Source organism: Caulobacter sp. FWC2, assembly GCF_002742625.1.
Taxonomy (GTDB): domain Bacteria; phylum Pseudomonadota; class Alphaproteobacteria; order Caulobacterales; family Caulobacteraceae; genus Caulobacter.
Map to the genome: position 1 here is coordinate 3,029,275 of NZ_PEBF01000001.1, position 112,621 is coordinate 3,141,895.

Here is a 112,621-nt window from a genome sequence, read left to right on the forward strand (position 1 = left end):
GATGCACGGCGGCGTCATAGGCGCGATAGACCGCTCCGGTCGGTGACGGGACGCCCGGATTGACCAGCACCGCGTGGAGCTCGGGCAAGGCCGGGGCCGGCGACAGGACCTCCCCTCGCCCTTCGGCCATCAGGGCCGTGGCCCGCAGGCAGGCCGCGCCGTCCGCGCCCAGGCTGGCGGCCAGAGGTTCCAGGTCGTCGTCGGACAGGCCCGGGGCCAGGGCGTCGCGCAACAGCTTCAGGGCCGCGCCCGCGTCGCTGGAGCCGCCGCCCAGCCCAGCCGCGATCGGCAGGTGCTTCTCGAGGATCAGCCGGTACGGCGGGATCGGCCCGCCCAGCTTGGCGTGAAAGGCCCGCGCGGCGCGGACCACCAGGTTGTCGCCGCCGGCCGGGATCGCGCCGCCGAACGGACCCGAGGTCTCGAAGTCGGGGGCGTCGCTGGGCTGGATCATCACCCGGTCGCCGACATCGGCGAAGACCATCAGGCTGGCGATCGGATGATAGCCCTCCGCGTCCGGCCCGCCCACGTGCAGGAAGAGATTGACCTTGGCCGGCGCGAAGGCGGAAAGCCGCATGATCTCTGGACCCAAGCTGAAACGGACGAAAGCCCGATAGCCTAGTTGTGGGCCACCGTCGACGCAGTCGCCGCCGCGCCGGTCGCGGCCAGGCCGTTCTTCAGCTTGGCTTCGGACTCGGCCTTCTGCTTTTCGTCGGGCTCCAGGCTAAGCACGCGCTGCCATTGGAACTGAGCCTCGGTCTTGCGACCGACCCGCCAATAGGCGTCGCCCAGGTGGCCGTTGACGTCCGGATCGCCGGGCTCCAGCTCAACGGCGCCTTCCAGCTTCTCGACGGCGTTCTTGTAGTCGCCGAGGCGGTAATAGGCCCAGCCCAGGCTGTCGAGCATGGCGCCCGACTGCGGCCGGGCGGCGACGGCCTTCTGGACCATGGCCAGGGCCTCGGCCAGGTGCTCGTTGCGGTCGATCCAGCTGTAGCCGAGGAAGTTCAGCAGTTCCGGCTCGTTCGGATTGATCTTCAGGGCCGCCTGCAGGTCGCGCTCGGCCTCGGGCCAGCGCTTGGCCTGCTCCAGGGAGACGGCGCGCAGATAGAGCACGCGCCAGTCAGGGGTGGCGCTCTCGCGCTCGACCACCTTGTCCAGCACCGCCACCGACTCGTTCCACTGGCTGCCCGCCCGCAACAGGTCGGCCAGGGCCAGTTGCGCGTCGCGCTCGTTGGGCGCGGCCGTGGCGGCGGCGCGAGCGACGTCCAGCGCCTTGGCCTTGTCGCCGAGTTCGTTCCAGGCCCAGGCGATCTTGCTCTGGGCCGAGGCGTACTGCGGCGAGCCCGAGGGCACGTGGCCATAGGCCTCGATCGCGCCCTGCGGATCCTCGCCCTGGTTCAGCAGGTCGCCGACCAGAACCCACGCCTCGTCACGGGCGGGATCCAGGCGCAGAGCCAGGCGCAGATAGGCCAGGGCGAACTGGGCCTGGTGCTCACCGGCGAAGGTGGCGGCGCAGGCCACCAGCCCCTCGGCCGCGCCCTGGCGCAGGGTCGGCATCGGCGGCGGCGCGCCCTTGGCGGCGGCGCGGGCGCGAGCCCGCAGCAGGCCCGTATCGTTGGGCGCGGCGCGTAGAGCCGTATCGTACAGGGCCACGGCGTCATCGTGGCGCTTGCGGCGCTCCAGGAACGCGCCGTAGTCGATCGTGAATATGCTGGCCGTGGCGGCGTTGCCGGTCAGGGCCTTGTAGTCGGTCTCGGCCTCGTCATAGCGCTTGGCCCGCTCGTAGAGGCGCGCCTGGCCCTGCTGGCCGAAATACTGCACCAGCCTGTCGGTGCGCAGGGTCGGCTGGACGATCGCGGCCTCGTTGTCGCCGGCCGCCGCAGCGGCCCAAGGCGTCAGCAGCGCGGCGGCCTGCTGGTGCGGAAAGCCGAGCGGCTCGGCCTTCAGCAGCGCCTGGGCGTCCTTGCCCTTGTTGGTGGCCAGCGCCTCGACCACGCGCGTGAGCACGCCCATGCGCTGGACGGCCTCGGTGGCGTCGGGACCCGTCGGGGCCGCGGCGGCGGCGCGGGTGATCTCGCCGGCCAGCAGCAGGGCCGAGAAGGAGCGTTCGCCGATCACGCCCGGGTCGTCGCCCAGCACCGCGGCCGTGCCGAAATAGGTGGCCGCTTCCTTGGACTTGCCGTCGCGCAGGGCCGCCTGGCCCGCCAGGAACTGGCCATACGAGGAGCGGGTGTCGAACAGGGGCGAGCCCGCCACGGGGCCTCGTAGCGTGACCGTGCTGGGTCCCTGGGCGCAGGCCGCCAGGGCGGAAACGGAAACACAGGCGAGGAGGACTTTGAAACGCGTCATCCCGCCACCCTCGGTGGTTTCGAGGTCGGTCGCAAGAAAAAGCCTCCCAGCCGACGGCCGGGAGGCTGTTCCATTTACATGTTGGGGTAGTTCGGTCCGCCGCCGCCTTCCGGCGTGGTCCAGACGATGTTCTGCGACGGATCCTTGATGTCGCAAGTTTTGCAGTGGACGCAGTTCTGGGCGTTGATCTGGAAGCGCGGATCGGACCCTTGCTCGTTATAGAGCACCTCGTAGACGCCGGCCGGACAGTAGAGGCGCGCCGGCTCGCCGTACTTGGGCAGGTTGACCGAGATCGGGATCGACGGGTCCTTCAGCTTCAGGTGCGCCGGCTGGTCTTCCTCGTGGTTGGTCGCCGACAGGAACACCGAGCTCAGCTTGTCGAAGCTGATCACGCCATCCGGCTTGGGATAGACGATCGGCTTGTAGTCCTTGGCCAAACCGGTCGAGGCCGCGTCGGTCTTCTCGTGCTTCATGGTGCCGAAGAACGAGAAGCCGCCCAGCAGGTGGGTGCACCACATGTCGAACATGCTGACCGCGCCGCCAAGGGCGGTGCCGAACTTGCCCAGCATCGGCTTGGCGTTGCGGACGACCTTCAGCTCCTTGGCGACCCACGACTTGTCGTAGGCGGTCTGGTAGCCGGTCAGTTCGTCGCTGGCGCGGCCGGCCTGGACCGCCTCATAGGCGGCCTCGGCGGCCATCATGCCGGTCTTGACGGCGTTGTGGCTGCCCTTGATGCGCGGCACGTTGACGAAGCCGGCCGAGCAGCCGATCAGCACGCCGCCCGGGAAGGTCAGCTTCGGCACCGACTGATAGCCGCCCTCGGTGATGGCCCGCGCGCCGTAGGCGATGCGCTTGCCGCCTTCCAGGTACGGACGCACACCCGGATGCTGCTTGAAGCGCTGGAACTCGTCGAACGGCGAGATCCACGGGTTCTTGTAGTTCAGGTGCACGACGTAGCCGATGGCCACGTAGTTGTCCCCGAAGTGGTACATGAAGCTGCCGCCGCCGGTCTGGTTGTCCAGCGGCCAGCCGGTGGTGTGCTCGGCCAGGCCGGGCTGGTGCTTCTCGGGCGGGACCTGCCACAGCTCCTTGATGCCGAGGCCGTACTTCTGCGGCGACTTGCCGGCCGACAGATCGAACTTCTCGATCAGCTGCTTGGCCAGCGAGCCGCGCACGCCCTCGGCGATGAAGACGTACTTGCCGTGCAGCTCCATGCCCGGCTGGAAGTCCGGCTTGTGGTGGCCGTCCTTGGCGATGCCGACGACGCCGACGACGACGCCCTTCACCGAGCCGTCTTCATTCCAGACCAGATCCGAGGCGGCGAAGCCCGGATAAATCTCGACGCCCAGCTCCTCGGCCTTGCCGGCTAGCCAGCGGGTCAGGTTGCCCAGCGAGGCGATGTAGCAGCCGTGGTTGTGCATGAACGGCGGCATGGCGAACATCGGCAGGGTAAGCTCGCCCTGCGGACCCAGCAGCTTGAAGCGGTCCTTGGTGACCGGAGTCTCCAGCGGCGCGCCTTCTTCTTTCCAGTTGGGGAAGAGTTCGGCCAGGCCCTTGGGATCGATCACCGCGCCCGACAGGATGTGGGCGCCGACTTCCGAGCCCTTTTCCAGCAAGGCCACGGAAATCTCAGTCCCGGCCTTGGCGGCCAGTTGCTTCAGGCGGATGGCCGCGGAAAGGCCCGCGGGACCACCGCCGACGATGACGACGTCGTATTCCATCGACTCGCGTTCGAGGTCTTCGCTCATGGGGTCTCCCGGTAAAGGGGGCTCGGCCGCCCGTCTTATGACTGTTTGAATCAGAGCTTATCCGAACGTGACGCAGTGGCGGTCAAGCGCCTAGCGCCTCTTTTTTGCTGCGACGCAGCGTGGAGCCCGGCGACATTCCGCGACCGAGCCCGCGCAAGGCAGGCTCGATCCCATACTTTTTGAGCGTGGCGGACGCCAAAACCGCTCACACTTTTGGCTGCCACGCTCTAATTACGTTCTCATGAGCCTCGCCGTCGATCAACGCGCCGTCGAAAGCCTGCTAGCCTTCTGGGCCGATGCGGGTGTCGACACGTCCTACGCGGACGCGCCGATCGACCGCCTGGCCGAAGGCGCGGCGATGCTGCGGGCTCGCAGCCAGCCGCCGCCTCCCCCGCCGCCCGTCGCTCGTCCGGGCCTGACCCTGGCGCGCGGCCCTGATGTCGGCACCGCCGTCGCCGCCGCCAAGGCCGCCGCGGCCGCCTGTGACGACCTGGAAAGCCTGGCCGCCGCCATAGCCGCGTTCGACGGCTGCCCGTTGAAGATGCAGGGGGCGAAGCAGGCCGTGTTCTCGCGCGGCGTCGGCGACGCACCGCTGATGATCATCGGCGAAGGCCCCGGCGCCGACGAGGACGCCCAAGGCCAGCCGTTCGTCGGTCGGGCCGGCAAGCTGCTGGACCGCATGCTGCAGGCCGCCGGCCTGGAAGGCCGCGTCTTCATCACCAACACCGTCTTCTGGCGCCCGCCCGGCAACCGCACGCCGACGCCCCAGGAGCAGGCGACGTGCGCTCCGTTCGTCGAACGCGCCATCGCCCTGGTGAAGCCGAAGATGCTGCTGTTGGCCGGCGGAGCCTCGGCCAAGGCCATGCTGAAGCGCGAGGAAGGCATCCTGTCCATGCGCGGCCGCTGGTTCGAATGGCTGTCCGAGGACAAGTCCATCGAGCTGCCGGCCATGCCGACCCTGCACCCGGCCTTCCTGCTGCGCACGCCCGCCCAGAAGAAGAAGGCCTGGCAGGATCTTCTGACTCTGACCGAGCGACTTGATCGTCCGGACCGCCCGCACTAGAACTGCGTTCGACCAATCGGAACGGGGGACGCGCGCCTGCGGGGGAGCGCGGAAACGGTTTTTGCGGATTTTGGCTCGTCCTTTGGCCGTGTTGTCGGCCCTGTTCCTGTGCGCGACGGCCCTCTTTTCCATGGGGGGCGCAGCGCTCGCGGGCGCTCTTGACCCCTTGTCTCCGGAAGACGTTCGCGCCTATCGCGCCGCCTTCGCCGCTACCGACCGGGGCGATTTCGACGCCGCCGCCGCGGCCTTCGCCAACGCCCATGATCGCAGCCTGGCCGGCCGCTTGGCCTTCGCCAAGGTCATGCACCCTACTCGCTTTTCGGCCAGCTACGACGACCTGACCCGCTGGCTGCGCACCTATGCCGACGAGGCGGGCGCCGACCGCGTCTACGCCCTGGCCCTCAAGCGCAAGCCGACCCGCAAGCGCGTCGCCGCCGCGCCCGTGCCCGAACTGTTCATCGGCGACGAAACGGCGCCGCCGCCCGCCGACAAGGGCCGCGCCGCTCGCGAAGCCTATTATTCCGGCGATGTCCAGAAGGCCCTGAGCCTGGCCGTGGCCGGCGGCGAGACCTGGATCGCGGGCCTGTCGGCCTATCGCCTGGGCGACTACCGCACCGCCCAGAGCTATTTCGAGCAGGTCGCCCACGACGAACACGAGGACGAGTGGCTGCGGGCCGCCGGCGCCTTCTGGGCGGCCCGCGTGGCCAGCCAGGCCGGCCACGGCCGCGACGCCCAGGCCTTGCTGAGCGAAGCCGCCCGCTCGCCGCACACCTTCTACGGCATGATCGCCGTCCGGCAGCTGGCCATGGCGGGCGTCACGATCGCCGAAGACAACTACGACCCGATCGCCAGCCTGCTGACCCGCGCCAGCTATGTCGGTCCCGACACCGCCTCGCTGGAACAGCTGGTGAAAAACGATCCGCGCGCCCGTCGCGCCACCGCCCTGGCCCAGGTCGGCCGCTGGCGCGAGGCGGGCATGGAGCTGCGCGCCGGCCTCTCTCTGGCCGACACCCAGGAACTTCGCGACGATTGGACCGCCCTGGCCCTGGCCTTGAACGCCAACGCCCCGCTGAACGCCGGCCGACCGGTGCGCCGGGTGGGCGGCGAGGACTATCCCCTGCCCCCGCTGGATCCGGTCGGCGGCTTCACCATCGACAAGGCCATGGTCTACGCCCTGGTGCGGCAGGAAAGCCGGTTCGACCCGATGGCCGTCTCGGCCGCCGGCGCCATGGGGCTGATGCAGGTGCGCCCGTCCTCGGCCGCCGACGTGGTGGGCGACGACAAGCTGCTGGCCGACAACAGCCCGCTGTTCGATCCCGCCTACAATCTGCGCGCCGGCCAGGACTATTTCACCTGGCTGATGGATCGCGGCGTCAAGAGCCCCGACCTGCTGCGCACTGTCGCCGCCTACAACGGCGGGCCGGCCACCCTGAACCGCACGGCGGCCCAGCTGGGCGCGGACTGCGACACCCTGCTGCTGATCGAGAGCCTGCCGTTCAAGGAGACCCGCAACTACGTCGAGAAGGTGATGGCCAGCTACTGGACCTATCGCCGGTTGATGGGGGCGGAGAACAAGACCCTGGACGCCGTGGCCAGCGGCGCGCGGACGGTGGACTTCCGCCTGGACCCGCAGGTCGCCGCCCCGACGTCGATCGACCAGTTGATGACGCAGTTGGCGCAGGTTCAGCCCTAGGCTTCCTCAGTAGTCCAGCCGCTTGGCTCGTAGCGCCTTGGCCAGGGCCTTTTCGTCACCGCCGCCCATAGGCCAGTCGAGCCGCCGCACGAGCACGCCATGCAGGCGCGGCGAGAGCTTGCTGAACAAGCCGCCCGGAGCCGCCAGAACCGCCGCGCCGCCCGCCCCGCCGGCCAAGTGCTTCTCGACCGGCTCACGCCAGCCTTCGCGCAGGACCGGCGTCGCGCGCAGGGTCAGGATCCAGTCCCCTCGCGCCACCGCCGCGCCGGCCGCCAGGCGATCGCCGGGGGTCGTCACCAGCCGTGCGCCGCTATCCTCGGCCAAGGCCTCGACGCCCGGCTCGCCGCCCGAGACCAGCACCACCTCCTTGACCAGCCCATCCACGGCGGCGGGCACCAGCATGGCCATTTGGGCGGCCAGGCCCTGAAGGTCTTCGGAGGCGACGAGGACAACGGAGATCATGGCCTTGCTTGGCCAGCGGCGGCGATGGGGTCAAGGCCTTCCTAATCAGAGCGCTACCCGAACAAATCCATCTGCACGCTCGGCTTCCTGGGCGGCGTGAACTGGGTCGCGTCCAGCGGCGCCCATGGCTGGTCCAGCCCGAACTTCTTGACCGCCAGGTGGAAGCGCTGACGCAGCACCTCGGCCACCGGGCCGTCGCCGACCATCCGCTCGCCCCAACTGGCGCTATAGGTCTCGCCCTTGCGGATCTGGCGAACCAGCGACATCACCTTCTTGGCCCGATCCGGATGGTCGGTCTCCAGCCACTCCTGGAACAGCTGAGCGATCTCGCGCGGCAGGCGCAGGGCGACATAGCCCGCGCCGCGCGCGCCGGCCTTGGCCGCCGCCTCCAGCACCGCCTCGCACTCATGGTCGTTCAAGCCCGGAATGGCCGGCGCGAACATCACGGTCACCGGCACGCCGGCGTCGGTCAGCCGCCGCACCGCCTCGATCCGCTTGCCCGGCGTGGCCGCACGCGGCTCCATGCTGCGGGCCAGATGGCGGTCCAGAGTCGTGATCGAGATCGCCACCCGGGCCAGCTTGCGCTCGGCCATCCGGCTCAGCACGTCCAGGTCGCGCAGGATCAGGGCCGACTTGGTGATGATCGTGAACGGGTGGCTGACGCGGTCCAGCACCTCGATGATCTGTCGCGTCACCCGAAGTTGCTTCTCGTCGGGCTGGTAGGGATCGGTGTCGCCGCCGATGTGGATCGTCGCCGGCTTGTACGACGCCTTGGCCAGTTCCTTCTCCAGCAGCTCGCCAGCATGTGGCTTGAAGAAGATCTTGCTCTCGAAATCCAGCCCGGGCGACAGGCCCAGATAGGCGTGGGCAGGCCGGGCGTAGCAGTAGATGCAGCCGTGGCTGCAGCCGCGATAAGGGTTGATCGAGCGGTCGAAGCCGATGTCCGGGCTCTGGTTGCGGGCGATGATCGTCCGCGACTTCATCGGCTGCAGCTCGGTCTTCAGCTGCTTGGGCTCTTCGTCCTCACCCCAGCCATCATCGAACGTCTCGCGCGTCCGAGCTTCGAACCGTCCGGTTTGATTTGACTTCGCGCCCCGTCCGCGCGGAGCGGGGACTCGTTTCGCTGCCTCGGCCATGGCGCGATCATGCGCCGCTAACCAGAACATAACAAGAACAGTTTTGCGCGACGCGAAAATGCGCCAGCTCGACCAAGCTTGACCATGCGCCCGATCAGGCTGGCTTTTCAGCCTCGGCCTTCATGTTGGCCAGGCCCGCTTCGAAATCCTTGCCGACCACCTTGTCCATGTCGAAGACCAGGCCCATGACCTTGGCCATGAACGGGCTCGCGCCCTCCATGGACCAAGTGACCAGGGTGGAGTCGCCAGCCGGCTCGAAGGTGAAGCGCCCCACATTGTCGGCCTTGAACGGCTTGACGAAATGCAGGTCGAACGCGACCTCGCGGCCCGGCGTGACTTGCGTGATCTCCATGTCGCCAGTGCCGACCTTGGCGCTGCCGACCCAGGCATAGGTCGCGCCGACTCCCTTGTCCGGGCCGCCATAGGCGCGGGTCATGTCGGGATCGATCTTCTCCCAGGGCGACCACAGCCGCCATTGGTGGAAGTCCTCGACCAGAGCCGACAGCGCCTCGGGCCGCGCCTTGATGGTCGCGGCGCGCTTGACCATGAACCTGTCCGGCCGCGTGGCGGCCAGACCCAGCAGCGCGATGACGGCGATCGCGATCACCCCCAGAACGATCTTCAGAACCAGCATATGCCCCTCTCCCTCTACCCCGCCTCGGCCGCGACGCGGTCGAGATATTGGCGGATATTGGCGGCCTCGGCCGCGGTGTTGGCCAGCGAAATCGCGCGATCGAAAGCTTCCCGCGCCTCGGCCTTGCGCCCGGCCTGCAGCAGGAAGGCGCCGCGCGCGCCGTGATAGTGAAAATAGGCGTTCAGCCGCGCGCCCAACGGTTCGATCATCGCCAGCGCCGCCACCGGGCCGCGCACCTTCGCCGTCGCCACCGCGCGGTTCAGCGTGATCACCGGCGAGGGCTGCATGATCTCCAACGTAGCGTAGAGCGCATCGATGCCGAGCCAGTCGGTATCACCGGCCGTGGCGGCGCGGGCATGCAGGGCGGCGATGGCGGCCTGGACCTGGTACGGCCCCGGATCGCGCTTCAGCATCGCCTTGTCGATCAGGGCGAGCCCCTCGCCGATCATCTTGCGATTCCAGAGGCTTCGATCCTGATCCTCCAGCAGGATCGCCGCGCCGTCGGCGGCGAAACGCGCGTCGGCGCGGGCGTGCTGCAGCAGGAGCAGCGCGGTCAGGCCCATCATCTCCGGCTCGGCCGGGAACAGGCGCAGCAGCAGGCGCGCCAGGCGGATGGCCTCGTCGCACAGTCCGCCCTTGGCCTCGACCGCCTGGCCGCTGGCCGAATAGCCTTCGTTGAAGACGAGGTAGAGCATCGCCGCCACGGTCGCGAAGCGCTCGGCGCGCTCGACCGGCCCCGGCGCTTCAAAGGTCGCCTCGCCGGCCCCGATGCGGGCCTTGGCGCGGGTGATCCTCTGCTCCATGGCCGCCTCGCTGACCACGAAGGCGCGGGCGATCTCGCGCACCGACAGACCCGAGACGATACGCAGGGCCAGGGCGATCTGCTGGGTGGCCGGCAGGTCCGGATGGCAGCAGATGAACAGCAACCGCAGCACGTCGTCGCGATAGTGCGAGCCGTCCAGCCGCTCGGCGGCCTGCGCCTCCGCGTCCTCAAGGTCGGAGAGCAGTTCCTCGGGCGGCAGGGCCACGTGGCGGCTGGTCTTGCGGACGGCGTCGATGGCGGCGTTGCGGCCGACCATGATCAGCCAGGCGGTCGGGTCGCGGGGCGGACCGTTCTTGGGCCAGGCCTTCAGGGCGCGCAGGCAGGCGTCCTGGAACGCCTCCTCGGCCGCATCCATGTCCCGGAAGTAGCGCAGCAGCGCCGCCACGGCCTGGGGCCGCGCGGCGCTGATCGCCCCTTCGATCCACCCGAGGTCGGTCACGTTTCGGCGGACTCCTGGCCGCCAGACTCCTGGCCGGCGAACGTCGGATTCGGGGCCGGGTTGAACAGCGCGATCGGACGGATCTCGTAGGAGCCGCCGGGATTGGCCTTGCCCAGGTCCTTGGCGATGTCGAGCGCGCCGTCCAGACTGTCGCAGTCCACCACGTAGAAGCCCAGGAGCTGCTCCTTGGTCTCGGCGAACGGTCCGTCCAGCACCAGAGGCGGCTCACGATCCTTGCGCAGGGTGGTGGCGGCCGTGGTCGGCATCAGGCGGGCGACGGGGCCCAGCCGGCCCTCGCGCGCCAGCTTCTCCTGGACGACGCCCAGTTTCTCCATGACGCCGTCCTCATGCGCCTTGGACCAGCCGCAGATCACGTCTTCCTGGTTGTAGCAGAGTATGGCGTAGAGCATGGGCGATCCTCGTCTCTGATCCCTAGGACGGTGGACTATGCCCGCATCCGACACGAGGTCGAAAATTCTCTAGAGGCGCCGCAGCCGGCGGCGAACGGGCTCGTCATAGAGCTTCAGCACCGCCCAGGCGAAGGCCAGGATCACCGGGATCGCCACGGCCGCGAAGGCCAGCGGATAGCCGTGCCCGCCCAAGGCTCGGAACAGCCTCAGCATCAGCTCCCAGCCCAGCCAGTGCAGCGCGTAGAGGGGGTAGGAGATCGCGCCGGAGACGCGGGCCAGCTTTCCCTGGAAGCCGCCCGGATCCCGCCGCCCGGCCAGCACGATCAGCGGAAAGACCAGGCTCATGCAGACATAGTCGTAGACCCAGTTCAGCGGCGTCCACGGGAAACACAGGATGGCGGCCAGGATAAGGGCCAGCAGCCAGGCGGGGGCCCTGAAGCCGGTGAACGGCTGGATCCGATAGCAGCCCCAACCCAGCAGGAACGAAAACACCGTCCGCAGAAAGCTGATGAAGAACGTCGCCCGGTCCCAGCCCGTCAGCACCCCGCCCATCCCCTGGGCGATATAGGCCATCACCGGGATCAGCAGCACAATCATCGCCACGTGCCCCAGGACGCCCAGCCGCCGGATCGGGAACCACAGCGCTCCGACCGCCAGCTCGAAGAACAGCGACCAGGCCGGCGGATTCAAAGGGAAAATCGGCGCGAAGCCCGGCTCCTCGGCCCACAAGCGAGGAACCATCAGGAGGCCCAGGATCAGCCACTCCGGCACGCGCTCGCGATGCTGGATGATCACCGTCGCGCCGGCCAGCATGGTCAGGGCGATCAGCGGCCACAGCCGCGTCAGCCGCTGACGCAGGAAACCCCACCAACCGATCTGGCGCCGGCCATAGGCGTGGGCCAGGACGAAGCCGGACAGGCAGAAGAAGAAGTCGACGGCCAGATAGCCGTGACCGACCAGCCAGGGCCGGCCGGTCCAGCCGCCGATGTGGTAGAGCATGACGCCCACGGCAGCGACGCCGCGCAGGCCGTCCAGCGCCTCGTACCGTCGTCCCGACTCGTAAGCCTGCAAAACGCCGCCCCCCATCCTTGCTTAGCTGAGGGGTTTCTCCAGCAGCAAGGCCTTGGTCAGGAAGGCGCGGTCCTCGCCGATCAGCTTCAGGCCGGCTTGCGTGAACAAGGCGACCAGATCGGTCTGCGCGTAGCTGCCGTAGTACGGCTCATGGAAATAGACCGGGAAGGCCTCCAGCAGGCGCGCCAGGTCCGGCGTGTCGGAGGGCTGCACGGAGTCGACGAAGACCAGCACGCCGCCGGGTTTGAGCACCCGCGCCAGGCTGGCCGCCACGACGGGCCGCACGCGCGGCGGCAGCTCGTGGAAGAGATAGACACAACTGACCGCGTCCAAAGAAGAATCCGCGATCGGAAGCGCTTCGGCATTGGCCTTGATCCCGCCCGCGCCCGTCCGTTTGCGCGCCTGCGCCAGATAGGCCTCCGACAGGTCCAGTCCCGCGATGGCCGCGCGCGGGAACGTCGCCTTCAGGTCCTTCAAGAACGCGCCGGAACCGCAGGCCGTATCGAGAATTTTGGCGTCGCGGTGATCGCGGCCTCGCCAGTGTTTGGCCAACAGCGACAGGCCGCGTCGCCGCATGGCTCCGGCCGTGCCGGAGAACAGCGCCTCGACCTGGGCGTCGTAGCGGCGTGCGCTTTCCGGCGTGAACCAGCCGCCGGACTGATAGTGGAAGTTCTGGCGATAATAGTTTGGATAGGCTTGGCTATTGCTCTCGCCCCGCACCTCGACGCCGTCGCCGCGCCGGCGGCGCTGGTCGACCTCGAAAGCGTCGGCGATGAAGTCGGCGGCCTCGCGCACGGCGGCGGAGGGGCGGACCGGACCGTCCTCGATGGCGGGGTAGAGGCCGGCGGCGACATCGCGGGCGTCCTTTTCGAACGCCTCCAGATAGGCGCGGCGCAAACTCCCCTTGGTCGGCGGCGCGGCCGTTGGCTCGAAGCTTCTCGCCTGCTCGCCCTGGGTCGGTCGGGTCATGGAGCGGGCCAGCGAGCCCGTCGCCGTCCACCAGGCTGCCTTGACCGCCGCCCTGGCGCGCTGACCTACCGCGTCGACCGCGAAGGCGGCTCTGCTGCGTCGCTCGTCCATCCTGGGTTCCCCATGGGCCTTTAGCGCGTGAAGACCCCGACCAGCTCAATATGGGGCGACCAGACGAACTGGTCCACCGGTAGCACCTTCTCCAGCCGGAAGCCGGCGTCGACCAGGGCGCGGGCGTCCTTGGCGAAGGTCCCGGGATTGCACGAGACGCTGACCACCTTGGCGACCTTGGACTTGGCGATCTCGACCGTCTGCTCGGCGGCGCCGGCGCGCGGCGGGTCGATGACCACGACATCGGTCTTGGCCAGCTCGGTGCTCAGCGTCGGGCGTTTGACTAGGTCACGCGCCTCGGCGGTGATCGGCTTCAGGCCTGGCGCGGCGCCGATCGCGGCTTTCAGGGCGGCGATGGAAGGCGCGCTCACCTCGGCGGCGTAGACCGCGCCAACCTCGGCCAGGCGGAACGTGAAGGTGCCGACGCCGCAATAGAGGTCGGCGATCTTTGATGCGCCCTGCGCCTGGGCGACGGCGAATTCGACCATGGCGCGCTCGGCGGCTGGCACGGCCTGCAGGAAGCTGCCCGGCGGCAGGGCGACCACGGCGGGGCCCAACTTCACCATCGGCTGGCGCGCGCCATAGACAGTCTCGCCCGCCAGCGTCACCCGGGCGAAGTCGCCCTCGCTGGCCGCCATGGCCGCGCGCATGCGGGCGTCGGCCGACAGCCCGCCACTCTTGCGCTCGACGCCGGTGACGTCGATGTCGAGGCCCGTCGCCGTCAGGGTGACGTGCAGGGTCGGGGCCGACTTCGGGTGCTCCAGGAACGGCTCGGCCAGCCGCGCCAAGGCCGGGAACGCCGCCACCAAGCGCGGATCGGTGACCGGGCATTCGTCGATCGGCACGAGATTCCAGGAGCGACGCTCCTTGAAACCCAGCAACGCGCCCTGCCCTTTGGGGCCCTTGCGGGCGTGCAGCGCCACGCGGCGGCGCGAGGCAGGCGGCGACGCGAAGGTCGGCAGGATCTCGGTCTCCAGGCCTTCCATCGACAGCTGGATGCGGATCTGCTCGGCCTTCCAGCCGAGATAGGGCTCCGCCGCCCAGTGCTGCAGGGCGCAGCCGCCGCAATGGCCGAAATACTTGCAGGGTGGCGTCACCCGGTCGGCGCTGGCGGCCAGGATCTCCACGATCTCGCCGCGCGCGCCCTCCATCCGCGCCCGCACGGTTTCACCCGGCAGGGTCAGGGGCACGAAGGCCGGCTTGCCGTCGTCGAAGCGGGCGAGTCCGTCGCCTTGCGCGCCGATGGCGCTGATCATCATGTCTTGCATGACGTGTCCATACCCCAAAATCGGGGCTTGAGCGCGCGCGACGAACGATTTTCGGTGCGGTTCAACGAAGCTGAATAGTCCCGTCAGCGACCATTCATGTTGGCGATGTCACACCTACATCAACGGATGGGCCTCGGCGGACCGGTGAAAACCCGGACGCCCACAAAAAGACAAGCTCTCTCATGACCATGACCGCCTCAACGAGCAGGACTCCGATGATCAAGACCGTTCTGGGCGTCACCGCCGCCCTCGTCTGTGGCGTGCTGACGCCGACCCTGGCCTCGGCCCAGTCTTACGGAACGACGCCTTACGGCTCGCAACCGTATGGCTCGAGCTATGGCGGCGCCTACAGCAACCAGGGCTACTACTACGACCAATGCCAGCGCTCGACGGCCAACCGCACCACCGGCGGGGCTCTCGCCGGCGGCGCCATCGGCATGGCGCTGGGCAGCGGAATCGCTGCCCGCGGTCACCGCACCGACGGTTCGGTCGTCGGCGGTCTTCTGGGCGCCGTGGTCGGCTCGATGGCCGGCAAGAGCTCGGCGGCCTGCACCCCGGGCAGCAACATCGCCCCGCCGCCGCCTCCCCCGCCGCCGCGCGCCTACAACGACGGTTATGACGACGATTACCGCCCGGTCCCGTACGAGCAGGTCCGTCGCGACGCTCAACGCGACAGCTACTACGACCGCTCATACGACCGCTCATATGATCGTCAAAACGGCTACCGGGTGAACGAACGCGTCAGCGGCCAGGCCGACGTCAATGGCTGCACCCTGGCCGAGAGCCCGATCTACCTGCCGGACGGCCGCGTCCAGAAGCGCTTCGTGCGCGTCTGCCCTGACGGCAACGGCAAGTACCAGGTCGTCGACTAGGTCCCCGACCTGGCTTGTGTGGAAGACCATCGGCCGCCCCCTAACCGGGGCGGCCGATTTCGTTTCAGGCCTTTGTCGCCCAGACGAGACGTTCGACCTGGCCGTCGCCGCCCGTGATCGGGCTTTCGGTCAGGCCATTGACTGTCCAACCCGAGGCTTCGAGGAATTCCACGACCTCGCGCTCGCAACGGGCGATGATCTCGGGATCCTTGACCAGCCCGCCCTTTCCGACGAAGTCGCGGCCGGCCTCGAACTGCGGCTTGATCAGCGCCACCAGGTCCGCGCCTGGCGCAGCGAGCGCCAGCGCCATCGGCAGGGCCTTGGTCAGGGCGATGAAGCTGACGTCGCTGACCACCAGGGTCGGCGCGATCGAGATCACCGTCTCGTCCAGCACCCGGGCGTCGACGCCCGACAGGTCGATGACGCGCGGATCGTCCCTCAGCTTGGCGTGCAGCTGGTCACGGCCCACATCGACCGCGAACACCCTCTCCGCCCCGCGCGACAGCAGGACTTCGGTGAACCCGCCCGTGGACGCGCCGACGTCGAGGGCCACGCGGCCCTCCACGACCACCGGCCACAGGTCCAGCGCGTGAAGCAACTTCAGCGCCCCACGCCCGACCCACGGATGGGCGGCTTCGGCGATGATCTGGGCATGCTGGTCGACCGTATCGGCCGGCTTGGTGATCACCTTGCCATTGACGGTGACCAGTCCGGCTTCCACGGCCGCGCGGGCCTTGACGCGGCTGTCGACGACGCCTCGCTCGACGAGCAACAGATCGATACGCTTGCGGGCCACGCGGCCTCCTCGAAAGTTCAGACCGCCGTCTAGCACGGGCTTGCGGCCCAGGTCTCTTCGGGTTCAACTGAACGCCGTTCACCGGCACGCAAAGATGCCGAGGGGGAGAGAAACCGATGCGATTCACTCGTCGTGGCCTGCTGGCCGCATCCGCCGCCGTGGCGGCCGCATCTTCAGTGAAGGCAAAGCCCAAATCGATGTCATCGCCCGCGCCCTGGACTCCCGACGCCACCGAGCTGGCCGGCCGCATCCGTCGCAAGGAGGTCAGCGCCGCCGAGGTGGTCGAGGACGCCATCCGCAAGGCCGAAGCCCTGCAGCCCCAGGTCGGCGCGATCGTCACCTCGGACTTCGACCGCGCCCTGGCCAAGGCCAAGGCCGGCCAGCTGTCGGGGCCTTTCGCGGGCGTGCCCTTCATGGTCAAGGACCTGGACCCCTATAAGGGCCTGCCCACCCGCAACGGTTCGCGTAGCGGCCTGCGCGCCCCGCCGGAGACCACGCAAACCAAGTATGTCGACGCCTTTGACGCGGCCGGCTTCGTGGTGATCGGCAAGTCGGCGACGCCGGAATACGGCTTCCTGCCGACCACCGAACCGATGGGCTTCCAGCCCACCCGCAATCCCTGGAACACGGACCGCTCGTCGGGCGGCTCCTCGGGCGGCGCGGCGGCGGCCGTGGCCTCGGGCATGATCCCGATCGCCCACGCCACCGACGGCGGCGGCTCCATCCGCATCCCAGCCTCCAACTGCGGCCTGTTCGGCCTGAAGCCCTCGCGCGGCCGGATGCTGGAAGGCCGCCCCGTCGCGCGCGGCCTCGACATCTCGGTCGCTCACTGCGTCTCGCACAGCGTCCGCGACTCGGCCGCCCTGTTCGCCGCCACTGAACGCACCGGCGCCGACGCGGTGTTCAAGCCGGTGGGCGTGGTCTCTGAACCACTGAAGCGGAAGCTGAAGATCGGCCTGCTCATGGCCACGGGCACGGGTGTGACGCCAGATCCGGAAGTGCAGACCGCCGTCAACAACGCCGCCAAGCTGCTGGAGAGCCTGGGTCACAAGGTCGAGCCGACCGCCTGGCCGATGGATGGCGCCCAGTTCGGCCAGGACTTCACCGTCCTGTGGGCCAGCGGCGCGGCCGAACTGGTCGCCGGCATCGGCAAGGCCATCGGCCACAAACCCGATTCCAGCGTGCTGGAGCCCTTCAGCCTGGGCATGGCCGAGCTGGTCGGCCAGCTTCCCGCCGGCGCCCTACCCGCCGCCATCGCGCGCCTGAATGACAATACCAAGGCCTATGACGCTTGGCTGACCAAGTACGACATCATCCTGTCGCCGGTGCTGGGCAAGCCGCCGGTCGAGCTGGGCTATGTCGCCGGCTGGGTGCCGTTCCAAGATCTGCAGGCCCGCCTGACCAGCTATGTCGGCTACACCCCGGTCCAGAACGTCGCCGGCGCGCCGTCGATGAGTGTGCCGCTGCACCGGACGCCGGACGGCCTGCCCGTGGGCGTTCAGCTGGCCGGCCGCGCGGGCGGCGAGGCGCTGCTGTTCCAGCTGGCCTATCAGCTGGAGGAAGCCCAACCCTGGGCGCACCGCAAGCCGCCGGTGAGCCTGTAAACGAAAAGGGCCCGCATCAACCGATGCGGGCCCGTTCTGTCTCGCGGCGGACGCCGAGATCAGCCCTCGACGAACACCTTCTTCAGTTCGTTCTTCATGATCTTGCCATTGGCGTTGCGCGGCAAGGTCTCGTGCCAGAAGACGACCTTCACCGGCACCTTGAAGGCCGCCAGACGATCAGCGACGAAGGCGCGCAGTTCGGCTTCGGTGGCTTCAGCGCCTGACTTCAGGGTGACGACGGCCGCCGGCTCTTCGCCTAGGGTCTTGTGCGGGATGCCGACGAGGGCCGCGTCCATCACCGCCGGGTGGTCATAGAGACAGTTCTCGACCTCGATGCAGTAGATGTTCTCGCCGCCGCGGATCAGCATGTCCTTGGCGCGGTCGATGATGAAGCAGAAGCCCTCGGCGTCGAGACGCGCCAGATCGCCGGTGCGCACCCAGCCGTCGACGAAGGTGTCGGCGCTGGCCTCGGGCTTGTTCCAGTAGCCGCGCACGACCTGCGGACCCCGGCACCACAGCTCGCCAACCTCGCCGATCGGCAGCTCGCGATAGGGCTTCTCGACGGTCATGATCTTCAGGTCCGTGACCGGCACGGCGGGACCGCAGCTGTCGGGGCGGTTCTCGTAGTCTTCCGCTGAGTTGGAGGTCGCCGTCGCGGAGGTCTCGGTCATGCCCCAGCCATTGCCCGGCGAGGACTTGGGCCACAGTTCCTTGATCTTGCGCACCAACTCCGGAGCCGAGGGCGCGCCGCCATAGGCGACGGCCTCCAGCGACGAGAGGTCGTAGTTGGGACGCGAGGGATGCTCGATGATCTGCCAGGCGATGGTCGGGACACCGCCCATCTGGGTCAGCTTCTCGTCCTGGATCAGCTGCATGGCCTTTTCCGGATCCCACTTGCGGATCATGGCCAGCTTGGCCCCGCCGAACAACGAGGGGTTCAACACCGCGAAGCAGCCCGTGGCGTGGAAGAACGGCACCGACAGCAGCGAGCCCTTCTGCGGCAGGCTGGGATCGGGCTGGGGCGGCGCTTCGCCACGGCGCAGGAAGGCGCGGGCGCCGGCGGCGGCGGCGGCGAAGATGTTGCTGTTGACGTTGCGATGCGTGCCGATCGCGCCCTTGGGCTTCCCCGTGGTGCCCGAGGTGTAGAAGATCGTCGCGTCGTCGTCGGGCGAGATCGCCACGGTCGGCAGCGGCTTCTCGTCCAGCTTGGCCCAGTCGTTGGCGCCGCCGATCACCCCTTCCAGATGGATCACATAGGGATGGGCGATCTCCTCAGGCGAGCGGCTGACATAGACCCGCTTCAGCTCCGGACAGTTGTGAAGGTGTTCGGCCAGGCGCTCGTAGCGCTCGACATCGACGATGGCGACCTTGGCGCCGGAATCGACCAGGCCATATTCCAGTTCCGGACCGGTCCACCAGGCGTTCAGAGGCGTGACGATCGCGCCCAGCGACGCCGCCGCGTAGAAAGCCACCGGCCATTCGGGCAGGTTGCGCATCACGATCGCGACCCGGTCGCCCTTCTCGACGCCGAACGCCTGAAGCTCGGCGGCCATGTGGGTCACGGCGCGGTAGAAAGCCTCGAAGCTGACCCGCTCGTCCTCGTGCACCAGGAAGATCTTTTCGCCGTGCGCGCGGCCCATCAGCAGCGTGTCGCGCAAGGTGGGGGGAGCGTTCTTCCACACCCGGGTCTTCACGCCCCGGATCTCGATCTCCTCCATCTCGCCGGGCGTCCCGGGCTGGGTGATCAAGGCGTAGGCCTGCTGCACGGACATCGCGGGCCACGGAACGGGCTTGGCGCCCTGCGGCGCATCCTGGGTGGCGGCCTGGCTCATTCTACTCTCCCGGTTTTGACGTCACGCCCTGTTTGATCGAGCGCGTTCGCCGACCAGAGAGCACAGCCGCAAGCCGGATGCAAACGTCCGTTTGACGCTAGGAGAACATTGATAACCTAGACACGCCATAGGAGCCTGGACACCGCGCATACGAAGGCCGATGACCTAGCGTCATTTTCCAAGTCCGGAGCGCCGCCTTGGCCGAATCCCTGCTCTTTCCCGATCGGCAATTCGCCGCCTTCCTGTTCGACATGGACGGCACGGTCTTGACGTCGGTCGTCGCCAGCGAGCGGGTCTGGGGCGCTTGGGCGCGAAGGCACGACCTGGATGTCGCGGCGGTGCTGAAATGCATCCACGGGCGGCGGGCGATCGAGACGGTGCGGAGCTTCGACATCCCGGACGAGGCGGCCGAGGTCCAGTGGCTGATGGAGGGCGAGATCGCCGACGTCGAGGGCATCGACGCCATCGAAGGCGCGGCCGCTTTCCTGAACGCCCTGCCCGCCGATCGTTGGGCCGTCGTCACTTCAGCCCCACGCGAACTGGCCAAGGTGCGGCTGGCGGCGGCGGGTCTGCCCCTCCCCGCCGTGCTGGTCACGGCCGAGGACGTCGAGCACGGCAAGCCAGCGCCCGATTGCTTCCTGCTGGCGGCCCAGCGCCTGGGCCACCCGATCGAGGATTGCCTAGTGTTTGAAGACGCTCCGGCGGGCATCGCAGCGGCCGAGGCGGCCGGAGCCAGCATCGTGGTGATCACCGCCACGCACAGCCATCCGCTGGAGACGCCGCATCCGGGCGTCTCCAGCTATGGTCTTCTCAAGTCGACGCCCGAGGGCGCGCTGAGCTTTTAGCCCACCGACTCCAGGCGGCTCAGCGCCGCCTCGAGCTTGGCCTTGGCGGCCTCGGCCTCGGCCAGGCGCTCGCGGTTTTCCTCGACGACCTCTTCCTTGGCGCGGGCCAGGAAGTCGGGGTTGCCGAGCTTCTTGTTGACCTTCTCGATCTCGCCGGCGTGGCCGGCGATTTCCTTGGTCAGGCGCGCCTTCTCGGCCGTCAGGTCGATGAAGTCGGCGATGGCCAGGGCCCCAGTCGCCTCGCCCATGACGATCGGCACCGAGCCGGCCGGGGCCGCCTCGGCTTCACGCACGCTGTCCAGGCGGGCCAGGGTCAGCAGCAGGTCACGGTGACGGGCCAGGCGAGCCTTGGTCTCCGCGCCGGCGCCAATGATGCTGAGCGCCGGCTTGGCCGACGGCGGCACGTTCATCTCGGCGCGGATCGAGCGGATCTCGCCGACCGTCTCGACCAGCCAGCCGATCTCGGCCTCGGCGTCGGCGTCGATCCACTCGGCGGGCAGTTCCGGCCACTCGGCCGAGATCAGCATGGTGTCGCGGGCCGGGCCGAACACGGCGGTCTTCTGCCACAGCTCCTCGGTGATGAACGGCATCACCGGGTGCAGCAGCTTGAGGATCACGTCCAGCGCCCAGGCGGCCGTGGCGCGGGTCTCGGCCTTGGCGGCGGCGTCGTCGCCGTTCAGGATCGGCTTGGCCAGCTCCAGGTACCAGTCGCAGAACACGTTCCAGACGAAGCGATACAGCGCGCCGGCGGCCTCGTCGAACGCCGGGCCTTCCAGGGCCTTGGTCACCTCGGCGACGGTCTTGACCGTCTCGCCTCGGATCCACTTGTTGATCGGCTGCTCCACGGTCGAAGGATCGAAGCCCTCGATGCGGACGCACTCGTTCATCTGGGCGAAGCGCGAGGCGTTCCACAGCTTGGTGCCGAAGTTGCGATAGCCCTCGATGCGCTGCTTGCTGAGCTTGATGTCGCGCGCCTGGCCCGACATCGCCGTCATGGTGAAGCGCACCGCGTCGCAGCCCAGTTCGTCGATCAGGATCAGCGGATCCATCACGTTGCCCTTTGACTTGCTCATCTTGGCGCCCTTCTCGTCACGGACGAGGGCGTTGATGAACACCTGCTTGAACGGTACTTCGCCCATGAAGTGGATGCCCATCATCATCATCCGGGCGACCCAGAAGAAGATGATGTCGAAACCGGTGACCAGGGTGCTGGTCGGGTAGAAGCGCGCCAGATCGACGGTCTTTTCCGGCCAGCCCAGGGTCGAGAACGGCCACAGGGCCGAGCTGAACCAGGTGTCGAGGACGTCTTCGTCCTGGGCCAGGACGACGCTTGTGTAGCGTTGCCGATCAGCCGGGACACTATCGCCAACCGAACTTGCAACAGCACCAATCTTGACGTCGCAGCCGTAGAAGCTCGACGCCTCCGCCAACGCCTCCGCTTCCGTCTCGGCAACAAAAATCCGAGCCGGGCCAGGTGAAGCATAACCTTCATCGTTCGCAGGCGGCCCGAACCACGCCGGGATACGGTGACCCCACCAGAGCTGGCGCGAGACGCACCACGGCTCGATGTTGCGCAGCCATTCGAAGTAGGTCTTTTCCCAATGCTTGGGCTCGAAGACCGTCTCGCCCTCTTCCACAGCCTTCAGGGCCGGCTGGGCCAGGGTCTTGGCGTCGACGTACCACTGGTCGGTCAGGAAGGGCTCGATGACCACGCCCGAACGGTCGCCGTGCGGGACCATGTGCTTGGTCTTCTCGATCTCCTTCAGCCAGCCCTCTTCCTCGGCGCGGGCGACGATGGCCTTGCGCGCCACGAAGCGGTCCATGCCGACGAACTCGGGCGGAACAGAGTCGTTCAGCTTGGCCTCGACGGTCAGGATGTTGATGACGGCCAGCCCTGCCCGCTTGCCGACTTGGAAGTCGTTGAAGTCGTGGGCCGGGGTGATCTTTACCGCGCCCGAGCCCTTGGTCGGGTCGGCGTAGTCGTCGGCGACGATCGGGATGCGGCGACCGACGATCGGCAGGGTCACGAACTTGCCGACCAGGCCCTTGTAGCGGTCGTCGTCGGGGTGAACCGCGACGCCGGTGTCGCCCAGCATCGTCTCCGGACGCGTGGTCGCCACGACGATGTAGTCGCGGGTCTCGAATTCAGTGGCCTTGCCCTCCTCGTCGAAGGCGATCGGGTGCTGGTAGGTGACGCCGTCGGCCAGCGGATAGGCGAAGTGCCAATAGGCGCCGTCGACCTCCTTCTGCTCGACCTCGAGGTCGGAGATGGCGGTCTGGAACTGCGGATCCCAGTTGACCAGGCGCTTGTCGCGATACAGCAGGTTCTGCTTGTAGAGCTGGACGAAAACCTTGCGGACCGCGGCTGACAGGCCTTCGTCCAGGGTGAAGCGCTCGCGCGACCAGTCGCAGCTGGCGCCCAGGCGGCGCAGCTGGTTGGTGATGGTCCCGCCGCTCTCGGCCTTCCATTCCCAGACCTTGGCCACGAAGGCCTCGCGGCCCATGTCGCGGCGGCCGATATTGCCGGCGGCGGCCAGCTGGCGCTCCACCACCATCTGGGTGGCGATGCCCGCATGGTCGGTGCCCGGCAGCCACAGGGCGGCCTTGCCGCGCATGCGGTGGAAGCGGGTCAGCACGTCCTGCAGCGTGTTGTTCAGCGCGTGGCCGATGTGCAAGGACCCCGTGACGTTCGGCGGCGGGATCACGATGACAAACGGCTCGGCGTTCGGATCCTCGCTCGGCTTGAAGGCCCCGGAGGCCTCCCAGGCGGCGTACAGGCGGGGTTCGACGGACTTGGGATCGAAGGTCTTTTCAAGCATGGCGGAGCGGATATGCCATCTGCGGCCCGCGCGGGAAACCGGCGGGCCTGGATTTGTGGGGAATTCACAACGAAAAAAGGCGGCCGCCGCGGCGACCGCCTCGATTTTTCGAGAATCGAGCGCGTTTAGCCGCGACCGCGGGCGATGCGCTGTACTTCTTCCTCGACCTTGGTCTCGACGATGCGCGGCAGGTTCTGGTCCAGCCACTCCTTGAGCAGCGGGCGCAGCAGCTCGCGCACGACGTCCTCCAGCGTGCGGCCGTCCTTGGGCATCAGCAGGGCCGAGCTCAGGCTGCCGAACGCGCTAGCGGCGGCCGAGGCGGCGTGGTCGCCGACCAGGTTGTCGGCCATTTCGTCGCGGTTGAACGCCGGCGTCGAGGGCGGCGGGGTGTAGACCGGCTCGGGCGCGGGGTCCGGCGGCGAATAGACGTCGATGTCGCCGACGCTTTCCAGCGGCGGCAGCTCGGGCTCCGGCTCCGCAATGATCGGATCGGTCAGCTCGAGGATATCGTCGTCGAAAGGCTCGGGCTCGGGCTCCGGCGGCGGAGGCGGCGCGGCCTCGGCCGCAGGCTCCGCCGGCGCGTCATCCTCCGAGATGATGCGTCGGATGGAGGCGAGGATCTCCTCCATCGTCGGTTCTTGAGAGCTCTGATCGGACATGTGCGGGGGCCGTCGTAAAGGGTACGAATCCTTGCGCGCCCTAGGACGCGCTTGGCGGCGATGGTGCAGACTTACGCGTGTTAAGCAAGCGCAAGTCCACGCCTGAGCGGAATCGACGCGGGGTTAAGGCTACTTGGAGGCCGCCGCGCTGGGAGAGGACGACTTCGTCGACGGCGCACCGACCTTGTCGATCGCCTGGATCACCGGCTCCCACGGCACCCAGCCCACGCTGTGCGTCACGCGGTTGTAGGAGGCCTTGGGATCATAAGGCGTCGCGCCCGTCGACAGCTTGTTGACGTCCAGCTGGCCCATGGCCTGCAGGACCACGGCGCTGGCCACGTATTCGTCGCGACGGGCGCTGACCAGGGCCAGCTCTGCGTTCGACAGTTCCAGCTGGGCGTTCAGCACGTCCAGCGTGGTGCGCAGGCCGACCTGCTGCTCCTGGCGCACGCCCTCGAAGGCGATGCGGGTGGCGCGGACCTGTTCCTCGTTCGACCCCAGCTGGGCGCGCGAGGCCAGCAGATTGCTCCAGGCGTTGGAGACCTGCTGGATCGCGGTGCGCCGGGCGCTTTCCGTGGCGCTGCGGGCGGCGTTCTCGCGCTCGGTGGCGGCGCGGACCTGCGAGGTCGTCAGGCCGCCGGCGAAGATCGGCACCGAGGCGGTGACCGCCCCCGAAATGGTGCGCGAATAGTCGTCGAACTGACTGCCGACACCCGAGGTGCGGCCGGCGTCGAAGCCGATCCCCGCGCGGGCCGAGATGGTCGGACGATAGCCGGCCTTGGCCACGGCCACGCGGGCGGCGGCGGACTCTTCGTTGTACTTGGCCGAGGTCACGCCCGGATTGGTCGTCTGGGCGGCTTCAAAGGCTTGGTCGACAGAGGCGGGCAGCAGGCCGGCCAGGGTCGGTTCCGGAGCCAGGTCGCCGGCGGTCTGGCCAACGACAGCGGCATAGCCGGCGCGGCTGACTTCCAGCTGGGCCTGAGCGCCCGAGAGACCGGCCTTGGCGGCAGCCAGGCGCGCCTGGGACTGGGCGACGTCGGTGCGGGTGATCTCGCCCACATCGAAGCGGGCGTTGGATTCGTCGAGCTGACGCTGCAGGACCGCGACGTTTTCCTTGGCGATGCGCAGGCGTTCCTGGTCGCGGCGGACATCGACATAGGCCTGAACGACGTTGACGAGCACGTTCTGCTCGACCGAGCGCAGGCTTTCGCGGGCCGACAGCACGTCGGCCTCGGCGGCGCTAAGCGTCGCGCTGGCCCGGCCGCCGGTGTAGAGCGGCTGGGTCACCGAGACCGTGGCGCTGCTGCCGGAGGACTTGACCGTGGAGCCCGAGCCGGCCGGGTTGACGTTCGCCCCGGTCACGTCCAGCGCGGCGCCGACCGTCGGGCGGAAGCCCGACTTGGCCTGAACGACACCCTCGTCGGTGATGCGGGCGCTGGCGCGCTGCTGCTGCAGCGTGGGATTGGTCTGATAGGCCAGGGCGATCGCGTCGGCCAGAGTATCAGCGTGAGCGGCGGAAAACGCGCCGGCCAGCAGGCTGGCGCAGCAAGCGGCGGCCAGGAGCCCGGCCCGTCGACGGTTCGACATCAAATTCTTTCCCCAATCCCCGCGAAGCGCGCGCTCGCCACAATATGACCGCGTGTAAGTCCAGCCGCCAGACGCCGCTAGTTAAGCTTTTTTCACGCAGACGTTGCGGCAGGCTAGCGCCCAAGGATGTTTAGAAGCTGAACCCGGTCTCGACCTCGAAACCGGCCAGCATCGGCGGCGAGGCGTCGAAGGCCTGGCGACGGCCCACGCCGTCCTCGGCCCGCAGGTAAATGGCCGCGCGGCCGACCGGGCCGGTGCGCTCGACGACGCCCAGACGGCCGCCGATGGCCAGGGCGTCCCGCCAGGCCTTGGGGGCCGCAGCGACCGCGCCTTCGCAGATGATCACGTCGTAGGAATCGGCCGGCACCGCCGTCAGGTCGTCGCCTTCAAGGCGGGTGACGGCCAGGCCCATGGTCTCGAGCACGGTCGCGGCATAGGGCGCGGCGATGGCCAGGGCCTTTTCGCCTCCGCGGGGCTTGAGCGTCTGCAGCAGCTTGCCCACTTCACGCGGGCGCAGCAGCCACCGGCCGGGCGCGTACTCGATGTCGGCGTCGGCATAGGCCAGATAGCCCTTCGAAGCCGGCACGAAGCTTTCGCGCGCCACCACCCGCAGGGCGTCCTGCAGCGGCAGGTCGGTGACGTCGGCGGTGCGAATTTGGCTCTCGACCATGTTCAGCCGCGCGGCGGCGAAGTCGGTGCTCATGGAATCCCTCGAAGGACTGGACTTTCGAGCAGGCTTATAGGTCCGCGCCCGGCCGAAACGCAATGCGATCGGAGGCCGCGTCCTCACAGCTATCCTCCTGTGAGCGCCTTAAAAGCGACATCACGCTCAGGAGACATGGCCCGAAAGTTCAAAAGACGGTCATCAGAGCGAATGACGGCGACTGTCACGTAACCTCGATTGATCCGTCTCGCCGTATGGTAAATATGCGGCCATCGAAGGCGCTGCCGTCGATTGGGGAGGAAGCCAGAACAGTAGGCTTCATAGGAAACCGCCATGCTGAGTGCGCCCGTTGTGATCGTGGCGACGATCTGCGCTCTGATCGTGATCTATTTCCTGCCCCGCCTAGCCTCGGTCGGCCGCAAGCTCTATGGCCGCTATCGCCGCCGTCAGCGCAACCAGCGGCTGGAACGCGAACGCCAGGCGCAATTGCAAAAACGCGCCCAACCGCATTGAGGCCGGAAAAGGGCGCGTTGCGGAACCAATAGCGGCGATCGGAACTGATCTGGGGCGGACCCGCGCCGCGTTCCAGTTCCCCCCGTCAAGGTTCGCGCCATGAAGATCGCCCAAGTCACCCCCCTGTACGAGGCTGTTCCGCCGCGCCTTTACGGCGGCACCGAGAGGGTCGTCGCCCACCTGACCGACGCCCTGGTCGATCTCGGCCACGAGGTCACGCTGTTCGCCAGCGCCGAGGCCCAGACCAAGGCGCGCCTGATCGCCGTCCGCGATCAGGCCATTCGGCTCGACCCCGCGCCCCTCAAGTCCGATCTCGCCTCCCACCTGACCCAGCTGGCCGAGGTGCGGGCCCTGGCCGATCAGTTCGACATCATCCACTTCCACACCGACATGGTGCAGTTCCCGTTCTTTGCCGACCGCGCCAAGAACACCCTCACCACCCTGCACGGCCGGCTGGACCTCAAGGACCTGCCCGCCGTCTACAAGCGCTGGCCGCAGTTCCCGCTGGTCTCCATCAGCGACGACCAACGCCGCCCCCTGCCCTTCGCGAACTGGGCCGGCACCGTCCACCACGGCATGAACGCCGACATCTACGCCTTCTCGGCCAAGAGCGAGGGTTACCTGGCCTTCCTGGGTCGTATCTCCCCGGAAAAGCGTCCCGACCGCGCCATCAACCTGGCCAAGCGCTTGGGCAAGCGCCTGAAGATCGCCGCCAAGGTCGATCCCGCCGACCGCGCCTACTACGACGAGGTCATCGCGCCGATGATCAAGGACGAGCCGCTGATCGAGTTCGTCGGGGAGATTGGCGACGGCGACAAGTCGGCCTTCCTGGGCGGTGCGGACGCTCTGCTCTTCCCGATCGACTGGCCCGAGCCCTTTGGTCTGGTGATGATCGAGGCCATGGCCTGCGGTACGCCCGTGGTGGCCTATGCCTGCGGCTCGGTGCCCGAGGTCATCGAAGACGGCCTGACCGGCTTCATGGTCAACAATGACGACGAGGCCGCCGACGCCATTCTTCGCGCCGAAAAGCTGGATCGAAAGCGTGTCCGTGCGCGTTTCGAAGAACGGTTTTCGTCCGAGGCGATGGCCCGCCGTTACGTCGCCCTCTACGAGCGGCTGTGCGGCGGCGCGGCTGTCTATCCGTCCTTGGTCGATATGGCGGCTAGCGCATGAATTGAAGGAGGGGCCATGGAGAGTCTTGCACCGGCCATGGAGGCGCCGGTCGACTACGGCGTGACGGCGGAGGTCCGCGCGCCGCAGAATCTCTATGCGCTCAAGGACAAGGACACCTTCATCGTCGCCGACGAGTTCGGCGACATCGCCGGCCAGGGCGATGGGCTGTTCCACAACGACACCCGTATCCTGTCGCTCTACCGGCTGACCCTGGGCGGCCGCATGCCGTCGCTGCTGTCGGCCGCGGTCGCGCACGACAACGTCTTCTTCACCTGCAACAGCACCAACCAGGCCCTGCCCTATCCCGGCGAACGGATGGGGCCGCCGGGCGTGCTGCACATCGAGCGCAAGCGCTTCCTGTGGGGCGAGCGCCTGTTCGAGCGCATTCGCTGCGTCAACTACAGCCGCGACACCGTGCTGCTGCCGATGACCATCGAGTTCGACGCCGACTTCCGCGACATGTTCGAGGTGCGCGGCAGCCATCGCGCCAAGCGGGGGACCAAGCGACCGCCGCTTGTCGACGGACGCAGGGTCGCCTTCAGCTATCTCGGCCTCGACGATGTCGAACGAACTTCGTTCATCGCGTTCTCGGACGCGCCGTTCCGCCTCTCGGCCCGCAAGGCCGAGTTCATGTTCTCGCTGCACGCCGAGGGCCAGACCGAGCTCTATATCGAGATCGGCGTGGTCGACGGCCATATTCCCAGCCGCGAGCGATTCCGCGACGCCGCCGCCCACGCCCGCTGGGACATGCGCGCCCGTCGCCGCCATGGCGCGCGGCTGAACAGCTCCGGTCGCCTGTTCAACGAGTGGCTGGGGAAGTCGCGAGCGGATCTGGCCCTGCTGACCACCCGGATGGAGACCGGCCCCTACCCCTATGCCGGCATCCCGTGGTTCTCGACCGCCTTCGGGCGCGACGCGATCATCACCGCCTGGCAGATCCTGTGGTTCGAGCCGTCCCTGGCCAAGGGCGTGCTGCGCTATCTGGCCGCCCACCAGGCGCAGGAGCGCTCGACCTTCCGTGACAGCGCCCCCGGCAAGATCATGCACGAGACCCGCAAGGGCGAGATGCCTGCGTTGGGCGAGGTGCCGTTCGGCCGATACTACGGCGGGGTCGACACCACCCCGCTGTTCGTGGCCCTTGCCGGCGCCTACCAGGAGCGGACCGGCGACGACGCCCTGATCGACGAATTGTGGCCCGCGCTCGAAAAGGCCATGCACTGGATCGAGAACGACGGCGACAGCGACGGAGACGGCCTGATCGACTACGCCCGCGGCCAGGACAGCGGCCTCTCCAACCAGGGCTGGAAGGACAGCGAGGATTCCGTCTTCCACACCGACGGTCGCTACCCCACCGGCCCGATCGCTCTGGTCGAGGTTCAGGGCTACGCCTTCGCCGCCTATCGCGGCATGGCCCGCCTGGCCGAACGCCGCAATGAAATCGGCCAGGCCGCGATCTGGAACCAGAAGGCCGACTCTCTCCGCGAGAAAGTCGAAAAGCTCTTCTGGATGGACGAGCGCGGCTTCTACGGCATCGCCGTCGACGGCCAGGGCCAGCTGTGCCGGACGCTGTCGTCCAATCCGGGCCATCTGCTGTTCTGCGGCCTGCCTTCGCCCGAGCGGGCCCGCAAGGTCACCGATCAACTGCTGTCGTCCAGCTTCAACTCCGGTTGGGGCGTGCGGACCCTGGCCACCGGCGAGGCCCGGTTCAATCCGATCAGCTACCATAACGGCTCGGTCTGGCCGCACGACACGGCCCTGTGCGTCATGGGCCTGTCCCGCTACGGCGAACGCGACGGCGTGGTGAACCTGACGGCGGACCTCTTCGAGACCGCCAGCCGCATGGGCATGCGCCTGCCTGAACTCTTCTGCGGCTTCCCGCGCTCGCCCGGGGAGCCGCCGGTGGCCTATCCGGTCGCCTGCCTGCCCCAGGCCTGGGCGGCGGGGTCGGTGTTCATGATGCTGCAGGCGTGCCTCGGGATCACCATCGACGCCAATCGCGGCGAGATCGTCCTGGTGGACCCGCGCCTGCCGATCGGCATCGACCGCCTGGCCGTCGAGCGCCTGCGCGTGGGCGCCCTGACCGTCGACCTGATCTTCGAGCGCCAGGGCGAACGCGTCGCCGTGCGCACGGAAGGTGACGTGCCGTTGATCATTCGATCCAAGCCGTCTTGGGACTAAACCCAAGGGCTAAAGCTCAAGCTTTGGAAAGTCTTCGAGGCTGCTCTCGACTTGCGACGGCGGAAGTTCGCCGTTCGCAAGTCTGAGAGAGTGGCTCCGCGGGTAGGACTCGAACCTACGACCAGCCGGTTAACAGCCGGCTGCTCTACCACTGAGCTACCGCGGAACAGGTCGCTCTCAAGAAGAGGCCGGTTGATAGCCGCCTCGTCGAGTCGGCGCAAGCGGCGAAATCACTGACGCTTCGATCATGAAGCGCGCGGCGAAAAGCCACCGACAGAACGCTATTCAGATTGGGAAGATCTTCGACCGAGCGAGGAAGAAGAGTGGCTCCGCGGGTAGGACTCGAACCTACGACCAGCCGGTTAACAGCCGGCTGCTCTACCACTGAGCTACCGCGGAACAGGTCGCTCTCAAGAAGAGGCCGCGTGATAGCCGCCTCCCCGCATCGATGCAAGCACCGAATTTCAAAAAAGCAGCCCGGCTTGCGGCCGGGCTGTTGAAAGTCAGTGATGGTGATGCGCCTTCCTAAGAAGACACCCTGAAACTCGGACTTTATGGTTAATCAGACCTTAATTTCCGGCGCGCCAGCCATTTGGTCGCAGGCGTCGCGCGCCGATCATGCGGGGCGCTTGGGAATCTCCAGACCGCGCTGCACGGCCGGACGGGCCAGGCCCGCCTCCAGCCAGCGCGGCACATGCTTCAGCGACGCCCAGTCGACCAGTTCGCCCGCTCCGTAAAAGCCCACTAGGTTGCGCACCCAGCCCAGGGTGGCGATGTCGGCGATGGTGTAGTCGTCGCCCATGATCCAGGCGCGGGTCGCCAAGCGATCTTCCAGCACGCCCAGCAGGCGCTTGCTCTCCGCGACGTAGCGATCGCGCGGCCGCTTGTCCTCGTAGTCCTTGCCCGCGAAGCGGTGGAAGAACCCCAGTTGGCCGAACATCGGGCCAATCGCCGCCATCTGGAACATCACCCACTGCAGGGTCTCGTAGCGCGCCGCCGGATCGGCTGGCAGGAACTTGCCGGTCTTCTCGGCGAGATAGACCAGGATCGCGCCGCTTTCGAACAGGCCCAGCGGCTTACCACCCGGGCCATCCGGATCGATGATCGCCGGGATCTTGCCGTTCGGGTTCAGCGACAGATATTCCGGCCCCCAGGTCTCGTTGGCGCCGATGTCGATCAGATGCGGCTCATAGGCCAGGCCGGTCTCCTCCAGCATGATCGAGACCTTCACCCCGTTGGGCGTCGGCAGCGAATAGAGCTGGATCCGGTCGGGATGCTGGGCGGGCCAGCGCTGGGTGATCTTGAAGGCGGACAGATCCGACATCGGAAACCTCGTTCACAGCGCTCGTAACGGCGCCGGTTGCATTTGGGCGCTGTCGTCCCGGTTTTCCAGAGCAAACCCAAAACGAGGAACCGGCGATTCGGACCATTTGATCCAACCGCGAACATCGCTATCCGGGAACAAGGAACGCTCGGGGGGGCGAAGACTTCACCATGACGACTGCCGATGATCACTGGCCGACCACCTTGGAGCGCGTGGCGGGCGCGCTGGACTTCGACCTCGCGCCCGGCGGCGGCGTCCGCGCCAAGCCGCGCGGCGACATCAGCCAGCTGCCGGCCCTGGTGAACCTGGCCGTTCACGCGGCCATCGAACTCGACAAGCGGGTTGCGGCCTCCGACACCAACGCCCCAGTCGACCGCAAGGCCATCCTCGCCCGCAAGGACCTCAGCCGCGCCCTGACCGACGGCGTCGCCTCGATGTTCGTCACCGGCTACGCCACCGCCTATCGCCTGGAGTTGGCCCGCATCCTGTGGGCGGGCGTCGCCGACGCCCCGCGCCGGCGACTGGAAGAGATGGCCCGGCCCCGAGCGTCCTAGAGCCTACCAGGCGCCGGTATTGGGCATCGAGGCCCACGGCTCGGCGGCGGGCAGGTTGCCGTCCTGCAGCAACTCGATCGAGATACCGTCCGGCGAGCGGACGAAGGCCATGTGACCGTCGCGCGGCGGGCGGTTGATCGTCACGCCCATGTCCATCAGGCGCTGGCAGGTCTCGTAGATGTCGTCGACGCGATAGGCCAGGTGGCCAAAGTTGCGGCCGCCCTCATACGCCTCGTCGTCCCAGTTGTAGGTCAGCTCGACGAACGGAGCCTTGCGCTCCTTGGCCAGCTCGACGTCCTCGGGCGCGGCCAGGAACACCAGCGTGAAGCGGCCCTTCTCGTTCTCCATCCGGTAGGCTTCCTGGAGGCCCAGGCCGTCGCAATAGAACCGCAGCGAGGCGTCCAGATCGCGGACGCGGACCATGGTGTGCAGATAGCGCAAGGCAAAGCTCCTTCAGAGAAACCGCTGTCGATATAGACCTCGGTCCGCGCCGGTGAAATCCACTAAACGGGTTCGCGCTCGCGGGTTTGGCGACGCCACAGGGCCGCATACTCGCCCCCGGCCTCCAGCAGCCCCTCGTGGCGGCCGCGCTCGACGATCTTGCCCCGGCGCAGCACCACGATCTCGTCGGCGTCGGCGATGGTCGACAGGCGGTGGGCCACGACCAGGGTGGTGCGCCCTGCCCTGGCCTTGCGCAGGGTCGCCTGGATCGCCGCCTCGGTGCGACCGTCCAGGGCGCTGGTGGCCTCGTCCAGGATCAGCACGCGCGGCTCGGCCAGCAGGGCCCGGGCGATGCCGACCCGCTGGCGCTCGCCGCCAGAGAGCTTCAGGCCGCGCTCGCCGACCTTGGTGTCCATGCCCTCGGGCAAGCCACGGATGAACTCGCCCAGCTCCGCCGCCTCGGCCGCCGCCCAGACCTCGGCCTTGCCGGCGCCCGGCCGCGCGAAGGCGATGTTGGCGGCCAGCGTATCGTTGAACAGGGCCACGTCCTGCGGGACCAGGGCCACCGCGCGGCGCAGCGAGGCCTGCTTGAGGTCGCGCAGGTCGTGGCCGTCCAGGGTGACGCGGCCTTCCTGCGGATCGATCATCCGCAGCGCCAGCCGCACCAGGGTGGTCTTGCCCGCGCCCGAGGGGCCGACAATAGCCACGGTGGTCCCCGGGGCGACAGTCAGCGACACGCCGGACAAGCCCTCGGACCGCGCGCCGTGGCGGAACGAGACGTTCTCGAAGGCCACCGCCCCGCCGCGCTGATCGGCGCAGGGCGGCAGGTCCTGAGCGTCGGGCGAGTCGGCGACGTCGGCGGTCTGGCGGCGCAACTCCAGCATCGCCTCCATGTCGATCAACGACTGGCGGATCTCGCGATAGGCGAAACCCAGGATATTCAGCGGCGCGTAGAGGTTGATCAGGATCAGCACCGCGGCGGTCACGTCGCCTGGCCCGATCTTCCCGGCGGCGGCCTGGGCCCCGGCCAGCACGGCCATGCCGCCCAGACCCAGGCTCATCACCGCCGACTGCACGACGTTCAGCAGGTTCAGCGAATTGGTCGACTTGATCTGGGCGTCGCCATAGACGTCCAGCGCCTTGCCATAGCCCGCCACGGCCCGCGTCTCGCCGCCGAACGACTTGACGGTCTCATAGTTGATCAGGGCGTCGACCGCCCGGCCGGCGGCTTCGGCGTCGGCCTCGTTCAGCATGCGGCGATGGCCGATCCGCCAGTCGGAGATGGCGAAGGTCGCATAGCCGTAGATCGCCACGGTCAGCAGGGCCACGGCCGCGAACCGCCAGTCGTAGGCCTTGGCCAGAACGATGGCGGCCATGACCAGCTCCACCCCGGTCGGGGCGACGTTGAACACCAAGCCGCGCAGAAGAAAATCCATCGACCGCGCGCCGCGATCGATCGTTCGCGACAGGGCGCCGGTCCGCTTGGACTGGTGGAAGTCGATCGACAGCGACAGGGCGTGGGCGAAGGTCTCGACCGCCGCGCGGTTCTGGGCGGCCTGGGCCACCGGCGTGAAGACCGCGTCGCGCGCCTGGGGCGCGGCAGCGGAGATGAAGCGCACCAGGGCCCAGCCGCACGCCAAGCCCGCGAAGGCCCAGGTGACGGACACGACAGCGCTCTGCCCCGCGGACAGCTGATTGACCGCCTTGCCCAGCATCAGCGGGGCCAGCACGCCCAGCGCCTTGCCGGTCAGGGTCAGCAGCAGGGCGACGGTCACGCGCCAGCGCAGACCCGGAGCCTCCGAACGCAGCACCAACTGCACGAGATCGCCCATGGCGCGCCAGAAGCGCACCGGCTGGTCGGCCTTGGCGACCGCGCCAGGGACGGCTGTACGGCCTGCGGAGGGCGGCCCGCCCAGACCCCTCATCGAGCACCACCGATCAGGTAGGTTGTCTGGATGCCGCCGCCCGGCGTCAGCCAGTCGACTCGCCAGCCCCCCGCGGTACGGTCAGCCCGCACAGGGCCGTAGACCAGAGGCGCGGCTGGCGCGATGGCCACGGCGATGGCGGTCTCCCCGCCCTCCCCGGCCACCTGGATATCGTGAACGCCCGGCGTCAGCGCGTCGGTCAGCGAAATGTCGAAACGGCCCTCATCGTCGGTGCGAGCGCCGCCGCGGGTGACACGGTCGACGCGGACGTTCAGCCCCGCGCCCGGGGCGGCGACGCCCGACACCATGGCGCCGCCCTCGCGGTCGACATCGACGGTCAGGATGCGCGGCGAACTGGATTCGGCGGCCAGGCGACGCGCGCCGGCCCCGGCTCTGAGCAGCGCGACCTCGCCGCCGTCGGCGACCATCACATAGCCCTCCGCCTGGACGGTGCGGCCGTCCTGGACGGACGACAGGCCGAACAGGCGCACGCCCGCTTCGTTGGGCACCGTGACGCTCCACTGGCCCAGGGCGTCGACCTTGCCCATCATCACCTCGCCCGTCGGCGAGCCGAGGCGCAGATCGGCGTCCGGCGCGCCGTGGCCCGAGATGACGACGCCGTTGGGGCCGCGCCGCACCGCCTCGATGGTCGGCGGGGCCAGATAGCCCGCTTCGGCGCTGTCAGGCTTGTCGGCCGTCGCCTTCGACGCCACCGGCGCGCCGGGCTCGCAGGCCGCCAGCAGCAGAGCAGCCAGGCTCACGCTGAGGACCGGCGACTTGAAAGCCTGGAGACGAATCCTGATCATGCGGCCTTAAATAGGAACGGGCGCGCGAAACCGCGCGCCTTTTTTGTGGAGTGGACGACGATGCCCAACGAGTCTAGCCGCCTGGGGTCCGTCTGCGTCTACTGCGGATCCTCCAACGACGCCGATCCGCGCTACATCACCGACGCCTTCACGATCGGCGAGAGCTTCGCCCGCGCGGGGCTGAAGCTGGTCTATGGCGGCGGCGGCGTGGGCCTGATGGGCGCTACCGCCCGGGGGGCGCACTCCGCCGGCGGGGCGGTGCTGGGCGTCATCCCGACCTTCCTGCGCGGTCGCGAGCAGCCGTTCGACGACGTCGAGACCGTGATCGTCGACAACATGCACGAGCGCAAAATGATGATGTACGAGCAGGCGGATTCGTTCGTCGTGCTGCCCGGCGGCATCGGCACGCTGGAAGAAATCGTCGAATTGCTATCTTGGCGCCGTTTAGATCTTCACCAGAAGCCGATTGTGTTCCATAACCCCGGCGGTTTCTGGGATCCGTTCTTCGCGCTGATCCAACACACGATCGAAGCGCGTCTGACCCCGCCCTCACTGGTCGACGCCTGGCGTTCGGTCGAGAAGGCCGAGCACGTCACGCCGGCCTTGCTGGCCTGGGGCGAAGAAACCTACCAGACCGGCGCTCCAGCGACGCTTCGCCCATTGACTTAGTTTTCAAAAGAAACGCACTATACGATTGAGCCACCGTTCGCCGAACGGCGCGTTCGTGCGTCGGAACTCCCATCCGGCGCGGGGATAGGAGACCAAGGATATGCGTACCGCTATTTTCGCGGGCCTGACGGCCTGCGCCCTGATGTTCGCGGGTTCGGCCAACGCCGCCGACACCCAGAGCGCCTCGCTGAAGCTGAAGACCGCCGCCACCACCGAACAGTTCATCCACGAAGGTTCGGTCTGGCGTTGCAAGGAAGACGCCTGCTCCTCGCTTACCGTACCGTCGCTGCCGATCGCTCGCGCCTGCCGCCGCCTGGCCGGCCAAGTGGGCGAGCTGACCGCTTTCAGCTATCGCGGCAAGTCGCTGGACGAAGCTGGGCTGGCCGACTGCAACACGGCCGCCAAGAAGAGCTAAGGCTCTCAAAAAGCTACAATGCAAAAGGCCTCCGCCAGCGATTGGCGGAGGCCTTTTTTCTTGGGGGTGTGGGACCCTTTACGCGCTTACTTCCGTCCGGACTTCGTGGACGGCGACTTTGGCGGCTTCGAACTTGGCCGACCTCCCACCAGCATGCCGCCCATCAGGGCGAACGAAAACATGGCGTGGTTCATCTTCGATACATTCATGGCGGCGTCTCCCAGACATTAGCCGTTAGGACCAGGAGACGCGCGCGGCTTACAGGGGCTCTCACCCTCCTAGTCGTCAGCGCGTCGACGACAAAGATGGCCCCTACAGCAGCGTTCGCAAGCGATTTTTATCCGTATAAGGATCATATCAGCGTGCGGACAAAGCATTTTTTGATATCCCAAATTTAATCCCGATACAGATGGTTATTGACCATTTCCTTGCGCACAAAGCCTTTGCGGACAAGGGTTAGCGCTGCTGGTCGATTCTCCGGAATGCGACGCGGGGAACAGATCGGCGCATAAAAAAATCGCCCGCGTCGGCGTGACGCAGGCGATTTTCGTGAGTTTAGTCGATCGTCCGTGGGCGTCGCCGCCCGGGGCTTACGCTGCGGCGTCGAACGACAGGAATTCGTAGCGCTTCAAGTGGTGATCGACCGAGCCGAACAGGCCCTCGATCAGGCTGGCGCGCTTGAAATAGTGGCCGATGGCCAGTTCGTCGGTCATGCCCATGCCGCCGTGGATCTGGATAGCGTTCTGGCCCACGAACTTGCAGGCGCGGCCGATGCGGACCTTCATGGCCGACACGGCCTTGGCTCGCTCCTCGGCGCTCTCGTCGACCTTGATGGTGGCCATGTAGATCATCGACACCGATTGCTCGACCTCGATGAACATGTCGACCATCCGGTGCTGCAGCACCTGGAAGTTGGCGATCGACGTGCCGAACTGCTTGCGTTGCTTGGCGTAGTCCAGCGTGCCCTCGTGCAGCTTGCGCAGCACGCCCACGGCCTCGGCGCCGACGGCGGCGGTGGCCTCGTCGATCACCTGGTTGACCAGACCCAGGCCGTCCTCGGAGATCAGGGCGTCGGCCGGGACCGAGACGTTCTCGAAATAGACTTCCGAGGCGCGGTTGCCGTCGACCGTCGGATAGTCGCGCGTCACGACCCCCGGCAGGCTCTTGTCGATCAGGAACACCCCGACGCCGCCGGCGTCGCGCTGGGCGCCGCCGGTGCGAGCCGTGACGATCAGGTGCGAGGCGAACGGCGCGCCGACCACCACGGCCTTGTGACCGTTCAGGACCCAGCCTGAGCCGTCCTTCTTGGCCGTCGTCTTCAGGTCCTGCCAGGTGTAGCGGCCCTGCGGCTCGGCATAGGCGAAGGCGATGGTGGTGGTCCCGCCGACGATGCCCTCGATCACCGAGGCGGCGCCCGCGTAGCCCGAGTGCTTCATGAAGCCGCCGCCGATCACCACCGAGCCGAGATAGGGCTCGATGACCAGCGCCTTACCGAACTCTTCCATGATGATCATGTTGTCGATCGCGCCGCCGCCCAGGCCGCCCAGCTCTTCGCTGAACGAGGCCCCCAGGATGCCCAGCTCCTCGGCGAAGGCCTTCCAGTAGTCGGCGCGCCAGCCGCTCTCGGAGGCGACGATCTTGCGGCGGGTCTCGAAGTCGTACTTGTCCTGCAGGAAGCTCGCGACCGTGTCGCGGACCATCGACTGCTCTTCGGTGAAGTTGAAATCCATCCCTGGGTTTCCGTTCTTTTTGATTGTCATCCCGGCCGCAGCTTATCGGAGAGCCGGGACCGTCAAAGTCACTGAATTGGGTGGTCCCGGATGAGCCGCGCCGCGGCCCTCCGGGATGACAGCCTTGCGCTAGAGCCCCAGCACCATCTTGGCGATGATGTTGCGCTGGATCTCGTTGGAGCCGCCGTAGATCGACGTCTTGCGGACGTTGAAATAGGTCGGCGCGGCGCGGTGGGCGAAGTCGGGGCCGATCGGATGGGCGTTGTCGCCGTCCTTCGGGAAGCCGCGGAAGTAAGGCGCGCCGTAGTGGCCGGCCGCTTCCAGCACCAGCTCGGTGATCCGTTGCTGGATCTCGGTGCCCTTGATCTTCAGGACGCTCGACTCCGGCCCCGGGCCCTTGCCGGCCGCCTCACCCGCCAGGGTGCGCAGCTCGGTATATTCCAGGGCCGTCAGGTCGATCTCCAGCTCGGCGACCTTGCGCTTGAACATCGGATCCTTGATCAGCGCGTCGCCGTCGTCCGACAGCTCGACCGCGGCGATCTGGCGGATGCGCTCGATGCCGCGCTTGGAACGGGCGACGCCGGCGATGCCGCTACGCTCGTGGGCCAGCAGGAACTTGGCGCAGGTCCAGCCCTTGTTCTCGTCGAAGATGCGGTTCTCGACCGGCACCTTGACGTTCTCGAGCCAGACTTCGTTGACCTCGTGCTCACCGCCCAGGGTGATGATCGGACGGACCGTGACGCCCGGCGACTTCATGTCGATCAGCAGGAACGAGATGCCTTCCTGGATCTTGGCGGTCGGGTCGGTGCGGACCAGGCAGAAGATCCAGTCGCCGTGCTGGGCCAGGGTGGTCCAGGTCTTCTGGCCGTTGACCAGGTAGTATTCCTTGCCGTCGTCGCCGGTGAAGCGCTCGGCCTTGGTCTTCAGGCTAGCCAGGTCGGACCCGGCGCCCGGCTCGCTGTAGCCCTGCGACCACCAGATGTCGCCCGACAGGGTCGGCGGCAGGAAGCGTTCCTTCTGTTCGGGCGTGCCGAACGTGTAGATCACCGGGCCGACCATGTTGATGCCGAACGGCAGGATCGGCACGCAGTCGGCGCGGGCGGTCTCTTCCGACCAGATGTAGCGCTGCACCGAGGTCCAGCCCGGACCGCCGTACTTCTCCGGCCAGGCCGGGGCGACCCAGCCCTTCTTGGCGAGGGTGCGATGCCAGGAGAGGAAGTCCTCCTTGGCCATCTCCTCGCCTTCTTCCTGCTTGTCGCGCAGGCCCGCCGGGTAGTTCTCGGCGATAAAGGCGCGCACCTCGTCGCGGAAGGCGAGGTCCTCGGGCGAGAAGTCCAGATTCATGGCGGGCTCCCGTTCAATCGGCCCCTCTGCGGGAGGCCGTTATTGCGTTTCAGGCGCCACGATAGATGTCGAACGAACGTTTGGAAAGATGACGTTAGCGTCAACGGAAGCGAATGTTATCCTCGTTCACCTAAGTCGCCGGAATTGCGGCTAGCGGACCTCGCAGGCCAGCTTGACGAGGGCCAGGGCCGAGGCACCGCCGACCCCTTCCTCGTCCAGCGTATCGAGCGCCAGAAGCGGACGCTTGTCGAGGACTTCGAGCAGCCGGGCGTGGCCCTTGGCCGGGCTGACATGGGCGGCCAGACAGTGATCGATCGCGCCAGGCTCTACCGCGCGGACAATGGCGGCGGCGGCGCAGGCGGCATAGCCATCCAGCAGCACTGGCACCTTCTGCACGCGGGCGGCCAGGATCGCGCCGACCACGGCGGCGGTCTCGCGGCCGCCCAACTGTCGCAGGATCTCCAGCGGATCCTCGCCCATGCCCTCGTCCTTGGCGCGCGAGACGGCGGCGGCGACCGGTTCCGGATCGTCGGACCAGTCCGAGGCCTCGCCGCCGAACAGCGCCAGACAGACGGCGGCGGCCGTGCGGGCGGCCCCGGCGACGATGACGCCGGGGATCAACAGGTCGGGCTGCTTGGCCAGGGCCTCCATGCCGAAGGCCATGGTGGCGGCGGCCTCCTTCTCGCTCATCGAGGCCTGGCCGATGAAATCCGGCGACGGGCGGTCGATGGCCAGATCGAAGGCTTCCAGGCCCGCGCCCTGCACGCCCGCCAGGCGCGAGACGGTGGCCCCGCCCGAGGCGATGGCCTCCAGGCGGTCGCGGGCGTAGCCGCGCGCTCCGACACCCTGGCGCGCGCCGGCATAGAGCGCCACGACCGGGCGATTGACGGCCGGCGGGCTCTTGCCACTCCAGGCGGTCAGCCAGCCGGAGATCTCGGCCAGGCGCCCGCCCTGCTCCAGCGTCGGAGACGGGCCCGGCGCGGGCGGCGAGACGGCGAGCTGGCGGATGTCGGCGAAGGGAGAAGCGGTCATGGTCGCGGACTTAAACCCGTCCACGGCCAAAGCAACCCCCGAGGGGCACGCTTGCGCGCCGCCGCCAGAGCGGAGATGCTGAAAAGAATGAGCACCGACGCCCCGATAGGTACGCCAGCCCGGCCGCCCCGCCCGATCGTCACGCCCTGCGTCAAGGTCTGCGCGGTCGACGGGACCAGCGGCTATTGCCTAGGATGCCGCCGGACCCTGCCGGAAATCGCCGGCTGGGCGCGGCTCTCAGACGAGGAAAGGGCGGCCATCATGGCCGCCCTCCCCGATCGTCCGGATCCAATGATCGCCCTGATGGCGGCGACCGCGGCCCGCTCCTAGCAGCAGACCTCAGCGCGAAGCCTGGGTGGCGCCGAGGAACGGCGCGCAGACCTGATCACGTTCGGCGATCAGCTTCAGCTTGGCGTTGCCGTCGGCCGAGTCGGCCTTCTTGCGGGTGTTGTTCATCTTGGTGACGGCGTCGATGCGGACCGAAGCCTTGCGGTCGGCCGACTCCGTACGCAGGAAAGCGTCGACGGCCGAGGTGTCCAGCTTGCCCAGGTTTTCCGAGGCGGCCAGAGCGCTGCAGCGCGAGGCTTCGACGAACTGCTTGTCGGTGGCGCCGGCGTGAGCAACGCCCGCGATGGAGCCCGCGGCGACGAGCGCGATAAGGACGGCTTTCATGGCGATAATCCCTCTATTGCCATTTGTTCTGTGGCCTACAGAGATAACGCCGAGCGAAAGCTTTCCGAAGTTAATTCCAGGACATGAAAAGCATTACACAGACGTAATGAAGAATATTAAATCGATGTAATATGAACAATGCTCAGCAAAGGAATATACTTGTTACCTTATTAGTAACCATGGCGCGAAAATCGCTTTGCCGATTCACGCCTTGAAAACGCCTGCCCGCTAATGATTAGGCATCGGCCGCAGAAGCGGTCTCAAAGCCGATACGGCAGGGTGTCTTTATGTTGAGGTTCGCGGCGATCGCACTCGTGGGGGCCCTGTCAGCGGTGGGCGCGGCCAAGGCCGTCGTCTCCCTCGACGATCTGCGCCATCCGGAGCTGCGCGCGCCCTCGGCCGCGGCGGCCACGCTCGGCGGCGCCGAAGGCGGAGCGGCCCAACTGACCAAGGACCGCGACGGCCACTTCTGGGCTCAAGGCAATGTCGACGGCAAGGCCGTTCGTTTCCTGGTCGACACCGGCGCCACCGCCGTCTCGCTCAGCATGGCCGACGCCCAGCGTCTGGGCATCGACACCAGCAAGCTGAACTACGACTACAACGTCATCACCGCCGACGGCCGCACCCGCGCCGCCTCGGTCAAGCTGGCCACGGTCGCCATCGCCGGCGCCAAGGTCCGCGACGTCGACGCCCTTGTCATCGAGAAGGGCCTTGAGAACTCGCTGCTGGGCATGAGCTATCTGGGCCGGCTGTCGCGCTTCGAAGCGACGCCGACCTCGCTGATCCTGCACCCGTAGCTAGGCGGGGAGTTCCGCCCGCTCCTCGCGCGCCGCCAAGGCCGCGCGCACGGCGTCCAGCGCCCTATCCACCACATCCAGACCCGCGCCAGCCTTGACGCCCTCGACCGTCAGGATGCGCCGCCACGCCCGCGCGCCCGGCAGGCCGTGGAACAGGCCCAGCATGTGCCGGCTCATCGCCGCCAGATGTGTTCCGGCCGCCAGCTCACGCGCAAGATACGGCTTGTAGCGTTCGACCGCTTCGAAACTGTCGACATCGGCGACATCCATGCCGAACACCCGCCGGTCGACCTCGCCCAGCAGGCCGGCCTCGTGATAGGCCGCGCGGCCCAGCATCACCCCGTCGACGCCGTTGGCCAGATGCTCCAGCGCCGCGTCGAGGGTGGGCACGCCGCCATTGATGGCGATGGTCAGGTTCGGACGCTCGCGCTTGAGCCGATAGACCAGGTCGTAGTCCAGCGGCGGGATGTCCCTGTTCTCCTTAGGCGACAGACCCTTCAGCCAGGCCTTGCGGGCGTGGACGATAAAGCTCTCGATCCCCACCGTCGCGCTGCGATCAACCAGGGTGAACAGCGCCTCTTCCGGGTCCTGGTCGTCGACGCCGATCCGGCACTTGACCGTCGCCGGAACCTTCACCGCGTCCTTGATGGCGGCCATGCACTCGGCCACGAGGTCAGGCTCGCGCATCAGGCACGCCCCGAACCGGCCGCTCTGCACGCGGTCGGACGGGCAGCCGACGTTAAGATTGACCTCGTCATAGCCGTAGTCCTCGGCGATCCGCGCCGCCTGCGCCAGCTCGGCGGGATCCGACCCACCCAGCTGCACCGCCACCGGATGCTGCTCGGGATCATAGCCCAGCAGCTTCTCGCGATCGCCGTGCACGACGGCCCCGCTGGTCACCATCTCGGTATAGAGCAGAGCCCGGCTCGACAGGACCCGATGCAGCGACCGGCAGTGCCGATCCGTCCAGTCCATCATGGGCGCAATAGAAAATCTATGTGCTTGAAATTGCATAATTTTTATCGCATATTCAACAAGTTAGATCGTTCTGAAAACCGCCAGGGATACGCTAGCCTACGCAGTTTTTCTCTACGATACGACGCCTCACTGTTCACTTGGCGTACACGAAAATGGCCACCTTTGTGAATCTGCCCTCGGGATCCTGGCGAGCCATAATCCGTCGGAAGGGTCGGTATATAAGCGAGACGTTCAAATTTCGCGATGACGCGAGGCGATGGGCCACGGCTCAGGAGAGCGCCATCGACAAAGGCGCGGCGCCGAAAAAGACGCACATCGCCAACAAGACGACTTTCGCGCACCTCATCGACCTGCACCTGGCTGATCTCAGAGAGGTTGGAAAGCCGATCGGGCGCACAAAGCTGGAAACCCTTCTCCTTCTCCGCCGCGCGATTGGGCAGCGGAAGTTCGGCGAGTTCGATCGCAAGTTCATCATCGACTTCGGCCGCGAGCGTGCGCGTGGCGGCGCTGGCCCCGTTACCGTCAGTATGTACATCGGCGCCATCAAGCTCGTGCTTGTTCATGCATCCGCCGTCCACGAGATCGAGACCAAGCTCGAGCCGATCGAAATGGGTCGCCAGGCGCTCAAGCATCTGGGCCTTGTCGGCAAAAGCCAGGAGCGCGACCGCCGCCCCACCGAAGACGAACTGACGCGGCTCTTCGAAAGCTTCGACGAAAACCCCTGGCAGCAAAACCCGATGAGCCGGATCATCAAGTTCGCCATCGCTACCGCCATGCGCCAGGACGAGATCTGCCGGATCACCTGGAGCGACTACGACGCGCGGGCCAAGACGGTGCTCATCCGGGACCGCAAGGATCCGCGAGACAAATACGGCAACAACCAGAATATCCCGCTGATCGGTCTCAGCGGATATGATCCGATCGCTCTGATCGAGGAACAACGCGCTTTCCGCAGCAACTTTGACGACCGGATTTTCCCGTACAATGGCAAGTCGGTCAGCGCCGCGTTCACGCGCACCACCAGCAAGTTGGAGATCGAGGATCTCGTCTTCCATGACATGCGCCACGAGGGCACCAGCCGGTTCTTCGAAGCCGGCCTCGAGATCGAACAGGTCGCTCTGATTACCGGCCACAAGGACTGGAAGATGCTGCGGCGCTACACCCACATCAAGGCCTCGTCAGTGCACAAGGCGGCGGCGCGCCTGAAGCGCGACGAGGACCTGGACGACTAGCGTACGGACTTTGGGCGAGGCCGGTTTCGATCCCCCTCGTCCGCCGCCTCAAGAAGCATGCGCGCGAAATCGCGTAGCGCGTCGGGCGAGGCGGTCAGGTTTACGAGTTTGCGATGCTTGCGATCCTTGCCCGCCGCCTGGGTGGTCAGTTCGGCAATGAGCTCGACTTGGCCCAGGCGAACGGGCCGCGCCGTCAAAAACAAAGCGCGCTTTCCCTGCCGGTTATCTTCCGCCTCGATTGAGACGGCGCCTGCGCCAGGCCAAGGCTCGTCGTCCGGTAGCCCCAGCCCCCAAGTCTTGTGCTCGGAGCGCGCCTGGGTCTGTTGCACCTGCTCGATGGCCCAGGCGTCAAGATGTGGATCGCGGTCAACCATCCCCGGAGCGTATCGCATCTGGCCGAGCGTGACATAGGCGCGATTTCTTGGACTCTCATAGGCGACCGGTGTCGACGCGACTCCAGAGGCCGGCGCTTCGGCCCCCTAGCTGTGACGGGCCCCAGCGTTTCCGTCGGGATCATGCGTCGTGTGTCGCGCGCCTTGCTCGGCCCAGGCGACCAGATCAGCTTGTCGATACACCACTCGCCCGCCGATCTTGCGATAGGCCGGACCGGCACCGAAGGTTCGATATTTCTCAAGCGTGCGGGGTGACAGGCCAATCAGGTGCGCAGCTTCGCGCGTGTCGACGTAACGGGCAAATTCTGTATCCGGCATGATCCACCTCTGGGGTCAGGGATTTGGAAGCGGTCCAAGGCCTCGCCTTGAGCCGCGATCACGTGAAGAAGGTCGCGCTAGCAACTGATTTCAGGTTTGAATTTCCTCATGGACCTTGGACGGGGCGACATCCGTCTCTGGATCTGACGGACTTTGCACCTTGGGTTTGGGCGGCCGCGTCCAAACCAGTTGGGCGCTCAGCCCCTCGGCGTCGAGGAAAAGCGTCGCCCAAATCGGGGCGGCGAGACACGGGTCATCCAGGCTCACGCGGTAGTAGGTTCTAGGCGCGTCGCCTCTGGACCGATGCTCCCAGGCGTCACCCAAATGCGCTGATCCGGTCATGACCCGAAAAGCCGGCGCATTGGGATGGCTGCGATTGTCGTTGGGCTCCAGACGCACCTTGGCGTTGGCGTAAAGCGTTCGGATGTCACCTTCCCAACCGCCTGTCCTGCTAGGTCTGAACTCGCCGATGACCGCCATCTTCAGGCCCTCGCCTTGGCTTCGGACTTGCGGCTGGTCGCGACAGTGCGATCACTGTCGAGAAAGAGCTCAAGCATAGCCGGGATGAGATCGGTCACACTGGCGGCCTCGCCATATGTGGCCTTGTAGGCTTCCGCATAGGCGGCGAGCCGCCCATTCAGGTCCGGCAACACACTGATGGTCAGTCGCACCGGATTACGATCTGGAAGTTTCGCGAGCTTCATGGCCTCGCCTCCCTCAAGCGCGCCAGGGGCGCAGGATTAGGTCCTTGTGGACGATGACGCGCAGAGGCCACCCTGGCCGAACTCGGAGGGTTGGCTGAACGTCGAGTTGTTTGGACACGACCTGCTGGCCCGCCTGAGAGGCGCTCTGCTGGGTCGACTGGCGGATGGCGCGGACCAGGTCGGTTTCGTCGTCGCCAAAGCTGATTTCCGTACCCACGCCCAGGAGGGTCGATAGCCCCACCCCCTTGAGCAGCTGCCAGGTGTGAAAATCGACCTTGTCGGCTAGGCCCGCATATCCGGCCGCGTCGGTGGCCGGCAGGTTGTCCAGTTGGATCGAGTACCCATCCGGCAGGATCAGGCGCTGCCAGATCAGCAGAGCCCGGGTCTGGCCGAACGCCACGACGCTATCGTAGACGCCGATCAACCGCGCACCCTGTGGGATCAACAGATACGCGCCCGTGGCCGTGTCGTAGACCGGCTCGGTGACCTGGGCGATGACTTGGCCCGGAAGGTCGGAGTCAAGGCCGGTGACCAAGCTCGCGGCGATGATGCTGCCGGCCATGAGCTGATAGGGCGAGCGAGGACCTTCCAACTGGTGGGCGTTGTAGACCTGAGCTGGGCCGGCCTTCTCAATGAAGGCTTGCTTGGCCTGCTGCGCTCCGCCGGGGGATGAGGCCGCTGTGATGGGCGTCGTGACGTCGGCGCCGACCGGAGCGCTCGCCGTCTCTCCTGCCCCCCTCGCGGCGGCTTGCACCATAACGCCAGCCTCCCGCGCCTGATGGGCCTGGGCCGCAAGACGCTGACGTTCTGCTTCGGCCGCTTGGTCGGCGGGTGTCGAAGCCGAACTGACCGGCGCCGCGACCTCGAAGCGATCACGGCGCTGCTGGTCGACCACGGCGCGCCCCAGATCGCCCGGCAAGGGCGGGCCGAGCTTCGGCGCCGTATAATCCTTCGGCAAGGCGGCGACGGCGTCGCGCGACGAGCCCCGATCCTCAACGGCTGGATCCTCGGCGGATCGACTGAGGTGAACAGCCTTGTCGCTCAGCGCCATCCAGCCAAAGCCTGCGAGGGCCAGGGCGCTCACCGCGGCCGTTCCGATTACCAAGCCCCGGCGGAACTTCACCACCGATCGGGGCTTGGCCCGCAGGGTCAGGGTCTCCGGCGGCGCCTTTCGGCTCTCTGGCGCCGCGGTCACATCCTCGTCGTCCGGCGCACTCATGACTTGGCTCCCGGGATGGGCGCATCGGTGCGGCTGATGCGAACGACCTGCTGGGGAGCCTGGCCCAACCGCAGCTCGGCGGCGGCGAACAGCCGATCGACGATGTAGCGGTTGCCGCGAACCCGATAGTTGACGAGCTGGCTCTCGCCCAAAGGGCCGACGACGAAAAGCGGCGGCGCTTCGCCCTGGTCGAGCCTGGCGGGGAACTCGATATAGACCTTCTGGCCGTCGTCGAAGACCCGGACCGGCCGCCAGGGCGGGGCGTCGCCGGTGATGGCGTAGCGGAACCGAAGCTGCTCGACCGCGACATTGTCAGCAGCCGGCGCGGCGGCTTCAGCGGCAGCGTTCTGCCGCTTTAGCGCCAGAAGCCGGTCCTGCGGGTAGCTCCAGGACACCGCGGCCATCGCGGTGGCGTCGGTGCTGCTCAGTGCGAGGTGATAGGTTCGGCGATCGGTCGTAATCACCATGTTCGTGGCCAGACCCGAGGCGAAAGGCTTCACGAGCAGGTGGACCTGCCGCGTTTCCCCTGCCCCGCTGGTGGTGTCGCCGATGACCCAACGGACGGTGTCACCCGCCGAGACAGCGACGAGTTGCTCGCCTGGCTGCAGGGCCACATCGCTTACCCGTTCAGGCGCGGTATAGAGCCGGTAGAGCGCTCCGTCGGCCCAGGGATAGACCTGCACCGCGTTGATATAGCCCGCCGTCGTCGGCTCCTGGGTCGCGGCGCGATTGGCCGCGTCGATCCGGCCGCGCGGCGAAGCCGCGTCGGAGCGCACCGTGGGAGGGGGCAGCAACTGGCCCGGCAAGGGCAACGGTTTGGGGATCTCGACAATCTCCACCGCCCTGGCCGGTTCGGGCGCGACCTTGGCCGGAGCAAACGCCGCCGCGTCATAGGCGATGGCGGGCGGCGGGGCCTTGGGGTGGGCGCAGGCGGTGAGCGCAAAGGCGCACGCCGTCGATAACAAGGTCTTGGCGATCATGGCTGAGGCTCTCCTGAGAATGAAGGAAGCGGCGCCGGCGTGGGCGAGGACGTTGTCGGCGTCAGGCTCGGCGAGGCGGACGGAGTCGTCGCAGCGGCGGAGGCGCTGTCGGCCTCCTGGGCCCAGTCGACGCCATCGACATAGAGTCCGAGCGGGTTGCGCTCGAGCTGGGCCCGGGTTTTGGGCTTCTGACGCTTCAGCGTTAGGATCGCGGTCCAGCGCTCGGTTTTGGACAAGGTGCCGCGCTCGAATGTCTGCTCAGTCCATCGGACCTGAAACGATGTCTTCGTGGCCCGGACGACGCTGGTCGGCTGAACCAAGACGGTCTTCTGGCCAAAGTCCTGAAGCGGCTGCACGCCTCGGGCGTAGGTGTCCAGAAACACTTGGCCGGTCTTGGTGGCGTAGTCATAGGCCTGGTTCCAACGCTCGCGCACGACCACCCCGTCCGAGGACAAGGACCGGACATTGACGATGAACTGGCGAAGGTCGCGGGCGATCTCCGCATCGCTGGGCTGGTAGTCCTGCTCGGCTGGGCCGACGGCCCTGACCTCACCCAGTCGGTCGACCTCGACGACATAGGGAGTGATCTTGCTCTGCGTGGCCTGCAGGAGGTTTCCACCCGCCAGTCCACAGCTGAGGGCGAACATGCCGAAGAAGGCCAGGCGCCAGTTGTAGGCCTGGACGCGGGCCGAGCCGATACGCTCATCCCAAAGCTGGCCGGCCGCCTGGTACGGTGTCTGCGGCGGCGGCGTTAGCCCATAACGTTGCGGCGTGCGCGAAAAGCGCATGGCTCAATCCTCCTGGCTAAGATCAGGGTTGGCGGGGGCGCCTGCTCGATCGCCCTCCTTCAGAGTCTGGACGGCAGCGTGCTGCCCCATGCCAGCCGACCGATTGGCTTTGAGGTCCTGGGCCCATTTCGGTGGGGTCTCGCCGCCTTGCGCCGAGCCACTGGCGCCCGCACCCGCGGGCGAGGCTTGGTCAGGGGCGCCGGAGACCGGGCTCGTGCCGCCCGTGGCCCACCAAGCGGCGGCGCGGCCGCTCTGGGCGTCGCGCTTCAGCGTCTCACCGGCGCGTCCGGCCATGTCGCGCACGCTATTGACCGCCGCGCCTCCAACGGCGCGAGCCACGCCGCCGAGGCCAGAGGCGACGCCCGCCATGCCGGTGGCGCCGGAAGTCGCCTGGCGCAGTTGGTAGGCGGCGCTGGCGCCCGAGCCCATCGAGGCACCGGCGCGCACGGCCGCCAAGCCGCCCGCGCCCGCCATGCCGAGCGCCCGGGCGCCGAGCATGGCCGCGCCGCCGCCCAACATGGCCGCGCCGGCCGCGGTGCCGACGGCCGCGCCCGCACCCAGCTGCGGCGCGCCGGAGACCAGACCCGCGGCGATGCCCGGAATGAAAATCGCCAGACCGGCAAGGGTCAGGGCGCTCAGCAGCAGGGTCATGGCCGCCGACAGGTCCGGATCCGAACCAAGGCTGGACAGGAAGGTGTCGAAGAAGCTCATCCCGAGCCCAGCGATCACCGCCATGACCATCACTTTGACGCCGCTGGAGATGACGTTGCCCAGCACCCGCTCGGCCAGGAAGCTCGACTTATTCCAGAAAGCGAACGGAACGAGCGTGAAACCGCACAGGCAGGTGAGCTTGAACTCCAGCACCGTGACCAGCATCTGGATCGAAGCGATGAAGAAGGCCAGGACGACCAATACCCAGGTCAGCAGCAGGATCACGATTGGCAGGACGTTGGCGAAGAACTCGGGAAAGCCCGTCATCTGACCGGCCTTGTCGAGCAGCGGATGAGCCGCGGTGAAACCGACGGCCGCCAGTTTCCCGGGACGCATGAGGTCGTCGGTCGAGATGCCGCCACCGGTCGCGGTCACACCGAGATCCGCGAACGAGGTGAAGACGATCCCGGTCAGGGATTTGAAGTTGTTGAGGATGAAGGCGAAGGCTCCGACGTAGAGGACCTTCTTGATCAGCCGCCCCAGGACGTTGTCGTCGCCCTCCAACGTCCACCACAGGGCCGCGAGCGTGATATCCAGCGCGATGAGGATCGACGAAAGATGGCGCGTCTTGGGTCCAAGAAGACCAAAGCCGCCGTCGATCAGGGCCGAATAGGCCGCCATCATGCGGTCGATGATGTTGAGGTCGGGCGCGACGTCCACGGCGGCGGCCTTTCAGTTGGAGCTGGAAACGGCCGCTAATGCGGCGTGTAGGCCGAGGCCGAGCCGATGAACTGACGGGTGGCCAGTTGACCCGACTGCAGGACCTGGGCCTGACGGGCTCGCTCCAGGGCGTCGGCGCGGTACTGGGCCGCGATCAAGGTCTGGAGTTGCTGGTCCTGTTTGACCGCGAGCGCCTGGAGCTGGTTGGCGGCCTGCTGAGCCTGCAGTTGGCCACTCGCTCCCTGGCTCTGGCCAACCAATGTGCTGATCAGATCGCCGTCGGCCTGGACATTCTCCACGACCTGGGCCTGAACCTTCAGCGCCTGGCGGTAGCCGTCGAGCGCCAGTTTGGCCTGGGCCTGGGCGTCGAGCAGACGCTGCCCGGTGGTGGCGTCGGCGGCCAAGACCGATGGAAAGACCGAGGCCATGACGCCTTGCGTCGAGGTCAGGGTGAAGGCCATCCCCTGGGCCTGGTCCATCAGGCCATCGATCCGCTTGAGCGCCGTGGTGATCGAGCTGAGCGAGTTGTAGTCGAGCGACTTCAGCTGGCGGGCCATGTTCTGCAACATGGTCGCCTGGTTCTGCAGCGCCTGGATCTGGTTGTTGACCTGCTGGAGCGTCCGCGCGGCCGTCAGCACGTTTTGCACGTAGTTGGCCGGATCATAGACGGTCAGCTGGGCGCTAGCCGTCGGCGTCAGGCCTGCAAGCGGCGCGATGACGAGGCCGACGACGCAGACGGCCGTGGTGAAGGGACGCCGGTTCATGGCGTGATCTCCTCTGAGGGGGTTGGAGCGACGAAGTCAGTGATCAGGGCGCTGGCCCACGGCAGGCCCCTGGCGGCCAGGAAGCCGGCCGCGAAGCCCGCCTCGCCATGCTCAGCCAGGACCTGGTCGATCTGGGCCTGCACCGAAGGGTCGGACGCGCCGCACAGCGCCAGGGCCACGGGCCCGAGACCCAGCTCGAACAAGCGATTGCCGAGGCGTGATTGCAGGTAGTAGTGGCGCTTGGGCGTCGCGCGGGCGATCAGTTCGATCTGACGCTCATTGAGCCCCAGACCCTCGTAGACCTTGCGCGACAACGGCTCGATCGCCCGGTCGTTGGCCAGGAAGATCCGCTGCGGGCAACCATCGATGATCGCCGGCATGATCGGACTGTCGACGATGTCGGCCAGCGACTGGGTGGCGAAGATTACCGCGACGTTGCGCTTGCGCAGCTCCTTGAGCCATTCGCGGATGCGCGCGGCGAACAGGGGCGTGTCCAGGAATTTCCACGCCTCGTCGAGCACCATCAGGGTCGGACGGCCGTCGAACCGCGCCTCCAGGCGATGGAAGAGGTAGGTCAGGACCGGCGCCACGACCGTCGGCGTCTTGATCAGCGTGTCGGTCTCGAAGCACTGGACATCGCTGAGGTCCAAACCGTCCTCGGCCGCGTCCAGCAACCGGCCGAAAGGTCCGTCCAGCGTGTACGGCGCCAGGGCCATCTTCAGGTCGTTCGATTGCAACAGCATCGACAGACCGGTCAGGGTCCGCTCAGCGGGCGGGGCGCTGGCTAGGCTTCCCAAGGCCGACCACAGCGTCTCCTTGATCGCGGGCGTGACGAGCACGTTCTCGTTGGCGATCAGATCGCACAGCCACTCGATCGCCCAAGCCCGTTCGCCCGGTTCGTCGATCTGTCGGAGCGGCTGGAAGGCAAGGCCCGCGTCCGCGGCGAGGCCATGGTGACGTCCGCCCATGGCCAGCACCGCCGCACGCGACGAGAAGCGCTTGTCGAACACGTAGACCTGGGCGCCGGGGTAGCGCCGAAACTGGAATTCCAGCAGCGCCAGAAGCACCGACTTGCCCGCACCTGTCGGGCCGGCGTGCAGTTGGTGGCCGACATCCTCCAGATGCGTCGAATAGCGAAATGGGGTCGAGCCGCTGGTCACGGCGTAGAAGGTCGGCGGCCCCTTGAGATGGGCGTTGCCCGCCTGCCCGGCCCAAACCGACGACAGCGGCATCAGGTGGGCCAGGTTCAGCGTGTGCACCAGGGGCTGGCGGACATTGGCGTAGACCTGGCCTGGCAACGAGCCGAGCCAGGCCTCCACGGCGTTGACCTGCTCGCGCATGGCGGTGAAGCCAAGGCCGCTCAGGATCCGCTCGACCTGGCGCACCTTCTCCTCGGCCGCCTCTCGATCGGCGTCCATCACCGTGATGGTCGTGGTGAGGTAGCCAAAGGCGACCAGGTCGCCGCCCAGCTCCTGCAAGGCCAGATCAGCGTCGGCCAGCTGGTTGTCGGCGTCGCTGTCGGTCAGCGGCACGGGCTCGTTGCTGATCACCTCGCGCAGGATCTGCACGACGGACTTTCGCTTGTTGAACCACTGGCGGCGGATACGGCCCAAGGCCTTGGCCGCGTCGGGCTTGTCCAAGGCGATGAACCGCGTGGTCCAGCGATAGGCGAAGCCCTGGTGGTTCAGGGCGTCGAGCAGGCCGGGCCGCGTGGTGTTGGGGAAACCCAACACCGTCACCGTTCGCAGGTGCTGGTCGCCCAACCGTGGCTCGATCCCGCCGCTAAACGGCGTGTCGACCAACAGGCCGTCCAGATACATCGGTGTCTCGGGAACGGCGACGCGATGGCGTTTGGCCGAGATCGCCGCATGCAGGAAGGTCAGGGTCTCTGCGTCGTCCAGCGGACGGATCAACGGCATGAAGCCCGACAGCAGGTCCAGGATCCTGTCGGTCTGGGCGATGAAGGCCCGCAGCTCCTGGCGCCAATCGCGGCCCTGCCGGCCGGCCTCGCGCTCAATCAAAGCGCGCTCGGCCCGGCTGACCTGATCGGCCGGCGGAAGGTAAAAGAAGGTCAGGTGGCAACGGGTCTCGAAGAGCTCGGCTCTGCGCCCGTCGAAGCCGCCTCGCCGCTCCTCATCCACCAGCCAGGAAGCGGCGTCAGGAAAGTGGCTATTGGGATAGCCCAGCGCCGGCGTGCGATCAGCGTCGAAGAACAACGCCCAGCCGCTGCCCAGACGCTTGAGCGCGTTGTTGGCCCGCGCGCAGACACCGACCAGTTCGGCCTCGGTGGCGCTTTCAAGGTCGGGCCCCCGGAACCGGAAGGTGCGCTGGAAGCCGCCATCCTTGTTGAGCACGACACCGGGGGCGACCAGCGCCGCCCACGGCAGATGATCTGCAAGCCGATCGGCGCTGTCACGGTATTCGCGAAGGTTCAGCATCGCAGCCACCCCTTCTGACGCAGGTGGCGCATCAGGACCGGCGCGAAGTCCGGATCCCGTTTGGCGGCGAACACCGTCAGGCTGTGGCCGATCACCCACACCACCAGGCCCGGGATCCATTGCTGGAGACCAAGGCCCAAGGCCCCCGCCAGGGTGCCGTTGAGGATGGCGATCGACCGCGGCGCGCCGCCCAGCAGGATCGGAGCGGTCAGCGCCCGATGCAGGGGGATCTCGAAACCCGAGATCCCAGCGCCCGAAGAGGTGGCCGGCCCGGTCATGCGATCAGGGCTCCCCCGCCGAAGCTGAAGAACGACAGGAAGAAGCTCGAAGCGGCGAACGCGATGCTGAGCCCGAAGACGATCTGGATCAGCTTACGAAAGCCGCCGCTGGTCTCGCCGAAGGCCAGACCGAGGCCGGTGGTGATGATCACCAGCACGGCAACGATCTTGGCGACGGGCCCTTGGACGGACTCCAGGACCTGCTGGAGCGGCTCTTCCCAAGGCATGCCGGAGCCGGCGGCCTGGGCCTGGGCGCTGATGAGGAGGGTCAGGGTGGTGGTAAAAAGCAGCGGACGCGGATCACGCTGCGCGCAGCAAGCGGCGCGATGAAACATCATCAATCTCCGTCTCTTAGGGCTATGAGCTGAGGCGGGTCGAGGTCGACGACGAGGTAGTCGCCGCCGGAGTCGAGGCCCGTGACCCGGGCGAGGCGCTCGACACGTCGGCCGGTTCCCCGGCCACGTATGAAGACCAGGAGATCGACCGCTTCGGCGATCAGCCGGCGCGGAACGGCGACCACGCTCTCCTGGACGAGTTGCTCCAGCCGGTAGAGGGCTGAGCGGGCGGAGTTGGCGTGGATGGTGGAGAGTCCGCCGGGATGACCGGTGTTCCAGGCCTTGAGGAGGTCGAGCGCCTCGCCGCCGCGCACCTCGCCGACGACGATCCGGTCGGGACGCAGCCGCAGGGTCGAGCGCACCAGATCGCTCATGCTGACCACGCCCGGGCGGGTGCGCAGGGCCACGCAGTCGGGCGCGGCGCACTGCAGCTCGGGCACGTCCTGCAGGATGACGACCCGCTCGTCGTGCCTAGCGACCTCGGCCAGGAGGGCGTTGGCCAAGGTGGTCTTGCCCGCCGAGGTCGCCCCGACGATCAGGATGTTGTCGCGATCGGTGACCGCTTGGCGCAGCAGGTCGGCCTGAACCGGCGCCAGCACGCCGTCGGCGACATAGTCGTCCAGGGTGTGGATGCGGCTGGCTGGCTTGCGGATGGAAAAGCAGGGTCCAGCCGACACCGGCGGGAGCACCCCTTCGAACCGCTCGCCGGTCAGGGCGCCGCCGCGCGGCGGAAGGTCGCCGCTGATGATCGGGGCGCCGGCGTGGACCTCGGCCCGCACATGGCTGGCGACCAGGCGGATGATCCGCTCGACCTCGGTCGGGGCCAGCACCACGCCGGTGTCGACTCGGCCCTCGCCCAAGCGATCCAGCCGCAGGACCCCGTCGGGATTGACCATCACCTCGACGACGGCCGGGTCCGCCAAGGCCGCCTGAATGGCGGGCCCCATGGCCGTACGCAGCATGGTGCGGCGGCGCTCGAAGGTTTCGGGTTGGATGAGGCTCATCGCGCCCCCTCCCCGCCTTCGAGATCTTCTGCGCCGAGGGTCTGGCGGCCGCTGGCCAGCTGGCGGCCAACTTGATCGACGAACCGCTGGAAGCGTTCGCGTCCGATGGCCTGGGCGGCCTTGTCGGCCTCGGGCAGCGGCGCGGTGACGGTCAGCTGGTAGCGGACGAAGAGCGCCAGGCTCTCCAGCAGGATCTTCTGATCGCGTTCGATGCGGCCCAGCTGGCGGCTCATCCGGTCCAGCCGCAGCTTGAACAGGGCGTCCAGTTCGCTGGCGGCGCGGCGGTCGAGATAGGCGCGCAGGGCGTCCGCGACGATCGCCGACTTGGAGGTCCCGGGCTTTCCGCCCAGCCGATCGAGCTGCTCGGTCAGGGCGTCGTCAAGATAGAGGTGATGACGGGGCTTCATGGCGCCGCCCCTCAAAAGGCCGGGAGGAGATCGTCGTCGCCGCGATCGCCCCCCTCGTTCATGGCGTGGGCGCGGGCGATGGGCTGGCCGGCCCGGGCGCGCTCAAGCGCCTGGCGATCGGCGACCACGTCGCCCTCATCATCCGCCAGCCCCAGACCCAACTCGGTCTCATCGGCGGCGGGACGGACGACGACTTCGTCGAACAGGCCCGGATGGCGCTCCTGCTGCAGGCCGCCTTCCGCCCCCGCCTCCAGATCGTCGTCGGCCTCGGTGGCCAGCCCCGCATGGGGACCGCGCACCTGGCCGCCCCAGTCGTCGCCGCGCGTGGGCGGGCAGTCGGGATAAGGCCCATTGGTCAAGGTCGGCGGCGGCGCGACGCGGCCGGTGAAGTTGCGGTCTTCGTAGTAGCGCAGCTTCTTGGCGCGGATCGGCGCCAGGCCCGAAACCAGCACCAGGGCGTCGTCGGGCGGCAGCTGCATCACCTCGCCGGGCGTCAGCAGCGGCCGGGCCGTTTCCTGGCGGCTGACCATGACGTGGCTGAGCCAGGGCGAGAGGCGATGGCCGGCGTAGTTGCGCTGGGCCCTCTGCTCGGTGGCCGTGCCCAGGGCGTCGGAGATGCGCTTGGCGGTGCGCTCGTCGTTGGAGGAAAACGCGATCCGGACGTGGCAATTGTCCAGGATGGCGTTGTTCTCGCCATAGGCCTTGGAGATCTGGTTGAGGGATTGGGCGATTAGGTAGGCGCGGATGCCGTAGCCGGCCATGAACGCCAGGGCCGTCTCGAAGAAGTCCAGCCGCCCCAGGGCCGGGAACTCGTCGAGCATCATCAGGAGTTGATGCTTGCGGCTCTTGCCCGGATCGCCTTCCAGCCGCTCGGTCAGGCGGCGGCCGATCTGGTTGAGCACCAGGCGCACCAGGGGCTTGGTGCGCGAGATGTCGGAGGGTGGGATGACCAGATAGAGGGTGACGGGCGACGGGGCGTCGACCAGGTCGGCGATCCGCCAGTCGCAGGCCGAGGTGGTCAGGGCCACGGTCGGGTCGCGATAGAGCCCCAGGAACGACATGGCGGTCGACAGGACGCCGCTGCGTTCGTTCTCCGACTTGTTGAGGACCTCGCGGGCCGCGCTGGCGACCACGGGGTGAACCTTGGGCGCCTCGGGCGTGCCCAGATGGTTGGTGGCCATCATCCGCCGCAAGGTGTGGGCGAACGAGCGCTGGGGATCGGAGAGGAAGGTGGCGACCCGCGCGAGGGTCTTTTCCTCCTCGGCGTAGAGGACGTGGAGGATGGCGCCGACCAGCAGGCTGTGACTGGTTTTTTCCCAGTGCGATCGACGCTCCAAAGCCCCTTCGGGGTCTACGAGCACATCGGCGATGTTCTGAACGTCGCGGACCTCGTCGGGTCCCTTGCGCACTTCCAGCAGGGGATTGTAACGCGCCGAGCGGGCGTCGGTCGGATTGAACAGCAGGCAGTGGGAGAACCGGGCGCGCCAACCGGCGGTCAGGGTCCAGTTCTCGCCCTTGATGTCGTGGACGACGGCGCTGCCGGTCCAGGACAACAGGCTTGGCACCACCAGGCCCACGCCCTTGCCCGAGCGAGTCGGCGCGAACGCCATGACGTGCTCGGGACCGGCGTGGCGGAGATACTCGTCGCCCAGTCGCCCGAGAAAGACGCCGTCATCCTTGAACAGCCCAGCGGTGGCCGCCTCGGTCCGGGTCGCCCAGCGCGAGGATCCGTAGGTCGTGACCTGCCCGGTCTGGCGGGCGCGCCACAGCGATCCGGCGATGGCGCAGGCGCAACCGAGAAAGCCGCTGGCCCCGGCCAGCATCCCGGCCTTGTCGAAGACCAACGGCGCGTAGGCCTCGTAGTGATACCACCAGTCGAAAAGCTGCCAGGGCCGGTAGAGCGGCTGACCCAGCACCTCAAGCCAGGGCGCGCCCAAACGGTCCTGATAGCCCAGCATGGCCGCGGCCCACTGGGTGGCGGCCCAGACGCCGAGTATCATGATCACGAAGACCGCGAGGATCTGGCCTATGAGGAGCTTGGTGGGCGTCATGCGCCGGGTCCCCGCGCTCGGACCGCGGCATGCGGCGCGAGGCCCTCGGAGACTCTGGCGGAGGCCGAAAATCGCTTACGGCGGCTAGGCCCGTGTCAGGTACGCCTTGGCCGCAGTTCGGGCCGAGGCCCGTGGCCTGTGTCGCTCAAGCCGGCAGCTTTCCCCTCCCGACGGCGTTCAGCCCGAACCTAGAAGTTCCCTTTTCGTTCTTGTCGTGGTAGGGAAACGCGGGATGCAGGACGCGCGCAAGATCATCCATATCGACATGGACGCCTTCTATGCGTCGGTCGAACAGCGTGATGATCCTAGCCTTCGCGGACGTCCGCTCGCGGTCGGCCACGGGGCTCGCCGAGGCGTGGTCGCCGCCGCCAGCTACGAGGCGCGCAAGTTTGGTGTCCGTTCGGCCATGCCTTCGACCACGGCCTTGGCCAAGTGTCCGCAGCTCATCTTCGTGCCGCCACGCTTTGAGGTCTACAAGGCCGTGTCACGACAGATCCATGCGATCTTCGCCGACTACACCGACCTGATCGAACCGCTGTCTCTGGATGAGGCCTATCTCGACGTCACCGCCAATCGTCGGGGCCTGGCGACCGCCACGGACACGGCGCTTGAGATCCGGGCTCGGATCCTTGAAACCACCGGCCTGACGGCCTCGGCCGGGATCTCCTACAACAAGTTCCTGTCCAAGCTCGCATCGGATCAAAGAAAGCCCAACGGCCAGTTCGTGGTCCCGCCCGGCAAGGGCGAGGCCTTCGTCCAGTCCCTGCCGATCGGACGCTTCCACGGCGTGGGCGCGGTCACCGAGGCCAAGATGAAGAGCCTAGACATCCACACCGGCCAGGACCTGCATCGCCAGAGCCTGACCTTCCTGCAGCACCATTTCGGCAAGTCCGGACCGTGGTACTACGCCATCGCCCGGGGCGAGGATCACCGACGGGTCAATCCCGACCGCGTGCGCAAGTCCTCGGGCTCGGAAACCACTTTTGAGCAGGACCAGATCGCGCCCGAACCGATCGAGGCAGGCGTGCTGGCCATGGCCGACGACGTATGGGCTTGGTGTGAGAAGACCGGCGCGCGGGCCCGCACCGTCACCGTGAAGATCAAGTGGGCCGATTTCCAGCAGACGACCCGCAGCCGCTCCCTGCCCTCGCCGATCGCCGACCACCAGACCCTGCGCCGCACGAGCTTGGATCTGATCCGTTCGGTCTACCCGCCGCGCCTGGGCGTTCGCCTGGTCGGCGTGACCTTGTCGAACTTCGACCAGGCCATCGCCCTGAAGGACGAACAGCTGGGCCTGGCGTTGGACAGCGCCTTGGTCGGCGAGCCGGTAGCGCCTGTCGCTGTTCACGCTTAAGGTTCAAACCCATGCCGCCGCGCCGCCGTCCCAACGCGAAGATCTTGACGCCCGCAGGCTGGATTGGTCGCCACGATCATTGGCTTGGCCGCCGCTCTAGCGCCCCTGCTTGTTCGACACTGAGACCGTATCCGTCTTAGCGGATCGTCCAAGGCTTGACCGCCGCGACCATCAAGACCGCCGACACGAGATAGGCGCCAAACACGACAGGCGCGGGTCGGTCATGCAGAACGAGCTGGACCAAGCCTACGATCATCGCGGACGGCGCGATGGCGACGGCCAGACAGCCTAGCCACATCAGCGGCGTGAGCGCCCATTGCGGCAACCGAGCACCCTGCTCTTCATCGTCATACCAGCCCATGGCGCAGCCCTCCCAAGACCACAACCATAGCGACCAATGGTGAAGTCACAAACCCTGAGCGCAAGCGATCAGCAGCGGTCGGAGAACCGGTCGTAGGCGTCGATCTTGCGGATGAGCGGGTCTATGTCGCCGCCGTAGATCTCCTGACGCAGAAACAGCAGCTCGGCGTCCTTGTCGGCCTCAGCGACATCGACGTACCAACAGCGGGAAGGCACGGCGTCGTCGCCACTCCAGCGATAGCCTCGCGCCTTGAGCTTGTCCTTCATGGCGAAAGGCGAGTTCTCCGCCCAGATCCGCCAGCTTGACGTGCGCGCCTGCTCCAGGAGCCGCGCCAAGGCGGGCTGGCCGCTCTTGGGAAGATCGCGCGCCAGCAGCTCGATGGCCGCGGCGCAGTCGCTGGTGGCGCGATGGCGATCGTAGAAAAAACCCGCGCCGGCGGCGAGGTAGGCCAACTTGACGCCTTCGTGCCCTTCGCTCTTCCAGTCGATCTGGCTCATCGAACACGCCCATGGCTTGGTCTGGAAGACGGGGCTGAAGCGCTCCAGGAGACGGCGATCGAAGCTAGCGTTGTGAGCGATGACCAGCGCGGCGGGCGCGGCGAACGCCGCCACCGCTTCGGGATCGATGTCCTGCCCCTCGACCATGGCGTCGTCGATCCCGGTCAGGGCGGTGATCTCGGCGGGAATGGGCCGCGCGGGCTGGCGATAGCCGTGGAAGGGGTCCATCACCTCATAGACCCGCCCATCAAGACCGTAGCGGAACGGGATCATCGCCAGTTCGATGATCTCGTCACGGCGGGTGTCCAGTCCAGTCGTCTCGACGTCCACGAACAATCCGACCCGGACCTTTTCGCCTTCGGGAACTGGCAGAACCGGGCGTTCGCCGAGCTTGCGCAGGACCCGATACTGGCCGCTCGCCTCCAGGAGCGCGGCCATCGCGACAAGATCGGGCTCCGACATCGCCCGGTCAGCCGGTCTTGGCGACCGGGTGCTGCGGCGCCAGGGCATTTTGCCAGGCGGCGATCAGCACGCGCTTGGCTGCGGCCTCGCTGACGTCGCGCAGGTGCAGCAGCGTGACCCCCTTGCGCCCCCGTTCTCCCGGCTCAGGCGCGACGCCGGCCGAGGCCGAGATCAGGTCTCGCTGATCGGCGGGCGCCAGCTTGACCACGGCCCAGCCGGCTTCCGGCCATCCGACCGTGGCGAACGTCTTGCCGCTGACGGCGAAACGCACGGCGCCCAGAACGGTCTTGGCCTTGACCATGGCCAGTCCGCTGGCGATGGCGATGAAGGCGTCCGGCGTCATGATCGAGCTCTCCTCCGCCCTCGGATCGATGGCCGGACAAAACCATGAGTCGCCAAGCGCCCAAACGATTGGCCCTCTTGCTCGCCGGCGTCGACGCGCGCATGAGGCCAAGCTTAGATCCGAGGAATCGTCATGCGCTCGAAGCTCCTGGCCGCCGCCCTGATGACTGTCGCCGTCCTGCCTGGCTCGGCCTTGGCTTGGGGCCGCACGGGCCACGTCGTCGTCGCCGATATCGCCCGCGGCTACCTCACACCTAAGGCAGCTGCGGCCGTCGACGCCCTGCTGGCGGCCGACACAGACGCCCTGACCACGCCCGATCTCGGCGCACGCGCGTCCTGGGCCGACGCCTGGCGCAAGGACCACCGCCAGACCACCGAGTGGCATTTCGTCGACGTCGAGCTGGATCACCCCGACTTGCCCGCTGCCTGCTTTGGTTTTCCCGCCAGCGAAACACCGGCCAGCGCGGGACCCGAGAAGGACTGCGTGGTCGGCCGGCTGAACGCCTTCGAGGCCGAACTGGCCGACCCCAAAACCGACGCGGCTGAACGCCTGCTGGCCTTCAAGTTCGTGCTGCATTTCGTCGGCGACCTGCACCAGCCTCTGCACGCAGCCGACAACCAGGATCGCGGCGGCAATTGCGTGCCGCTCTCGCTGGGTGGGCCGCGCACGACCAACTTGCACAGCTATTGGGACACAGTCGCCGTCGAGGCCATCGAGGCCGACCCCGAGAAGCTGGCGGCCAAGCTCGCCGCCCAAATCACGCCGGCCGAGCGCAAGGCTTGGGAAAAGGGCGACGCCAAGACTTGGGCCATAGAGAGCTTCGCCCTGGCGAAGTCCACCGTCTACACGATCGGCTCCAAGCCGGGCTGCGCCAGCGACACCGCGCCGCTTCCTCTGCCCGCTGGTTACGACCAGACCGCAGAGGCCGCCGTCGCGCTCCAGCTGAAGAAAGCCGGCGTACGCTTGGCCCTGGAGCTCAACCGCGCGCTAGGCTAGCCGCGCGAAGACAGCTTGCGGATCCGGGTTAGGAAGGCCTCGGCCGACGCCTGGGCGTCTTCGACCTGAGCCTCATCAATGTCGACGCCATGGGCGGCGCGGTTCATCGATCCCAGAGCTTCGGAAATCGCGCGCCGGTCTTCGGTAGGCAGGTCGGCGTCTCCGATCTCGTTCAGCATCGCGACGATCGACAGCGGTCGTGCGCCGCCGCCGAGGATGCGGCGCAGTTCCTTTTCGATCTCGATCCGCAGATGCACCAGGCGCATCGCGGCTGGGAGCTGGCGTGACAGGTCATCGAGCGTCGGCAGGGCGTCCTCCAGCGGCGCGGGGAGCGCGGTCGAGACGGTATAGGTCGCCACGCCCATCGGCTTGGCGCTGTCGCGCAAGGCGTACTCGACGATCGTCTCATTGCGCGTCTGGCACAGGATGATGCCAATCGATGGCTGATCGGTCGGGTGGCGCAGTTGGTCGTCCACGGCGGAGAGATAGAAATTCATCTTGCCCGCGAATTCGGGCTTGAAGGCCTCGACCTTCAGCTCGATCACCACGAAACAGCGCAGGCGCAGGTGATAGAACAGCAGGTCCAGGCGGTAATCCTGATCGCCGACCTCCAGCGGATACTGACTGCCCACGAAGGCGAAGCCCTTGCCCAGTTCCAGGATCAGCTGGCGCAACTGCTCCAGCAGGCCTCGTTCCAGGTCGCGTTCCTGCATGTCCGGGGTCATGGCCAGGAAGTCGAAGGCGTAGGGATCCTTGATCAGCGCCTTGGCCAGCTCCGATTGCGGTGCCGGCAAGGTGGCGTCAAAATTGGTCTGGGCCTGCCCCTGGCGTCGGAAGAGGTCGGTCTGGATCTGGTGGGTAAGGACATTGCGGCTCCACCCCTGATCGACGGCCTGGCGAACGTAGAACCGCCGCTCATCGTCGCTGCGCGCGCCAAGCAGGGCAATGTGGTGGCCCCAGGGCAATTTGGCAGCGACCTGCTGCACAAATTCTGGGTCGGGATAGGCGCTCGCGAAATCGCGCATGTAGCGCAGATTGCGCGGCGACAGTCCGGTCATCTCCGGGAAGGCGGCCTGCAGATCCGCCGCAAGCTGGGTGATGATCTTCGCCCCCCAGCCCGCGCGGCGCTCGCGCTCGGCGATGTCGTGGCCGATCGACCAGTAGAGGCCAATCAGTTCCTGGTTCACCGCCACGGCGGCGCTGAGGCGCGCCGAACGGACGCGGGTTTTCAGGGCGTCGAGAAAGGCCCCGTAGTCCTCGGGTCGGACGATCAGATCGGCCATGTCTCGAACCTTCCTTGTCCGTCTTCGTCAGACCCAGGCGCCTTGCTGCGCGACTCCCCGCGCCGGTGCAAGCCGCGCATCACGACACCGAAGGGCCAGAGCGCCCGCGCCCGAGCGTCCAGTTGATCCCCTCCCCGCGCAGCACCCCCGACACGGGTCGCCCCTCCTGTCCCTCAAGCACCGGCTTCCACGGAACCAGCGTGAAATCCCGACTGCGCTCGATCACGGCGAACCGTCCGCTGGCCAGATCCACGCGGCGGCGCAGGACGCCCTCAACCCGCTGACCGGGCCGCGCCTCGGAAAACGCCAACCCCGTCTCGCGCGCCAGGCCCTCGGCGGCGGCGATCAGGTCGCGCCGCTGGAGCTGGGTCAGAAGCCTCGCGCGGTAGATGAACTGGTCCTGCTCCTGTCGGGCCAGGCCTTGGTCGATCAGCCACTGGCGGCGCAGCGCCAGAGCACGGCGCGCCTCGGCCCCGAAACCCGCGTCGCGCAGGGGTTCGGGCGCGTCACTGACGAGTTCGCGGTCCAGCCAGGTGACGCCGGCCGCGCCCACCTGCTGCTCGATCGGTTGACCGCTGAGGGTCGTGACCACGACTGGGGCGGTTTCGGCCTGCCTCCTTTCGTAGGCGGCCGCCTGCTCGACGTGATCGGCGCCAATGATCCAGGTCCCATCGTCCTGGCGTTGGACCGCCGCCCGCCCGCGCCGAAGCGCCTCCAGCCTCCGGACATGGGCTTGCGCGAACCCAGCCGAGGCGGTGGGGTCGGCGCTCAAATGCAGGTCGACGCTGTAGCGCCCGTCATGGGCCTGCGCGATCTGCGCCACCGTGTGATCGACAGCGCGCGCCTGCGCCGCTCGCGGCTCGATCCGAACAACGGCGCCGAGGGGAATCGGCTCGGTCGCCAGGCTGCGCCCGATCTCCACATAGTGAGCGCGGCCATCCACGCCGTCGACAACGAGATAGTGGCGGTCCTTCAGCTCGTCGGAGAGGCCACGCGCCACCAGCCGGCCGATCAGCGGTCGCGCGCCCGTAGCGCTGGCCTCATAAACCACCTGGTCGATCTGGGCGCGCTCCACGCCACCTTCCCTCAAGGCTCGATAGAGAGTCTTCTGGATGTCGCCGCGCTCGCCCATGCGCCGGAGCGTGTCCTCCAGCCCATCGGCCAGGCGCCAGCGGGTCGGCTCGCCCTCCTGGGCCAGGCCCAGACGCGCCAGGGTCTGCAGACGTCCGGCTCGCAGGCTGTAGAGCCTCGGATCGACATGGCGGGGAGAGACCAGACCGTCCTCGGCGACATCGCGCAGCAGACCTCGGTCCAGACTCGTCAGGCGCTCCTGGCCGACCTCGCGCCGGAGCCGGTCCTCGATCTCCAGGTCGCTGCGGGGGCCAAGGTCCAGGAACACCAGTTCGGCGGCGCGCTCGCGCAGGCCGTGGGTGAGGTATTCCTTGGCGATGACCAGATCCTCGCCCTGGTCGTTGCGACCGCGCACGATGATGTGGGTGTGAGGATGGCCGGTGTTGTGGTGATCGACCGCCACCCAGTCCAGCTTGGAGTCGAGGTCCGCCTCCATGCGCGCCATCAGTCGCCGGGTCAGGGACTTCAGATCCTCGTACTCGGCGCCGTCCTCGGGCGAAACGATGAACCGAAATTGCCGGGCGTCGTCGCCGGCTTCGGCGCGGTCGACAAAGGCCCGACCGTCTGCTTGATCGGTGTCGGGTCCATAGAGCGTTCCGGGCAGACCTTCGCGGGTGACGCCGTCACGCTGGACATAGCGCATGTGGGCGCGGGCCGCGGCGATGCCCTTGCCCGTCAGCCTGGGGATCGAGAACTTCACGATCACCCGGCGCGAGCGGTAGGCCGACAGGTTGTCGCGCGCCGCCAGGACGCGGCCCACGCCCGCGCCCTTGCCGATCCGCGCGCCGGTGAACTTGACCTGGCGCGGCGCCTTGCCGAACCGGCCGGCGCTGGCCAGCATGGCCGAACGCAACACCCGCGAAAGGTAGGTCTTCGCCTTGGTCGATCCCAAGGCCCGGAGCCGGCCCAGGCGCGGCTCGAAGTCGTCGTCATGCACCATGGCCAACCTCCGCGCCGTCGTATGGCCGAGGCGGCGGGCCTTGAAAATGGCGCTACGAAAAGCCCTGGCCCACCAACACCTTAGCGCAGACATGGCGCCAACACGGTGACCATGGCGCCACAACACCACCGCAAAAACCGATGTGCAGACAATGGCTTACGACGACATCTCGAAGTGATGGCGCCGTAGCTTTCATCTTGCCTTCCCTTTCTTTCCTTCCTTTCCACAGTCAAGCTTCCGTCACCTGCCCTCATCGCCCATCTCCGCCTTGGTCCCGACCGGCGCGAACAGCCCGCCCGGAGGCGCGGCCGCCGCGCTGGGGACCCCCTCGGCCTCTGTGGGATTCAGCCGGAAGAACAGCAGCGTCCCAGACAGAACGGCGGGCGGCAGGTTGGTCGATCCAGGCGTTCGAGCCAGGGCGGCGAAATAGGCCTGGGTCTCCGCCGGAAGCGGCGCGCCGGTCCGTAGATGCGCCTCGAACCGGGCCGGTCCAGCGTTGTAGGCGCCGAACAGACCGGGGTATCCGAACCGGGCGCGCATGGCCGATAGATAGGCCGTTCCCGCCAGGATATTGTCGCGCGGTTCGTAGGGATCCAGGCCAAGACCATGGGTCCTGGCGAGGTCCAGGTAGGTCTCCGGCATCAGCTGCATGAGCCCCATCGCTCCGGCGCGCGAGGTGATCGGCCTGCCGTGCAAATGGGTCCTCCCCCCGCTTTCGGCGGCGATCACCGCCTCTATCCAAGCCTGCGGGACATCGAAACGGCGAGACGCTTCGAGGATCCACGGCCGCCATTGGGCGATGCGGACGGACGGGCTCGCCGGTGCCTCCGAGACGCTGGCGGGCACGGGCGGCGGGGCGGTCACCGCAGCCATAGCGGGGTCGCCTTTCCGATGATCGCGCCCTTCCCGACCGGCCCGAAATAGCGGCTGTCGAAGGAGTCCGGAGCGCTATTGAGCAGCATCACCTGGCCGGGCGAGAGGCGCAGGCAACCCCGCCACCAGGGCAGTTTTCGGCCCCGGCGATCGGCGAGGCGCCGCACGGCGACGCGCCGTTCGTTGACGGTGACGACCTCGCCCTGGGCACAAACCGTGTCGCCCGAGACAGCGGCGATGGTCTTGATCATCGGCACGTTGGCCGGGAGGTAATGGCGCTGCGCGGCGAGGCGGCGCGCCTCGGGCGGCGGCTCGACCAGGACGCTGTCGCCCACGGAGATCGCCGCGCCGGGGATGATCCGCCACAGGCCGATGGGCGCGCTGGCGCTGGCGTTCCAGACCAAGCGCGGGACCGGATCGAGCATCAGCGGCGCGGCGAGCCCGGCCAGGGCGAGCCCGATCGCGGCGGCCAGGCCCTGGCCGCGTGGGGTGAGCACGCGACTAAACATGGCGCGGCTCCGGGGGCGTCCGGTGGTCTTGATCCTGAGCCGATCGTTCGCCCCGGGACCAAGCGTCCAGGTCATCGATGTGATACCGGATGAAGCGTCCGTGGCGGCGGCTGACCGGCCCCGCGCCGTGCCCGCGCATGTCTTCGAGGGTCCGCTGGGCCAGCCCCAGATAGTGGGCGGCCTGGGCGGTGTTGAGGAAAGGGCTGCCCTTGCGGGCGCGCGCGGCCCGCAGGTTCGCGTCGTCTTGTTCCATCATCGCCGTACTCCCGATTTTTCGTGGGCGCGGCGGTGGTTGAAAGGGGCTTGGCCGCGCTGGAGCGAGCAAACCCCGAGGAACGCGAGGCCGGGACGAACGCAAACGTCCTCCTCGTTTTCGTTCCCCCTTTCTGTCCTGGGGCGGGCGGTGGCCCCCGCGCCGGGTGGCGCGGGGGCGGGGCCGATCAGTCTTCGGCGTTCCAGATCAGGGCGAAGACGTCGTCGTCGTCCTGGCCGGCGGCGCGGCCCAGATTGACCTTGTAGGTGCGTGGCCCGATGTCGGGGTGGCACAGGCTCAGGCCGACATAGGGCTGGTGGGTGGTCTGGTTGATATTGTTCCAGCCGGCGCCGACCTCGACCCCGGCGCAGGTGACGCGGTAGTCGGGATAGGCGGCCGAGGTCTTGTCCCGGACGGGCACGACGTCGATGTCGGCGCGGATGTTGAGGGTGCGCAGGTGGCCCTTGAAGGCGCCGGTTTCCGTGCGGGTGACGAAGCCGAGAACTGCGGTCATGGGGGTGGTCCTTCTAGTGGTTCGTCGGGGCCGATCCCCGGCGACAGGCGCCCCGTGATGGGCGGCCCGGCCCGCCTTGACCCGAGCGACGAACTTTTTTGAAGCGAAGCGGCGCGAGGAGCCGCGCCCTCTTGCTTGGGCGCGGCGGGGAAAAAAGTTCGGCGCGACGGTTCAAGGCGGGCCGGGACGCCCATAGGGTCTTAGCCATTGTCGGGGATCGTGCGCTGAGGGATCACTGGAAGGACCGCCGCCATGGCCGCCTTCTCGGCTTCGTCACCCGCACGGAAACCCCGCGCCTTCAAGGGCCGCCTGCGTCAGGCGAAAGAGCCCGCCGACATCGATGTCGGGCTCGTCCGGGACAAGACCTCCCCGCCTATCCCGACCCGCGCCGCCTGCGCCGGGGTCGAGGTCGGGGCCGGTTGGAGCGGTGTCGGCCAGCCCCCACCAGTCCTTTGTCGGCCTGAGCCTGCGCCATCCCGACATCGGTCCGCGCGCCTTCAAGGCCGGTCTGGGTCGCGCCGCCGATCGGGACGATGACGACGTCTTCGGCCTGATCTGGAACGCCGAAGACTGATCGGCCCCGCCTCGCGCCGCCCGGCGCGGGGGCCACCGCCCGCCCACATCCCCTGTCGCCAGACCCCGGCGAAAGCCTGACGGCCTGGCCTCTTGCGCGGCGCTGCTCACGCCCCGCGCGTCACGACGAAAAGCCCCCGGATCCGAGGATCCGGGGGCGAAGCTGGAGACAGGCGCCGGTCTATTCGGCCGCGAGGATGGCCGGGTTAGGGTTGGCGGTCAGGGCCACGGCCGGGGTCGGGACATCGGCCGGGGTCGGAAGGCGCACCCCGCGCAGCAGGGGCGCGACCGCCTTGCTCCGCTGGGCGGTGGCGAACGGCCTGCGGGTGTAGGCTCCGGCCGGGAAGGTCAGCCATTTGGGGGTCCAGCGGGCAGCCTTTGGCCGGTCGTTGGTCCCGTCCAGGAAGTCGCGCAGGATGGCCTTCTGGGTCTTGACCTTTTCGGTCAGATTGCCGTCCGCGACCTTCTTGCCACCGACCTCCTTGAGCATCGCGTTGACCGCTTCGCGGTCGCGCATCAACTCGAAGAAGGCCTCATCGGGCGTCCAGACCGCGCCGACATCCACCTTCAGGAAGGTCCCCGCCGTCTCGACCTCGGCGCTCCCGGCGGCCACCGTTTCGCCGATGACCACGGCGGCGACCGCCAAGACGTCGGCGTCGGGCAAGGACAGCAGCTTGGCGAAGACGCCCGCCGCGCCGCCCTCCCGCCGCTGGCCGACCAGATCGTGCTCGGGGTCGGCGCCCAACAGAACGCAGGCGGCCTTACGCTTGGCCAGAAAGCGCGCCTCGGCGGGACTGGCCTCCGCGCTCTGGGCCACCGCATCGGACCCCGCGCGGCGCGCGTCGGGGGCGACCCGCCATAGGGGACTTCCGGCCACGGCGTGGGCGACCAGGAGCCGCAAGGCCACGCCGGGATGGTCCGTCAGCACCGCCCGCACGGCCGAATGGCGGTGCAGGTCGATATAGGTCTGTTGGGTGCTGGTGACCTCGGCGCGATCCGTCGAGGGCGCGCCCTCGCCGCCCTCGGCGCGCGCCGCCTTGGCGGCGGCGGCCTGGGCGCGTTTGGCCTCCTTGGCGGCCAGGAACCCTTCATGAAGGGTGACCTCGCCGCGATGGCTGACCGACACATAAACCTTGCCGCCCTTGGCCTTGCTGACGCGCTCATGCTTCCAGCTGTCGAACGAGCGTCCGGTCTCCAGCACCTCCACGGCGGCCCAGCCCTCGGCGAGCAAGGCCTCGCGCTTGGCCGCCAGGGCCGCGTTCTGGTGGGTCCAGAACAGGCCCGGATCGGTAAAATAGCTGTCCTCGCCGAAGAGGTCGGCGATGATCGCGCCGGGATAGTCGTCCAGGCTGAACAGGGCGTGCTGGGTCGGGATCGAAGCGCCGCCAAACAGCCAATTCTTGAGGCCCTGCCCCAGCGGAGTGGGCTGATCGGGGTCGTCGTAGATCGCCAGCCAGTCCTTTTGCTGGGTCTTGGTGGCCAGGGTCAACAGGCGGATCGCGCCACTATTGATCTTCTCGGCCCGATAGAGCTTGCGAAGGCGCGGCAGGAGATTGCCCAGGGCCAGGGTCCGGTTCACCACGGCCTCGGTCATGTCGAAGGTGACGGCGATTTCCTGGGGCGTGCGTCCTTCCTTGATCAGCTTGGCGAAGGTCTCCCAGGTCGAGACCTCGTCGGGAGGCAGGCGCTGGAGGTTCTCGATCAGCGAGGCCTCGATGGCGGCCGCGTCGTCGCCGGGATCGAGGATGCAAATCGGCACGGGGTCGATTTCGACCCCGGCGGCGATCTCTTCCTGGGCCGCCGTCAGGCGGCGCGCCCCGGCCACGACCTCGAAATGACCGGGGACGATGACGCCGTCGGCGAACCTTTCCAGGACGAGCATGGGGAACAACACCCCACGCTGGCCGATGGAAGGCCGGATGTCGGAGACATCGGGCTTGGGCCTTCCATAGTGCATGTTCAGCCGCGAAATCGTCATGTTGCGGGGATCGGCAAAACCAAGTCTCATGGCAAACGCTCCTGTTTTTCAGGGGTGGAACCGACCCCGCGCTGGATGCTGTCCAGGCAGGCGCGGGGTCGGGGATGCGCCGGGATTGGCGCGGTCATCCGGCGTCGGGGCTGGCCCCGGCGCGCGGAATTTCGGGATCGGGATCGTGCGGCCACGGGCCGAACCGGAAGGCCAGGACCGGCCGCCCTTGGGCGTCAGTCTCGCGCTAGCCGGGGTCGGAGCCCTCGACGGCTAAGTCGGTGATCAGGACGCGGCACGGCGCCCCGGAAAACACCACTTCATGGATGGCGCCGCCTTCCATGACGATGTGAACTAGGTCGGTCTCGCCGCCCTCGGTGAACAGCGGCGGCACGGGCAAGGCCGACGCACCGTCTCGCCAAGGATCACTCCGTCCAACCGCGATGGCGTCAACGAACGTGGGGCCGACATGGTCCAGCGAGCACCAGTCTTCACAATCGTTGGCCCTGATGATCGCGGCTTGGCAGGCGGCATCGACGTTGTCGGCCTCCACCTGAACGAGGTGGGCGTAGTAGCCCGCATAACCGCACTGCACGGTGAAGAGGGTCATGACGCACCCCCTTCGCGACGGGCGATGACTCTCAGCAAGGTCTCGGCGGCGGCGATGGACCCGGTGCGCCGGGCGGCGGCGGTCCAGACCGACAACGGCAGGCCGGTGCTGAAATTGAGGTCGCGCTCGATGGTCAGGCCGAACGGCAGGCGCACGGCCTCGATCTCGGCGAGGCTGAACGACCCAAGTTCCGGCTCGCCCAGGTCGGCGAGCCCGAACAGGGTGTCGCCGTCCTCGTCCATCTCGGTGACCAGCCAGCGGCCCGGCCCCAGAGGATTGAAGAACTTGACCACCGGGACGTGGTCGGTTTCCACGTCAACCGCGCCGTTGATCAGCAGCAGCGCGCGCAGAGTTGGGGGAACGAGGATCATGCGACCAGCTCCCGATCCTGGGCCGCGACCGAGACGCGATCAGCTGCGCACGGGGCGACGTCGGGCCTGAAGGCCAGCAGGAAGTCGGCGGCCTTGGAGGCCTGGGACGCGGCGCGGAAAATGGCGCGATTGTCTTCGCGCACCACCTCCAGCCACGACCCGATATAGTCGGCATGGCGCACGGTCGGGACGATGCCGAGACTGGCGCACAGGAACGCCGCGCCCATTTCAGCGACCAGTTCCTCGCGGGCATAGGCCTTGCCGCCGCGCACGCCGGACTGGTCGCGGTCCAGGCGAGAGCCGTGGCCCGTCCAGTGCGACAGCTCGTGGAAGGCGGTGCGGTAATAGTTGATCTGGTCGCGGAACGCCGGTTGCGGCGGGACCTGCACATAGTCGAGCGACGGCGAATAGAAGGCCATGTTTCCGCCGATGCGGAAGTCGGCGCCGGTGGCGGCGATCAGCGCCTCGGCGTGGGGAACAACCTCGCGCTCGGGCAAGGGGGCGGGCTCGGGATCGGCGCCGTCCAGGCCGTCGCATTGGGCCAGATTGAAGACGGTGAAGCGCTTGAGAAAGGCGACCTTGCCCGGCGCGTCGCCGTCGCGCGCGGCGCGCTCCTGCTCGGCGCGGGGCGTAAAGCGGTCGGCATAGACCACGGTCGTGCCGCGCTCGCCCTTGCGCACGCAGCCCCCGGCGGCCAGGGCCTGCCTGAAGGTCAGCCAGCCTTGCGACGGATAGCCGTGCTCGATGACGGCGCCCCACAGCAGGAGAATGTTGACGCCCGAATAGCGGCGCCCCGTGATCCCGTTGCGCGGCAGGGAGAGGGCCGCGCCCCCTGCCCTGCCCCAAGGCTGGACCCAGGGCAGGCGCCCGCCTTCCAGCTGGGCGATGACCTTGCGGGTGACCTCGTCATAGAGGCTGACTTCGCCTGACCCAGACCCCCGCCGGGAGGGCGTGGCGGAAGCGGGCGCGGCGGCGGCCGATGAGGCGCGAGCCTTGGCGGCGGACGTTCGGCGTTGACCGGTGGTGCGCATGAGGGTGCTCCTTCACCGCCCCAAAACCCCACATCCTTTCCCCGGAAAGGGGGGTGGGCGGCGAAGAAGCCGGTTAGGCCCGCCGCAAGGGGCGGCGGCACCCGAAGGGCCGGAACGCAGTGGAGGAGCCGGCCCCTTGGCCGGCTTGCCGCCGACCCTGGCGGGCCTATACCGGCGCGCCGCCCACCCCGCTTTCTGGGGAAGGCAAGCAAAAAAGCCATCGCGCGAAGCGCGATGACCGCTTGAGGCCCACGTCCTTGGCCTGCGGCGGTCGTGGGAGTGGAACGGCTAGGCGCAGCGACGATGGAGCGCCAAAAGCCGCCCTTATCTCCCCTCCAGAAACGAGACATTCAGATGTCAGGACGTCCGTCTGGCACCGAGGCGTCGAAATTCGCGATCGCCTCGATTTGCTCGACTACGAGCGCCTGAAACTTCTCGAAGGCCGCGTAACAGAGATCGCGTTCCTTCGACAGAAGATCGGCGATCTGCGCCAGTTGCAGCGGCTCGCGCCCGCCATAGCCGTAGGCGACAGAGCCATCCTTAGCCACGATACGACGCATCATCGCCGTTATGCCGACCAGGAAGCGGCTGGAGAAGCCGTGATTGTAGGCGTTGCGGAAATCGGCCGTGTCGGCCTTGAACGCCCTGCCGGCCAAGGGTTCGACCTTGAGCTTGAAGCCGCGGAACGCCTTCCAGCCCTGGCAGTGGGGATCGATGTCATTGAGGTAGAAGGCGCGCTTGTCGGGTAGAACATCGACCCAGCCTTCCATGTCCTTAGCGCGATTGGCCTGGTGGCACAGGGCGAGGGCGGCAAGCGTGAACCGGGACTTGATCGCGTAGGGCAGCCCCAGGGCCACCGTCCCAAGGTCATCGACAAATTCATGCGCGACCGCCAGCTTGTCATCGGCTGACAGAGGCTCGACCACGATGCTCCAGGCTCTTAGGCGCGCGACATGATGGGTCAGGCTGTTGATGATATTGGCCAGGTCGGTGGCGTACTCGTCCAGCTGGGTGGCGTAGACCATCCAAAGGCCGCTGAGCGGCTGGGGCAGTGACCACCAGCGATATGGCATCATCCGCCCGCCCTTCGGCGCGGCGTCCAGTTGCTTGCGAAATTCGCCATAGAGCCTGATCGCCAGCACCGACTGTTGCTGTTGCAGCTCGTCAGGCATGTCGTCGCGCCCAGTTGACCACCGACCACACCAAGTCCTCGACGGCCGCGCCGCCCGCGACGATGTTCTGGTGCGGTTCGATCTGATGGTAGGCCGCCAGGGGTGCGACACCGCTGACGAAGCCGGTCCGCCGCGCGATGATGTTCTTGGTGCGGCGGTTTTCTTGGCGATAGGTCAGCACTGCGCGGTGAGCCGGACCACTGGGGCTGCCGGGATGCAAGGCCTGAGGCGGCCCCGGCAGCAGCAGATGGGGATGGTGCGAGCGCAGCAAGGTCACGTCGTAGAGGCGCGCGACGAACGCGCGCATTTCGTCCAGGCTGCCGGCGGCGCCGACGTCCTTGCACTCGATGGCCACTCGAGGGCGACCGGTCGGCGTTCCGCCGGCCAAGCGCAGTTGCGCCCCGACGCTCTGAGGGACGATCGCCAGATCGATCTCGTGCTGAGCGTAGCTTCGCCCCTCGAACTGTATGCCGTTCCAGATTTCCCAGGCCGGGTATTGGCGCCAGCGAAAGCCAATGACGCTGGCGTTGTCAGGTCCCGCCCAAGCCGCGGCCACCCCGGTCGGCGCACCGCCGCGCTGAATGAAACGCCGGTAAGTGTCGGTCGGCTCGATGATCGATCCATCGGATCGCTGCAGCCAGACCGCGAAGCCCGCGTCCATGGGGCCACGCGCCACACTGCTCATCAGGAAGAGCTCGAAAATCCGGCCCGCGCCGTTGGCGTGTTGCAGCACCGTGGCCTGGCCGACGATCGCCTCCAGCGCATCGGAGATTTCCGGGATCATGTGATTTCGATTCCCGCCTCGCCGATGCGCCAGATGGCGATCGCCTGGCGCAGGTCAGCCAACGCCAGCCGCGCGGTATGGACCGCTTCTCGATCCGTCTTTCGTGCAACCTCATCGTCAATGACGACGGTCATTGGTCCAACATGCTGAACATCGGAGAAGCTTTTCAGTCGCTCGCGCCCGTGGCGGCAGACGTCCTCAAGATTGCCGATCGACGCATCCAGCTGGCCGAGCGCATCGTCCAGGCGCATGACGACGTAGTCCGCTGCCCACTTGATCTGATCTTCCAACGCGGTGGCTTTGACCGGCGTTTCGGCGGCACCCGATTCCCAACTTGCCCCCTCCTGCCCCGAGCGCACCACTGTCCGGGCCACGTCCAAGTTTTCTTCGCTTTCCAGAGGTTGCTCGCCACGCCGGATTCCTTCGATCAGTTCGAAGGCCAACCAGTCCAGGCCGCTGGCGGACAGGGTCTCAATCAGGTCCAGAAGTCTCGGGTCCAGCCCTAGCATTTGGTGTCCAGCTCCCCAGCGCGCCGGCCTCGCCGGATCGCCGACGCACGTTTTACGCTTCCAACATTAGACGGCTCGCCATCTTTTGCGAGGTCGTCAGTCGAGATTTGCCGTGAGTTTCGGTTCAGACAGCGTCGTCGCCGGGGGCTTGGCGATCTCGATGTAGCGGTTGGCGAAGCTGGCGATCAGCGCGCTGACAGCTCGTTGTTCGTCCTGCACCATGACGAACAGGTTGGGGCGACATTGGCTGCCCCACCAAAAATCAGCGTCCCCCCATGACAGGTCTCGAATGTCTGTCGCGGTGGAGTCGGCGATCTGCGACTTGGCGTGTTTGGTTCCGTTGGCGATGTGCCGCAAAGCTCCCCATTCAGGGAACACGGCTTTAAACGCTTCGTGTCCGGCCGGCGACCAGTCTCCGAGATCGTGCCAATCGCGGACGTGGCTGCAGAGCATCGCCGCGCCAAGCTCCAGGGCCATGATCGTCGAGACCTCCAGATCGGGGCGGCCGGCCAGGTCCAGAAGATCGAGCGCGGCCCTGGCCATGGTTCTGGGGTCGTTAAACATCAGCCCGCTGGTGGCGGCTTCCGCACCGCCCTCCCCCTAAAACTCCGGCCAGGCGCTTGACGGTCCGGGGCCACGCTCTCATCCTTCGATTCACGGACCGCAGTTCCAGACGAGTCGTCGGGTCAAACGCTGCTCTATTGAACCCTTCGCACCGCAGTCCTCATGACCACGGTTGCTGCATAATCGACGATCTGCAACCGGCCATAGAGGCCTGTTATGAACGTTACCCTAGATCTCGCCGCCCTTGAATCCGTCAAGGCGGATTTGCGCTCGGCGCTTCCCAAGATCCCATCGACCCAAAGGATTGAAGCCTTCGCTCGCGGCGCAGGCTTCAACGCCTACGCGGCCATGCGCGCCGCGCTCAGGGACGGCCCCGTCAGGGTGGTCCCGCATGACGAGGCGTTCGAGCGCTATCTCTCGGACCATGATCTGCACGCCAATGATCGCGCCTTGCGGCGAACCTTGGCGCGCGTCGGGCTGCGTCGGGCCATGGCGCATGATTCCATGCTGACCACGACGGGCTATGGGATTGCCTGGCAGCTCTACAAGACCAACGCCGAGGCGCGCGCTGCCTCCGTCCAGTTGCGCGCGGACCTCCTCGACGACTGGTCGGCCGATCAGTTCGAGTTGGCGAGCCTCTATCTTAGTCAACTGGAGCCGCGCAAATCCCTCAATCGCGACTACAGCACCTATAATCTCAAGCACCAAGCCGAGCGTCTCTCACGGGAACGCGGCATCGCCACCCACCTTGGCAACTATGTCTGCAACGGCGTCTTCATCGCCGCGGCGCTGTCGGCCGGGTTCCATGTGCGGCAGATTGATTGGAGTTCACTCAACGGCTTCATCAACGCCACCACGCGCAGCATCAAGGCCGCCCGTACCGGCCAATTGATCAACCGCTCGACCATGTCGGCGCTCTGGCGTCTGGTGACCGCGCCCGATCCAGAGGTCTCCGAGGCCGCCTAACCACGGCGGACCAAGTCGGATCGACCGCCTAACGAGCGCCCCCAAGTTCCGCAGCCCTGCGGCGTTGGGACTTGGGGATGCTTGAGCCAATTTGCGGCATCCACTTCACCCGGTTGAAGATGCTACGTTAGCCGCCGTCAGCTGGTGTCGAGACACCATTTGCCGCGCCATAACGGACGACTTCTGGCTTGAGCTTGGCCAACAGCGCATCGACCCGATCCAGGTGCTCCTGGCTCTCAATGATCGAGGCATGGGCGCGTAGCGTAGCCAGCATGGTGGGAAGCATCCACAACACCACGCGCCGACGATCGGCCTGCGCCGTTTCGGTGGCGGCGGATGGTTCCTCCTCGGCGTCGATGAAGGGCGTGTGGCGGCCGATGGAGACGCCCGTGATGTGTACGGCCACGCCCGATAACACCCGGTGGTAGGTATAGAGGTCGGCGACGTCGGCTTGTCGAGCAAGCACCTCAAGATCCAGTCGTTTGCCGGTGCTCTCCAGTTCCCGAGCCCACTCCGCAGCGATGATCTCCGAGAACCCGAACTGGGCCTTACGCATCATTCTCACCTGGCCGTTCATCGTGGCCGAGACGTCGTTGGTCAGATCGGCGATGAAATCGCCGCGCCTGGCATCCAAGTTGGCCAGGCAGATGGCGACCTCGATGCTGGATCTCAGAATGATCTCGCACTCGAGAATCTGGTCCGCCTGCCACAGTACCGTGAATGCTCGAAAATGGCTCGTCGCCCGCCAAAAGAGCGCCGTCGAAATGACTGCGGGGTCGTCGGCTACGCCCTGGACGTTGAGGCTAGCTTCACCCAAGTCGTTGCCGATTTCGGCGATCTCGGCGAGGGCCGCTTGAAAGGTTTCGTACGAAGTCGTGGTGGTCATGGTTTAGGAGGTCTTTTGACGAACTTGACGAATGAAGGCCGCGGCGGCGGTAAGTGGGTTCAGCAGCGCCATTTGCAGACATTGGTGTCACTCCAATCTCCGGACGTTCGGCCGACGGCTTCTATGCTTGGGTCGACGCCTTTGCGGCCGCCCTCCAATATCCGTTAAGCGTCGCGCCTAGCGGCAGCAATCGGAGCAAAAGACCTCTGCTGTGGGAGCGGTCAGAAAGCCGCTGGCTCGATGCAGCCGCACCAACGACAGATACCTCCGCAGCGGCAAGCGATCTCGCAAGGCGCGAAGAATCCAGGAAGACCAAATGACATGACCCCACAGGAAATAGCCGACGCCCAGATCCTTGCCGCGGCGATCAAGGTCGTGGTCCCGCCAGCGGAAGACCTCCCTCTGGATGGCGATGGCCTGTCGCGGCTGTTGCGGACAGCGGGCGTTGTTACCGGCGGGATCGATCCAGTTAGGGGCGCGGTAGTCGGCCTCACGGTCCCGGGGGTGCAAGCCTCGGAAGCGCTGGCCCGCAGTCTCCGAGACCGGCACGGGGACCTCGGCAAGCGGGCCGCCAACACCACGGTTGCCAACCTAATCCGCGGCTATGCTCTGAAGGCATGGTCCGCGCACGGCGGGCGCCTCACCGCCGCCGACTGCACGGCGCTCGAACAGGCGGTCCTCTCATGGCTGTCCGCCCAGGGGCAGACCCGCCGCCATTACGTCCCTTGCACCCTCTTCGCCTATCGGATCGAGAGCTTCCCGGTCGGCCCGGTTCGTTTCCACCACCTGCACGACATGCCGACAGCCAGCATGATCGGCACGCGGGAGGAATTTTGGCCCACCCCTCCCAAGCCCGTCTGGCGGGACCGGCTGCGGAACGCCTTCGCTATCCTCCGCGGAAAGGACCTCGCGGTGCCGCAAGCCGACACGTTCGGCCAAGTGCCGGGCGGCTTCTACTACCGGGACCTCGTCCGGCTCTGCCAAGAGCGCCATGCCTGGTGGATCGCCGAGGTAGAGGTGCCCGGCCGGGAGGAAGCGCAATCGGTCGTCACAGCGGACTTCGCGGCCAACATCGCCCTGGCGGCCCTGACCCTGGCTTTGCCGGGCGATGAACTCCGGACCATCGCTCGCGCCAGTGAACGCGCGCGGTCTGTGTGGCGTGTCGATGTCTGGACAGGCACCGAGACACACGGATCGCGAAACAGCAACCACGAGCCGGGTCGCACCCTGTCGCCCGACGTCATTGCCCGCGGCCTGCAGAGCCAGGCAAGGTTGCTGGAATCAATGGGACGCCGGCTCGAAAGCTACGTAGCGGGACGGGGTGCGCTGCCGAACCTCAACGAGAGCTGGTGCAACGCCGCTTACTGGTTCCACGAGGCGCTCCTTGAGAACGTCGAAGGCGTTGCGGTAGCGCAGTTCGAGACCGCCATGGAAGTGCTGTTCAGCACCGCCAGCACAAAGATCAGCACCGGGCGCTTGATGGAGGCAATGGCCGGGCTCCTCGGGATGGCGGAAGGGGACCCCATCGCACCGAACTCGCCCGTCACAGTGAAAACCTTCGTTTCCTCTATCGTCACAGCAAGGTCGCGGGTTCTTCACGGCACCTGGCCCACCCTGAGCGGCGAACTTCCGCTGAGCGTTCGCATCAGCGATGTGGAGACCCTCGCACGCACTCTTCTTACCGCTATGTCGCTTACCCTCGATGCCTACGAGGCGGCGGGCCGGACGGAGGACGACATAAGAGACTTCCTGGACTGGGCGACCGCACAACGAATCGCGGCGGCAGCAGCGTCGACAAGCCCTTCCGCTGAGCGTTGAAAGGACTCTTGCGGGTAGTACGTGGTCTCGCCGAGCGCCGACGCTCCAACCCTGCTCCGGGCTCGGGCCTTCACCTCCGCGCCATGAGCGGAAGTTGAGATACTCCCCCGAACGAGACCTTCGGGACCAGTTGGCGCCGGGAATTTGTCGTCTGTAGGGGCGCTAGAACGATCGACTATGCCTACGGGGCCACGCCCGAGCCCTGACTTGACCGCTAGCTGTCCGAGCGCAGCGAACCGAAGAGATCACGGACACTGCCGTCGCTGGCGCGCCCTTCACGCATGCGGTCCTTGTATTCGTCCATCATGGAGTCGGCGTAGGCTTCCTCGCGTTCCTGATACTCGGTCTCGGTCTCTTCCAGGACGTCCATGGCGCGGGCGACCTCCAGTTCCAGGTGTTCGGCGATGAACTCGATATCATCGCGAAGATCCGAAAAGTCCTCGCCCGTGCGGCACTCCAAGAGCTCGCTGCTGATCGCAGCCAAGGCCTCAGCCCCCGCCTCCTTCAGCGTCACGGCCAGGGCTTGGCTTTCCGGCTCGTCTAGATCCAGAAGGCTGACCAGTTCGCTGACATCCCGGATCGAGGGTTCCTTGGCCGTCTGCGCCACGAGATAGGCCGACATGGTCTCGACGATCCGACGCGATGCCGTGTCTTCGGGCGCAAGCCCGTCTAGGGCGCGCACCATGTCGACTCCGTTCGAGACGTAGATGTAGGCGCCAGCTTCCATGTTCTCGACGATCTCGGCGGCATATTGCTCGCGCAGGGCTCGAAACTCAGGGCTGCGAACATGGAAACGCAGCTTGAGCAGCGTCAGGAGTCGGCTGGAGGCCGTGAAGCCCTCGATGGAGCTCTTGCCGCTACGGATGACAATTCGACCCTTGCGTCCCAGGCAGCGGCCAACAGCTTCCATAAAGGCCTGAGGCTCGCGCTCTAGGCCAGCGAAAACGCCCTTGCCGCCGGCCGCGCCCCCGAGGGCCATAACCCGTTCAATCTGCCCGTACTCGATCGCCCCCAGAACCACGGCAACGGCGTCGTCCGGGTCGCGACGCAGGACCGCATTCATCAGGTCCAGGACCGACGGGTCCAACACGGCAAAGCCCTTGGTACCGTCCGGACGAACGAAGGCGTTGATCACCTGGGACATGGCCAACCGAAAGTCAGCGGCCTCGCGCGCGAAGCCATAGCGTTCCGCCCGCAAGCCGTGGAGGCGCCGGAAGGCCGGTTCCAGAACGGCGCCGTCGGCTTCGCCGCCGAAACTGAAGAGCGCCAGCAGCAGCGAGCGCCCGGCCTCGCCGATCTGCTCGTCATAGGCATGCAGCCAGAGCTTGGATGGGTCGCGTAAAAGTTTCTCGACGTGCGCAGCGAACTCCTCGGCCGGCACATGCGCCACCCGATTGTAGGTCGAGAGCCAAGCCACGAGACGTGGGTTGAACTTCTCGTGCTGAATGATGCGCAGGTAAAAGTCGTTGGCGAGCAGCGCCTCGCGATACGCGTCCGGCAGATCGCTGTAGTAGAGATGATTGTAAAGGATCAGGGCGCGTTCCCTTCGGGTGTAGTCGGAGACCCGCAGCACGAGCTTCCGGCTGTCCAGGCCGGCGTCGCGCAGCCGCTCTGAAGCGGCCAAGGCTTGGCCAAATATGTGCTCGCGGGTCGTCAGGATCAGTCGGGCCGAAGGTGTCTCGCCGATCAGTCCCATGAAATCGACCAGGGCGCGGTCGTCCTGCTTCATCCCCACCGCGCCACGGTCGCCCAGGAAGGTCGCGCCCATGAAGTCGTCGAAATAGAAAACCTGGCGCTTGCCGGATTGCAGGAGCCGGGCGCCCTCGGCGACATCGCGCCGGATGACCACCGGCTCCCAACCGTTGGCCAGGTGATTATAGAGCAGCAGTTCAGCCAGGGTGGTTTTGCCCACGCCGGGCGGCCCCGACAGGATCACTAGCCGATCCCGCTCCAGGACCTGCAGCGCCTGCCCGTAGGCGCTGCTGGGTACGTACTTGGGGATGTCTTTCTGGATCCGCCGGACTTGGAAGTCGGTCTGGACCAGGACTTCATTGTGGATGACCCGGTCGAGCACCGCACGACTGCCAAGCCACAGCTTGAAGTGCTGCTGGTGGATGCTGGGATGGCGCTCCAAGAGATTGTTGAGGTCCTCCGCGCCCAAGACGTCGGCGACTTTCAGGTGTTGCCCGCCGACGGCGTCGACGATCTGAACCTTGTTTTTCGGCGTCAAGGAGACCGAGGTGATCACCATGTAGCGGTCGGGCTTGAGCCCGGGAATCTTGCCGGCTTCTTTGCGTAGCGCCGCCAGTAGGCCTGACAGGCCGGTCTTTGCGAAATGCTTGACCTGCACGATGAGCGTACCGGCCCGCGCGTATCGAAGGTCGATCCCGCCGTCGCGCCCGGACCTGAAGCTCTCAAGCACGATGCCGTGCTCGGCCTGAAGCAGGTCCCGCGAGAGCAGTTCCATGTCATGGGGCGAAAGCTGGTGAAAGTCGTAGTCCGCCATGGATCAGCCAATCGTAACGCGACGGCGTGAATCGCTCGCGCGCACTAAGTGTATGGCCGATCATGGCGGACTTTGAGGATTCCTAAAGCAGCGTCAACAGGCGACATTTGTGCCTCCGGAAGCAGACGTTCAATTGGACGGTTTCATCGACAGCGACAACCTTCACCGTCCGAAGTAGAACCGAGGCATGACCGAGAGGGCCTGCTTCATCATCGCGCCAATAGGCGCCAAGCTCAGCGCCCTGGCCGAGGTCATCGTCCAGAGCGGCTGGCGCGTTCTGAATTCAGAAGAGGACGCAGTCGCCAGTTCACGCCGGGGGGCACCCGATTTGATCGCGCGCGCCGACGCAGTGATCGTTGTCGATCCCTGGGTGTCTTCGAACCTGTTGGTCGAGACCGGATATGCACTGGGTCGAGGGCTTCCGGTGCTGCTGGTGGCGGTCGACGGCGCGTCCTCCCCAGCGTTCGAGAACGAGCCTACTCTGGCAATGTTGCCGCGAGTGCGCACCAAGATCACCGATGCAGCGGCCTTGCGCTTCCATATTCCGGCCTTTCTGGATGGGGTGGAGAAAGCACCTCACGCGGTTTTCCTGCCGCCGCAGACTGCCCCGCTTAAGCCGAAGTCCAGCTCTCAGAAATCGCGTTCGATCTATCCGCAGTCGGCCTTGGAACAGCGCCTGCTCGACCTCTTCGACCGTTCGCCCGAGATAGCGGGCGTGGCGCAGGACCCTTATCGGCCCGCGCCCGGAAACACGAGCTACAGACCCGACTTCGCCATCTGGCTTGCCGATCCCGTCTCGACCACGATCAACCCGGTTTTGGTCGAAGTCACCCGAAGACTGGAGCCAAACGAGTTCGCCCGAAAGCTCAACGGCCTGCGCGACTACGCGCGTGAGGCCAGCGCGGGAATGGCCCTGCTGATCGAAGACAACCCTGTCCTGCCGTTGACGCTGGTCGAACTCAACCCGGTCATCGTGCGGGTGGGCCTCCTCTCATTTGAGCACCTCATCCTTGAGGGACGCCTCATCCGCACCGTCACCCAGGCGCGTAATCGCGCAGTGCACGGGTTCGAGTAACCGGGATGGATCCGGATCCGGGCTACATTGCCACGATCGCCGAGGCCTGGGCGCGGAGTGACGCGGCCTGCCTGGCTTCTCGCACTGGAAGAGCCGGCATGTCACCAACCTGGGCGACGCCGAGTTCGACGTCTGCTTCCACAATGACATACGTTTGAGCCCCTTCCCCTTCGCCGAGCCGGCGATGGTGATCGAGTGCAAGAACACCGGTAATCCTATTGGCAGTGCCGAGGTGCGCAACTTCGTCGCCAAGATGGAGGACGTGCAGCTCAGCTGGGCCGTGCTTGTCGCCGCTAATGGCATCACAGGCAGCGGCCAGCGGGACAGTCACGCACACGCCGTCATCCAGGCCGCGCGGGTCCGCAAGGTCAATGTTCTGGTCCTGACCCGGGCAGAACTGGCAGCCCTGCAGAGCCATGAGGTATTCGCAGATCTCATCCGGGAGAAAATAATGCGCCACTCCCTGAACGCGCCTTTCTTCTGAAGTACGTAGTAGTCGAGCTTCCAGAAGATCCGCGTGTTTCATCTCAAGCAACAGATCCAGGCTCGTCGCGCCAACAGCAGTCGTTGGTTTCGATCCAGAAAAAAGACATTCACAAAGCCTACCCGCCCTCCTCCAACGTGGAGAGCAGCGTCTTAGCGGTACTGACCGTCACCTGCTCGCGCAGGCGGTCCAGGGCGAACTGCATGGGCACCGGGTTCTTGAAAACGAGGTGGCTTTCGAGCTTATCGACGACGTCCCACCCGATGAAACGCGCGATCTCCGCGTGGTGCTGGTCGAGAAGCTCGATACGATCGAGATGCTTGCGCAGATAGTCGCGCTTGCCGTCTTGGGTCATCTCGCCCCGGAAGTCGGCCAGTTGTTCGGCGATCTCTCCGAGGTTCTTCTTGAACTGTAGATCTTTGCACTCGATGATCAGCACACGTCGATCCGCGGGGCGCCAGGCGAGGACATCGACGTCGCCATGGTCGCGCTCGAAACCCTTGCGCAAGAGCTTGGTGATCTTGAGATCTGGCTCTGCGATCTGCCAGCCGTTGGCAGTGAGCAACTCGCCGATAGACACCGAAAACGCCTTGCCTCGCTTGTCCGCAGTCACGGCCGCCCACGAGGTCATCGCCTTGCCCAACTGCCAGCTGGGGAAGCTACCGTCATAGAAACTGCCGAGCGTATAGCCAAAGCCCTGACGCGCCAGACCAGGCGAGATCAGGAAGCTGGGATCGTCAGTGTCGTCTATTTGCAGGAGGGGCCGGCGCAGGACGCTTAAACGCCGGCGAAAGCGCCAGATCTCCAGGTCGCGCGGATCGATGTCGTTGTCCGGCGAGCGCCACCCGGCGCGGGGCGTTAGGGTCAGCGTCGAGAGAATGGCGGGCATGTGCTCAGGGCGCAATCGTCCCCGTGCGTCGCCTGGGGCCAGCAAGAGTTGGCTCTTCTTCATCTTCAGCACAGCCTTACCCGCGTCGATGGCCCGATTTTCCAGCCAGTCAACGAACTGTCGATAGGCGTCGATCGGCGCCCCAAGCTCCTCGGCCAGAGCAGTCGTGAACTTGCCTTCGAACAGGTGCTCGACAGCCGGGGTGATGTCCGCCTCTTCAAGATTCTTGGCGTATTTGGCGACCGAGGCGTCGACCGACACGTCGCTGAAGGCCCGCGCGAACGGCGCCAAGATCTCCTCGACGAAGTCCAGCTTGGCTAGGACGTCGCCCAGCGGCGAGATCTTTAGCGTCGGCTCCATCACGTCCCAGCGGATCGCGCCCGACCAGCCGCTAGCGACGAGGATCAACCCCATCTTGGCCATTAGGCGGGAAAGGTCGAGCGCGCCGGGCGCACGCCCCTCCAGCGGCGCCTCGCAGAGCGCCAGCTCTACGAGCGAGCGCGAAGTCTGCGAAACCTCGGCCCGTTCGGAAACCTCCTTGCTGATGACGTCGCGAACCGCGTCCTTGTCCTTGCGCAACGCCAATATGGCGGCCGCAGTCCGTCCCCAACGCTGGCCTTCGGCGGCCGCGGCTTCGTGATTATAGAGCAGCGCCCGGATCAGGGCCTCTCGGCCAAAGTGGCGTAGATCCGCGCACAACTCCTCTTCGAGGAGCCGCACCGTGCGATTGAGGAACCGCATGGCGTCAGCCTTGCCGCGGATCCAGGCTCCTTCGGAGCGCTCATGGGCTCGCCAGCCCAGGCCAAGACGCAGCAGGGCGTCGTCATCGCGATCCACGCGCACCGTGACTTTGGGAATATCGGCGCGAACCTGGTCGAGGAAGGTCGCCACCGCGAAGGTGTGGCGATGACGCGCCTTTGGGTCGGGGCAGATCTCGTCGACGAGCTGGCGCTCGGCAGCCGCGTCGAGGGTTTCGCCGGCCAGGCCCGCGACGCCTACGGCGATAGCTGCCACCAGGGCTTGCTCAGCTATATTGTCGACATGAAAGCCACCGCGCTCGAACGCCTCGGACGCCTTGATCACGACGGTGCGTCGCTCTAGATCGGCCGTGACGACCAGTCCCGCTCGGACCTGAGGATAGTTGAGTGGCGCGGGACGTGCCTCACCATTCCGCATGCAATCGGTGAAGTCGCCTTCGATCAGTAAGGAAGACGTTCCAAGGCCCGGGAAGCACCGATCGAGAACCGGCGCTGCCCTGACGATCCACATCCGCAGCATCAGCCAGTAGTCGTGAGCCGGGGTCGCGGGCAGATCATCGGGGACGAGGATGTCAAACCACCAGTCCCGCGCCGGCGTGATGAAGACACCAGCCGATCCGCGTCGTTCGCGGTCTTCGTCGCTGACATAGACACGCTCGGCGTCGTCCTCGGCGAAAATCCTGTCCTTTTGCCAGCGCACGGTCAGCTGGCGGCCGGTGACATCGGCGCGGACGTGGACGTCGAAGTCCATCGCCACCTCATGGCGAAGATCGCGCAGGAGGTTCTGAGGCACCATCAACGTGTCGGCATGGTCTCCCCCACCGAAATCGTCCGGCAATTGCCCATGGGGCACGAGGTGGCCGCCCAGGGACCTTGACCAGGCCACGAGGTTCAAAAGCCCGTTGATGCTTTGCAAGGCCACGCCGCCGCGTTCGAGCGCCTCTTGACCGTCCAGCAGCCGCCACAATGACAACGGGCTGAAACCGTGCGCCCAGCTTAGGGTACAAAGCTCGGGCGCGGATAGGAACTCCAGCCGCCAGTTGCGGGCGGCGGGATCCGGCAAGGCGTGCGCGGCCGCCCGGCCGACACCGCAACCGACAATGACCGTCAAACCATCGACGAAATTGGGATCGTGCTGTGCCTGGCGATACGCGTTCCCGATCCAGGTCTGAAGCACGTCGGTGACTTGCCCTGGATCGGGGTTGGGGTCGATAAGGCCCGTCGTCTCGATGCCTTCGAGCGTGTCCAAGAGTAGAACGAGATTCAAATAGCGGCCCTGATCGGCTTCGATCGTGCCGCCGGCGAGCGCGAAACGCTCGCCGCGATGGAAGTGCAGGCGCGCGCCCATGCGGCCGCCTAGCAACGGCATCGACTCGATGAGTGCGAGATAGTCCCGGCCCAGTGCAGCCAGAAACGTTTCTCGCGCTCCCAGGGCGTCAAGCCTTTCGAGCAAGAACCGTCGGATGGCGGCGCTGGCGGCTGTGGGCAGGACAAAGAAGACCTCTTGGCCTTTGATGACGAGCGGCCGCCGCTCAAGATCCGTATGTCCGAGTTTCTGGTTCAGCAGCTCCTCGCGGCCATCCTGACGGAACGCAAAAGGTGCAAGGCCCCTGAGCGAGACACCGGCAGAGCGAAGCTCGTCCAGGGTGAACCGCACCCGCCGCTGGAGCGAGGCGGCGCGGCTCAGGACGGACCTTGGAATCGTGTCCTGCGGGTACGCCGATCCCAACTGATTGCGCCATAGCTTAGATCGTTCGCAGACCAGATCGGAAAGCCGCAAAAGGGAGAAGATCGCGACGCGCAGTTCATCATAGGGCGCGCCCTCGGGCATGCCTTCGACCACGTTGACGAACCGCTGGAGGTAGAAGCCCGCGCCCTCCCATATCCCCTCAAGAATTCGAAAGTCTCCCCGCGAGGTGCAGATCAGGCTGACGAAAACGTCCTCGGCCGGATCCTCAAGGCGGCCGACTCTGCCTTCGCCGATCTTGCGGAAACGCGACGCGAGCCAGGTTTCGGAGGGCTTCTTGCTGCCCTTCCCAAGCGCCAGTGCCTGATGGACGAGCATTTCCAGTCGCGCGCAGTTGCTCTGCAACTCGGGAGCCGTCAACAGCGCGCCAAATATTGTCGCGGCTCGCACGGGATCCATTTGCGTCAGGACGGCCGCCTCGCTCGCTTCGTCGGGGGCGACGCGGCTCATGTGCCGTTGCATTTCGAACATCCCCGGAAGTCCGAGGAAATCCTGAAGGTCAATGCGGTCGTCCATGTCCCCTCCGAAATGCCGCGTCCGACCGTCTATCTCCCACGATCCGATAGGACGGAGCGCCTAGAAAGCACTGCCATGGCTGCGCCGCCTTCGATCGTTCTATCATCAAGCTACGTCACAGAGGGTCGTACCTCATTGCATGCGATCGCGGTCTCGAGAGCCTTAGTGTTCGGCCCGCCCGACGAGCTGGCACGTCCGGCTGCTCAGCTGCGCTTTAGCAATAGCGGACTCGGACAGCGCAGGGAGCTGATAGGTGTGGCCACTCCCCCCTCAATTGTGTCGCGACTTTTGTCCTCGCGGTAGGTGCGACAGTCGATCGGCCGCACGTGCGCCACTCCATTGCAGAAAGATGCAGGATGCTTGTCGATCGTCGCGTGTCAGGCTGACGCCGCGTGAGATTTGCCAGGCAAAGACGACTGGAGAGTCCATTCGACTCCTTCCTTGCCAATGCCCAGCAGGTTCAAGGTCGTGCAGGGAATGCGGCGCGAGCGGAATTTCCGCTGAAGGAACTCCGCTTGGCCGACATCATGGGTCGACAGAAAGACCTGGTAGCCCTCCGCGCTGACAAGATTGCCCATCAGGTCGGCGAAAGCGGCCGCATGGATCGAGTCATTGTGTTGCAAGGGATCGTCGAGCACGAGGGCCTTCCAGCGAGACCAGGGGAACGTGAGGCTGGCGGCCGTCAACATGCTGACGGCCAACGCGGCCATTTGCCCCTCGCTGTGAACGAGCACCGGATCAATTTCTCCGAGCGCCTTAGGTACTTCGCCGCGCTTGACCGCGCTCTGCTCGATCTTCTTGCGCTTTACGTGCAGATCGATCCCGATGCGCGGATCGCAAAGGATTGCCTGGTTGATTTGAGCCATCAGGAAGCTCAGCGGCTTGATGTATTCGGCGTTGAAGCTGTCGAGTTCCGTTGTAATGTCGGCGCTCGCCGCCCGGGCTGTCTCCTTGACTTGCCGCACATCCTCTAACTGCGCTGCCAGCTGGGCTCGAAACGCGAGGGCCGCGTCGCGCACCTCTTCACGCAGCGCGCTTGGTGGCGCGTCGACCGAGGCGCGCAAATGTTCGAAAACTCCGCGGTGAGTGAGCTGACGTGACCACGCCAGACGTCCCTCACGCAGACGCGACAACTTGCCCAGCGACGCCCTGACCACTGACCGGGACGCCGAAAGCCGATCCTCCACCTGAGCGATAACGTCGAGCCCCGGTTGGGAGCCGAAGCTTGATAGATCGACCCAACGGCGAACCAGTTTTTCGTTTTCGATGTCTAGGTTCGCTTTACGCCCCGACAGCTCTACTTGACGCGCGTGTAACGCCGCGTTCTCGGCGTCAAGACCGGCGGTGATGCCCTCAGCAGCAGCTAAGGCCTCATTGGCGAGCCCCACCCGTTCCTGCGCTCGCTCGACAGAGGTTTCTGCCTCTCCAAGCTTCGCGGCGAGCTGATCGGCATTTATCGCTTCGCCGGGCTTGACTGCGGCCTCGGCATTCGCCGCCTCCGCTCGCGCGCTGTCTAGTCTGGCGGCGGCGAGGTCTGCGGCCCGGCGAGCGGCCGCCTCCGCGCGCTGCGCGACGTCGCGCTCGCGCACCGCCCGGCTATGATCGCTGCTGACCGCGCCGTCAGCCGCGAGGCGTTTGAGCCAGCGCTGTTTTCTACCTCGGCGCGCGTCCAAGGCGCGGAGCTCTGAAAGCGCCCGCGCGCGCGCCGCGACGAGCGCGTCAGGGGTTATAGTTGTAGCAGCGTCAAGTCGCGCTAAGAGACGCGCCCGCTGCTCGCGCGCTGAGGCCACCGCTTCACGCGCTGCATGAATCGCCGTCTGAGCTCGCCTCAGACGTTGAACGGCTAGGCTCGCCGCCTCCCGGCCAGCCGTCAGGCTCTGAAGCGCTTCCTCTTGCACAAGCAGGTTCGGCGCGAGACGGCCGGCCGCGCTCGAAATCCGAGCCTGGAGTTCAGGGGCGGTTCCAAACGATGTCGCGCAGAGCGGACAGTCGCATGCGTCTGCCGGAAGGTTGGCGGCGATCGAGGTGATAGCGGCCGACAGGCTGTCGACGGCGTCGCGCAGCCCTTCGACGATAGATGTTTGCAAGGCGGCACGTTCTACTGCCGCTTTCCACTCCAAGTCAGCGGACTGCACCGCTTGATCGATCCTTGGGTCGGCGGCTTCAAGCGCAGCAAGCGCAGCGACTTGCTGCTGCAATCGCTCGTCGAGCTCCAGAGTCTCATCAATTGTCGCCAGGGCCTGCCGCGCGCCATCGTACTCTTTGCCCGCTCGATCGAGCTCTGCGGACAAGCGCTGAGAGATGTCTCGCCGGCGCGCCTCTGCCGCGACACGGCGTTCGGCGGCGGCGGTCGCCGCCGTACTCGAGACCAGCGTAGAAGCAACGATCTCCATTTCCGTCGCGATCCGGGTCGCGAGGTCACGCGCGTCACGCAGGGCCTGTAGTTGGCCGCGAGCGGTCAGGGCGAGTGCCAAGGTTTCCTGCGCACCGGTGAGCGCGTGGCGGCGCGTCTCGCTCTCAGAACGCGCCTGCTCCAACGCCCCGCTCAACGCAGCCAGACGGGTGTCGGCTGCGGCTTTAGACGCCGAGATCTCTCCGAGTTCGGCTAAATGGCGCTGCCGCGCGGCGTATAGCCTGCGAGCCGTATCGACCCGGCCTTCAATGGTCAGGCAGGTCGCCTCGATCGCGTCGGCGATTGCCTGCAACTGCTCTAAGGTCGGTTCGGGATCGACGCTCGGAACTTGCGTGTTTGGCGGAACACCAATCCACGCGTTCGCTAGCTCCGCCGATAGCCGTCGCGCCTCGCCCAAAGCGGCCGCCTCATCGAGCGATCCGGCCGCTTGCGCGTCGATCCAAAGCGCCGCTTCCTGCTCAAACAGATCATCGACACTTTTAATGTCGCGCTCGAGCTGTTCGGTTCGTCGTGCATAGGCGCGCACCACCGTGGTGTTGCCCTGACCGTGAAGCGCGTTGGCGATGGCCTGGATCGAGGTGCTCTGGGCAGCTTCCTTCAGGATGTCGAACCGTTCGGTGGCGCTGCGATTGGTGAGACGCGAGAGAGTCGATTGGCCGAGGAAATGGGTTAGCAACAGATAGCGTTCGAGACCCGAGATGCTTTGCTGCCAGTCCGGTGCCCGGAGAAAGTCCGTTATGTCTGGAACGTTCCCGCCGAGGGTGGAGCTCGTCGCCTTGGCGTTCAGCAGACTGCGTTCGATGTGGCTCCCGTCCGAGAACGTCATTGCTGCGCTGGTCGGGCCCGGCGCTCCCTCGCGCCATCGACACAGATAGGTTCCAGGCTTATTGGCACCAACGGCGTCGCGGAAGTGGTCGATCCGGTCGGCAAAAGCCCATTCAAGAGCGTCAAATAGAGAGGATTTTCCCAGGCCGTTGCTACCGTGGACGATGAGCACGCCCGGCTCCGGCGCCAGTGCGACATCAAGACTCGCGAAGCTCCGAAACTGTCGAAGCGCGATCTGTTGCAGATAGAGCGCCGTCATTCAGGGTCCTTCCGGGCTTCAATCAGCTGCGGAATGAGGCCATCCGGGTCATCTTTATACGCCTCCGCGAGGGCGACCCAACGATCCGCCGCAGCCTTTGAAAGGCCATGGCGTACCAGGATGCGCTCCGCTAGGCCCTGGTTGTGGTCTAGAGGTGCGTCCAAGACCGCGGCGTGAGACCTCCAGGGCTGGGCGAGGAACGTCCGAGCGATGAAGTTGCGATAGGAGGTCTCGATATCCTTCGTGTCGGGCATCCAGATCACCTTCCGGCTGACGGACTCGTCGCGCTCCGCATAGTCGATGACGCCTCGCCAGTCGGACGATGAGTCCGTCGCCGTCACATAGAGCATGATGTGGGCATTAACGACCTCTTCTGCGCGCATGTAGGAACGGGCTATCACCATCTGGTTGTGGAGAGCTCGGAGCGACGTTTGCATCTGCTCGCTACCTTCCAGGACGATGGGCGCGACCAGAACGGGATAGGCGCCCAGGCGAAGACCGACTACGCCGTCGGGCAGCAACACTTCCGCGGGATCGAGCCGCCCCCGAAAGCTTCGCGCAGAGAACGTCGCCTCTACACTAGCAGGCCACTCGAGGGCCATGGCGGACGCCAGGAGCTTGTCGGCGAAAAGGTTGGCCGTCATTGGGGCAGCTCCGCCAGTTCTTGATCCTGCCGGGCGCGAAGGGCTTCGAACTCCGCCGTCACGGCACCTTGCCAAGCGATCATGCCCTCAGCCAGCCGAGCGCGCCAAACCTTGTCGTTCCGGATCACCACCGGCCGCACCCGCCGGGCCGCCGCAATGCCTGTCGTCGGCGCGCCCGCATCCAACACCCGTCCGGGCACATCCATAACCTCAACCTCGGCTGAGCCCGACAAGATGAGGGCGTCGACATCCCACTGGTCGGGGTGGGTCCAGACCGCGATCGGTTGATGGCCCACCCACTGACAGCCCGATCCGAGCGCCACGGCACCATGACCGAACATCAGATTACCGCGCTCAACCAGGGCCGGCGCGAGGGGCTCGCCGTGGTGGGTCGCCAGGATCATCAGCAGCGCGGCCGCAAGCTGCGGAAGGTGAGCATGGTCACCGCTCCATGGCGTCGGTTCACGCTGCTCGACGTTGGCCAGCCAGCGCAAGAAATCGGCCAGGAGCTGCGGGTTGGCCGCAAGCGCCACCTTCCAAGCGGCCCAAGTTGGGCCGATCGCCGTCGCGATCGTCGCATGAATTGGGCCCAGAGTCGCGCAGGAGTGGCTCGTCAACGCGAGTTGGAGGGCACCGTCCAGTAGACGGAGCAGGCAGCTGTCAACGGCTTGGCTGAGGCCTGCCACGTTGGACGGAGCGGGATGCCAATGCGACAGCACCGCTGACGTCGCCGAAGCGATGTTCGGCACCACCGTGCGCCAGTCCGCGACTGTCTCTGGACTCGCTGAGAGCAAGATCCGCCCGCTGCTTGCCAGGGCCAGCCGGGCGATATTGGCCCATTGCGGCGTATCCTTGGGCGGTGCGTTGAACTGCACGGTAAAAGTCGTCGTAAGGCGTTCGCACTGATCGGCGACATCGAGCAGGCTTCGGCTCCCCTGTTCGGTTGCCACGTGGGCCGCGGGATCGACGCCCAGGGTCAAGATAGCCCGCTCGGCGGAAACGGTCGCTTTCAGGGCCGGCCGCGCGGCGTGATCTTCGAGGTGGTTGATGCGCAGATCTTGGAACAGATCGTAAGTCTCTGCGGCGAGAACCGGCGGCGCGGCCAGTTCGGGTTTGGCCTTTAGAAGATCGGTGACATGGAGGCGATAGGCCCCCAAATGGTCGCCGGCTGGCTGATAGCGCAGGTTGCGGTTGGGGCCGTGCCTGAGAATGACGGTCTGGAACGACGCCGTCAGGGGCTTGCCGGAGACCGAAACCCCCTCCAACTGGAAATGCCCCGCGTGCCCCGTCACGTCTGTGACCTTCCCGGCGCTCCGCGCAACCGGCCGACCGGCCGACCGGGCCGCCTCAAGCACGGCGAACGCCATGACCTGATTGAGCTGCGCCGCCTGACCCGCTGCCAAGAGCGGGCCAACGCTGTTAATTGTCACTTGCCGGTCGGTGCGAAGGCGGCGCCCCAAGCGATCGATGACGCTTCGATCCGTCAATAGCGGCAGCAAATGTGTCGTGAAGGCCGGTTCAAGATCGGCGCCGGAGAGGACGCCGGTACACGCCGCGTTCGTGCCGGCGCGCAAGGCGTCGTCTTGAAAATAATCCAGGAACCCGCGGGTAAAGGCGACGTGTTCAAAGTCCTCGATCAGCAGATTGAGGAGGTCGGTCAGCCCACCATCTCCGTTTCCGCTGACAATATAGGTGGCTGGGCTAATGGCCTCCGCCGCCGCCGATCCCGTGGAGTTCTGCTTCCAGTAGTGAAGGGGAACCGCCGTGCCGCAAGGAATCTCATCGCCGAAACCCATCGCCAGAACTACGCGATCGAAGGTGCGCCCAATGGCGCCATTGTTCGATTGAAGTGTGAGGCGCCATCTCGCCCCCTCCTTCTCGACAGCGGTCAAGCGGTGTTCCGGGTGGAACACGAGGGTATTCAAACGCGTCTCCGCTGCCGCGAAGTCCGCCTTCAGTTGGGCGCAGACAACACCGCCGTTGTTCGCAGACCAGTCGAGAATAGGCAGCCCGGCGCGGTCCCCTAGCGATCCCAACGCAGGCCACTCGTAGATGTGGGGGTGCAGCAGCCGCGGCGACGCGCTCTGCAGCTGTAGGATCGACGTCGCCGGATCGTACAAGGCCACCTCATAACCAAGCAGCGCCAACGCTAGGGCGGCTGTTACGCCGGCGGCGCCCGCGCCAACCACTGCGACGTGGTCGGTCGACTTGAAGCGGCCAGGTTGGGCTAGAGCGTGTGCAAAGCGCAGGGCCCGAACCTGCTGGGAATAGAAGGTAATTCGGCGATCAAAGGCCCCAATGAAATGGAGACCCGGGTCCTGAGGGCTGCCCGATAGAGCGAACCAATCATCATAGTCCGACTGATGTACCATCTGCGCTCTTGAGGGATCACACTAGGAGGCGCCGACAATCGCGCGTCGAGGTGGTTCGAGTCGGAAACTTAACCAATAGGAGACTGGATACAAGCTCGGTCACTCAACGACTGCTGGGGCCGCCTGCCCCTCCGGGACTTCTGACCACAAGAGCTCGCACGGCCAAACGCCTAAATTAGCAACGAACCTCCCTGCTCATCGCAAGGCCGGCGCCACCGGCCGCCAACGAGCGGACCTTCCCAAGTTCAGCAATGAGTCATGAACAGCCTAAGTCGTGACGATCAGTGTTCCGGCCGGCCGCGTCAGCGATCGTCACCCGAATGGGCCGAGACCGCGCAGCGGGCTCGGCGGCGGCCGGCGCGGCTTGCCGCGTCCGGCGCCGTAGAGCGCGGTCGCGCGCGCAGCGCGCGAGACGCCCAGCTCTGACTAGCGGTCCTTGCGCCGGACAAGCTCCGCCTCGGTCACTGCCAACGCGGCGGCCAGTCGCTCGAGGACCCGCAAGCTAATGTTGCGCTTCCCGTTTTCGATGCCAGACAGATACGTCGTATGAATCTCGGCGATATGGGCGAGCTCGTCCTGCGGGACGCCACGCGCCTCCCGCACGGCGCGAATATTCGCCCCTACGACCACTCGGAGATCCATGCTCCGATGGCGCGCTATCCGAGCGCAATGCGGAATAGACTATGAGTAAAGTGGGAATAAAAGCTGCAGGACCCTTTTGAACGATCCGCCGGCTACCGTCGGATCACTAAATCGGTCTCTGGCACCCTAAGAGCGAGGGCTAGGCGCTCAAGCACGTTCATGCTGATATTTCTTTTGCCTGTCTCAACACCTGAAAGATAGGTCACGTGGATACCTGCCAAGTGTGCGAGTTCGTCCTGCGGAAGGCCCCTCGCCTCCCGCAGGGCGCGAACGTTCGCTCCCACCACGGCTAGAAAATCCATGCCGTGAAGGCGCACGGTCGATGCTGGACAGTGAATAGACTATGAGTAAAGTGGAAAAATATCGTCGTGCGTCCGCGACGTCCACGCGGGCACGGCTCGATCCGGATTCCGTCCCGCCCCCATCGGCTTGGAATGCGGCTTATGCCCCCGCTCAACGCTCAGATCATCGTCCCCGACGACGACCCGCCCCCTGCCCCGCCGGCCCCGCCCCTGGCCGCTGAGTACCTGCGCCATCGCGCCTGGCTGACCTCGGTGCTGACCCTGCGCTATGGCCGCGAGGACGCCGCCGACATCGCCCAGGACACTTATCTGCGGGTGCATGCCTACGTCCCCTCGGCCCCGATCCGCCGCCCTCGGTCGCTGCTGATGCGCATCGCCCTGAACCTGGCGTCCAACCGCCACCGCAAAGCGGCCTGGGAGCACGTCACCGATCCCCAGGATCCTTGCCTTGACCGGCGTACCACCGAGGGCGACCAGGACGCGGCGGCCATTTTTGCGGAGATGCTGCTCGCCTTACCGTCAAAGTTGCGCGATGTTTTCGTTCAGGCGCACGTCGAAGGCAAAAGCTACGAGGAGATCGCGCGGACGTGCGGGATCTCGCTCGGCGCGGTGGAAAAGCGAATGAGGCAGGCGGTCGCCAGATGCGATGCGTTCATCGGGAGCTAGGCGGATCACGCCATGAGCGATAACCGGACCCGGAACCCCACGCAGGCCCAGCCCAGCGCGCCGACGCGCGAGCAGCAGCAGCGCGCGCGCGACGAGGCCGCCGCCTGGTACGCCAAGATGCGCGGTCCGAGGATCAGCCACCGCGAGGTGACGGACTTCTACGCCTGGCGCGAGGACAGCCTCAACGACGCGGCCTATGGCCGAATCGAAGCCCTGACCGCCGGGGTGCGCGTCCATGCCGGCGATCCTCGGCTACAGGCGATCGCCCAGGCGGCCAATGATCGCCGCGCCGCCTCGGCCCCGCTCGCGTGGCTGCGGCGCGGCGCCACGCCGTGGATCACCGGCATGGCCGTGGCGGCCGCGGTGGTGGTCGGCGCCGTGACCCTCGTCCATCCCTTCGGCCAGACCTACCGCACGGGCGTGGGCGAACACCGGCTGGTGGCCCTGGCCGACGGCTCGACGATCGATCTCAACACCGACAGCGTCGTCCGGGTGCGGCTGACGCGGGAGCGGCGCGCGATCAGCCTGGACAAGGGCCAGGCCTTGTTCGCCGTGGCCCACGACGCCGCGCGCCCGTTCATCGTCACGGCCGGCGACACCGCCGTGCGGGCGGTGGGCACCCGGTTCGAAGTCTACAGGACCGGCGCGGTGGTGCGGGTCACCCTGGCCGAGGGCAAGGTGCAGGTGACGCAAGGCAACGCCCCCTCCCCGACGATGATGCGCGCCGGGACCCGCCTGGACGTGGGCGGCAAAGCCCCTGCCCGGCCCGTCGCCGTCGATGTCGCCGCCGCCACCGGCTGGACGGACGGACGCCTGACCTTCCAGGACACGCCGCTGGCCCAAGCGGTGGCCGAGGCCAACCGCTACAGCCGCAAGAAGGTGGCGCTGGGTCCGGGCGCCCCGGCCGACGAGCGGGTGACGGCGATCTTCAATGCCGGCGACACCACCGCCTTCGTCGACGGCGTCAGCAAGCTGCTGGACCTGAAGAGCGCCATCCGCGCCGACGGCACGATCGAGCTGACCGGCCTGGAGCGGCCTGTCGCCGCGCCGGTCGCGCCGGAGTCCTGATCCCTTTTCGATTCCACGCCCAGAGCGTCCACGCGCCCTGCGTGGACGGCGCCGGTTCACGTCGACTTTCGGCGTTCGCCGACCACCGTCATATTTTTTTCACAGGCCGGTAAGGTCAGCCGCCCCCTGGCGGGTCTCCACTGTAGGCGCCCGAGAAAAAGCGTTCGTCACCTTGGCGAACCCGGCGCGCCCTTGGGGGATTATCGCCGTCATGGTTGAGTCGCTTCGTCGGGGCCTCTTGGGCCTTTCTCTTCTGGCCCTGACCACCGGCGTCGCCGGTCACGTCCACGCCGCCCAGGCGCCGTCGGCGCAGTCGCCCGCCGTGGCGGTGCGCACGCCGAAGGGGCCGCTGAAAGACGCCTTGCTGGAACTGGGCCGCCAGACCGGCGTCCAGATCATCTTCGCCAGCCGGGCGGTGGAGGGTCGCCAGGCCCCCGCGCTCGACGGCGCCTTCAGCGTCGAGGCGGCGCTCGCCCGCCTGCTGGCGGGCAGCGACCTGGAGGCGCAACGCGCCGGCCCGTCCTTGCTGGTCATCCGGCCGCGCGCCGGCCTGACGCCGACCTCGGCCATCGCGTCGCCCGCATCGGATCTGCTGGCCTCGCCAACGCCTGAACCCTTAACGGCGGCCCCGCCCGTCCAGGCGAGCGACAGCGCCACGATGCTGTCGGAGGTCGTGGTCGGCAGCCGCATCCGAGGCGTCAAGGACACCGCCTCACCGGTCGTCGTCCTAGGCCGTGAGGAGATCGACCGGGCCGGCTACGCCAGTGTCGCCGAAGCCCTGACCTCCCTGCCGCAGGCCTCGGGCGGAAGCGCCAGCGAGGACAGCCTGGCCACCGGGGCCGATTCCAACTTCAACAACACCATGCGCGGCACGGGCGTGGACCTGCGGGGCCTCGGCGCGGACGCCACGCTGGTGCTGTTCAACGGCAAGCGCCTGGCCGGCGCGGGCCTCTATGGCGACTTCTCCGACATCTCGTCCATTCCGTACGCCGCCATCGGTCGGGTCGAGGTGCTGCTGGACGGGGCCTCGGCGCTTTATGGCTCCGACGCCGTCGGCGGGGTGGTCGACATGCGCCTGCGCACGGACCTCGACGGCGGCGAGACCCGGCTTTCGACCGGCGCGGCGACCCAGGGCGGCTACGCGCGGTACCTGGCCAGCCAGGCGTTCGGCAAGACCTGGTCCGGCGGCCACATCCTGGCCGCCTACGAGTACACCCGCAACGACGCCCTGCACGGCCTGGACCGGGACTACACCGGCAACGCCGACCTGCGCCCTTGGGGCGGCACGGACCGACGCAGCGCCGTCGCGGCCCAACCCGCCAACATCCTGCGGCTCAATTCGGCGGGCGCCTATGTCTCGACCTACGCTGTTCCGGCCGGCCAGAACGGCGTGGGCCTGAAGCCGAGCGATTTCATCCTCGGCACGGTCAACTATCAGAACCAGAAAGCGGCCTATGACGTGATCCCGCGCTCCAGCCGCCACAGCGCGGTGGTCTCGGTCGCCCAGTCCGCCGGCCCGGTGGAGCTGTCGGGGGATTTCCGGTTCGCCCATCGCGAGATCTTCGCGCGCAACGTGGCGCCGACCACCGCACTGATCCTCAACGCGGCCAACCCCTACTATGTCTCGCCCACCGGCCAGGCGTCCGAACGGATCGCCTATTCGTTCCTGAACGAGCGCGGCGGGGTGAAGAACTGGGGCACCTCGGAGAGCCTGGGCGCGGCGCTCGGCGCCAAGACCCGACTGGGGGACTGGACCGCCGACCTGTCGGGGACCTACGCCCAGGAACTGGGGATCAGCCGCACGCGCGGCCAGATCAACGCCACCAACCTCAGCGAGGCCGCGGGCCTCACCGCCGACAATCCGCTGACGTCGTTCAGCGCCGCCCGGGACGGCTATTTCAACCCCTATATCGGGGCGGGCTATTCCAACCCGGCCGCCGTGCTCGACTTCATCCTGTCGGGTTGGGACCTGACCAAGACCCGCAGCGAGTTCAAGTCGGCCAATCTCGACTTCGAGGGCCCGCTCCTGCGACTGCCCGGCGGCACGCTGCGGCTGGCGGTCGGCGGCCAGGTTCGCCGCGAGGAAGTGCGCACGGGCGGCGCGCGGCTGCTGTCGGGGTCCGCGCCCTTCGAGAAGGCCACGACCCGCTACAGCCGCGACGTCAAGGCCGTCTATGCCGAGCTGAACGCGCCCCTGGTCGGCCCCGACAACGCCCTGCCCCTGGTCGAACGCCTGGAGCTGTCGCTGGCCGGACGGATCGAGGACTATGACGACACCGGCTCGACCCGCAATCCCAAGGTCGGGTTGATCTGGGCGCCCAGCAAAACCCTGACCTTCAAGGCCAGCTACGGCACGTCATTCCGGGCGCCGTCGCTCTACGAGCTGCATCTGCCCTACACGATCACCCCGATCCCGGTGACCTATCAGGGCGGCCTGTTGCCGGCCCTCGTCTATCAGGGCGGCAATCCCGACCTCAAGCCGGAGACCGCCACGTCGTGGACGGCGGGGCTCAGCTACAGCCCGGCCGCCGCGCCCGAGCTGACCGTCGGCCTCAACGTCTACCGGACCCTGTTCAAGAACCGGGTCGGCCAGCCGGTGGTGATCAACCAGGCCCTGACCTCGGACGAATATGCCGCGTTCCGCACCCGCGTCAGCCCGGCGACCAATCCCGCCGACCGCGCAAAGGTCCTGGCGGTGATCGCCGACCCCAATGCGTCGGGAACCAACGCCTACGACGTCGACACCTATGGCGCGATCATCGACGCCCGCGAGGTCAACACCGGCAGCCTCGAGGTCGAGGGCCTGGACGCCACCGCCGGCTATAGGACGAGCCTTCGCGGCGACCCGCTGGTGCTCAACGCCAGCCTGTCGTGGCTGACCCACTACAAGCGCAAACTGACCCCGACCTCGGCCCACACCGAACTGGCTGGCCAGGCCGGCTATCCGGCCGACCTGCGCGGCCGGGTCTCGGCGACCTGGATCCATGGCCCCGTGTCGGTGACCACCGGGCTCAACCATGTCGGCGACAGCTACGCCGACACCGGCCGGCGGGTCCATCCCTGGACGACCTTCGACTTGCAGGGGCGCTGGCAAGGCAAGATCCTGGCGGTTGACGGCTTGGCGGTGACGCTGAACGTCCAGAACCTGTTCGATCAGGATCCGCCCTTCTACGACAACCCGCTGGCGGTCGGCTACGACCCGGTCAACGCCGACCCGCTCGGCCGTGTGATCAGCCTGACCCTGACCAAGGCCTGGTAGGCGGGGGCTCAAGCCCCCCAACACCCCTTCCCATCCGGAGACCACACCCATGCGACGCTTCGCGGCGCTCGCGGTCGGCTGCGCGCTGATCGCTCCCCTCGCCCTGCCCCTCGGGGCACGGGCCGCCCCCTACACGGTCGATCGCCTGCTTGCGGTCGAGCAGCTCGTCTCGGCCAAGCTGGATCCAAGCCACCGCTGGCTGGTGGTCCAGCGCACCGCGCGCTGGGACCGCGCCCCGCGCTACGACCTGGATTTCAACACCAAGCTGGGCTTGGGCCGGATCCAGGTGTTCGACGTCGCCCAAGGCGGCGTCGAGCGCCGGCTCGACCTGCCGGAGGGTCCTGGCTACACCGCCTTGGGCGTCTCGCCGGGCGGGCGGCGGCTGGCGGTGGCGCGGCTGACCGGCCATGACTACGAGCTGGGCGTCGTCGACCTGGAGAGCGGCCAGGCCCGATGGTTGGGCCTCAGTCCTCGCCAGGAGGTCTGGGGGCCGAGCGTGGTCTGGCGGTCGGATGACGAGCTGCTGGTGGCGGCGCGGCCCTCCGGCTTTCCCGACCCGATCATGGGCTTCGGGTTCTTTGGCCATCAAAGGCTGATCCAGCAGTGGGACGCCACCGCCCACGGGGATTTGGGCGCCAGCGTCCTGGGCAGCGGCCCGTCGCGTGGCCTCCGCCCCCAGGCGCCGGTGGTCGGCCTGGTCCAGGTCAAGTTGAAGACCGGCGAGCAGCGCATCCTGACGCCCGGAAACGTACGCGACCTGTCGCTGTCTCCGGACGGGCGGACGGCGGCGGCGATCGTCGAGGGGGAAGACATCCAATATCCGCTCGCGGAGCCGACAACGCCGGCCTCGGAAGCCAGCGTCAAGCGTCTGGTCATGGTCGATCTCGACAGCGCACGCGCGACGACGCCCTGCCCCGACTGCGATCTGATGGCTCGGTTCCTCGCTTGGTCGGACGACGGCCGCGACCTGCTGGTCTTTGCCCGCCAGGGCGAGGTCGGCTTCTCGCGGGGGCGCTTCTGGCGCATGCCGTCGACCGGGCCCGGCGCGCCGCTGAACCTGGGCGACCTCGCACCCGCGCTCGGCGAAACCTATGACACCGCCGGGCTGCCGCTCGGCGGCTGGCTGGACGGCGCGCCGGTGGTCTACGCCCGCCCGGCGGCCGGCGGCCGCGCCGACTACTGGCGCCTGGACGGCGATCGCCGCACCAATCTGACGACGCGCTTGCCGGCCGAAAGCCGGGCGATCGGCGCCGACGCCGATGTCTGGGCCGTGGCGGCGGCGGGTCAGGTCTGGCGGGTCACCGCCAGGTCCGCCCAAAGCTGGGGCCTGACCCAGGCCTCCGTCCGCGCGTTCGGTCCGGCGCCCGCCGGGTTTCGGGGCGACCAGAATTTCGTGCCGGCCCTGAAGGACCTGGCCCTGGCCGATCCGGCGGCACGTCCGGCCCTGCCCTGGCCCGGAACGCGCCTGCCCGCGCCGCTCGCCGATGTCCGCGTCACCGACGTTGCGCCGAAGGTCCGCGTCGAGGTCGCCCAGGACCGCCATGGCGTGGAGACGGTGCGGCTCATCCCGCCAGCCGACGGGCCCAAGGCGCTGGTCACGGTCAACGCGGCCCTGGCCGACGTCGATTTCGCCGCGCCGGTCGCGATTCGTCACAAGGGCCTCGATGGCAAGGCCTTGACCAGCTGGCTCTATCTGCCGCCCGGGCTGCCGACCGGCGCGCGGCCGCCGGTGGTCGTCCTGCCCTACCCTGGGGCGGCCTCGGCCAGCCCGCCGCGCGCTCAGGGACCTGGCGTCTTCAGTCCGACGGTCAACGCCCAGATCCTGGCCGCGCGCGGCTACGCCGCCATCGTCCCGGCCATGCCCTATCTGTCCGGTCGCGAGCCGATCGAGGGCCTGGCCGACCAGATGCTGGCCCCGGTCGACGCCGCCGCCGCCCTGGGCCTGGTCGATCCCGACCGCGTGGCGATCTGGGGCCATAGCTATGGCGGCTACGGCGTGATCGCCGCGGCCACCCAGAGCGTCCGGTTCAAGGCGGTGATCGCGACCGCCCCAACCGTCAATCTCGCCAGCGCCTATGGGCGCCTGGGGCCCGTGGTCTACGCGGTTCCCGAGGACGGACTGACGGTGTTCGCCTCGACCGGATGGCAGGAGAGCGGCCAGGCGCGCATGGGCGCGCCGCCCTGGAAGGACCCGCAGCTCTACCTGCGCAACAGCCCGATCACCTTCGTCGACAGGATCACCGCGCCGGTGGCGATCTTCCACGGCGACAACGACAAGGGCCTGGACCAGTCGGCCGCCCTGTTCGGCGCCCTTTACCGCCAGAACAAGGACGCGATCTTCGTGACCTATCGCGGCGAGGGTCACGTCTTCTATTCACCGGGCAATATCCGCGACTATCTCCAGCGGGTTCTGGAGCTTCTCGACCGCACGGTGGGCGAAAGTTCAGGAGGCCCTGGCCTGGCGCGCGCCGTCGCCGGCAGCGGCGGCTAGACGGTCGGTCCAGCACCGCGCCCAGGCCTCCAGCGCCAGGATGACGAACACTTCCGAGGAAATGTTGGTCCACACCAGGCGCTCGGGGCTCAAGGCCGCGTCGAGCCGCGCGCGATCCAGCAGGCCCGCCGCCGCCAATCGCCCGTCGAGCAGGTAGGGGCGCAGCGCCTTCAAGCTCCCGCGCAGACTCTGGGCGAAATAGGTCGTCAGATCGCCCTTGCCGCGCCGGTTCAGCACCAGGGACGGCAGGCGGTCGGCGAAGGCGGCGCGGGCGAACGGCCGATCGTTGTCGCCGACGGCCAGCCGCCCGGCCGCCACCGACAGGCAGAACTCGACAACCGGCTGGCTCATCAGCGGGTCGATGACATCGCCTGCCCGGTGCCGCTGGCTCTCGCCGAACGAACTGAGGCCGTTGACCAGCGCCAGGACCTGCAGCTGCTTGGCCGGAGCCAGGCCACGCGCCTCCTCCAGCCAAGGATGTCGCGTGGTCGCGGCCGCGGCGGTGGGGTCCGACAGGAAGGCCTGCACCCCCAGGCCAGCGGTCAGGTCCTTGGTCGACAATCCCCGACGCAGCAGGTCCCACACCGTCGTGGCGTTGCGCCGGGCCAGCAGCGACAGGCCGCGCCGCCGTCCACCGGCCGACGCGCCGCGCAGCACGTCACGGACCAGGCTCGGATGAGCCATCTGATAGAGCATCCCGTCCCCGCCTCGTCCGGTGAACATCGCGTCCACGCCTGGCGCCGACAGCCGCGCGGCCAGATCGGCGTCATGGTCGGGATCGCCGCCGACATAGTTGGGACGCGGTCCGCCGGCCGCCCCGCGAAGCTTCTCCGGGGCGATGATCAGCATCTGGCGATCGACCACCTCGATGGGGACGCCGATCTTTTCGGCCACGGCCCGCGCATAAAGACGCTCATCGCTCTCGTCCCTCGGAAAGCTGTGGTTGACGCCGTAGACCAGGGGCGCGCCGACGGACTTCAGGCTGGCCGCGACGATCGCCGAGTCCAGGCCTCCGGAGATTTCACAGAACACGCCTTCACGGCCCAGCGCCCAGGCGGCGGTCACCCCGTCAACGAGGTGGCGCAGTTCGCCGGGGTCGGCCTTGGGCCTGGGCCGGCGCGCGAAGAACGACGGCGACCACAGGCGCGGCCCCGCGCCATCGGGTCCCGCCAGGACCCCGGGCGGGTAGCTGGTCACGCCGACCAGGGGGCAGATCAGGCTGGCGAGATTCTTCTGGCGCAGGATGGCGGCCAGGCCGTCCCAGTCGATGGCCAAGGTCTCGGGCCACAGGGCCGGCAGGTCGGGCAGGCGCGAGGCGATGAAGCGCAAGGCCCCCCGACGCCAGCCGATCGCCTCCATCACGCCCAGTGGATCGCGCGGCACGCGCGCCGCGCCCTGTTCGTCGCTGAAGATGGCGACGTATCGGCCAAAGGCGCGGCCGACCAGGCGCGCGGCGATGTCCTGGGGGTCTCCGCCGACGCCCAGCAGTTCGAAGTCCCGCCCAAGACCTTGGCGGGCGGCGTCGGCGTCGAACACATCGCCGATCAAGCCGCCGGCGACGTTGGGCAGATGCCGGTAGGACGGCGGCCGCTCCGCCTCCAGGAAGATCGAGAACCGGCGACGCTCGGCGACCTTGGTCCAGGCGCCGGTCTCGAGAACCCGCGCTTCGGCGGTCCGCCAGGCCGACGGATCGGCGCCAACATCGACTTCAATGACGAGATAGTCGCGCATGAGCTCAGACCACCAGGATTGGGGTGAAGCCAGCGGCGTGGTCGACATGATCGTCGAGCACCACCGTCCCGGCCTGAAGCCAGCAATGGGCCTCGAACGGCCAGGTGCGCACCCCGAACACCCAGGCGGCGTGATGGCCCCGACGCTGGAGATAGAGCCGCTGCTGCAGGCTGCGCATCAGGCACAGACCCGCCCTGGGCAGCCATGGTGACAGGCGATCAAACCGCCCGGCCTCCGCCAGCAAGCGGGCGTCCGGCGGGTCGAAGGCGCTCGGCGCCAGCGGCCCGGCCAGGTCCAGGACCGCACTAAAGGGAAGTTCGGCCATCGCCTTGGCGGCGCGGAGATTGGCGACGGCCGCGTCGAAAAAGGCCCGGGGCGTGACAGTCTTGGTCTCGCCTTCCAGACCGCGCGTGACGGCGGGCGCGCTGCGCTCGAACGCGCTGGACGCCGCCCCCGTCAGCAATTGGGCCGTCAGCAAACCAGCGGCGATCAGGTCATCGGCGGCCTGCGGCGGGCTGGCCTCAACTTGGCGGCCTGGACCGAGACGAAGGTGGTCGCGCGCACCCACCAGACAAAAGTAAGCGTCCGAAACGACGTCGAGCATCACGACGTCGGTTTCGACCTGCGCGGCGTGAACCTGCTCCCCCAGCCAAACCTTCATCGCCTCACTCCCTGATCCTGGCGTCGTCGCGTGGAATCGGGCCGGGCGCCACGGGGACGCCCGGCCTTCCGGGTCAGCCCCAGCAGTCGGTGATGTCGACGCCTTCCTGCAGGCCGGACGGCTGTTGCGCCTGGGTCAGGGCCTTGGCGGAGCCGAGGTTCAGAAGGCGGAATTGGAACACCTTGGTCATTGGACCAGATCCTTGATGGGAGGGACGTGAAGGCACGGCGCCGCCGACGTCACGGACGCTGGCGGCGCAGCGTCGGCGATCAGACGTAGCGGTCGCTGATGTCGCCGGGCTCCTGCTTGCCGAACGGCAGGCCGGCCTGGGTCAGGGTCTTGGCCGAGCCGAAGCGCAGCAGGCGGAACGCGGTGTTGATCGGGGTCATGACAGGCTCCTTCTTGAGATCGCCGCCAATCGCGGCCTCTCAAGGGGGCGCCCCGGATGTTCGATATTCAAACCATATCCGCTCGATATTTTTCACCCAGGGCGAGGTTGGAGATCGCCCCGGCCGCGGCGATGCGCCGGCGATGATAGGCCTTGGCGCCCAGGATCAGCGCGCGTGGTTCGTCGGCCTCGAACGCGCCGATCAGGCTTGAGGCCTCCGTGTCCAGATCGGGAAGCACCTGACCCTCAAACCGCTGATACGGCGCCAAGCGCTCGGTGGTCGACTGGTAGGTCTGCGCCAGGATCAGGTCGCCGGCCGCCAGGACCAGCTCGAAGAACAGGTTGGCCACGAGATCGGCGGGCGTCCGGCGCCGCGTCGCGAGGTCATGGCCAAGGGCCAGCCCGGGGCGCTCGGGGAAGGTGCGCCGCCTGGCGCGTCGTCCGGCGTCCGGGGTCATGGCGGTTTCAAGGAGAAGCGCCCGCAGGGCATAGAGCTCGGCCAGGGTCGGACCGTCCAGATGCGGCCGCGTGTAGACCGGGCCTTGCTTTTCAACGAGGTGTTCGCCGGCCAGACGCGACAGGACCTCCCGCACCGGGGTCGTGGACAGGCGCAGCTCCGAGGCGATCAGCTGGATCGGCAGGGCGGCTCCGGGCGCATCGCTCCCTTGCCGAAGCCGGCTTCGCAGGGCGCCCAGGGCCAGGGCGAAGGCGTCGCGTTTTGGAGGCACGGCACGGACTCGAGCGGTGGACGCGCCACTATCACCTGACGTTGCGCCACACGCCGCCCTCCACGCGCCGTTTCGTCCGCCATCGGAGCGACAATCGCTGGCTTTCGGCCTTCGAACGCCAGCCTGGAGACGCCGCAAACCGTTACGCGGCATGGTGCGCGCCAAAAGTCGGGAAACGCTTCCCGTTTATTGGCATCAACCAGGGGAACGCGCTCGCGCCCAGGCCCAAGAAACTGCACGCGAGAGGTGTTTTTTCGAATGATACGCAGGGTTGTGCTTTGACGTACGGTTCGCTTTGCCGCCTGATAGGCAGAGCAAGTGCCGAGTATCGTTTTGGTCAAACGCGCATCCGAGGAGCTGAGGCGCCAGGGCCAGCTCCTGTCCCAAATCCTGAAGCACATCCGCGAGCTGAGACACATGTCGGCGCGGCAGGTGGCCGACGCCATGGGCTTGCCCCTGCGCACCTACTACAATTTCGAGTCTGGAACGGGCGCGCTGGACATCGCCCGGCTGTGGCGCTTCGCCGACGCGACGGGCAGCGATCCGGTGAGCATCCTGGAATCCTTGATGCATGGCTCGATCGATCATGCCTTGCGCTGCATCGACAACCAGGCCGCCTCCATCCAGCGCGCCTCGTTCCAGAAGTTCGAGGACAAGGTGGGCGACCGCATGACCAATATCGCGCCGCAGTTCTTCATCGAGGCCTTCAAGCGTTCATTCGACAGCTTGGAGAGCCACATGGACAAGACCGATCAGGGCGCCGAGCGCTGGCTGGCGGAGAACCTTCCCAAGATTGGTCCATCCGACAAATAGTCCGCCGCTCCGACGGGCGCTCGCGCCGCTCGCCCCCACGCTCGGACGGTTCGGCGCGCCAGATGGCGCTGGCGTCGATGTCCTGGCGATCGGGATCGATCGGTGCGCGCAGACCCCAGTGCTCCGCCAGATCCGGCGTCGCGCCGGTCCGCCAGTTGCGGTAGGCGCTGCGGTATTCGGGATTTCGTCTCAGGAACTCCCAGGCCAATCGGGCCTGGTCGGGATCGAGGCGGTTCGTCCGCGCCGAGGCGGGCTGAGGGGCGATCGGCGCGAGGTGACAGTGGGCGACGCGGGACTTGGCCATGGCCCATTGAGCGCCTCATGTCGCCAGGCTGGAATCTTCGCCGGGCTCTCGCGCCTGAGGCGATCGACAATTTTCCGATGCGGCGGTCACGCGCGCCATGATCCGGGAGGGCTCTACCGATTTTTGGCGCGCCGCCCCTGAAGATTGGCATGCAGCGTGCCATGGAACAGTTGGCGAAAAAGATGTCCCCAGGAAAGTAAGGGCGCAGAACAGCCCCGCGAGCCGGCCGCCAAGCCAGGCCGGAGAGCGCCAGACCTCGACCAAACGCGAGGGCTCCAGCCCGGTCGCGCGAATCCCGAAGAGCGCGCGATAGCCTCCGGTCACCGTCTGCTCGGCCGCCCGCACCAGCCGCTGGACGCGCATCCGCATGTAGTCCGATCCCGCGCCCCAGTCCTCCCGAACACGGCGCTCGCCAAACAGGGACAAGGCGATGTCGCGATGGCTGGCCCCGGCCTGGCGCGCGTCATGGACCCGCAGGATCTGAAGCCATCGGGGCGCCTTGGCGAGGGGACGATCTCCCGACCCAACCAGGCGCCCGGTGTCGCGCAGCGCCATCAGGCGACGGAGATTGTCGAGCGCCCGCTGCCCGCCGCCGAGGGGCGGAAGATGGAACCGAAACACCGCCGGGCCCGAGAGAACATCGCCTTCGACCACCGCCAAACGCAGGCGGCGCGACCCGTGGCTGATCAGGACGTGCTGGTCGCCATCGGCCGTCCGCGCCACAAGGATCGCGGCGTCCAGGCTGGCCAGATCCATGGCGGCGGGATCGCCGGCGCTGGCCGCCTGAACGCTGAGGACCGGCACCGCCCCATCCGCTTGCCAGCGCCACAGGGCCGTGGGCAGCGGGTCGCCCGGCGGTCCTTCTCCCACGAAACACAGCTCGGGCGCCCTACCCGGCGCCGCCGGGTCGCCGCCCTCCAGTGTGTCATTCACCAGCCCTCGCCGCGCGAATTCCCAGGCCCAGACCGACGGGTCGGCGCCCAGGAGCGGCAGATAGGTTTGCGCCTTTCGCCAGTCAGGCTTAGAGGCGTGGACCTCGTCCATGGCGGCAGCTCGTCGTTCCACCAAGCCAGTGTTTCGGACGTCGCGACGTCTGTCGAGCCGATGCGGTCGGGCGGAGCTGTCGTACCGTTTGCGGTGGACGCCGCCGGCGCCTTGCCGCTAGGGCGTTGGATCACGCGCCTGATAGAGTGGCGCGCCATGGCATCCGCACGCAGAGACGCAAGGTTGACCTCCCAGATCGAACATCCCGTGGCCGACGAGCCGCCGTGGTCGGAGACGCTCACCGACTACGACCAGTGTCATCTGTTGACCTATCTGCGCCTGCTCGACGCCGATCAGGACGGCGCCGACTGGCGAGAGGCGACCCGCCTCGTCCTGGGCCGCGATCCAGACCAGCCGCCCGAGCTTGGCCGTCGGTGCTGGGAAACACATCTGGCGCGCGCCCGTTGGATGACCCAGACCGGCTACCATCACCTGCTCGCGCCACGCAAACTCTGACTTCGGTGACTGCGTCGTGACCGCCACGGCCTTCAACCGGGGTCAACGCCTCGAACGAGAATCAATTTGCTGTCGCACAACACGTGCATATCCATGGCGGCGATCACTCGTCCGTCGCCGCACTGCTCGCGCCGTCGAACGGAGATCCGGGGTCGAGCCAACGCCTGATCCCATCGATCGCCCCGGCGGGCAGCGACCAGGCCACGCTTCACCGCCCCTCGCTCTGGGCCAGCGTCTCTACTCGGCCATCGCCGCTCCTGACGCGCTCGACAACCTGGTGGTCGGTACGACCGGCTGTGCGCGGCGGCGCAGAACATAGATTATCAGAAATCCAAATTTGCTGGATGCTGGATGCTGGATGCCATCCGAAGCGTGTACTGACCCTGACCTGCGTCTGAAGCGGGTCATTCCCGTACCGCGCCTTCGCGCGCCCTCCTACCATCACGTCCAGGATCCGAGCTCGCCACCATCACTCCCGCCGCGGTTCTGGCGCTTGGGCCTGTTGCTGGCCGCCAAGGTACTCGACCTTCGCTTCGGGACTTTCGCCATCGTGGTTTCCCTGTCGGCCAATCTGGTCACGGCGTTCTTGGTGATCGTCGCCAGCCGCCTGGGCATGCCGTCTCCACGACCCAGGTCAGCGCCGGCGCGATCGCAGGATTGGCTTGGCTAATGGACGGCCAACCGCAACCTAAAACTCGAAGCGGTCGGCGAGCCTATCAGCACGCTCGCCGACACGCTTCTCGAAGACCGCAGGCGTTGTAAAATTGGTTCTGGGCAAGCATAGCTGTTTAGAATAGTCTTCCCTTCTGCGTTGTGTTTTGATGCCGCGCAACCAGCGTTGCCGCGGCGGCTCGGTGCGAATTTTGACCGTCCAATAGCCTGGGGGAGGCGATTGAGTTGGCGAGCATGGCCGAGCGTCCTTCGAGCATGCCTGGTCGTGAGTCCACGCGATGAGCGCGCTGGAGGAAGCCTCGTATCGGCGACGGATCCCGCCGCCTCGGGATAGCGCGCCCCGTGATCGGCGACACGAAACGTCCTATCGCAAGCGCCCTGGCGCCGGACCTTCCGCGGCCAGTGGAGCATCCTATGTCGCCGGCTTTGCGATCTCGTTCGCGACGAAGCTGATCAAGAGCCTGACTTCCAATAGCTCCGACGCCACGAGCGAGCCGGCGCCGCCCCAGAAAACACCTCAGACCCCGACGCGCGGCAAGCGCGCCAACCCAAGCCACGCCCGTCGACCGGCTGGACCGGCTGCGCGAGGTCCGAAGCCCAAGACCGCGCCGCACGTTGCGCCGCCCAAGCCAACGTCGATCGGCGAGTTCTTCCGCGCGGCTCTGGATTGGGTACGGCGTAAACATGAAGCGATGAGGGAGCGCCTGCGCGCGCTGGTCGCAGCGCTCTCGTCCCGCAAGGACGGCGTCTGGGAATACGCCCTGGTGACCCTGGCCTATTGGGGCCTGACCATCACGGACGGCGCGATCCGGATGCTGATCCTGTTCCAGGTCTATCTGATGGGGTACTCGGCGATGCAAATCGCCTCGCTGTTCCTGTTCTATGAGATCTTCGGGGTCCTCACCAATCTGTTCGGCGGCTGGATCGGCGCCAACTTCGGCCTGAGGGTCACCCTGTTTGGCGGCATCGGCATCCAGGTCGTGGCCTTGGCCATGCTCGCCCTGCTCAATCCGGCATGGCCGGTCTGGCTGGTGATCAGCTACGTGATGGTCAGCCAGGCGCTGTCGGGCATCGCCAAGGACCTCACGAAGATGAGCTCCAAGAGCGCGATCAAGGCGGTCGTGCCCAAGGACGCCGACGCCACCATGTACCGCTGGGTCTCGCTCCTGACCGGCTCGAAGAACGCGCTGAAGGGCGTGGGCTTCTTCGTCGGGGCGCTGCTGCTGACGGTGGTCGGCTTCAACATGTCGCTGCTGATCATGGCCGCCGGACTTCTCTTCGTCCTGACCAGCCTGTGGCGCCACCTGCCCGACGATCTTGGCAAGACCAAGCAGAAGTCGAAGTTCACCTCGATGTTCTCGATGGACCGGCGGATCAACATCCTGTCGGCCGCCCGCTTCTTCCTGTTCGGGGCCCGCGACGTCTGGTTCGTCGTCGCCCTCCCCGTCTATCTGGCGGCGGTCTTCGGCTGGTCGCCGATGGTGGTGGGCGCCTATCTGGCGCTCTGGACCATCGGCTACGGCATCGTGCAGTCGCTCGCTCCGAAGTTCATCGCCTCCAAGCCCGGCGAAGCGCCCAAGGGCTACACCGTCTTCCTGTGGTCGGCGATCCTAACGGCTGTGCCAGTCGCTATCGCGATCGCTCTGGGCGCCGGCATTTTCCCCGGCTTCTCGCTGGTCGTGGGCCTGGCCGCCTTCGGCGTCGTCTTCGCCGTGAACTCGGCCGTGCACTCCTACATGATCGTCAACTATGCGGAATCCGAGAAGGTCGCGATGACCATCGGCTTCTACTACATGGCCAACGCCGGAGGGCGCCTGGCCGGCACCGTGCTTTCCGGGCTAGTCTATCAATATGCGGGCGGCATCGTCGCCTGCCTCTGGCTCTCGGCGGTGTTCGTCGGATCGGCCGCGCTGATCTCGACAGGCCTCTCGCTTCCCGAAGACCGCAAGGCGCTCGGCTCGGCCCGTCAGGGCCAGCTCGCGCTCAGCCACGCCGCCGCCCCCGCCTAGTCCCCCACTCTCTTGCCTCTAGAAGGCGACACAACAGGAACCCGAGGAGCTATCATGGCCAAGCCCCCCAAAGACGCTTCCGAACCGACCGCCGGCGCGCCGGACGCGCAAGCCGCCCAGGCGGCCGCCGCCGAAGCCCCCAAGGCTAGCGCCGACGCCGGGGCCAGCGCCGGGCCCGGCCCCGAGCCGCTGAAGAAGGACGCACACCCCGGCGCTGAGAAGGCCGAGGACGTGTTCCGCGCCTTCGAAAAGGGCCGCGACGACGCCATCGAGGCGGCCGCCAAGGTCGCCCCTGGCCTCAAGCGGGCCGCGGCCAAGGGCGCCTACATGTTCTGCTATTACCTGGCGTTCGGGGCCGTCTACTCGGCCGAGCTGGTGATGACGGCGGTGCCGGAAAACTCGCCCATCCGGCACGGCTTCAGCGACGGGGCCGAGGCGGCCAAGGCCGCTCACACCCAGCACAAGACCGCCGGCGGCGGCCTGGTTCAGGCCGCATAGGACCTCGCCATCCGACGCTTCGGCTTCGAGGCGCCATTCCAATGCGGCCATCACCCCGCCCCGGCCGCAAGGCCGGGGCCATGAGGACATCGTCATGCCTTACCTGATCGTCTTGGCGGCCGGCTTCATCCTCGGCAAGGAATGGCGTCGCGTCCGACGCGCCATCGACCCCGTCTCCGACGCGGCCTCCGCGCGCTTCGACCAGCTCTATTCGGGCGTCGCCCGCGACGTCGGCCAGAAGGTCGAATATCTGGAAGACCGCATCGCGATGCGACAGGCCCGCAGCGCCGGCCGCTGATCGCCCCAGCATGCAGGTCTCTTATCCTCGCGACGGCGCGCTTCGGATCGCCGAACTGGGCTTCCTGGCCCAGCCCGAAGGCGTGGAAGCCAAGCGCTTCCTCTCCACCCTGTTCCGGATGCCCGAAGTGCGGAGCGTCGAGATCGCGCCGAACCGGGCCAGCGCCGACATCCTCTTCGACCGCCCGCTGGCCCCGGCCGAAATGGCGCGCCGGATGGGCGCCCAGAGTGTCGTGGGCGAACTGGACGAGGACGCCAAGCTGCCCGTGCTGTCGCCCGACCAGACGGGCCGCGTGCAGCTCCACCGATATGGCTCGGTGGTCTCCACCTGGTCCATCGTCAGCGACATCCCTGGCCGCATGCGGTTTCGCAATGACCATCTCTTTCGCAAGAAGCAGCTCTGCCAGGACATCGAACGCGAGCTGATGACGGTGTTCGGGATCGACCGCTTCAAGGTCAATCCGCAGACCTGCTCGTTGCTGGTCCACTTCGACCCCACCGCGATCGACCGCTGGCAGCTGTTGGAGTTCCTCGACCAGGCGCTGCGCAACGCCCAGGACTATCCGTCACCCGACAAGAACAACCACGAACTGCTGGTCTGCACCGCGGCGGCTGGCCTGGCCGCCGTCGCCCAGTTCGCCGCGCCCGCGCTCGTGCTGCCGGCGGCGGCGCTCTTTCTATATTGCGCGGTGCCCACCCTGATCGGCGGGTGGGACACGATCTTCAAGGAGCGACGGATCGGCGTCGATGTGCTCGACGCCATCGTCGTGGTCATGTGCCTCTTCACCCTGGAGATCTTCGCGGGCGCGGTCCTGGCCTGGTGTCTCGCCTTTGGCCGGGCGCTGCTTGAGCGCGCGCAGGAAGATTCCCGCCGCCGCCTGGTCAACGTCTTCGGAAAGCAGCCCCGCACCGCCTATCTCTATCGCGACGGCGTCGAGATCCTCGTGCCCCTCGACCAGATCCAGCCTGGCGACGTCATCGCCGCCCACACGGGCGAAGTCATCGCCGCCGACGGCGTGGTGTGGGACGGCAACGCGCTCGTCGACCAGCACGCCCTGACCGGCGAGTCCGTGCCGGTGGAAAAGCAGGCCGGCAGCAAGGTCTACGCCTCGACCCTGGTGATCGGCGGCAGGCTGCTGATCACCGTGGAAAGCGCCGGTCGCGAAACCGCCACCGCCAAGATCAGCGCGATCCTCAACGACACCGCCGCCTTCCGCCTCACCTCGCAGTCGAAGGGCGAAGCGCTCGCCGACAAGGCCGTCCTTCCGACGCTGGGCCTGGCCTCCCTGGGCCTAGGCCTAGTCGGCCTGCAGGGCGCCACCGCGATCGTCAATTGCGACTTCGGCACTGGGATCAGGATGGCCGCGCCGTTGGCGCTGCTCAGTTCGCTCTCGGTCTGCGCGGGTCGCGGCATCCTGATCAAGGACGGCCGCGCGCTCGAGGAGATGGAAGGGGTCGACACCGTCCTCTTCGACAAGACCGGCACGCTGACGCACGAGCGGCCTGAACTCTATCGCATCCACTGTTTCGGCGGCCTCACCGAAGAGCAGGTGCTGACCTATGCCGCCGCCGCCGAGCAGCGGCTGGAGCATCCGATCGCCGCGGCCATCGTCGAAAGCTTCCGCAAGCTCGACAAGCCGTTCCTGAAGACCGACCAGTCCTCGTTCAAGATCGGCTACGGCATCAGCGTCCTCATCGACGCCAAGCCCGTGCTGGTCGGCAGCAGCCGGTTCATGGCGCTGGAAAACACGTCCGCGCCGACCAGTGTCGGCCAGATCGAGCAGGACGCCCACGATGAAGGCCACTCGATCGTCTTCGTGGCGGTCGACGGCGAAGTGGTCGGGGGGATCGAACTGGCCCCCAAGCTGCGGGACGGCGTGCGCGAGGTCATGGCGGGCCTGCGCGCCAGGGGCGTGCGCCAGATCGTCATCATCTCCGGCGACCACGACAAGCCGACCCGCAAGCTGGCCGAAGCCCTGGGCGTCGACCGCTACTTCGCCGAGGTCCTGCCCCAGGACAAGGCGCGCTACGTCGAACTGCTGCAGGCCGAGGGCCGCAAGGTGTGTTTCGTCGGCGACGGCATCAACGACTCCATCGCCCTGAAGCGCGCCAACGTCTCGGTGTCGTTGCGGGGCGCCTCGACGGTGGCCACCGACACCGCCCAGCTGATCTTCATGGAGAACGATCTCTGGAAGCTCTGCGAGTTCCGGGACATTTCGCGCGAGCTGGACAAGAACGTGAACCTGAGCTGGCAGATCATCCTGGTGCCGAACCTGCTGTGCATCGGCGGGGCGTTCTTCCTGGGTTTCGGCGTGATGGCGTCGGTGCTCGCCAACAACGTCGCGGCCATCGCGGCCCTGGCCAACGGCCTGCGGCCGCGCGGCATGTACCCCAACGGCAGCGACGTCGCCTCGCCCACGTTCGCTCCGGCCGCCATGGCCCGGTCCCTCGTGCGCGCGCTGCCATGGGGCGGTGACGCGCCTGACGCGGCGGCGCCATCGGCCGACGATGAGAGCCTCAACAAGCTCCTGGCCAGTTCGCCGACGCTCCGTCGAAGCCGGTCGTTCTTCATCTGGGCCGGCCTGGCGGGCCTCGCCTTGCCGGGCGTGCCGGGATGGCCGCTGCTGATCGTGGCCGTGGCGCTCGGCGCGGCCG

The 112,621-nt window shown here is 67.1% G+C and carries 103 protein-coding genes, 2 tRNA genes and 1 pseudogene (2 of these 106 running past the window's edge); 32 read left to right on the forward strand and 74 right to left on the reverse strand.

The window, feature by feature from the left end; translation table 11 throughout:
* The 3 genes from CSW62_RS14555 to CSW62_RS14565 all read right to left on the reverse strand — a co-directional run.
* A protein-coding gene (locus CSW62_RS14555) for a 4-(cytidine 5'-diphospho)-2-C-methyl-D-erythritol kinase (protein WP_099578948.1) crosses the window boundary here: on the reverse strand, positions 1-574 show its 5' portion. It extends 299 nt beyond the left edge of the window; 574 of the gene's 873 nt are visible here — the first part of the coding sequence; its start codon is at positions 572-574; its stop codon lies beyond the left edge, outside the window.
* A gap of 41 nt (positions 575-615) precedes the next feature.
* Positions 616-2,346 (reverse strand): tetratricopeptide repeat protein, encoded by a 1,731-nt coding sequence (locus CSW62_RS14560; RefSeq protein WP_099578950.1) that lies wholly within the window; start codon positions 2,344-2,346, stop codon positions 616-618.
* A gap of 74 nt (positions 2,347-2,420) precedes the next feature.
* Complete coding sequence (locus CSW62_RS14565) at positions 2,421-4,094, reverse strand: electron transfer flavoprotein-ubiquinone oxidoreductase (RefSeq protein WP_099578952.1); 1,674 nt, start codon at positions 4,092-4,094, stop codon at positions 2,421-2,423.
* Positions 4,095-4,244: 150 nt separating this feature from the next.
* Here CSW62_RS14565 and CSW62_RS27490 point away from each other — a divergent pair.
* The 3 genes and pseudogenes from CSW62_RS27490 to CSW62_RS14575 all read left to right on the forward strand — a co-directional run.
* Positions 4,245-4,322 (forward strand): annotated as a pseudogene (locus CSW62_RS27490) (hypothetical protein); the annotation flags it as partial.
* Positions 4,323-4,335: 13 nt separating this feature from the next.
* Positions 4,336-5,157, forward strand: a complete 822-nt coding sequence (locus CSW62_RS14570) for a uracil-DNA glycosylase (protein WP_099578954.1) — start codon at positions 4,336-4,338, stop codon at positions 5,155-5,157.
* A gap of 130 nt (positions 5,158-5,287) precedes the next feature.
* Positions 5,288-6,850 carry a lytic transglycosylase domain-containing protein gene (locus tag CSW62_RS14575; protein ID WP_099582310.1) on the forward strand — a complete coding sequence of 521 codons (1,563 nt, stop codon included), beginning with the start codon at positions 5,288-5,290 and terminating at the stop codon, positions 6,848-6,850.
* Positions 6,851-6,856: 6 nt separating this feature from the next.
* Here the strand turns inward: CSW62_RS14575 and CSW62_RS14580 are convergent, their stop codons facing one another.
* From CSW62_RS14580 to CSW62_RS14615, 8 genes are all read right to left on the reverse strand, one after another.
* Positions 6,857-7,312: a cell wall biosynthesis glycosyltransferase gene (locus CSW62_RS14580; protein WP_099578956.1), complete on the reverse strand. Its 456-nt coding sequence runs from the start codon at positions 7,310-7,312 to the stop codon at positions 6,857-6,859.
* 53 nt (positions 7,313-7,365) lie between these two features.
* The gene (locus CSW62_RS14585) at positions 7,366-8,448 is read right to left on the reverse strand and encodes a PA0069 family radical SAM protein (RefSeq protein WP_099582311.1); all 1,083 of its coding nucleotides are present in this window, start codon (positions 8,446-8,448) and stop codon (positions 7,366-7,368) included.
* Between the two features lie 94 nt (positions 8,449-8,542).
* Complete coding sequence (locus CSW62_RS14590) at positions 8,543-9,082, reverse strand: SRPBCC family protein (RefSeq protein WP_099578958.1); 540 nt, start codon at positions 9,080-9,082, stop codon at positions 8,543-8,545.
* A 14-nt stretch (positions 9,083-9,096) separates the two neighbouring features.
* The gene (locus tag CSW62_RS14595) at positions 9,097-10,344 is read right to left on the reverse strand and encodes an RNA polymerase sigma factor (RefSeq protein WP_099578960.1); all 1,248 of its coding nucleotides are present in this window, start codon (positions 10,342-10,344) and stop codon (positions 9,097-9,099) included.
* Positions 10,341-10,754: a YciI family protein gene (locus tag CSW62_RS14600; RefSeq protein ID WP_099578962.1), complete on the reverse strand. Its 414-nt coding sequence runs from the start codon at positions 10,752-10,754 to the stop codon at positions 10,341-10,343. The genes CSW62_RS14595 and CSW62_RS14600 overlap by 4 nt, the downstream gene beginning before the upstream one ends.
* 69 nt (positions 10,755-10,823) lie before the next feature.
* Positions 10,824-11,825 (reverse strand): acyltransferase, encoded by a 1,002-nt coding sequence (locus CSW62_RS14605; RefSeq protein WP_233206690.1) that lies wholly within the window; start codon positions 11,823-11,825, stop codon positions 10,824-10,826.
* A 21-nt stretch (positions 11,826-11,846) separates the two neighbouring features.
* Positions 11,847-12,905 carry a class I SAM-dependent methyltransferase gene (locus tag CSW62_RS14610; protein WP_099578966.1) on the reverse strand — a complete coding sequence of 353 codons (1,059 nt, stop codon included), beginning with the start codon at positions 12,903-12,905 and terminating at the stop codon, positions 11,847-11,849.
* Positions 12,906-12,925: 20 nt separating this feature from the next.
* Positions 12,926-14,173: a class I SAM-dependent RNA methyltransferase gene (locus CSW62_RS14615; protein ID WP_099578968.1), complete on the reverse strand. Its 1,248-nt coding sequence runs from the start codon at positions 14,171-14,173 to the stop codon at positions 12,926-12,928.
* Positions 14,174-14,388: 215 nt separating this feature from the next.
* Here CSW62_RS14615 and CSW62_RS14620 point away from each other — a divergent pair, with 215 nt between their 5' ends.
* Positions 14,389-15,045 carry a hypothetical protein gene (locus CSW62_RS14620; protein ID WP_233206691.1) on the forward strand — a complete coding sequence of 219 codons (657 nt, stop codon included), beginning with the start codon at positions 14,389-14,391 and terminating at the stop codon, positions 15,043-15,045.
* A 64-nt stretch (positions 15,046-15,109) separates the two neighbouring features.
* Here the strand turns inward: CSW62_RS14620 and CSW62_RS14625 are convergent, their stop codons facing one another.
* Complete coding sequence (locus CSW62_RS14625; protein ID WP_099578972.1) at positions 15,110-15,841, reverse strand: TlyA family RNA methyltransferase; 732 nt, start codon at positions 15,839-15,841, stop codon at positions 15,110-15,112.
* A gap of 116 nt (positions 15,842-15,957) precedes the next feature.
* Between CSW62_RS14625 and CSW62_RS14630 the strand changes: the two genes are divergently transcribed.
* Positions 15,958-17,445, forward strand: coding sequence for an amidase (locus CSW62_RS14630; protein WP_099578974.1), 1,488 nt, complete (start codon positions 15,958-15,960; stop codon positions 17,443-17,445).
* 59 nt (positions 17,446-17,504) lie between these two features.
* Here the strand turns inward: CSW62_RS14630 and CSW62_RS14635 are convergent, their stop codons facing one another.
* Positions 17,505-19,277, reverse strand: a complete 1,773-nt coding sequence (locus CSW62_RS14635; protein ID WP_099578976.1) for a class I adenylate-forming enzyme family protein — start codon at positions 19,275-19,277, stop codon at positions 17,505-17,507.
* A 197-nt stretch (positions 19,278-19,474) separates the two neighbouring features.
* Here CSW62_RS14635 and CSW62_RS14640 point away from each other — a divergent pair, with 197 nt between their 5' ends.
* Complete coding sequence (locus CSW62_RS14640; RefSeq protein ID WP_233206692.1) at positions 19,475-20,122, forward strand: HAD-IA family hydrolase; 648 nt, start codon at positions 19,475-19,477, stop codon at positions 20,120-20,122.
* Here the strand turns inward: CSW62_RS14640 and CSW62_RS14645 are convergent.
* The 4 genes from CSW62_RS14645 to CSW62_RS14660 all read right to left on the reverse strand — a co-directional run bounded on the left by CSW62_RS14645 (position 20,119) and on the right by CSW62_RS14660 (position 25,890).
* Positions 20,119-22,941, reverse strand: coding sequence for a valine--tRNA ligase (locus CSW62_RS14645; RefSeq protein WP_099578978.1), 2,823 nt, complete (start codon positions 22,939-22,941; stop codon positions 20,119-20,121). The genes CSW62_RS14640 and CSW62_RS14645 overlap by 4 nt on opposite strands.
* Before the next feature lie 125 nt (positions 22,942-23,066).
* The gene (locus CSW62_RS14650) at positions 23,067-23,600 is read right to left on the reverse strand and encodes a DUF2497 domain-containing protein (protein ID WP_099578980.1); all 534 of its coding nucleotides are present in this window, start codon (positions 23,598-23,600) and stop codon (positions 23,067-23,069) included.
* A gap of 129 nt (positions 23,601-23,729) precedes the next feature.
* On the reverse strand, positions 23,730-25,187 hold the full coding sequence (locus CSW62_RS14655) for a TolC family outer membrane protein (RefSeq protein WP_099578982.1): 1,458 nt from the start codon (positions 25,185-25,187) through the stop codon (positions 23,730-23,732).
* Between the two features lie 130 nt (positions 25,188-25,317).
* On the reverse strand, positions 25,318-25,890 hold the full coding sequence (locus tag CSW62_RS14660; protein WP_099578984.1) for a protein-L-isoaspartate O-methyltransferase: 573 nt from the start codon (positions 25,888-25,890) through the stop codon (positions 25,318-25,320).
* A 294-nt stretch (positions 25,891-26,184) separates the two neighbouring features.
* Between CSW62_RS14660 and CSW62_RS14665 the strand changes: the two genes are divergently transcribed.
* The 3 genes from CSW62_RS14665 to CSW62_RS14675 all read left to right on the forward strand — a co-directional run bounded on the left by CSW62_RS14665 (position 26,185) and on the right by CSW62_RS14675 (position 29,715).
* Positions 26,185-26,364, forward strand: a complete 180-nt coding sequence (locus tag CSW62_RS14665; RefSeq protein ID WP_099578986.1) for a hypothetical protein — start codon at positions 26,185-26,187, stop codon at positions 26,362-26,364.
* A gap of 99 nt (positions 26,365-26,463) precedes the next feature.
* Positions 26,464-27,537, forward strand: a complete 1,074-nt coding sequence (locus CSW62_RS14670) for a glycosyltransferase family 4 protein (protein WP_099578988.1) — start codon at positions 26,464-26,466, stop codon at positions 27,535-27,537.
* Positions 27,538-27,552: 15 nt separating this feature from the next.
* Positions 27,553-29,715: an amylo-alpha-1,6-glucosidase gene (locus CSW62_RS14675; RefSeq protein WP_099578990.1), complete on the forward strand. Its 2,163-nt coding sequence runs from the start codon at positions 27,553-27,555 to the stop codon at positions 29,713-29,715.
* Positions 29,716-29,806: 91 nt separating this feature from the next.
* Here CSW62_RS14675 and CSW62_RS14680 read toward each other — a convergent pair.
* The 3 genes from CSW62_RS14680 to CSW62_RS14690 all read right to left on the reverse strand — a co-directional run bounded on the left by CSW62_RS14680 (position 29,807) and on the right by CSW62_RS14690 (position 31,039).
* Positions 29,807-29,881, reverse strand: a tRNA-Asn gene (locus CSW62_RS14680).
* Positions 29,882-30,039: 158 nt separating this feature from the next.
* Positions 30,040-30,114: transfer RNA gene (locus tag CSW62_RS14685), tRNA-Asn, on the reverse strand.
* Positions 30,115-30,331: 217 nt separating this feature from the next.
* Complete coding sequence (locus CSW62_RS14690) at positions 30,332-31,039, reverse strand: glutathione S-transferase N-terminal domain-containing protein (RefSeq protein ID WP_099578992.1); 708 nt, start codon at positions 31,037-31,039, stop codon at positions 30,332-30,334.
* 170 nt (positions 31,040-31,209) lie between these two features.
* Between CSW62_RS14690 and CSW62_RS14695 the strand changes: the two genes are divergently transcribed.
* Complete coding sequence (locus CSW62_RS14695) at positions 31,210-31,593, forward strand: hypothetical protein (RefSeq protein WP_099578994.1); 384 nt, start codon at positions 31,210-31,212, stop codon at positions 31,591-31,593.
* A gap of 3 nt (positions 31,594-31,596) precedes the next feature.
* Here CSW62_RS14695 and CSW62_RS14700 read toward each other — a convergent pair whose 3' ends face one another.
* The 3 genes from CSW62_RS14700 to CSW62_RS14710 all read right to left on the reverse strand — a co-directional run bounded on the left by CSW62_RS14700 (position 31,597) and on the right by CSW62_RS14710 (position 34,765).
* Complete coding sequence (locus tag CSW62_RS14700; protein WP_099578996.1) at positions 31,597-32,034, reverse strand: VOC family protein; 438 nt, start codon at positions 32,032-32,034, stop codon at positions 31,597-31,599.
* 62 nt (positions 32,035-32,096) lie between these two features.
* The gene (locus tag CSW62_RS14705; protein WP_099578998.1) at positions 32,097-34,025 is read right to left on the reverse strand and encodes an ABC transporter ATP-binding protein/permease; all 1,929 of its coding nucleotides are present in this window, start codon (positions 34,023-34,025) and stop codon (positions 32,097-32,099) included.
* Positions 33,956-34,765, reverse strand: coding sequence for a hypothetical protein (locus CSW62_RS14710; RefSeq protein WP_099579000.1), 810 nt, complete (start codon positions 34,763-34,765; stop codon positions 33,956-33,958). The genes CSW62_RS14705 and CSW62_RS14710 overlap by 70 nt, the downstream gene beginning before the upstream one ends.
* Positions 34,766-34,825: 60 nt before the next feature.
* Here CSW62_RS14710 and CSW62_RS14715 point away from each other — a divergent pair, with 60 nt between their 5' ends.
* Both CSW62_RS14715 and CSW62_RS14720 read left to right on the forward strand, forming a co-directional pair.
* A complete protein-coding gene (locus CSW62_RS14715; protein WP_099579002.1) occupies positions 34,826-35,434 on the forward strand; it encodes a TIGR00730 family Rossman fold protein in 609 nt (202 codons plus the stop codon).
* Between the two features lie 100 nt (positions 35,435-35,534).
* The gene (locus CSW62_RS14720) at positions 35,535-35,849 is read left to right on the forward strand and encodes a hypothetical protein (protein ID WP_099579004.1); all 315 of its coding nucleotides are present in this window, start codon (positions 35,535-35,537) and stop codon (positions 35,847-35,849) included.
* A gap of 86 nt (positions 35,850-35,935) precedes the next feature.
* Here CSW62_RS14720 and CSW62_RS26160 read toward each other — a convergent pair whose 3' ends face one another.
* The 4 genes from CSW62_RS26160 to CSW62_RS14735 form a co-directional block, all read right to left on the reverse strand.
* The gene (locus tag CSW62_RS26160) at positions 35,936-36,073 is read right to left on the reverse strand and encodes a hypothetical protein (protein ID WP_143324462.1); all 138 of its coding nucleotides are present in this window, start codon (positions 36,071-36,073) and stop codon (positions 35,936-35,938) included.
* 366 nt (positions 36,074-36,439) lie between these two features.
* Positions 36,440-37,579: an acyl-CoA dehydrogenase family protein gene (locus tag CSW62_RS14725; RefSeq protein WP_099579006.1), complete on the reverse strand. Its 1,140-nt coding sequence runs from the start codon at positions 37,577-37,579 to the stop codon at positions 36,440-36,442.
* A gap of 129 nt (positions 37,580-37,708) precedes the next feature.
* Complete coding sequence (locus CSW62_RS14730; RefSeq protein ID WP_099579008.1) at positions 37,709-38,923, reverse strand: acyl-CoA dehydrogenase family protein; 1,215 nt, start codon at positions 38,921-38,923, stop codon at positions 37,709-37,711.
* A gap of 150 nt (positions 38,924-39,073) precedes the next feature.
* Positions 39,074-39,955, reverse strand: a complete 882-nt coding sequence (locus CSW62_RS14735; protein WP_099579010.1) for a nicotinate-nucleotide--dimethylbenzimidazole phosphoribosyltransferase — start codon at positions 39,953-39,955, stop codon at positions 39,074-39,076.
* 87 nt (positions 39,956-40,042) lie between these two features.
* Here CSW62_RS14735 and CSW62_RS14740 point away from each other — a divergent pair, with 87 nt between their 5' ends.
* Positions 40,043-40,285, forward strand: a complete 243-nt coding sequence (locus CSW62_RS14740; protein WP_369827477.1) for a DUF1289 domain-containing protein — start codon at positions 40,043-40,045, stop codon at positions 40,283-40,285.
* 9 nt (positions 40,286-40,294) lie between these two features.
* Here CSW62_RS14740 and CSW62_RS14745 read toward each other — a convergent pair whose 3' ends face one another.
* On the reverse strand, positions 40,295-40,627 hold the full coding sequence (locus CSW62_RS14745; protein ID WP_099579012.1) for a hypothetical protein: 333 nt from the start codon (positions 40,625-40,627) through the stop codon (positions 40,295-40,297).
* A 287-nt stretch (positions 40,628-40,914) separates the two neighbouring features.
* Here CSW62_RS14745 and CSW62_RS14750 point away from each other — a divergent pair, with 287 nt between their 5' ends.
* Positions 40,915-41,424, forward strand: coding sequence for a TIGR02281 family clan AA aspartic protease (locus CSW62_RS14750; RefSeq protein ID WP_099579014.1), 510 nt, complete (start codon positions 40,915-40,917; stop codon positions 41,422-41,424).
* Here the strand turns inward: CSW62_RS14750 and dusA are convergent, their stop codons facing one another.
* Positions 41,425-42,438 (reverse strand): tRNA dihydrouridine(20/20a) synthase DusA, encoded by a 1,014-nt coding sequence (gene dusA, locus CSW62_RS14755; protein WP_099579016.1) that lies wholly within the window; start codon positions 42,436-42,438, stop codon positions 41,425-41,427.
* Positions 42,439-42,554: 116 nt separating this feature from the next.
* Here dusA and CSW62_RS14760 point away from each other — a divergent pair, with 116 nt between their 5' ends.
* Positions 42,555-43,634: a site-specific integrase gene (locus CSW62_RS14760; protein ID WP_099579018.1), complete on the forward strand. Its 1,080-nt coding sequence runs from the start codon at positions 42,555-42,557 to the stop codon at positions 43,632-43,634.
* Here CSW62_RS14760 and CSW62_RS14765 read toward each other — a convergent pair.
* The 15 genes from CSW62_RS14765 to CSW62_RS14835 all read right to left on the reverse strand — a co-directional run bounded on the left by CSW62_RS14765 (position 43,631) and on the right by CSW62_RS14835 (position 56,683).
* Entirely contained in the window at positions 43,631-44,008 is a 378-nt protein-coding gene (locus tag CSW62_RS14765) for a hypothetical protein (RefSeq protein ID WP_143324405.1), read from the reverse strand. The genes CSW62_RS14760 and CSW62_RS14765 overlap by 4 nt on opposite strands.
* A gap of 105 nt (positions 44,009-44,113) precedes the next feature.
* Positions 44,114-44,344, reverse strand: coding sequence for an AlpA family transcriptional regulator (locus CSW62_RS14770; RefSeq protein WP_099579022.1), 231 nt, complete (start codon positions 44,342-44,344; stop codon positions 44,114-44,116).
* A 90-nt stretch (positions 44,345-44,434) separates the two neighbouring features.
* Positions 44,435-44,824: a DUF736 family protein gene (locus CSW62_RS14775; RefSeq protein WP_233206693.1), complete on the reverse strand. Its 390-nt coding sequence runs from the start codon at positions 44,822-44,824 to the stop codon at positions 44,435-44,437.
* 2 nt (positions 44,825-44,826) lie between these two features.
* On the reverse strand, positions 44,827-45,048 hold the full coding sequence (locus tag CSW62_RS14780; RefSeq protein WP_099579024.1) for a DUF2274 domain-containing protein: 222 nt from the start codon (positions 45,046-45,048) through the stop codon (positions 44,827-44,829).
* Positions 45,049-45,061: 13 nt separating this feature from the next.
* Positions 45,062-46,267: a TrbI/VirB10 family protein gene (locus tag CSW62_RS14785; RefSeq protein ID WP_099579026.1), complete on the reverse strand. Its 1,206-nt coding sequence runs from the start codon at positions 46,265-46,267 to the stop codon at positions 45,062-45,064.
* Complete coding sequence (gene trbG, locus CSW62_RS14790; RefSeq protein WP_099579028.1) at positions 46,264-47,247, reverse strand: P-type conjugative transfer protein TrbG; 984 nt, start codon at positions 47,245-47,247, stop codon at positions 46,264-46,266. Before trbG ends, CSW62_RS14785 begins: the two co-directional genes overlap by 4 nt.
* Positions 47,244-48,035 carry a conjugal transfer protein TrbF gene (gene trbF, locus CSW62_RS14795; RefSeq protein WP_099579030.1) on the reverse strand — a complete coding sequence of 264 codons (792 nt, stop codon included), beginning with the start codon at positions 48,033-48,035 and terminating at the stop codon, positions 47,244-47,246. Before trbF ends, trbG begins: the two co-directional genes overlap by 4 nt.
* 3 nt (positions 48,036-48,038) lie before the next feature.
* Positions 48,039-49,406 (reverse strand): P-type conjugative transfer protein TrbL, encoded by a 1,368-nt coding sequence (gene trbL, locus CSW62_RS14800; protein WP_099579032.1) that lies wholly within the window; start codon positions 49,404-49,406, stop codon positions 48,039-48,041.
* A gap of 35 nt (positions 49,407-49,441) precedes the next feature.
* Positions 49,442-50,170 (reverse strand): P-type conjugative transfer protein TrbJ, encoded by a 729-nt coding sequence (gene trbJ, locus CSW62_RS14805; RefSeq protein WP_099579034.1) that lies wholly within the window; start codon positions 50,168-50,170, stop codon positions 49,442-49,444.
* The gene (trbE, locus tag CSW62_RS14810; protein ID WP_099579036.1) at positions 50,167-52,608 is read right to left on the reverse strand and encodes a conjugal transfer protein TrbE; all 2,442 of its coding nucleotides are present in this window, start codon (positions 52,606-52,608) and stop codon (positions 50,167-50,169) included. The genes trbJ and trbE overlap by 4 nt, the downstream gene beginning before the upstream one ends.
* The gene (locus CSW62_RS14815) at positions 52,602-52,886 is read right to left on the reverse strand and encodes a VirB3 family type IV secretion system protein (RefSeq protein ID WP_099579038.1); all 285 of its coding nucleotides are present in this window, start codon (positions 52,884-52,886) and stop codon (positions 52,602-52,604) included. The genes trbE and CSW62_RS14815 overlap by 7 nt, the downstream gene beginning before the upstream one ends.
* On the reverse strand, positions 52,883-53,224 hold the full coding sequence (locus CSW62_RS14820; RefSeq protein ID WP_099579040.1) for a TrbC/VirB2 family protein: 342 nt from the start codon (positions 53,222-53,224) through the stop codon (positions 52,883-52,885). The genes CSW62_RS14815 and CSW62_RS14820 overlap by 4 nt, the downstream gene beginning before the upstream one ends.
* Entirely contained in the window at positions 53,224-54,225 is a 1,002-nt protein-coding gene (gene trbB / locus CSW62_RS14825) for a P-type conjugative transfer ATPase TrbB (protein ID WP_099579042.1), read from the reverse strand. Before trbB ends, CSW62_RS14820 begins: the two co-directional genes overlap by 1 nt.
* Complete coding sequence (locus CSW62_RS14830) at positions 54,222-54,632, reverse strand: CopG family transcriptional regulator (RefSeq protein WP_099579043.1); 411 nt, start codon at positions 54,630-54,632, stop codon at positions 54,222-54,224. Before CSW62_RS14830 ends, trbB begins: the two co-directional genes overlap by 4 nt.
* Before the next feature lie 11 nt (positions 54,633-54,643).
* Positions 54,644-56,683: a conjugal transfer protein TraG gene (locus CSW62_RS14835; RefSeq protein ID WP_099579045.1), complete on the reverse strand. Its 2,040-nt coding sequence runs from the start codon at positions 56,681-56,683 to the stop codon at positions 54,644-54,646.
* A 232-nt stretch (positions 56,684-56,915) separates the two neighbouring features.
* Here CSW62_RS14835 and dinB point away from each other — a divergent pair, with 232 nt between their 5' ends.
* Positions 56,916-58,037, forward strand: a complete 1,122-nt coding sequence (gene dinB, locus CSW62_RS14840; protein WP_099579047.1) for a DNA polymerase IV — start codon at positions 56,916-56,918, stop codon at positions 58,035-58,037.
* 136 nt (positions 58,038-58,173) lie between these two features.
* Here dinB and CSW62_RS14845 read toward each other — a convergent pair whose 3' ends face one another.
* The 3 genes from CSW62_RS14845 to CSW62_RS14855 all read right to left on the reverse strand — a co-directional run bounded on the left by CSW62_RS14845 (position 58,174) and on the right by CSW62_RS14855 (position 59,700).
* Positions 58,174-58,398 carry a hypothetical protein gene (locus CSW62_RS14845; RefSeq protein WP_099579049.1) on the reverse strand — a complete coding sequence of 75 codons (225 nt, stop codon included), beginning with the start codon at positions 58,396-58,398 and terminating at the stop codon, positions 58,174-58,176.
* Positions 58,399-58,466: 68 nt separating this feature from the next.
* Positions 58,467-59,357, reverse strand: coding sequence for a 3'-5' exonuclease (locus CSW62_RS14850; RefSeq protein ID WP_099579051.1), 891 nt, complete (start codon positions 59,355-59,357; stop codon positions 58,467-58,469).
* Between the two features lie 7 nt (positions 59,358-59,364).
* A complete protein-coding gene (locus CSW62_RS14855; RefSeq protein ID WP_099579053.1) occupies positions 59,365-59,700 on the reverse strand; it encodes an MmcQ/YjbR family DNA-binding protein in 336 nt (111 codons plus the stop codon).
* A 132-nt stretch (positions 59,701-59,832) separates the two neighbouring features.
* Here CSW62_RS14855 and CSW62_RS14860 point away from each other — a divergent pair, with 132 nt between their 5' ends.
* The gene (locus tag CSW62_RS14860) at positions 59,833-60,696 is read left to right on the forward strand and encodes a S1/P1 nuclease (RefSeq protein WP_099579055.1); all 864 of its coding nucleotides are present in this window, start codon (positions 59,833-59,835) and stop codon (positions 60,694-60,696) included.
* Here the strand turns inward: CSW62_RS14860 and CSW62_RS14865 are convergent.
* From CSW62_RS14865 to CSW62_RS14890, 6 genes are all read right to left on the reverse strand, one after another.
* A complete protein-coding gene (locus tag CSW62_RS14865; RefSeq protein ID WP_099579057.1) occupies positions 60,693-61,979 on the reverse strand; it encodes a YhcG family protein in 1,287 nt (428 codons plus the stop codon). The two genes, CSW62_RS14860 and CSW62_RS14865, sit on opposite strands and share 4 nt — an antisense overlap.
* Before the next feature lie 79 nt (positions 61,980-62,058).
* Positions 62,059-64,050, reverse strand: a complete 1,992-nt coding sequence (gene rlxS / locus CSW62_RS14870; protein ID WP_099579059.1) for a relaxase/mobilization nuclease RlxS — start codon at positions 64,048-64,050, stop codon at positions 62,059-62,061.
* A gap of 240 nt (positions 64,051-64,290) precedes the next feature.
* Positions 64,291-64,923 carry a lytic transglycosylase domain-containing protein gene (locus tag CSW62_RS14875; RefSeq protein WP_099579061.1) on the reverse strand — a complete coding sequence of 211 codons (633 nt, stop codon included), beginning with the start codon at positions 64,921-64,923 and terminating at the stop codon, positions 64,291-64,293.
* Complete coding sequence (locus CSW62_RS14880) at positions 64,911-65,432, reverse strand: S26 family signal peptidase (RefSeq protein WP_099579063.1); 522 nt, start codon at positions 65,430-65,432, stop codon at positions 64,911-64,913. The genes CSW62_RS14875 and CSW62_RS14880 overlap by 13 nt, the downstream gene beginning before the upstream one ends.
* Positions 65,425-65,688: a helix-turn-helix domain-containing protein gene (locus CSW62_RS14885; protein WP_199170608.1), complete on the reverse strand. Its 264-nt coding sequence runs from the start codon at positions 65,686-65,688 to the stop codon at positions 65,425-65,427. The genes CSW62_RS14880 and CSW62_RS14885 overlap by 8 nt, the downstream gene beginning before the upstream one ends.
* Positions 65,689-65,872: 184 nt before the next feature.
* Entirely contained in the window at positions 65,873-66,199 is a 327-nt protein-coding gene (locus CSW62_RS14890; protein ID WP_099579065.1) for a DUF736 family protein, read from the reverse strand.
* Between the two features lie 427 nt (positions 66,200-66,626).
* Between CSW62_RS14890 and CSW62_RS26425 the strand changes: the two genes are divergently transcribed.
* Positions 66,627-66,773, forward strand: coding sequence for a hypothetical protein (locus CSW62_RS26425; protein WP_158235445.1), 147 nt, complete (start codon positions 66,627-66,629; stop codon positions 66,771-66,773).
* A gap of 180 nt (positions 66,774-66,953) precedes the next feature.
* Here the strand turns inward: CSW62_RS26425 and CSW62_RS14895 are convergent, their stop codons facing one another.
* From CSW62_RS14895 to CSW62_RS14930, 8 genes are all read right to left on the reverse strand, one after another.
* On the reverse strand, positions 66,954-68,780 hold the full coding sequence (locus CSW62_RS14895) for a ParB N-terminal domain-containing protein (protein WP_099579067.1): 1,827 nt from the start codon (positions 68,778-68,780) through the stop codon (positions 66,954-66,956).
* A 205-nt stretch (positions 68,781-68,985) separates the two neighbouring features.
* Entirely contained in the window at positions 68,986-69,348 is a 363-nt protein-coding gene (locus CSW62_RS14900; RefSeq protein ID WP_099579069.1) for a hypothetical protein, read from the reverse strand.
* On the reverse strand, positions 69,345-69,719 hold the full coding sequence (locus CSW62_RS14905) for a DUF2958 domain-containing protein (RefSeq protein WP_099579071.1): 375 nt from the start codon (positions 69,717-69,719) through the stop codon (positions 69,345-69,347). Before CSW62_RS14905 ends, CSW62_RS14900 begins: the two co-directional genes overlap by 4 nt.
* Entirely contained in the window at positions 69,716-70,750 is a 1,035-nt protein-coding gene (locus CSW62_RS14910) for an ArdC family protein (protein WP_099579073.1), read from the reverse strand. The genes CSW62_RS14905 and CSW62_RS14910 overlap by 4 nt, the downstream gene beginning before the upstream one ends.
* A 350-nt stretch (positions 70,751-71,100) precedes the next feature.
* A complete protein-coding gene (locus tag CSW62_RS14915) occupies positions 71,101-71,922 on the reverse strand; it encodes an integrase (RefSeq protein WP_099579075.1) in 822 nt (273 codons plus the stop codon).
* Positions 71,915-72,706 carry a hypothetical protein gene (locus CSW62_RS14920; RefSeq protein WP_099579077.1) on the reverse strand — a complete coding sequence of 264 codons (792 nt, stop codon included), beginning with the start codon at positions 72,704-72,706 and terminating at the stop codon, positions 71,915-71,917. The genes CSW62_RS14915 and CSW62_RS14920 overlap by 8 nt, the downstream gene beginning before the upstream one ends.
* Positions 72,703-73,215 (reverse strand): hypothetical protein, encoded by a 513-nt coding sequence (locus CSW62_RS14925; protein ID WP_099579079.1) that lies wholly within the window; start codon positions 73,213-73,215, stop codon positions 72,703-72,705. The genes CSW62_RS14920 and CSW62_RS14925 overlap by 4 nt, the downstream gene beginning before the upstream one ends.
* A 96-nt stretch (positions 73,216-73,311) precedes the next feature.
* On the reverse strand, positions 73,312-73,758 hold the full coding sequence (locus CSW62_RS14930; RefSeq protein ID WP_143324406.1) for a hypothetical protein: 447 nt from the start codon (positions 73,756-73,758) through the stop codon (positions 73,312-73,314).
* A 369-nt stretch (positions 73,759-74,127) separates the two neighbouring features.
* On the opposite strand from CSW62_RS14930, the gene CSW62_RS14935 reads away from it, so the two are divergent.
* Positions 74,128-74,745 (forward strand): hypothetical protein, encoded by a 618-nt coding sequence (locus tag CSW62_RS14935; protein ID WP_143324407.1) that lies wholly within the window; start codon positions 74,128-74,130, stop codon positions 74,743-74,745.
* A gap of 127 nt (positions 74,746-74,872) precedes the next feature.
* Here the strand turns inward: CSW62_RS14935 and CSW62_RS14940 are convergent, their stop codons facing one another.
* Positions 74,873-75,631, reverse strand: a complete 759-nt coding sequence (locus tag CSW62_RS14940) for a DUF5677 domain-containing protein (RefSeq protein ID WP_099579085.1) — start codon at positions 75,629-75,631, stop codon at positions 74,873-74,875.
* A gap of 321 nt (positions 75,632-75,952) precedes the next feature.
* Between CSW62_RS14940 and CSW62_RS14945 the strand changes: the two genes are divergently transcribed.
* Complete coding sequence (locus CSW62_RS14945) at positions 75,953-77,449, forward strand: hypothetical protein (RefSeq protein WP_099579087.1); 1,497 nt, start codon at positions 75,953-75,955, stop codon at positions 77,447-77,449.
* Between the two features lie 214 nt (positions 77,450-77,663).
* Here the strand turns inward: CSW62_RS14945 and CSW62_RS14950 are convergent, their stop codons facing one another.
* A complete protein-coding gene (locus CSW62_RS14950; protein WP_099579089.1) occupies positions 77,664-79,955 on the reverse strand; it encodes a restriction endonuclease in 2,292 nt (763 codons plus the stop codon).
* Between the two features lie 187 nt (positions 79,956-80,142).
* On the opposite strand from CSW62_RS14950, the gene CSW62_RS14955 reads away from it, so the two are divergent.
* Together CSW62_RS14955 and CSW62_RS14960 are read left to right on the forward strand one after the other, a co-directional pair.
* On the forward strand, positions 80,143-81,030 hold the full coding sequence (locus CSW62_RS14955) for a hypothetical protein (RefSeq protein ID WP_099579091.1): 888 nt from the start codon (positions 80,143-80,145) through the stop codon (positions 81,028-81,030).
* Between the two features lie 109 nt (positions 81,031-81,139).
* Complete coding sequence (locus tag CSW62_RS14960; RefSeq protein ID WP_369827550.1) at positions 81,140-81,514, forward strand: restriction endonuclease; 375 nt, start codon at positions 81,140-81,142, stop codon at positions 81,512-81,514.
* Between the two features lie 118 nt (positions 81,515-81,632).
* Here CSW62_RS14960 and CSW62_RS14965 read toward each other — a convergent pair whose 3' ends face one another.
* The 6 genes from CSW62_RS14965 to CSW62_RS14990 form a co-directional block, all read right to left on the reverse strand.
* Positions 81,633-85,424, reverse strand: coding sequence for a hypothetical protein (locus CSW62_RS14965; protein ID WP_099579095.1), 3,792 nt, complete (start codon positions 85,422-85,424; stop codon positions 81,633-81,635).
* 377 nt (positions 85,425-85,801) lie between these two features.
* On the reverse strand, positions 85,802-88,921 hold the full coding sequence (locus CSW62_RS14970; protein WP_099579097.1) for an AAA family ATPase: 3,120 nt from the start codon (positions 88,919-88,921) through the stop codon (positions 85,802-85,804).
* On the reverse strand, positions 88,918-89,565 hold the full coding sequence (locus CSW62_RS14975) for an ABC-three component system middle component 1 (protein WP_099579099.1): 648 nt from the start codon (positions 89,563-89,565) through the stop codon (positions 88,918-88,920). The genes CSW62_RS14970 and CSW62_RS14975 overlap by 4 nt, the downstream gene beginning before the upstream one ends.
* Positions 89,562-91,937 carry an ABC-three component system protein gene (locus CSW62_RS14980; RefSeq protein ID WP_099579101.1) on the reverse strand — a complete coding sequence of 792 codons (2,376 nt, stop codon included), beginning with the start codon at positions 91,935-91,937 and terminating at the stop codon, positions 89,562-89,564. The genes CSW62_RS14975 and CSW62_RS14980 overlap by 4 nt, the downstream gene beginning before the upstream one ends.
* Before the next feature lie 426 nt (positions 91,938-92,363).
* Positions 92,364-92,579, reverse strand: coding sequence for a helix-turn-helix domain-containing protein (locus CSW62_RS14985; protein ID WP_099579103.1), 216 nt, complete (start codon positions 92,577-92,579; stop codon positions 92,364-92,366).
* Positions 92,580-92,671: 92 nt separating this feature from the next.
* Complete coding sequence (locus tag CSW62_RS14990; RefSeq protein WP_099579105.1) at positions 92,672-92,881, reverse strand: helix-turn-helix domain-containing protein; 210 nt, start codon at positions 92,879-92,881, stop codon at positions 92,672-92,674.
* A 141-nt stretch (positions 92,882-93,022) separates the two neighbouring features.
* On the opposite strand from CSW62_RS14990, the gene CSW62_RS14995 reads away from it, so the two are divergent.
* The 4 genes from CSW62_RS14995 (at position 93,023) to CSW62_RS15010 (ending at position 100,365) form a co-directional block, all read left to right on the forward strand.
* Positions 93,023-93,547, forward strand: coding sequence for an RNA polymerase sigma factor (locus CSW62_RS14995; protein ID WP_099579107.1), 525 nt, complete (start codon positions 93,023-93,025; stop codon positions 93,545-93,547).
* A 12-nt stretch (positions 93,548-93,559) separates the two neighbouring features.
* Complete coding sequence (locus tag CSW62_RS15000) at positions 93,560-94,615, forward strand: FecR domain-containing protein (RefSeq protein ID WP_099579109.1); 1,056 nt, start codon at positions 93,560-93,562, stop codon at positions 94,613-94,615.
* A gap of 211 nt (positions 94,616-94,826) precedes the next feature.
* Complete coding sequence (locus tag CSW62_RS15005; protein WP_099579111.1) at positions 94,827-97,874, forward strand: TonB-dependent receptor; 3,048 nt, start codon at positions 94,827-94,829, stop codon at positions 97,872-97,874.
* 49 nt (positions 97,875-97,923) lie between these two features.
* The gene (locus tag CSW62_RS15010) at positions 97,924-100,365 is read left to right on the forward strand and encodes a prolyl oligopeptidase family serine peptidase (protein ID WP_099579113.1); all 2,442 of its coding nucleotides are present in this window, start codon (positions 97,924-97,926) and stop codon (positions 100,363-100,365) included.
* Here CSW62_RS15010 and CSW62_RS15015 read toward each other — a convergent pair.
* From CSW62_RS15015 to CSW62_RS15025, 3 genes are all read right to left on the reverse strand, one after another.
* The gene (locus CSW62_RS15015) at positions 100,318-102,096 is read right to left on the reverse strand and encodes an asparagine synthase-related protein (RefSeq protein WP_099579115.1); all 1,779 of its coding nucleotides are present in this window, start codon (positions 102,094-102,096) and stop codon (positions 100,318-100,320) included. The genes CSW62_RS15010 and CSW62_RS15015 overlap by 48 nt on opposite strands.
* A gap of 4 nt (positions 102,097-102,100) precedes the next feature.
* The gene (locus tag CSW62_RS15020) at positions 102,101-102,757 is read right to left on the reverse strand and encodes a lasso peptide biosynthesis B2 protein (RefSeq protein WP_099579117.1); all 657 of its coding nucleotides are present in this window, start codon (positions 102,755-102,757) and stop codon (positions 102,101-102,103) included.
* A gap of 456 nt (positions 102,758-103,213) precedes the next feature.
* The gene (locus CSW62_RS15025; RefSeq protein WP_099579119.1) at positions 103,214-103,873 is read right to left on the reverse strand and encodes a GntR family transcriptional regulator; all 660 of its coding nucleotides are present in this window, start codon (positions 103,871-103,873) and stop codon (positions 103,214-103,216) included.
* A 318-nt stretch (positions 103,874-104,191) separates the two neighbouring features.
* On the opposite strand from CSW62_RS15025, the gene CSW62_RS15030 reads away from it, so the two are divergent.
* Complete coding sequence (locus CSW62_RS15030; protein ID WP_255408356.1) at positions 104,192-104,686, forward strand: helix-turn-helix transcriptional regulator; 495 nt, start codon at positions 104,192-104,194, stop codon at positions 104,684-104,686.
* Here the strand turns inward: CSW62_RS15030 and CSW62_RS27495 are convergent.
* Together CSW62_RS27495 and CSW62_RS15035 are read right to left on the reverse strand one after the other, a co-directional pair.
* Positions 104,580-104,990, reverse strand: a complete 411-nt coding sequence (locus CSW62_RS27495; protein WP_369827480.1) for a transcriptional regulator domain-containing protein — start codon at positions 104,988-104,990, stop codon at positions 104,580-104,582. The genes CSW62_RS15030 and CSW62_RS27495 overlap by 107 nt on opposite strands.
* A 15-nt stretch (positions 104,991-105,005) precedes the next feature.
* Positions 105,006-105,746 carry a DNA -binding domain-containing protein gene (locus CSW62_RS15035; protein ID WP_233206695.1) on the reverse strand — a complete coding sequence of 247 codons (741 nt, stop codon included), beginning with the start codon at positions 105,744-105,746 and terminating at the stop codon, positions 105,006-105,008.
* A gap of 444 nt (positions 105,747-106,190) precedes the next feature.
* Here CSW62_RS15035 and CSW62_RS15040 point away from each other — a divergent pair, with 444 nt between their 5' ends.
* The 5 genes from CSW62_RS15040 to CSW62_RS15060 form a co-directional block, all read left to right on the forward strand.
* Positions 106,191-106,490, forward strand: a complete 300-nt coding sequence (locus tag CSW62_RS15040) for a DNA -binding domain-containing protein (protein WP_369827551.1) — start codon at positions 106,191-106,193, stop codon at positions 106,488-106,490.
* 1,364 nt (positions 106,491-107,854) lie between these two features.
* The gene (gene arsJ, locus CSW62_RS15045; RefSeq protein ID WP_099579127.1) at positions 107,855-109,171 is read left to right on the forward strand and encodes an organoarsenical effux MFS transporter ArsJ; all 1,317 of its coding nucleotides are present in this window, start codon (positions 107,855-107,857) and stop codon (positions 109,169-109,171) included.
* 54 nt (positions 109,172-109,225) lie between these two features.
* Entirely contained in the window at positions 109,226-109,669 is a 444-nt protein-coding gene (locus tag CSW62_RS15050) for a hypothetical protein (protein ID WP_099579129.1), read from the forward strand.
* 94 nt (positions 109,670-109,763) lie between these two features.
* Positions 109,764-109,967: a hypothetical protein gene (locus CSW62_RS15055; RefSeq protein WP_099579131.1), complete on the forward strand. Its 204-nt coding sequence runs from the start codon at positions 109,764-109,766 to the stop codon at positions 109,965-109,967.
* Positions 109,968-109,977: 10 nt separating this feature from the next.
* Positions 109,978-112,621 carry the 5' portion of a heavy metal translocating P-type ATPase gene (locus CSW62_RS15060; RefSeq protein WP_099579133.1) on the forward strand. It continues 173 nt past the right edge of the window, so 2,644 of the gene's 2,817 nt are visible here — the first part of the coding sequence; its start codon is at positions 109,978-109,980; its stop codon lies beyond the right edge, outside the window.

Coding starts and splice junctions, on each gene's coding strand:
- CSW62_RS14560 (WP_099578950.1), bottom strand. CDS start 2,346: ATGACGCGTTTCAAAGTCCTCCTCGCCTGTGTTTCCGTTTCCGCCCTG.
- CSW62_RS14565 (WP_099578952.1), bottom strand. CDS start 4,094: ATGAGCGAAGACCTCGAACGCGAGTCGATGGAATACGACGTCGTCATC.
- CSW62_RS14570 (WP_099578954.1), top strand. CDS start 4,336: ATGAGCCTCGCCGTCGATCAACGCGCCGTCGAAAGCCTGCTAGCCTTC.
- CSW62_RS14575 (WP_099582310.1), top strand. CDS start 5,288: ATGGGGGGCGCAGCGCTCGCGGGCGCTCTTGACCCCTTGTCTCCGGAA.
- CSW62_RS14580 (WP_099578956.1), bottom strand. CDS start 7,312: ATGATCTCCGTTGTCCTCGTCGCCTCCGAAGACCTTCAGGGCCTGGCC.
- CSW62_RS14585 (WP_099582311.1), bottom strand. CDS start 8,448: ATGGCCGAGGCAGCGAAACGAGTCCCCGCTCCGCGCGGACGGGGCGCG.
- CSW62_RS14590 (WP_099578958.1), bottom strand. CDS start 9,082: ATGCTGGTTCTGAAGATCGTTCTGGGGGTGATCGCGATCGCCGTCATC.
- CSW62_RS14600 (WP_099578962.1), bottom strand. CDS start 10,754: ATGCTCTACGCCATACTCTGCTACAACCAGGAAGACGTGATCTGCGGC.
- CSW62_RS14610 (WP_099578966.1), bottom strand. CDS start 12,905: ATGGACGAGCGACGCAGCAGAGCCGCCTTCGCGGTCGACGCGGTAGGT.
- CSW62_RS14615 (WP_099578968.1), bottom strand. CDS start 14,173: ATGCAAGACATGATGATCAGCGCCATCGGCGCGCAAGGCGACGGACTC.
- CSW62_RS14620 (WP_233206691.1), top strand. CDS start 14,389: ATGATCAAGACCGTTCTGGGCGTCACCGCCGCCCTCGTCTGTGGCGTG.
- CSW62_RS14630 (WP_099578974.1), top strand. CDS start 15,958: ATGCGATTCACTCGTCGTGGCCTGCTGGCCGCATCCGCCGCCGTGGCG.
- CSW62_RS14635 (WP_099578976.1), bottom strand. CDS start 19,277: ATGAGCCAGGCCGCCACCCAGGATGCGCCGCAGGGCGCCAAGCCCGTT.
- CSW62_RS14645 (WP_099578978.1), bottom strand. CDS start 22,941: ATGCTTGAAAAGACCTTCGATCCCAAGTCCGTCGAACCCCGCCTGTAC.
- CSW62_RS14650 (WP_099578980.1), bottom strand. CDS start 23,600: ATGTCCGATCAGAGCTCTCAAGAACCGACGATGGAGGAGATCCTCGCC.
- CSW62_RS14655 (WP_099578982.1), bottom strand. CDS start 25,187: ATGTCGAACCGTCGACGGGCCGGGCTCCTGGCCGCCGCTTGCTGCGCC.
- CSW62_RS14660 (WP_099578984.1), bottom strand. CDS start 25,890: ATGAGCACCGACTTCGCCGCCGCGCGGCTGAACATGGTCGAGAGCCAA.
- CSW62_RS14665 (WP_099578986.1), top strand. CDS start 26,185: ATGCTGAGTGCGCCCGTTGTGATCGTGGCGACGATCTGCGCTCTGATC.
- CSW62_RS14670 (WP_099578988.1), top strand. CDS start 26,464: ATGAAGATCGCCCAAGTCACCCCCCTGTACGAGGCTGTTCCGCCGCGC.
- CSW62_RS14675 (WP_099578990.1), top strand. CDS start 27,553: ATGGAGAGTCTTGCACCGGCCATGGAGGCGCCGGTCGACTACGGCGTG.
- CSW62_RS14690 (WP_099578992.1), bottom strand. CDS start 31,039: ATGTCGGATCTGTCCGCCTTCAAGATCACCCAGCGCTGGCCCGCCCAG.
- CSW62_RS14695 (WP_099578994.1), top strand. CDS start 31,210: ATGACGACTGCCGATGATCACTGGCCGACCACCTTGGAGCGCGTGGCG.
- CSW62_RS14710 (WP_099579000.1), bottom strand. CDS start 34,765: ATGATCAGGATTCGTCTCCAGGCTTTCAAGTCGCCGGTCCTCAGCGTG.
- CSW62_RS14715 (WP_099579002.1), top strand. CDS start 34,826: ATGCCCAACGAGTCTAGCCGCCTGGGGTCCGTCTGCGTCTACTGCGGA.
- CSW62_RS14720 (WP_099579004.1), top strand. CDS start 35,535: ATGCGTACCGCTATTTTCGCGGGCCTGACGGCCTGCGCCCTGATGTTC.
- CSW62_RS14725 (WP_099579006.1), bottom strand. CDS start 37,579: ATGGATTTCAACTTCACCGAAGAGCAGTCGATGGTCCGCGACACGGTC.
- CSW62_RS14730 (WP_099579008.1), bottom strand. CDS start 38,923: ATGAATCTGGACTTCTCGCCCGAGGACCTCGCCTTCCGCGACGAGGTG.
- CSW62_RS14735 (WP_099579010.1), bottom strand. CDS start 39,955: ATGACCGCTTCTCCCTTCGCCGACATCCGCCAGCTCGCCGTCTCGCCG.
- CSW62_RS14740 (WP_369827477.1), top strand. CDS start 40,043: ATGAGCACCGACGCCCCGATAGGTACGCCAGCCCGGCCGCCCCGCCCG.
- CSW62_RS14745 (WP_099579012.1), bottom strand. CDS start 40,627: ATGAAAGCCGTCCTTATCGCGCTCGTCGCCGCGGGCTCCATCGCGGGC.
- CSW62_RS14750 (WP_099579014.1), top strand. CDS start 40,915: ATGTTGAGGTTCGCGGCGATCGCACTCGTGGGGGCCCTGTCAGCGGTG.
- dusA (WP_099579016.1), bottom strand. CDS start 42,438: ATGCAATTTCAAGCACATAGATTTTCTATTGCGCCCATGATGGACTGG.
- CSW62_RS14760 (WP_099579018.1), top strand. CDS start 42,555: ATGGCCACCTTTGTGAATCTGCCCTCGGGATCCTGGCGAGCCATAATC.
- CSW62_RS14765 (WP_143324405.1), bottom strand. CDS start 44,008: ATGGTTGACCGCGATCCACATCTTGACGCCTGGGCCATCGAGCAGGTG.
- CSW62_RS14770 (WP_099579022.1), bottom strand. CDS start 44,344: ATGCCGGATACAGAATTTGCCCGTTACGTCGACACGCGCGAAGCTGCG.
- CSW62_RS14775 (WP_233206693.1), bottom strand. CDS start 44,824: ATGGCGGTCATCGGCGAGTTCAGACCTAGCAGGACAGGCGGTTGGGAA.
- CSW62_RS14780 (WP_099579024.1), bottom strand. CDS start 45,048: ATGAAGCTCGCGAAACTTCCAGATCGTAATCCGGTGCGACTGACCATC.
- CSW62_RS14785 (WP_099579026.1), bottom strand. CDS start 46,267: ATGAGTGCGCCGGACGACGAGGATGTGACCGCGGCGCCAGAGAGCCGA.
- trbG (WP_099579028.1), bottom strand. CDS start 47,247: ATGATCGCCAAGACCTTGTTATCGACGGCGTGCGCCTTTGCGCTCACC.
- trbF (WP_099579030.1), bottom strand. CDS start 48,035: ATGCGCTTTTCGCGCACGCCGCAACGTTATGGGCTAACGCCGCCGCCG.
- trbJ (WP_099579034.1), bottom strand. CDS start 50,170: ATGAACCGGCGTCCCTTCACCACGGCCGTCTGCGTCGTCGGCCTCGTC.
- trbE (WP_099579036.1), bottom strand. CDS start 52,608: ATGCTGAACCTTCGCGAATACCGTGACAGCGCCGATCGGCTTGCAGAT.
- CSW62_RS14815 (WP_099579038.1), bottom strand. CDS start 52,886: ATGACCGGGCCGGCCACCTCTTCGGGCGCTGGGATCTCGGGTTTCGAG.
- CSW62_RS14820 (WP_099579040.1), bottom strand. CDS start 53,224: ATGATGTTTCATCGCGCCGCTTGCTGCGCGCAGCGTGATCCGCGTCCG.
- trbB (WP_099579042.1), bottom strand. CDS start 54,225: ATGAGCCTCATCCAACCCGAAACCTTCGAGCGCCGCCGCACCATGCTG.
- CSW62_RS14830 (WP_099579043.1), bottom strand. CDS start 54,632: ATGAAGCCCCGTCATCACCTCTATCTTGACGACGCCCTGACCGAGCAG.
- CSW62_RS14835 (WP_099579045.1), bottom strand. CDS start 56,683: ATGACGCCCACCAAGCTCCTCATAGGCCAGATCCTCGCGGTCTTCGTG.
- dinB (WP_099579047.1), top strand. CDS start 56,916: ATGCAGGACGCGCGCAAGATCATCCATATCGACATGGACGCCTTCTAT.
- CSW62_RS14845 (WP_099579049.1), bottom strand. CDS start 58,398: ATGGGCTGGTATGACGATGAAGAGCAGGGTGCTCGGTTGCCGCAATGG.
- CSW62_RS14850 (WP_099579051.1), bottom strand. CDS start 59,357: ATGTCGGAGCCCGATCTTGTCGCGATGGCCGCGCTCCTGGAGGCGAGC.
- CSW62_RS14855 (WP_099579053.1), bottom strand. CDS start 59,700: ATGACGCCGGACGCCTTCATCGCCATCGCCAGCGGACTGGCCATGGTC.
- CSW62_RS14860 (WP_099579055.1), top strand. CDS start 59,833: ATGCGCTCGAAGCTCCTGGCCGCCGCCCTGATGACTGTCGCCGTCCTG.
- CSW62_RS14865 (WP_099579057.1), bottom strand. CDS start 61,979: ATGGCCGATCTGATCGTCCGACCCGAGGACTACGGGGCCTTTCTCGAC.
- rlxS (WP_099579059.1), bottom strand. CDS start 64,050: ATGGTGCATGACGACGACTTCGAGCCGCGCCTGGGCCGGCTCCGGGCC.
- CSW62_RS14875 (WP_099579061.1), bottom strand. CDS start 64,923: ATGGCTGCGGTGACCGCCCCGCCGCCCGTGCCCGCCAGCGTCTCGGAG.
- CSW62_RS14880 (WP_099579063.1), bottom strand. CDS start 65,432: ATGTTTAGTCGCGTGCTCACCCCACGCGGCCAGGGCCTGGCCGCCGCG.
- CSW62_RS14885 (WP_199170608.1), bottom strand. CDS start 65,688: ATGATGGAACAAGACGACGCGAACCTGCGGGCCGCGCGCGCCCGCAAG.
- CSW62_RS14890 (WP_099579065.1), bottom strand. CDS start 66,199: ATGACCGCAGTTCTCGGCTTCGTCACCCGCACGGAAACCGGCGCCTTC.
- CSW62_RS14895 (WP_099579067.1), bottom strand. CDS start 68,780: ATGAGACTTGGTTTTGCCGATCCCCGCAACATGACGATTTCGCGGCTG.
- CSW62_RS14900 (WP_099579069.1), bottom strand. CDS start 69,348: ATGACCCTCTTCACCGTGCAGTGCGGTTATGCGGGCTACTACGCCCAC.
- CSW62_RS14905 (WP_099579071.1), bottom strand. CDS start 69,719: ATGATCCTCGTTCCCCCAACTCTGCGCGCGCTGCTGCTGATCAACGGC.
- CSW62_RS14910 (WP_099579073.1), bottom strand. CDS start 70,750: ATGCGCACCACCGGTCAACGCCGAACGTCCGCCGCCAAGGCTCGCGCC.
- CSW62_RS14915 (WP_099579075.1), bottom strand. CDS start 71,922: ATGCCTGACGAGCTGCAACAGCAACAGTCGGTGCTGGCGATCAGGCTC.
- CSW62_RS14920 (WP_099579077.1), bottom strand. CDS start 72,706: ATGATCCCGGAAATCTCCGATGCGCTGGAGGCGATCGTCGGCCAGGCC.
- CSW62_RS14925 (WP_099579079.1), bottom strand. CDS start 73,215: ATGCTAGGGCTGGACCCGAGACTTCTGGACCTGATTGAGACCCTGTCC.
- CSW62_RS14930 (WP_143324406.1), bottom strand. CDS start 73,758: ATGGCCAGGGCCGCGCTCGATCTTCTGGACCTGGCCGGCCGCCCCGAT.
- CSW62_RS14935 (WP_143324407.1), top strand. CDS start 74,128: ATGCGCGCCGCGCTCAGGGACGGCCCCGTCAGGGTGGTCCCGCATGAC.
- CSW62_RS14940 (WP_099579085.1), bottom strand. CDS start 75,631: ATGACCACCACGACTTCGTACGAAACCTTTCAAGCGGCCCTCGCCGAG.
- CSW62_RS14945 (WP_099579087.1), top strand. CDS start 75,953: ATGACCCCACAGGAAATAGCCGACGCCCAGATCCTTGCCGCGGCGATC.
- CSW62_RS14950 (WP_099579089.1), bottom strand. CDS start 79,955: ATGGCGGACTACGACTTTCACCAGCTTTCGCCCCATGACATGGAACTG.
- CSW62_RS14955 (WP_099579091.1), top strand. CDS start 80,143: ATGACCGAGAGGGCCTGCTTCATCATCGCGCCAATAGGCGCCAAGCTC.
- CSW62_RS14965 (WP_099579095.1), bottom strand. CDS start 85,424: ATGGACGACCGCATTGACCTTCAGGATTTCCTCGGACTTCCGGGGATG.
- CSW62_RS14970 (WP_099579097.1), bottom strand. CDS start 88,921: ATGACGGCGCTCTATCTGCAACAGATCGCGCTTCGACAGTTTCGGAGC.
- CSW62_RS14975 (WP_099579099.1), bottom strand. CDS start 89,565: ATGACGGCCAACCTTTTCGCCGACAAGCTCCTGGCGTCCGCCATGGCC.
- CSW62_RS14980 (WP_099579101.1), bottom strand. CDS start 91,937: ATGGTACATCAGTCGGACTATGATGATTGGTTCGCTCTATCGGGCAGC.
- CSW62_RS14985 (WP_099579103.1), bottom strand. CDS start 92,579: ATGGATCTCCGAGTGGTCGTAGGGGCGAATATTCGCGCCGTGCGGGAG.
- CSW62_RS14990 (WP_099579105.1), bottom strand. CDS start 92,881: ATGGATTTTCTAGCCGTGGTGGGAGCGAACGTTCGCGCCCTGCGGGAG.
- CSW62_RS14995 (WP_099579107.1), top strand. CDS start 93,023: ATGCCCCCGCTCAACGCTCAGATCATCGTCCCCGACGACGACCCGCCC.
- CSW62_RS15000 (WP_099579109.1), top strand. CDS start 93,560: ATGAGCGATAACCGGACCCGGAACCCCACGCAGGCCCAGCCCAGCGCG.
- CSW62_RS15005 (WP_099579111.1), top strand. CDS start 94,827: ATGGTTGAGTCGCTTCGTCGGGGCCTCTTGGGCCTTTCTCTTCTGGCC.
- CSW62_RS15010 (WP_099579113.1), top strand. CDS start 97,924: ATGCGACGCTTCGCGGCGCTCGCGGTCGGCTGCGCGCTGATCGCTCCC.
- CSW62_RS15015 (WP_099579115.1), bottom strand. CDS start 102,096: ATGCGCGACTATCTCGTCATTGAAGTCGATGTTGGCGCCGATCCGTCG.
- CSW62_RS15020 (WP_099579117.1), bottom strand. CDS start 102,757: ATGAAGGTTTGGCTGGGGGAGCAGGTTCACGCCGCGCAGGTCGAAACC.
- CSW62_RS27495 (WP_369827480.1), bottom strand. CDS start 104,990: ATGGCCAAGTCCCGCGTCGCCCACTGTCACCTCGCGCCGATCGCCCCT.
- CSW62_RS15035 (WP_233206695.1), bottom strand. CDS start 105,746: ATGGATCTGGCCAGCCTGGACGCCGCGATCCTTGTGGCGCGGACGGCC.
- CSW62_RS15040 (WP_369827551.1), top strand. CDS start 106,191: ATGGCATCCGCACGCAGAGACGCAAGGTTGACCTCCCAGATCGAACAT.
- arsJ (WP_099579127.1), top strand. CDS start 107,855: ATGAGGGAGCGCCTGCGCGCGCTGGTCGCAGCGCTCTCGTCCCGCAAG.
- CSW62_RS15050 (WP_099579129.1), top strand. CDS start 109,226: ATGGCCAAGCCCCCCAAAGACGCTTCCGAACCGACCGCCGGCGCGCCG.
- CSW62_RS15055 (WP_099579131.1), top strand. CDS start 109,764: ATGCCTTACCTGATCGTCTTGGCGGCCGGCTTCATCCTCGGCAAGGAA.